Below are 111,474 nucleotides of genomic sequence, written 5' to 3'. Positions count from 1 at the left end.
AGTTCGGCGTGACCGCCCTCGGCCGAGGTGCGCAGCAGGGTGCCGAGGTCGTCGGGGTGGGCGAGGTCGGCGAAGGACCAGCGGCGCATCGAGGAGGCGGAGCGGTTCAGCAGCCGGCACAGCGCGTCGTTGGCCCGCAGGACGTGCCCGTGCTGCTCACCGCCGAGTTCCGCGATGGCCATACCGCTGGGGGCGTACTCGAAAGCCTGCCGGAAGGACTCCTCGCTGGCCCGCAGGGCCTGCTGCTCGCGCTCCAGCCGGACCAGGGCGCGCTGCATGTTGGCGCGCAGCCGCGCGTTGGAGATCGCGGTCGCGGCCTGGAAGGCGTACATCTGCAGCGCCTCGCAGCCCCAGGCGCCGGGGCGCCTGCCGTCCCGGGGGCGGTCCACGGAGAGCACCCCGATCAGTTCGCCGCCGGCCGCCCCGGCCTCGTACATCGGGGCGAGGAGCATGTCCTCGGGGTGCCACTCGCCCTCGAAACGGGGCTCGGGTCCCGGGGTGTGCCAGGTCGGTACCTCGTACTCGTCGAGCATGCGCGCCGTGGTGTGGGGGATGAAGCGCAGGGCGCCCCATTCCTCGCCCACCGCGAGCCGGCGCTCCCAGGCCTCGCGGGCGCCGATCCGGCCGGTCAGGAGGGAGTCGGCGGCCAGGTTGCCGGAGAAGGCGGCGACCACGAGGTCGCCGTCCTGGCGGACGAGGTTGACGGCGGCCAGTTCGTACCCGATGCCGTTGACGACCCCGTCGGCGACCGCCTGGAGCGTGTCGGCGAGACTACGGGCGGTGTTGAGGTCCGCCACCACCTGATGGAGCTGTCGCATGGTCGCAAGACGGACGTAGGGCTCCGACTCGGTCTCCATGCTCGCTCTCCCCGAGACCTCGACAGCAACTCCAGGATCCGCGCGTACTCGCCAGTGGGTCAGCCGCGCGCCGTGCGGGCCGCTGATCGTTCGATCACACCGGCTTGAATGGCCTCTGCCACTGAATCACAGTGAGCTGCGCCGCCGGTACTCAGGGTCAGCAAAATTTGTCTCCTGTGACTCAAGTCACAGCAGAAACCGGGGACTTCGCGACTCTCCGTACGCGACGTCCGCTCGGCAGGCGTACAGAAAGCGACGGTCGCCCCGCGGGAGGTGACGGGACTCGGACACCTCTCCCGCCTCGTCCGCCCCTGGGCCGCTCGGCTGTCCCCCGGGGGCGGGCAGGGGGGCGGAGGAGGTCCTAGGTCCGGTCTCGGCCGCAGGTCCGATGCGGGGGCCATCGATGCGGCGTTAGCGTTTCACTGTGCTCAAGTCTCAGCTGCCCTCCCCCGCCGCCCCGTCCGACACCCCCCATGCTGTGGGGGTGAGCGATGACGAGTTCAAGGCCGCGCTGGGCCGGCTGGCGGCCGGAGTGGTCCTGGTGACGGCGCACGAGCCGCAGACCGACCCGGACGGCCCCCTGGGCGAGGACGCGGGCATGACCGCGACCGCCTTCCTGTCCGTCTCCCTCGATCCGCCCCTGGTCATGGTGAGCCTGCGGGCCGGTTCACGGATGGACGACCTGCTGGCCGAGCAGCCCCTGTGGGCCGTCTCCGTCCTCGCGCAGAGTCAGCTCCAGATCGCGGGGCGCTTCGCCATGAAGGGCCGGGTCAGCGACCGGCTGCTGTTCGCGGACCTGCCCTTCACCCGCGGGGAGCACACCGGCGCCCCGCTCATGGGCGGCGCGCTCGCCACCCTGGAGTGCCGCACGGAACAGCAGGTCCCGGCCGGGGATCACGTGCTGGTCATAGGCCGCGTACTGAGCGCCCGACTGCCGGGCGGGGACGGCGAACCGCTGCTGTACTTCCGGGGCAAGTACCGCCGGCTGGGCTGAGCGGCGGGGCGGCGACCGCGACCGCCGTCGCGACGGTGGTCGCGGTCGCCGATACCACGGTGGTCGCGGTCCTTCAGGTCCAGTCGCGGCCCGAGCGGCCGCGTTTGCGATCCGACTTCTGCTTCTTCTCGCGCAGCCGCCGCTCGTTGATGCCGCGCGGGATCTTGCGGGCCTTGCGCGGGCGCGGTGGCGGGGCCGTGGCCTCGGCGAGCAGCGCGGCGAGACGGGTCGCGGCGGTCTCCCGGTTGCGCCACTGGGAGCGGTGCTCGGAGGCGCGCACGGTGAGTACGCCGTCCACGAGGCGTTTGCCGAGCCGCTCCAGGGCGCGTTCCTTCCACACTTCGGGCAGCGCCTCGGTACGACCCAGGTCGAAGCGCAGCTCGACCTGGGTGTCGGAGGTGTTGACGTGCTGGCCGCCGGGCCCCGAGGAGCGGGAGAACCGCCACAGCAGCTCGGACTCCGGGAGCACGACCGAACCGCGGATGACGTAGGGACCGGACATGTGCTCCATGGTCGCGCGTCCGGACGAGGACGTCACATCGTTTTCACGCCGGTACGGCCCCACGCGCGGGCGCGATCCCGGTGCCCGCGCGACGGGAGCGGCGGCCGGGACGGAACGGTAAAGAAAGCAAAGAAGGCAGGAACCTACGGGCCGGGTGTCCGCGTTCATAGAGGTGACGGCAGCTTCGCCCCCAGTGCGGAGCCCGGCATCTCGACGAAAGGGACTTCCCATGGCTGTAAGCCTGTCCAAGGGCGGCAACGTCTCCCTCACCAAGGAGGCCCCCGGCCTGACCGCTGTCACGGTGGGCCTCGGCTGGGACGTCCGCACGACCACCGGCACGGACTTCGACCTGGACGCCTCGGCGATCGCGGTCAACCCGGAGGGCAAGGTCTACTCGGACGCCCACTTCGTCTTCTTCAACAACAAGCAGACCCCGGACCAGACGATCGTCCACACCGGCGACAACCGCACGGGCGAGGGCGAGGGCGACGACGAGGCGATCAACGTCAACCTCGCGGGCCTCCCGGCCGACGTGGACAAGATCGTGTTCCCGGTCTCCATCTACGACGCCGAGAACCGCAGCCAGAACTTCGGCCAGGTCCGCAACGCGTACATCCGCATCGTGAACCAGGCCGGCGGCACCGAGATCGCCCGCTACGACCTGAGCGAGGACGCCGCGACGGAGACCGCGATGGTCTTCGGCGAGCTGTACCGCAACGGCGCGGAGTGGAAGTTCCGTGCCGTGGGCCAGGGCTACGCCTCGGGCCTGGTCGGTATCGCCCAGGACTTCGGCGTCAACGTCTGACCCGCCCGCGGCACCCGCGGCGGGCCTGTCGCCCGCCGCGGGGCCGAAGCGGCGTCACGCGCCCTTGTCCGGGCTCAGTCGGTGAGGAGTTCCGCACGGTAGGGGTGGGCGGGGTAGACGCCCAGTTCACGGACCTCGGCGGAGAAGAAGGACAGTTCCTCCAGCGCCAGGGCGACCGAGGGCTCCTCGGGGTGGCCCTCGATGTCGACGTAGAACTGGCTCGCGAAGAAGCTGCCGCCGAGCTGATAACTCTCGATCTTCGTGATGTTGACCCCGTTGCTCGCGAAGGCGCCGAGCGCCTTGTAGAGCGAGGCGGGGATGTTGCGGGTGCGGAACAGCAGGCTCGTGATGTAGTCCGTGCCCTCGGCGCGGTCCGGGCGCGGCGCGCCCTGGGACATCGCGAGGAAGCGGGTCGTGTTGTGGTGTTCGTCCTCGACCGCCTCGGCGAGGACGTCCAGGCCGTACAGACCGGCCGCCGCGGGCGGTGCGAAGGCGGCCTCGTGCGGATCGCCGAGTTCCGCGATCTCACGGGCGGCACCCGCCGTGTCCTCGGTGACCAGCGTCCGCCAGCCGTGCTCCTGGGTGATCTTCCGGCACTGCCCGAGCGCGTGCACGTGGCTGCGTACCGTCGTGATGTCCTCGATCGCCGTCCCGGGCGGGGCCACGAGGTCGAAGCGGATGGGCAGGAAGGACTCGGCGAACACCCGCAGCCCCGACGAGGCGAGCAACTGGTGCACGTCGGCGACCCGGCCCGCCGAGGAGTTCTCCACCGGGATCAGCGCGATGTCGGCCTTCCCCTCGGAGACCGCGAAGAGCACGTCGGCAAAGGTGGAACAGGGAAGCGTGCGGCTGGTGGGGAACATGGCGGCACTCACGGCTGCGGAGTTGCAGCCGGGCTCACCCTGATATGCGACGACGGTGCTCATGGCACCCAACGTATCGAAAGGGACGACACCGGCGCCGCGCTGTCCACGGAGCGGAGGCGACGGGCCGGGCCGGGCCGGGCGGCGGGGCGGTACGAGCGGCGAGCACGGCGACACGGGCGGCGAGCGAGGCGACACGGGCGGCGAGTCGCGACGCTGGCGCGGCACAGGCGGCGAACGGCGGCTGGCGCGGCACAGGCGGCCCTGCTTCAGGAGGCAGGGATTGCAGAGGCGGGCAGAGGCAGAGCCAAAGGCAGGGAGTCTCCGCCCGCCTGTGCCTGCCTGCCCTAGCTAGCCTCCCGTCATGACGAGACCGCCTTCCGCTCACGCCTTCTCCGCCGTCGACGCGCAATCCCGGCCGGGGCGACTCGTCGGCGTCCTCGACAGTCTGAACCGCGAGCCCTTCTACGCGGCGTACAAGCGGAGGCTGCGAGAACTGCTGAACGCGGCGCCCGGCCGGCTCCTCCTCGACGTGGGCGCGGGCGGCGGGGACGCGGCCCTCGCGCTGCGGGCGGAGAGCGGTGCCCGGGTCCTCACGTGCGACGTGTCGCACACCATGACGGCCACCGCGCGGGAGCGGGGCCTGGCCGACGCGGTGACCGCCGACGCACACCGGCTGCCTTTCCGCACGGCCCACTTCGACGGGGCCTGGGCGGACCGGGTGCTCCAGCACGTGCGCGCGCCGGAGACGGTGCTCGACGAACTGGTCCGGGTCGTACGGCCGGGCGGGCGCATCGCCCTCGCCGACCCCGACTACGGCACGCAGACCCTCGACCTCGGACCGCACGACTCCTCGGGCCTGGGCCGCCGGGTGCGGGAGTACCGGGCGACGCGGATGCTGCGGCACGGCCGGCTGGCCCACCGGCACGCCGGACTGCTGGCCGCGCGCGGGGTGACGACGCTCACCGCCGAGGCGCACACCCTGGTCGTCCGTGACCCGCTCGCCGCCGATCACGTCCTCGGCCTGCGTACCTGGGGGCACGCGATGGCCGAGGCCGGGGCGCTGCGGCCGGCGGAGGCGGACCGGTTCGTGGAGCTGTTCGACACGGCGGTGCGCGAGAAGTGGTTCACGTACACGGTGACGTTCTTCGTCACGGCGGGAACGGTGCCGGGGCGGGTGTCGTCGCCCGGCGCCCCCGCACCACGCCGCTAACCTCCCGGCATGATGGTCGAAACCCTCGTGCCCGTCGACAACGACATTCCCGGCCCGGTCCTCACCGAGCTGACCGCGCTGTACGCCTCGAACCGTGAGTTCCAGCAGCTGAGCGGGGAGTTCCCGGACCCGGAGGACATCCGGCCGGAGCAGGTCGCCGCCTCCCTCGCCGACGAACTGTCGCATCCGGACGCGGAGGTGCTGCTCGCCCGCTCCCGGGGGCGGCTGGTGGGGATCGCGGTGACCCGGCGCCACCATCCCTCGCGCTCGGACGACCCCGACCCGTGGATCGGGCTGCTGATGATCGACGAGAGCGCGCACCGCTCCGGTTTCGGCCGCCGGCTCGCGCACACGGTCGAGGACCGGTTCAGGGAGGAGGGGCGTACCGGGGTGCGGCTCGCCGTGCTGGAGGACAACACCATGGCGTTCGCCTTCTGGGCGGCCCTGGGCTACGTCGTCATCGACCACCGCCCCGACCTGGTGCTCGGCCGCCCGACCCTCGTCCTGCGCAAGGACCTCGGCCCGGGCCCGGAACTGGACCCGCCGGCCGGGGCTCTCTGACCCCCGGACCCCCTCATGACGGGGCTCGCCTCTCGTTACGGCCTGGACGGCTTCCCTTTCCCGTACAACCAGTCCTTCCACACGCCGCCGAGGTCCTTGCCGGTGGTGTGTTCGGCGTAGGCGGTGAAGTCTGCGGTGTCCGCGTTGCCGTGCCGGTGGTCGGTGGCCCAGTCCTTGAGCAGGGCGAAGAAGGCCTTGTCACCGGCCTGTTGGCGTACCTTGTGCAGGACCATGGCACCGCGCTGGTAGACCGGCGCCTTCGAGATGTCGCGCGCCGAGGGCGGTTCGGCGGGCGGGAACTCCCATACCGCGGCGCTCGCTCCCGGGTCGCCCTTGAAGTAGTCGCCCTCGTAGAGCGCGTCGAAGGTGTGCTGGGCGCTCGGCCCTCCGTGTCGCTCCTGCCAGAGCCATTCCGCGTACGTCGCGAAGCCCTCGTTGAGCCACATGTCCCGCCAGCTCCTGGGCGTCACGGAGTCGCCGTACCACTGGTGCGCGAGTTCGTGCACGAGGAGACCGACGCCCGGAACACCCGTGAGGACCGGCCGGGTCTGAGTCTCCAGCGCGTATCCGGCGTCCCCCTCGCGCTCCACGACGGCCCCGGTGGACGAGAAGGGGTACGGACCGAAGGTGTCCGCCTCCCAGGCCAGGACCTCGGGCAGCCGGTCGAGCGCCTTGCGGGCCGCCGCGTGGTCGAGTTCCGGGTCGAAGGCGGTGATCGAGCGCAGCTTCCGGCCCCCGGTCCGCGTGGGGACGTCGATCGTCGTGTCCCGCACCTCGTACTCGCCGATCGCGAGGGTCGCGAGGTAACTCGCCATGGGCTGCCCCATGTGCCAGCGGTACGTCGTCCGCCCCTCCTCGTCGCGCCGCTCCCCGCGTGGTTCGCCGTTGGACAGCGCGCGCAGCCCCTTGGGGACGGTGACGGTCAGGTCGTACGTGGCCTTGTCGCCGGGGTGGTGGTTGCCGGGGAACCACGCCATGGACCCGGTGGGCTGGCCGAGCGCGAGGGCTCCGTCGGCCGTGGGCAGCCAGCCCTCCTCGGAACCGTCCGGGTCGGTGATGGTCCTTGGGGTGCCCGAGTACCACACGACGGTGCGGAACTCGTGGCCCTTGCCGAGGTCGCGCCGGGGGCGGATCGTCACGTCGTCCGCGTCCCTGCTGACCCGGGCGGTCTCCCCGTCCACCGTGACCTTCTCGATGTCGAGCCCGTGCAGGTCCAGGCGAAAGGCGGTCAGGTCCTGGTCCGCGCGGGCCCGGAGAGTGGCCACCCCGCGCAGGTGCTGGCCCGAACTCCGCGAGCTTTTACGGGTATAGGAGATCCGCAGGTCGTAGTGGAGCACGTCGTATCCACCGTTGCCGAGACGCGGGAAGTAGGGATCGCGCAGACCGGAAGTGCCCGGGGTGCCGTGCGCCCCGCGCGCGTCCGCACACGAGACGAGCGGCCCGAGAGACAGCACGGCCAGGACGGCGGCGCCGGCGCGGGTGGCCCTACGGAGGCGGGAAGGGGGACGAGGTCGTCTCGGCACCGGCAGATAATACGATCGACGGATGGTGATTTACGGCATTTCATCAGGTTGCTTCCTTGGCTCGGTTCCTCTTCCCTCCCCTGGGCTCCGGTCAGCTCGCTTTCCGCACCTCCGCCCTGACGTCGCCGTTCCTGCTCGACAGGTCGAGGAGGTGCGGCTCGGTGGCACTCTTCGCGTGGGGCACGTCGAGGGTGCGGTGACCGTTGGTGGTCGCGCCGCCGGTCCGGTAGACGGTGCCGTCGTCGGGGAGGACGACGGACACCTGTCCGTTGACGGTACGGCCGACGACGCGGGCCGGGGGCTCGGCGAAGCCCAGCCGGACCTTGCCGTTGGTGGTGCGGGCGTTCGCGTCGCCGTGGAGGGACGTCGCGTCTATGCCGCTGTTGGAGCTCTGGAGGTCGCTGTCCCCGGTGACCTCCTCGATGTCCATCCTTCCGTTGGTCGCGCGGGCGTGGAGCGAGCCGTCGACGTGGTGCGCGGTGATGCCTCCGTTCTCGGCCGACAGGCGCACCGGCCCCGTCACCCGGTCGACGGAGACGGAGGCCGAGGTCGTCGTGACGTTCAGGGCGCCTCGTACGTCGGAGAGGGTCACGCCGCCGTTGCGGGAGGTGATGGTCACCGGGTGCCGCAGCCCGGCGGCCCGCACGCTCGCGTTCCGGCTGTCGACGTCGACCGCGAGCTTCCTCGGCACCCGGACCTCGGCCCGGCCCTCGCAGGAGAAGTTGATGCCGGGGCAGTCCAGTTCGACCTTGAGCCGGTCCTCGTCCAGCGACCACGTGGCCTTCGGGCTGCGCAGGCCCGAGCCCCTGAGCCACCGGTCGACCCTCACGGTGGCACCGTCGTAAGGAACTATCCGCAGCTTCACGTTGCTGGTCCGCAGCGTGAGCCGGGTGCCGTCGTAGGCGAAGTCCTTGCGTGCGTGCACCTCGTCACCCCCACCGCAGCCGCTGAGCAGCCCGGCCACGAGCACGGCGAAGGCGGAGGACAGGGCGATGCGGACAGCCCTGCGGGAGCCGTGTCGGCCCGGGGACACGGCGGCGGGCGCTCCGCCGGTGTCGGAGCGGATGGAGGGGTCGGAAAAGGGGGCAGAGGCGGCAGAACTCTCAGGGTGGTCGTGGGGACCCGAACGGCTGGTGGATACGCGCGGCGTGAGGACCATGCGCTCAGCTTGCCGGGCCACCGGACCGCTCCACCATGAGGCGTACCGCAGAGAGTTACTGAGGTTTACCCCACCGTGTCCACTGTGGCGGGCCGCCCGCCAGGCCACTCATCCGGCCGCCGCCTCGGCCGTCACCCGGCCGTCACCTCGGCCGCCGTCTCGGCCAACCCGAGCAGCCTCTCGACGCGGTCGAAACCGAGGCGCCGCGCGTGCTGCCGTGCGGTGACGCCGTCACCGTCGGGCAGATCCGGCGTGGCGCCCGCCGCGAGCAGCAGCCGCACGACCTCCTGGTGCGCGGCGCCCCCGTCGCCGAGGATCACCGCCTCCAGGAGGGCGGTCCAGCCGAGACGGTTGACGTGATCGACGTCCATCTCCGTCTCCCGCAGCGCCGCACGGACGTACGCGACGTGCCCTCGTTCGCACGCCGGGATGAGCGCGATCCCGCCGAACCGGTTGCGCAGCGTCAGATCGGGATCCGCCGGGAGCAGGGCGCGCATCATCGCGACACTCCCCGTGACCCCCGTGACCAGCCACGAGCTGTTGAGCCGCTCGTCCTGCGCGTCCGGATCGGCCCCGGCCGCGACCAGTGTCCCGGCCGCCGCCACGTGGTCGCCGAGCGCGGCGAGCAGCAACGGGGTCCGGCCGGCGGCGTCCCGCACCTCCGGATCGGCGCCCGCGTCCAGCGCCTCCCGCACCCCGGCCTCGTCCCCACGGGCGGCCGCCTCCAGCAGCCGGTTTCCGGCGGCCGCAGCTGCGCCCCGGTCGCGCGGGTTCCGGTCGCGGCTGTACCTGTGGCTGGTCATCGTTTCGTGCACTCCTGCTTCTGGTCGTACGCGTCACACGGGTCCACGCGGGACCGCGGGTCATTCGGGTCACGTGGGTTCCGTACCTCGTGGTCCGCGCGGGTCGGCGGCCGGGGACGGTCGCGCCTGCCCCGGGGAGTCGTCACGTGGTCGTCGAGCCGTCGGCACGTCAGCACAGGCCGACTCGCTCATCCTCTCCCGGCCTCACGTCCGCCGGGCGCTCAGTGTCCTCTGCCCGCGGCCACCGCGGCGCCTCCCCGGGCCTCCGCGTGCGGACCCGCGGGCCGTCGCCTCGCCCGGGACTGCCCGGCTCCGGCCCCCGTGACACCATCGACCCGTGCTCGACATCGGTTACGCCCTCTCCCGCCGCTTCCCCGACCCGCCGCAGACCGACTACCGGCGGGCGGACCGGCACGCGCTGCGGCACGACCTGTTCAGCGGGGACGTGTATCTCGCGGACACCGAGAGCGACCGCGAGCTGTCCACAGCCTGGGGATGGGTGCCGGTGCTGGACTTCGCGTGGGCGCTGTGCGACATCGCGGAGCTGCTGGACGAGGACCCGCTGGGCAGCCGGGCCGCCCGGCCGCAGTACGCCGAGCTGGACTTCACGGAGTCCGCGGACCGGCTGCTGTTCGAGCGGCGCTTCGGCTGGGTCGACATCGAGGCCGAGTGGCTGCCCGCCGACGTTCCCCCGCTCGCCTTCCCGCACGCCGAACTGCGTGGCGAGGCCCGCGACTTCCTGCACGACCTGCTCGCCGACCTGTTCGACATGCACGAGGCGCTCGCCGACAACCCGGTGATCTGGGACCTACAGGCCCGCTTCCCCCGCCTCCCGGCCGGACGCGGCGGCCGCTGAGACCGCCCGGGGAACGGGGAACAGGGGGCCGCGCCCCCTACTCCCCGTGCTCCAGCACCCGCACCCCCCGTTCCGCCGCGAAGGCCGGGGCCAGGTCGATGAGCTGCTGCGGGCTGATCACGGCGCCGGAGAGGCGGTCCACTCCCCGGGCGATGAGCAGTTCGCCCGCGCTGCGCAGGTCGACGTCCTTCAGGACGGACCCGCTGAAGTCCACGCCGCGCAGCGCGCAGTCCACGAACTCGACCCGCTGGAGGGTGGCACCCCCGAAGTCCGGCTCGACCAGGACGCAGGACTCGAAGACCACGTCCTTGAGTTTTGCGGCGCGCAGGTTCAGATAGTCGATCTTCCCACCGCGCACCACGACGCGTTCCAGTACCGCACCGTGCAGCTGGACTCCGCCGAGACGGGGCTCGACGATCTCCGCGTCCCGCAGCGTGGCCTCCGCGAGGTCCGTGCCCACTCCCCGTACGGACTCCAGCCGGGAGTCCACGAACCGGGCGCGGGTCAGCCGGGTCTCGGTCAGGTCGCAGTCCACGAGCGCGCAGTCGAGGAAGCCGGCCCCGCCGCCGTCCTCCCCGCCGAGGTCGAGTCCACGCAGCTCCAGCCCGTCGTAGTCACCGTCGGGGGACAGACCGCCGGGTGGCAGCGGACTGAGCGGTGGCAGGCGCAGCGCCGGGCGGCGGGCGGGCGGTACGGCGGGCCGCCGGCGGGCGTCGCCGCGCGCCGGGGAGCCCTGCCGGGGTGACGAGGAGCGAGGAAGAGCCATGCGCCCATGGTGACGCACCCCACTGACACCGCCTCCCTCGCCCGAGCCGTGTCCCCGTCGGCCGACCTTGACCTCGACCATGGTTGAGGGCTCAGGCTGGGCTTCGGTACTCGCCACCGACCGACCTCCCACGGAGCCACGGAGCCAGCCATGCACGCGATCCGCCAGCACACGTTCGGCTCTCCGGACGTCCTCGTGTACGAGAGGACCGACGACCCTGTTCCGGGACCGGGACAGGTGCTCGTCGCGGTCGCCGCCGCCGGGGTGCACCTGCTCGACACGGCGATCCGCTCGGGCGTCAGGACGGGGCCGATGCCCACGCCGCCCGAACTGCCCACCATCCCGGGGCGGGAGATCGCGGGCACCGTCGTGGGACTTGGTACGGGTACCGATCCGGGGCTGCTGGGCAAGCGGGTGGTCACACACCTCGGTCTCGCGCCCGGGGGCTACGCGGAGCTGGCCGTGGCCGATGCCGCGAAGCTGCACGAGATCCCCGGCACACTGGACGAGGCCGCGGCCGTCGCCATGATCGGGACCGGACGTACCGCGCTCGGCATCCTGAACTTCGCCGCCCTCGGACCGGGCGAGGTCGCCCTCGTCCTCGCGGCCGCCGGCGGGCTCGGCACGCTCCTGACGCAGTACGCGAAGAACGCGGGCGCCACCGTCGTCGGGCTGGCGGGCGGGGCGCGCAAGACGGCGCTGGTCACCGAGAACGGCGCCGACCTGTCCCTCGACTACAACGAGCCCGGCTGGCCCTCCGCCGTACGCGGGTTCCTGGGCGGTCAGCGGCCCGTGACGGTCGTGTTCGACGGGGTGGGAGGCGCGGCGGCCGAGGAGGCCGTACGCCTGCTCGCCCCCGGGGGCCGGCATCTCGTGTTCGGCTGGTCGAGCCGGGGCATCGCCGCCGACGGCAGCGGATTCGACCTCACGGAGAGCGGACTGGCCGAGCGCGGCATCACCTCCGAACCGGTGCTCGGCCCGGTGATGATGGCGCGGGAGGGCGGCGAGAACCCGATGCGGGCACTGGAGAGCAGGGCGCTCGCGGAAGCCGCGGCCGGCCGTCTGCGGCCGAGGACCGACCAGTTCCCGCTGGCCGCCGCGGCACAGGCCCACCGCGCCCTGGAGGGCAGGGCCACGGTCGGGAAGGTCGTGCTGGAGCCCTGACCCGCCTCCGCCCGCAGGTACCGCGCGCACGTCCCGTTCGGAGGTGGCGGCCGGACCGGTCCGGCACTTCCCCGCCCCCGAACGGCGGCGGGCGCTAGGGTGCGGGCATGGCCGGTTCCCACCAGGAAAGCCCGACATCCCGCGAGTTATCCCCCTCGCACACCGGGACGTCCGTCCCGGAACAGCACGCGTCCGCGCTGCCCTCCGCCGCACGGACGGGCACGCGCCGGGCCGTCACGGTCCCGCGTCCCGCGCGTTCCGATCGGCCGTCACGTACCGCGCCGGCGCCGCTCTCCACCCCGGAGCGGCTCGCGGCCCTGAACATCACCGAGACCGACTGTCGCCAGTGCGGCACCGTCATCGCCGGACTCAACGGCCGCTACGCCTGCCCTTTGTGCGGCTGGGCCAACGCCTGGTCCGACGGGGACGAGTGAGGACGGAAGGGAGCGAGGACAAAGGCGAGTGAGTCGCTACCCGGACGCACCGGCCCGGGGCCGGGGACCGGGGGCTGTCCCAGGTCCGCGGCGTCGGCCGGCCGAGGTCATGGCCTGCGCCGTCACGTCGCCGAGGGTGAGCCCGTGCCGGTGGCCCGGGGCCGCGTGACGGTTCCTCCCTCGTGTCCCCGCGCGATACGGGTCTCCGTCCGGCGCGGGTCGCCCGGGGCCGCTCCGTTCAGGGCCGCGTCCGCCGAGAGGTACTCGGTCGCGGTCAGCGCGGGCCCCGAAGCGTCGGAGGCCGCCGCCATGAGGCGCGCCGCGGCGGCCGGCTCCGTTTCGGGCGGTACGACGAGCAGGTCCCAGCGCCCAGCGTTGTAGGAGAGCAGCAGCAGCTTGTTCGGGTCCAGTTCCGCCGTGAACCAGCCGACCTTGACGATGTGCCCCGGTACGGAGATCCGGCGCGGGACGGTCGGCCAGGAACGGAAGTTCACCGCGATCCGCGTGATCCTCCCCCAGCGGGAGTCGAGCGCCTCGATCAGCTGCGGGATCTCACGGGTCAGGTCGCGGGAGCGGGGCCACCAGGCCCCGTCGAGGAGACCGGGGGGTGCGTCGGGCTCCTTCAAGGAGAGTCGCGGCGGCTCGGGCGTCCCGGCCGGAAGGTCGGGCACCGCCGAAAGCGTCGCGGGGGGCTGCGCGTTGGTCGCGGACATGGCGCGAACCTGTCTCCGGGCGAGTGCCCGGCATTGTCACCTACCGGGAGCGACGCCGGCGGAGCCGGAATACGAAGAACTCCCGATGGGCCGAGGCTACTCCCCGCCCGGGCCCGGGCGGGCAGCGTGCGCCGGTGACATTGGTGGGCCGGGATTCGGCTGGCCCGGCCGGTGGGGGGTAGATACCCGACGCCGGGGCGCACAGGGCGCCCCCGGAGGCCGTACGACAGGAGTGTTCCGTGACCGAGGTGTTCCTGCGCAGGCTGTCCCGCTGGCAGGCCGAGACCCAGCGGGAGGCCATGGCCGACCTGTACGTCGAGTCGTACCAGGGCGCGCCGGGCGAGGTGTTCCAAGACCGCCAGGGCTTCCTGGACCGGTATGCCGAGGACGTGCAGCGCACCGGCTTCGAAATGGTGATCGCCGGGGCGGCCGAACTCGGCGGCTGCGCCTACGGCTACACGGTCGATCGCGCCGGTACCTGGTGGCAGGGGTTCACCGGGGCACATCCCGAGGCCGAGGAACTGACCGCCGCGGGACAGGTCTTCCTCGTCGCGGAGCTGATGGTGCGCCCCGGTGAGCGCCGCGCCCACGTGGCGACCCGGCTCCTGGAGCACCTGCTGACGCGGACGGAGACGGCGTGGGTCGTGGCGGGCGTGCCGGTGCACGCCTTCCCGGCGCACCACGCCTTCAGCTCCTGGGGGTGGGCCACTCTCGGACGCCTGGACGCGGCTCCGGCCTCCGCGACCGGGGCGCTCGACGTGTGGGGCAGGCGCCGGCCGCAGTGACGGCCGAGCCCTTCACGGGCGTCGGCCCAGCGGACCGGCCCCGGCGCCCGGCTCGTCACCCTGACAGGATCCGACGCCGGCTTCGTCACCCCTGACAGGATCCGACGCCGGCGTCGTCACCCCTCCCGCTTCGCCCCCGGCGCCTCCCGTGTGGCGCCCACCCTCGCCAGTGCCTCGTCCGTGAGCCGGTAGACGGTCCACTCGTCCTGCGGGCGGGCACCGAGGGACTCGTAGAAGGCGATGCTCGGGGTGTTCCAGTTCAGGACCGACCACTCCAGGCGTTCGTAGCCCTCGCGCACGCAGATACGGGCCAGTTCGGTCAGGAGTGCCTTGCCGTGGCCGCCGCCTCTGCTGGTGGGACGGACGTACAGGTCCTCCAGGTAGATCCCGTGCGTACCGCGCCACGTGGAGAAGTTGCGGAACCACAGGGCGAAGCCGACGCGCTCGCCCGCCGCGTCCTCCGCGATGTGGGCGAACACGGCGGGGTGCGCGCCGAACAGCGCCTCGGTCAGCTGCTCCTCGGTGGTGCGGACCTCGTGCAGGGCCTTCTCGTAGGTGGCCAGTTCGCGCACCATGGCGTGGATCTCGGAGACGTCCTCGCGGGTCGCCGGCCTGACGCGGCCGCCCGGGCCGCGCGTGGCGGCCGGTGTGCCGGGTGTCGTCCGTGTCGTCGTGCTGTCGCTCATGGGCGCAGGTTAACCGGCCTGTTCGCGCAGCAGCGCCCCGATCTCCACCTGAGCTGCCGGCAGCGGGCGACCGTCCTCGATCTCCCACAGGCAGTTCTGGAGGACCCGGGCCAGGGTCCAGGCCGCGGCCCGTCGCCGGTCAAGGCCCAGGACGTCCGTCATCGCGTCGAAACGGCGCGCGGTCTGCCCGGCGTCGTAGCGGTTGTGCAGCGCGGGCAGCAGATCGAAACCGGGATCGCCCGCGAGCGGTTTCGGGTCGATCGCGAGCCAGGGTGCCCGGCCGGACGCCAGGACGTTCTGGAAGTGCAGGTCCCAGTGGAGCAGCCGGTCGCCGGGTTCCGGCAGGACGTCGCGGAGTGCGGCGCCGCAGTCCGCGAGCAGGTCCCGCACCCCGGGGTCGGCCACTCGGGGCAGGGCGCGGGGCAGCGCGTCGAGCATCTCGCTCGCCACCGAGGCCAGGGTGCGCAGGCCCGCCGGGGCCCGGACCGAGTGGAGCAGGCGCAGCAGTTCGGCGATCCGCACGCTCGCCCGCACCGGGTCCGGCACGGAGCCGAGGTCGTGGCTCGCGTCGAGACGTTCCAGCAGGAGCGTCGCCGTGCCGGGGTCCTCGGCGAGGAGCCGGACGGCGCCCCGGCCCTCCCAGGCGCGCAGGGCCGCACCCTCCCCCTCGCTCTCCTCGGTGCGCAACTGGAGTTTGAGGACGGCGGGCGTGCCGTCCGCCCTGCGCACCGGGAGGACCAGGGCGGCCGCTCCGTGCAGCGGGGTGCCGTCCGGCCGCAGGTCCCAGGCGTCCAGGAAGTGCGCCGCTCGGGAGGGCAGTTGTTCGACGAAGGCCCGCCCGGCCTCCTTCTCGTACCGGATCTGGCTCTCGACGAGGGCCGCGGGCACCTCGAACGGGGCATCGGACGGCACGGGGAGGCCGGCATCGGACGGGGCGGGAACCGGAGTGTCGCTCACGCGGGGATCGTAGGTCCGTGAGCGCGGGTGACGTGCGTCGCCCGTGAGCGCAGGCGGCACGTCACCGACCCTTCCGGCTGCGCCCTCCGGCGTGGTCCGCCGAGACGGCCCTGCCGGACCGGACCGCCGTACACGCTCTCCAGTTGTCAAGGTGCGCCCCGGCCACCACCCGCCACCTGCCGCCGCACCGCCGCTCTCCCCTGCCGTGCCCGGGGGCGGCCGGCAGGAGAGGGCGGTGGAGGAGTGCGGGGCGGCGGGAGGCACGGGTGGCGGCGGGTGCGGGAAGGGGGACTCAATAACTCCCCGCATCCGTAAAACTACCTTCAGTAGTCGCCCGGGAATCCCACGCGAACGGATGGTTTGAAGCGGCGGCGCAGCAGAAGAGCAACCGCCGGGAAGCGCGGGTCAGGACGCTTCACTCGCGGCACCGGTCATCTGGAGCCGGCCGCCGCGACTCTCCGCCACCCGTAGGGCGTCTCTCAGTGCGGAACTCAAATGGGTGACGTAGAAGAGCAGTTCCGTCTCGGAGGTCGCGCCCTCGCGCAGGGCGCTCTGCACGTGGTCGAGCAGCTCCTGCGCCATGGCGAGCTGTATGGCTTCGACACTGTCCGCCAGGCGGGAGACAACGCTGTCGGCCACGGCGTCACCGACGCTGATCAGGTAGCAGTCCTTACCGCCTTCACCGGTCCACGGGAGCAGTCGCATCGCCGCGCCCCCTCTCCCGCCGTCGGCTCCTCGGTTCGTCGTCCATGTCCGTCGCGCTCCTCTCTCCCGGCGACGTCCCGGACCCCACGGCCTGCTGCCGTGGCGGGCGTCGGCGGAAGCAAGGCTTCCGGTCCGGGCGCCCGGTTCCCATCCGAAGGCCCTATGGGACCGGCCTATATTCGCGACATGGGGCAGATTTCGGATTCCGTCTGGTCGCATCCGGAGCTCGACGCGGCCGTCGCGCGGGCTGACTGGGGCGCGGTGTTCCGCGCGTACCGGAAGTTCACCGGCCTGAGCCAGACCCGGCTCGGGGAACGCGTCGGCCTGGCGCAGTCGGACGTGTCGGACATCGAACGCGGGCGGCGCCGGGTGACGTCGGTGGAGGTGCGGTCGCGCATCGTCGCCGGACTCGGCGTGCCGGTCGTCGGCGTCCCCGAGCAGGCGGGGCCCGACCGGGCCGGCCCCGGCGGGGCACCGCCCCGCGCGGCGCGGCTTCCGGTCGCCGGGCTCGCGCTGCCGGGGACGGAGCCGGACGAGGACCTCGCCGACCGGCTCACCGGCACGATCGTCTCCGTCCCTGGTCAGCGGGGGGTGGACGCCGCGACCCTCGACTGGCTCGACCGGCTGCTCGCCGAGCACCGGCGCGCGGAGGACACCATCGGGTCGCGGCCTCTCGTCGGCATCATGCGCCGGCAGCTGCACACGGTCACCGGCCTGTACGAGCGCACGCGCGGGCCGCTCACGGGCCGCGTGGTGCGGCTGGCCGCCGAACACGCCCAGTTCCTCGCCTGGATGGCACAGGACCAGGGTGACACCACCACGGCCCTGTCCTGGTACGGCCGTTCGCACGAGTGGGCGCTGGAGGCGGGGGACGCCGACATGGCCGCCACGACGCTCAGCATGAAGGCGCACGGCGCGTGGTCGCGCGGCGAGGGCCCGAAGTGCGTACGGCTCGCGCAGGCGGCCCGCTGGTCGGCGCCGGGCGCCTCGCCCGGCGTACGGGGGATGGCCGCGCAGATGGAGGCGCGCGGCCACGCGATGGCCGGCGAGGCCGGGGCGGCGCACCGGCTGCTCGACGAGGCGCAGGAGCTGATCGTCCGGGCCGCCGGGCGGCCGGAGGAGGAACCGGCGTGGATGTACTTCTACGACGAGACCTGGTTCACGCTGCAGCGCGGCATGGCCTCGATGCAGCTGCGGCAGTGGCGGACCGCGGTCGACCAGCTCACGACCGGGCTCACGGCGCTGCCCGCCACCTATCGGAGGGACCGCGCCTGGTACCGCGCGTGCCTCGCGCACGCCCTGGCCGGTGCGGGTGAGGCCGCCCAGTCCCTCGCGACCGCCCTGGCCACCGTCCCGGACGCGGACGGCGTCGGCCGCCCGCACGCGTGGCAGGAGCTGCACACCACGGCCTCGCTCCTGCTGCGGCGAGGGGCGGCCGAGGGCAGGGAACTCGTCGCGGCTCTCGCCGAGAGGGGCTGACGGCAGCGGCGGGGACGGCGGTGCGGCTCGTCCGTCAGCCACCCGCGTCGTACGAAACGGGGACGGCACGCCCCGCGAAGGTGCCCCCGCACGCGAAAGCGCGCCCGCCTCCACCTGGGACGGGCGCGCTCCCCGCGTGTCGTCAGCGAGAGGGCCGGGCGGCCCGCTGGTGCGTCTCCCCCGTCATGTCCTCCAGCTCGACGTTCTTCGTCTCGGGGACCTTCGTGCGGACGAAGACGAAGCTGGCGAGGGCGAAGAAGGCGAACGCGCCGTAGAGCCAGGACAGGCCGACCTTCCGGGTCATCGGTTCGAAGGAGAAGGTGACCAGGAAGTTGAACAGCCAGTTCGAGGTCGTGCCGATCGCGAGCGCCATCGCGCGCATCCGGTTCGGGAACATCTCCGCGAGCATGATCCACATGATCGGGCCCCAGGACAGCGCGAAGAACACGACGAACATGTTGGCGCCGACCAGCGCCAGCGGGCCGTACGGGCTGGGCAGGCTCACGTCGTCGCCGGTGCCCTGCTGCTGGGAGAAGGCGACGGAGGTGAGCGCGAGGGCGAGGAACATGCCGACCGAACCGATCGACAGCAGGATGCGGCGCCCGACCCGGTCCACGAAGAGCATCGCGACGACGGTCATGACGACGTTGATCCCGGCCGTGATCACGGAGGTCGTGAAGGAGCTGGACTCGCTGAAACCGACCGACTTCCACAGCGTCGTCGAGTAGTAGAAGATCGCGTTGATGCCGACGAGCTGCTGGAACGCGGCCATCACGATGCCGACCCACACCAGCGGATGCAGTCCGAGGCGGCTGCCGCGGATGTCGGCGAAGCTCGACTTGTGCTCCTTGCGCAGCGTCTCCTTGATCTGCCGGGCCTTCGCCGCCCCGTCGCGTTCCCCGGAGACCCGTTCCAGTACCTTCGACGCCTCCTCCATGCGGCCGTTGAGCACCAGGTAGCGCGGCGACTCGGGGATGAGCAGCGCCAGGGTGCCGTACACGGCGGCCGGGATCACCCCGACCAGGAACATCCAGCGCCAGGCCGGAAGCCCGAACCACAGGTCCTGGGAGGAGCCGCCGGCCGCGCCCGCGAGCCCCTTGTTGGAGCTGAGGACGACGAGCTGCCCGATGGTGATGGCGAGCTGCTGAAGGGAGCCGAGGGCGCCCCGCCCGCTCGCGGGCGCGACCTCGGAGATGTAGGCCGGGGCGATCACGGAGGCGATGCCGATGCCGAGGCCGCCGATGACACGCCACACCAGCAGGTCCGGCACGGAGAAGGCGAGCCCGGAGCCGATCGAGCTGATGACGAACATGGCCGCGCCGAGCAGCATGACCCGGCGCCGGCCCCAGCTGTCCGCGAGCCGTCCCGCGTACCAGGCACCGACCGCGCAGGCCAGCAGTGCGATGGAGACGACGAAACCGGACAGGAAGTCGCCGAGGTGGAAGTGGTCGCCGAGCGCGTCCACCGCGCCGTTGATGACGGACGAGTCGAAGCCGAACAGGAACCCGCCGACGGCGGCGGCGATCGACACACCGACCGCTTTACCACCCGCCTTCGACTGCCCGTCCGCCGCCGCTCCGCCCGGTGTGCCCCTGCCCTGTGCCGCGCTCATCCGCATGCACCTTTCCGTTTCCGGCGCGTCGGCTCCTGGGAGACTCCTGAGAGGCCCGTCCCGGGGGCCGCCCCTGCGGGCGGCCGGTCCGGGCCGGTGTCGGCGCGCGCTCCGGTGTGTACATCCTTCGGCCGGAGTACACCCGGTGTGGTTTCGTTCCGCCTGTACGGGTGCGCCGAAAGGCCGTCTTTCACACCTTTGAATGACCTCCGCACCGGTAGTCGGCCCTGCCCGCGCCCGGTCCTGCGGCTTTTGTCGCCTTCGTCCCGCCGCCGTGCGCCGGGCCCCGTCCGCTTCAGCGGCGGCCCGCGGAAGACCCGGTCCCCCGGCGCGGAACCGTCGGGAGGGGCGGGGCAGACTTCGGGATCATGACGCTCACTCCGGCACGGCTGCGCCGTGTCTCCGACTCCGTGCACGTGTGGCTGCCGCCCCGCAGGGGCTGGGGTCTCGCCAACTGCGGGCTGGTGTCCGCGGGCGACGAGGCGCTGCTCGTGGACACGCCGTACGACCATTCCCTCGCCCGTACGCTGCTGAAGCAGGCGGCCGACGTGCTCCCGCCCGGCGTGGGCGTGTCACGGATCGCGGTGACGCACGCCAACGGGGACCACCTGTGGGGCGCGGGCGCGCTGCCCGAGGCGGAGATCCTCGCGACCCGCGAGGCGCTGCACCACATCGACTACGAGCCGAGCCCCGCCCAGTTGCACGCCCTGGTCACCGGGGGCGCCGGCCCGCTCGGCGACTACCTGCGGACACACTTCGGCGCGTTCGACTGGTCGACGGCTGACGCGGTGCGCCCGGACACGCTCATCGACGCGGAACACGTCCTGTCGGTCGGCGGGGTGACGGTACGGCTGATACCCCTGCCGCCCGCGCACACGACGGGCGACCTGATGGTGCACCTCCCGGACGAGGGCGTCGTGTTCACCGGCGACGTCGTGTTCGCCTCGACGGACGCCGAACCCGGCGACCATCCGGTGCACTGGGCGGGGCCCCTCGACGGAGTGATGGGCGCCTGCCGACAGGCACTCGACACGGGCGCGGACACCTTCGTCCCCGGCCACGGTCCGCTCCTCGACCGGTCCGGTCTCCTCGCGCACATCGACTACCTCGCGTACGTCCGCGACCGTGCCCACGCCCACCACGCGCGCGGCCTCACGGCCCTGGAGGCGGCCCGCAGCATCGTGGCCGAGGCCCGCCACCCGCGGCTCGCGCTGCCCGAACGCCTCGTCGTCACCGTCAGCTCCGAGTACCGCCACCTCGACGGCACCGAGCCGAGGCCGATACTCGAACTGTTCGTGGACGTCGTCGCGATCGCGGACGAGAGCCCGGGCGCGGCGTAGGGGACGCGGGAGGGGGCCGCACGTCGGCGGCCCCCTCCCGTTCCGCGACGCGGCGAGGTCGCGGCCCCGGCGCCTTGACGGCCGTATGGGGGCGGCGTCAGCGCGCCAGTACTTCCTGCGGCAGTCCCATGTCCTCCACCAAGGACCTGCGTACTTCCTCGGCCCCGGTGAGGACGCGTACCTCGGCGTGGCCGTCGAGGTGGGTCACCGTCAGTTCGGCGCGGGCCCCGCTCTCGTCCGCGAAGAGCGAGTAGTGCCGGTCGGAGGTCGTGTGCTGGATGCCCAGGCGCCTGTTGAACGGGGAGTGCGCGTGCGTCGCGACGTACCAGTTGGCGACCTCGCGGTCGGGCTGCGGGACCGGCTCGGTGGTGAACACGTACTGCGAGACCCAGCCGTCCGCCCCGTACGCCTGGAGCACCCAGGTGTCGAGCGAGGCGCCCTCGGGGCGGGTGCGGGCCAGGCGGTGGCGGCGGCCGTGCGCGTGGTGCTCGGCGTCGACGGTGAGCGCGACGGGCTCCGGGAGCGCCCCGATCGTGCCGAAGCCGACGTCGGCGAGGTACGGCAGCGGCTCGCCCTCGACGTCGACGAGCAGGGCCATGTGCGTGAGCGGCCGGCTGTCGAAGCGGTCGGTGCCGAGGACGACGCGGGCCGCGAGGCGCCGCACCGTGAAGCCCAGCGCCTCCAGGGCGGCGGCCAGCAAGGTGTTCTGCTCGAAGCAGTAACCGCCCCTGCGGCGGCGGATCAGCTTGTCCTGGATGTCCGCGAGGGCGAGCGAGGGTACGGTTCCGGCGACCGGATCGAGGTTCTCGAACGGCACCGCGAGAAGGTGCGCGCGGTGCACGGCGGTCAGGACCTCCAGGGCCGTCCCCCGCGGCGCGCGACCGCCCAGGCCGAGGCGGTCCAGGTAGGCGACGAGATCGAAATCCGCGCCGTCCCCGGCCCCCGCGGGGGCCGCCTTCGCGCCGGGTCCTGGAACACTGTGCGGGTTCGGAGTCATGCCCGCGAGCGTACGGGGATCCCTTTCGTCCCAGTCCGCTTCCGGCCGAGGCCGGTTTGTGTTCGGCCGGTTTGTGTTCTGGAGGGTTTCGGTCCCGGGCGGGTTCGGTCCCGGGCGGGTTCGGTCCCGGGCCGGTTCGGTCCGGTTGCCCTCATAGGCTCGGCGCGTGACACATTCTTCTCCCGCCGCTTCCGTACGCGCCTTTCACACCGCCTTCGGGCTGGACGCCCGCGACAGGCCCACCGAATTGCCACCCCGGGTCGCCTCGCACCGCCAGGACCTGTTGGCGGAGGAGTACGCGGAAGTCGCCGAGGTCGCGGTGGACGGTCCGCTCGACCACTTCGCGCACGAACTCGCCGACCTCGTGTACGTCGCCTACGGCACCGCCCTGGTGCACGGCATCGATCTCGACGCGGTCCTCGCCGAGGTGCACCGCGCCAACATGAGCAAACTCGGGCCGGACGGCGAACCCGAGCGGCGCGCGGACGGCAAGGTGCTGAAGGGCCCGCACTACCGCGCGCCGGACATCGCCGCCGAACTCCGCCGCCAGGGCTGGCGGCCGGCTGAGGCCGACGGGGCAACGACTGAGAGGGAAGGGGAGGAAGGAGGAGAGGGAGAGGGGAGCGAGGGCTGAGGCAGGGGCGGGCGGGGAGCGATCCGGAGTGGGAGGCGATCCGGCAAGCGGGAGAGTGCGTGGGGGCGCCGCCGTCTCCCCGTCGCCCCAGCCTCCTGTCCCTGCTCCCACGCCCCCTCCCCGTTCCCCTGTTCCTCTGCTCCCCTACCCCTCTACTCCCCTACTCCTCTACTCCACGAAGTACGTCGGGTTGGGCAGCTTGTAGCCCTTGTCGGCGTAGCCGCCGGTCAGGTCGGACTGCTGGTCGCCGAAGTTGCCGATGACGCGGTAGCCGGAGTCCTCCAGGTGCTTGCGCGTACCCGCCTTGTACTGGACGGTCGTGCAGTTCCACGCGGCGGCGCTCGCGCAGTCCTTGAGGTAGGCGGGCGGGTTCGCCTTGTCCTTGAGGAACAGGTGGGCCTTGTCGAGTTGCGTGTCGTAGCCGACCTTGGCGAGGTTCTTCGCGGCCCCCGGGCGCTGCGGCTCGCTCAGCCCGGTGAGGAAGAAGACCTCGACGCCGTGCTGCTTCGCGTAGCTCACGAGTTCCGGCATGCCGAAGACGGCGGGCCGGTTCGCCTGGTCGACGTACGCGTTCCAGGTGTCGTTGTCGTAGACGTAGTTGGTGCGCCGCTCGTAGTCGAAGCTGAGCAGCGCGGTGTCGTCGATGTCGAGCACGATCGCCGGCTTGGCCTTCGCCCCGCCGTGCTTCCCGTGCGCCTCGTGTCCGGTCCGCGCCGTGGCCTGCCTGATGTCGGCCTTCGCCCGGGACTCGACGCGGGCCAGGTCCTTCGCGTAGTCGCTGTGCTCGGAGGCGGTCCAGGTGCCGTCGGCCTGCTGCTGCGCGCCGTAGTAGTCATCGATCTGGCCGACGAGCAGGCCGATGTTCTGCGGCTCGTGACCTGCCTGCTGCGAACCGCCGTGCGCGCCTGCCGCTCCGGCCCCGTAGACCAGCGTTCCGGCCAGGGCACAGGCGGCGGTGACGCCCGCCACCTGAAGGGACTTCCGCATGGGGACTGCCTTTCGAAAGAACCGGTCACCGCGCGGGGCGCCGGGAGGAGATGCCGTGGGTGCGGGACTTGTCTACGCGCATCACACAGTCCTCGGAAAGGGGCTTGACCCCATCGATACCTGATCCATACACGCGTGTGCCGTCCCCGGTTTCCCGTCCGTTCGCACGAAGATTCCCGGTCCGCTGCCGCGAGGGCTTCGTGATCGGTGCTGGAGAGGCGGCGTCCGGGGTGTCGGCCGGGCGGGCGAGCCGACGAGGTGACGCTGCCTCATACCCCCCGTACCTGAGAGCTACAAGCGAGTTGGCTCCGTGGTGTGACGCGGCCGAGGGCTTGTCCTTCCTACCTTCAGTGCCTGAGGCGAGGCCACCCGGCCCGCCCCGTTCGGCCGTGCCCGGCCGGCGTTCCCGTCACGGAAAGGCACCTGCCATGACGCCTCGTTCGTCCGGCCGTACGCAACTGCGGGCGCCCGCCCGTTCCGACGAGGTGCGGCGGGCGCCGTCTGGTCCCGGCCGCACGCGCTGGGCGGCTCTTCTCGGCCCATTGCGCCGGGCACCGCGCCGTCCGGGCCTGAGGCGGCCGGCCCCGTCGCGCGATCCCGGCCGAGTGCGGCGGGCGTTGCCGGCCCTCCTCGTCACCGCGCTGGTGGCGGTCCTGCTGACGGGAGCGGCACGGCCCGCCGCCGTTCCCGCCCCCGTACCCAGTCCGCTCGGCCCGTTGCGGCCGGCCACGCCGGAGCGGCTCACCGTCCGGTACGCCACGACGCGCGCCGACATCACGGCGGCCGCGCGTACCGCCCGGGTGCACGGAGACGCACGACGCGCGGCGTCCCTGCACGCCATGGCCGCCCCGGGCCGGCGGTTCCTCTCCTTCGACGGACGTGACGGCGGTCGGTCCGTCGAGGTGTTCGGTGATCTGTCGCACGCGGAGCGGATCGCGGTGCTGGTACCCGGTTCGGACACCGGACTCGACCAGTACGGGCGGCTGCGGGACGGGGCACGTGCCCTGTCGCGTGGACTCGGCCCCCGGTCGGCGGTCGTGGCGTGGCTCGGCTACGCGACGCCGAGCACGGTCGGCCCGTCGGTCCTCACGCCGGGCCGCGCCGACGAGGGGGCTCCCGCGCTACGGGGCTTCGTGGGCGCGTTGCACGGGGCGCGGCCGGGGGCGCGGATCTCCCTGGTGTGCCATTCCTACGGTTCGGTGGTGTGCGGCAGGGCGGTGCACGGACTGCCGGTCAACGAGCTGGTGCTGTACGGCAGTCCAGGCGCCGGGCGCGCCACGGTGGCGGGGCTGGGACTTCGCCCCGGGGCGCGGGTGTGGGCAGGCCGGGGCTCGCGGGACTGGATCGCCTCCGTGCCGCACACCGCACTGCGCTTGCCGTTCACGGGGACGACGCTGGGCCTCGGGGCCGATCCGTTGTCCCCCGCCTTCGGCGCCCGGGTGTTCGACGCGGGGAACGCGGCCCACAGCGACTACCTGCGACCGGGCACGACCTCGCTGAAGAACATCGCAGGCCTCGTGGTGGGCCGGGTGCCCGTGGCCGCCCCCGACCGTGCGGGACGGGTGCACGAGGCGAGGCCCGCGCCGGAGTCCGCCCACCAGCCGCGAATCCAGCTCTCCTCTCAACACCCCTCCGCCTGGACCGCGCAGCCCGCTCAGTCCACCCAGCTCGTCCAGCCCGCCCAGCTCACTCACCTCAGCCAGTTCCTCCAATCCACCCAGTTCCTCCAATCCGCCCAGCTCGCTCACCCCCGAGAGGTGGTACGGCAGGTGGTACGCCATGGCTGAGAACCCGCGTCCGCGCCCCTCCGGCCGAGCGGCGCACGCCGACCGGCCGAGCACCGCCTCACTGCCGACCGCACATCCGGCACCGGGCCCTTCCGCCCGCCTGTCTTCTCGCTCATCCCCTGGCTCGTCCTTCCACTCGTCCCCTGGCTCGAACTCCCACTCGCCCTCCCCCTGTCCCTCTCTCCCGTCCTCAGCTCTCGGCCGGGTGCGGTTCTTCGCGGCGCGCGTCGAGAGGGCGACTCCGCCGGACCGGGACCGCGCGGTGGACGGGCTGCGGGCGCTCGCGGTGCTCGGTGTGGTCCTCGGTCACTGGCTCGTGACCGCGCTGGTCTCGGACAGCGGCGGCCTGCACGGCGCGAGCCCGCTCCAGCACCTGCCGTACCTGACGCCCGTCTCCTGGGTGTTCCAGACGCTCGCGGTGTTCTTCTTCGTGGGCGGCCGGGTCGGTTCCCTGAGCTGGGAGGCGGCGCGCGCCAAGGGGGTGCCCTACAGGCGGTGGCTGGGGGCGCGGCTCGCCCGGCTGTTCCGGCCGGTCGCCGCCCTGCTCGTCGTATGGGCGGTAGCGGCAGTCGTCGCGCTGTGCTGCGGGGCGGAGGCCGGCACGCTCCACGTGCTTCTGAAACTGGTCGTCTCTCCTCTGTGGTTCCTGCTGGTGTTCGCCGGGCTGACGGCCGCGACCCCGTTCGCCGCGCGACTGCATCCGCTGTGGCCGTTGGCCGTAGTCCTGCACATCGACCTGCTCCGGTTCGGCCTCGGCACGTTGAGTGGTGCGACGGGTGGTGGGGCGGGGCCCGGCTGGGCGGACGGGCTCGGCCGGGTCAACGTCCTGGCGGGCTGGCTCGTCCCGTACTGCCTGGGGGCGCGCTGGGCTCGCGGCGAACTCGACGGTCGCCGGGCGGGCCTGGTCCTGCTGCTGGGCGGCGCGGGTGCCTCCGCACTGCTGATCGCCCTGGGCGGCTACCCGGCCTCGATGGTCGGCGTCCCGGGCGGGGCCGTCTCCAATCTGGATCCGCCCACTCTGGCCGCGGTCGCCTTCGGGCTGGCGCAGTGCGGCGGGGCGTTGCTCCTGGTGGGGCCGTTGCGCAGACGGCTGCGGCGTCCGCTCGCGTGGGCCGCGGTGGCGCTGCTGAACCTCTCGACGATGACGGTGTTCCTGTGGCACCAGACGGCGATGATGACGGTCACGGTGAGCGCGCTGCGGCTCGGCGGCCCGCTGCCCGGACTGCACACCGTGCCGGACGGCCCGGGCTGGGTTCTGGCCCGCCTGCTGTGGCTCCCCGTGTTCGCCTTCGCCCTCCTGTTGTGCTGGGCCGCCTTCCGCACCTACGAGCAGGGGCGCCGGGGCCCGAACCGGGGCGCCGCATCAGTGAGAACCGCTCAAGTGACGCTTACTACGAGGGTGGTTCGGCGCGGGCGTCCGACGACCGGACCGGAAAGGGGCGGGCATGGCTAGGGTGAGGCGCCGGCACGGCGCGGGGGAGGTGGCCGGAGTGCGGGACCTGCCGGAGAAGGGCGAGACCGGAACAGGTGCAGGTGCAGGTACGGGTGCAGGTGCGAGTGCAGGTACGGGTACGTCTGTGGGTGCGACGGACGGGGTTCGGCGGCCGGCCGGCCCGGACAGCTCGCCCTCCTCGCGCGTGGCGCGCTCGGCACAGGCCCTACTCCGTAGGGCGCTACGCGTCGTGAGGGCGGACCTGTGGGCGGAACCCGCCGATCCGTGGCGCCCGGCGAGCGAGGCGCCATGGCGGCCGGTCCTGCTGATGCCCCTGGTGGTGTCCGTCCCGTTTCTGGCCGTGCTCGTCGTCAACGACCTGAACTCACCGGGCGGCGGGGTGGCGGGCCCCTCCCTGCTGTTCGGCCTGGCGCAGAGCGCGCTGCTCGTCGCGGGGGCGTTCCGCCCGGTGTCCGCGTGGTGGGGCGGACTGGCACTGTTCGTCGTCGTGGCGCGGTTACCGGTGTTCACCGACGCCGGGGCGCTCTACCCGTGGAGCGTGTCCGGTGCGCTACTCCAGGCGGGGGCGCTGCTGCTGCTGTCCCTGCGGGTGCGAGCGCGTCGGGCGGCGCTGGCCCTGGGGATCAGCGTGCTGGCCGGGCTATTGTGCCGGGCGGCGGCCACGCAGCCGTACAACGACAGCATGGGGCGCGTCGTCCCCTACCTGGTCGCCGCCACCGTCCTCGGCGCCGCACTGCGGGGGCTGCGCAAGGCGCGCGGCGCCCTCGTGGTGCAGGAGGAGCTGACGGCCGAGGAACGCGCGCGACGTACCGTACTGGAGGAACGCAGCCGCATCGCCCGGGAGTTGCACGACGTCGTGGCGCACCACATGTCGGTGATCTCCATACAGGCGCAGGTCGCACCGCATCTCGTGGAGCACCCCTCGCCGGAGCTGAAGGAGAACCTGGCCTCGATCCGGGGCAGCGCGCTGGAGGCACTGACCGAACTGCGCCGGGTACTGGGCGTTCTGCGGTCCGAGGCACACGAGGGAGATCCGGACGGGGTCGCGGGCACAGCCCGGGCCGATGATCCCGCCCCGCACGCCCCGCACGCCCCGCAGCCGACGCTGGAACGGCTGGACGAACTGCTCGACGGCGTTCGAGGCGCGGGCCTCGACGTGGCTTGTGCGGTGACGGGAGCTCGTCGGGCGCTGTCGCCGGGGGTCGAGCTGTCGGCGTACCGGATCGTGCAGGAGTCGCTGAGCAACGTCCTGCGGCACGCACCCGGGGCGACGGTGACGATCGAGCTGGGGTACCACCGGGCGGCCCTGTCGCTGCGGGTCACGAACAGCGCTCCCGAGCGGCCCGTGGCCCCGTCCCCCGGCCCGGGGCACGGCCTGCTCGGGATGCGGGAGCGGATCGCGATGCTGGGCGGCGAACTGGCCAACGGGCCAACCCCCGAAGGCGGTTACGAGGTGGCCGCGATCCTGCCGACCCCGGCACCACCCCCAGCCCGGGCTGCCACCCCCGCGCCCGCCGCCACCGTATCCGCAGCGCCCGCCTCCTTCCCCTCCCCCTCTGCCCTCTCCCCCGCCGATCCCGAGGAGCCCCCAGCGTGAACCTTTCCGAAGCCGACGTCCGGGTGTTGATCGCGGACGACCAGGTCATGGTCCGGCAGGGCTTCACGGTGCTGCTCAACGCGGAGCCCGGGATCGAGGTGGTCGGGCAGGCGGTGGACGGCCTGGACGCTCTCGACCAGGCCGCCCGACTGGTCCCGGACGTCGTACTGATGGACATCCGCATGCCGGGCCTGGACGGAATCGAGGCCACCCGAAGACTCACCGCCGCGCCACCGGCCCCGAGCATCCACACGCCCGCCCAGTCGGCCCCGAGCATCCCCGCCCCCGCCCAGTCGACCCCGAGCGTCCACGCCCTCGCCCCACCGAACCCGAACGTCCACGCGCCCATTCCGCCGGCCTCGAACGTCCACGCGCCCATTCCGTCGAACCCGGGCACCGCTCCCGTGGACGTCGACGGCTCGGACCGTCCGCTTCCCAAGGTCCTCGTGCTGACGACCTTCGACCTCGACGAGTACGTGTACGAAGCTCTGCGCGCGGGCGCGTCGGGTTTCCTCCTGAAGGACGCCTCCGCCGCCGAACTGGCCCAGGCGGTCCGCGTGGTGGCCGCCGGGGACGCCCTGCTCGCGCCCAACGTCACGAAGCGGCTGATCGCCGAGTTCACCCGCCTCAGGGGCGAGGCGCCACCGAGACGCCCGAACGTGCCACCACTCACCGAACGTGAGACGGAGGTCTTGTCACTCATCGCACGCGGTCTCTCGAACGCGGAGATAGCGGCCCGACTGATCCTGGCGGAGCAGACGGTGAAGACCCATGTGGGCCGCATCCTGGTCAAGCTCTCGCTGCGCGACCGGACCCAGGCCGCGATCTTCGCGTACGAGACGGGGGTGGTACGCCCGGCGGGCGGCGACGGAGAGTAGTCGCGGACGAAGATCGGGGAGCGTCGCACGGGCGCCCGCGCCACCCACTACCGTGGGCGCCGTGAACGACCAGGACGGGCACAACGGCCACAACAGGCGCACCGGACACAACGCCCAGGACGGGCATGCGGGACCGGGCGACTGGAGCAGACGCGAGGACCACGAGGCCCTCGGCGGAGACGTCGCGCCTGACGGGGCCATCGCGCCCGAAGCGACCCCGGGGGCCCGCCGGGGCTCGGGGGCCCGTCCGGACGCCAGGGCGCATCCGGACGCCGGGGCGCATCCGGACGCGGAAACCCGCCGGGGCGCGAAGGCACATCCGGACGCGGACACTCACCCGGACGCGGACACCCACTCAGGGGCGGGCACTCACCCGGAGACGGGTACCCGCCCGGAGGCGGAGACGCTCCCGGGCAGGCGGGCTACGCACCGGGACCCGCTCGCCCCCGAGGAGTGGCCGCTGCACCCGTGGATGGCCGGCTGCGACGTGTGCGTACGGATGCGGGTCGACATGGTCGAAGCGTGCGCCGATCCGGTGGCCGCCGACGCCGCCGCGTACAGCGACTGGCCGGCGCTGTCCCAGTCCGGGTTCGCCGAGCACGTCGTGCGGGCGCATCCCGGAGTGCTGCCGACGTGGTTCGAGGGCTGCGCCACCTGCGCGCACCACCGCGTCACGCAACAGCGCGCGGAGACATCCGGCCCCGGCTCCTCCGGCTTCGACTCCTCCGGCCCCGCCCTCTCCGCCTCCACCCTCGACGCCCACTCCACCCTCGACGCCCACTCCGCCCTCGACACCCCATCCCCGGACGCCCACGCTCCCGACCCCGCTTCCGACCCCTCAGGTCCCGCCCCCGACCCCTCAGGTCCCGGCGCCGAACACCGCGCCCGGCACCTCCTCGTCCCCGAGTCCATCGCCCACGAGGCCTGAGGGGCGACCGCTCCTCCCCGGCCGCCCCACCCGGCTCACCCCCGGCCTGCACCAGCACGTGCGGGGTCACCAGTCGTGCGGAGTCACCTGCCGCGCGGGGTCACCTGCCGCGCGGGGTCACCAGTCGTGCACCGTTCCGTCCTGGAGGCGGTTGACCGGGAGGTAGTCCGGGGCGTACGGGTGGGCGGCGGCGAGTTCCTCGTCGAGTTCGACGCCGATGCCGGGGGTTTCGCCGGGGTGGAGGTGGCCGTCGGTGAAGGTGTAGGCGTGGCGGAAGACCTCGTTGGTGAGCGGGGTGTGGCCGGAGTACTCCTGGATGCCGAAGTTGTGGACGGCGAGGTCGAGGTGGACGGCGGCGGCCATGCCGACCGGGGAGATGTCCTCGGGCCCGTGCACGGCGCTCTTGATCTGGTACTGGGCGGCGAAGTCGAACAGCCTTTTGAGCGGCGAGACCCCGCCGAAGTGGGTGACGGCGGAGCGCACGTAGTCGATCAGCTGCTCGGTGATCAGGGTCTGGTAGTCGTACACGGTGTTGAAGACCTCGCCGATCGCGAGCGGGGTCGTGGTGTGCCGGCGGACGAGGCGCAGCGCCTCCTGGTTCTCGGCGGGCGTGCAGTCCTCCAGCCAGAAGAGCCGGTAGGGCTCCAGGTCCTTGCCGAGGCGGGCGGCCTGGAGGGGGGTGAGGCGGTGGTGCGCGTCGTGCAGCAGGGGCAGTTCGGGCCCGAACTCGGCGCGTACGGCCTCGAAGACGCCGGGGAGGTGGCGCAGGTAGGCGGCGGTGTCCCAGTCCTCGACCACGGGGCGGGGGTGCGCGGAGGGGGCGGCGGCCTCTTGCGCGGCGGAGCCCCCCACGCCGTACACCGTCTTGAGTCCGGGCACGCCGGTCTGGACGCGGATGGCGGGGTAGCCGAGGGCCAGCTTCTCGCGGACGGAGTCGAGGAGTTCGGGGATGTCGCGGCCGCTCGCGTGGCCGTAGGTGGCGACGCGCTCGCGGCTCGCGCCGCCGAGCAGCTGGTAGAGCGGCAGTCCGGCGGCCTTGGCCTTGATGTCCCACAGGGCGACGTCGACGGCGGCGATCGCGGCCATCGTGACGGGGCCGCGCCGCCAGTACGCGCCCCGGTACAGGGACTGCCAGGTGTCCTCGATCCGGTGCGGGTCGAGCCCGATGAGCAGCGGGGCGACGTGGTCGCGCAGGTAGCTGACGACGGCGAGTTCGCGACCGTTGAGGGTGGCGTCACCGAGGCCGGTGAGCCCTTCGTCCGTGGTGATCTTCAGGGTGACGAAGTTGCGGCCGGGGCTGGTGACGACGACCTTCGCGTCGACGATCTTCATGGCATTCGCTTTCCGGGCCGCGCACGGCGGCCGTCTCAGGGACATCGGGGAGACAGGACGAGATCAGGGAGACGGATCAGGGAGACGGATCAGGGGGACGGGAACAGGGGGACGGGACGGGACGAGACGCAACGGGGTGATGGGACTGATGGGACCAAGGGGACAGGACGAGGAGGAAGGGGCCCCTTCAGCCCTTGGAGGCCCCGGAGGTGAGCCCGGCGACCAGGTATTTCTGGCCGAGTACGGCGGCGAGGACGACGGGCACGGTGATGAGGGTGGCGGCGGCCATGAGCCCGCCCCAGTCGGTGCTCGCGTAGGAGATGAAGTTGAACAGGGTCACGGGCACGGTCTGGGTGTGGTCGTCGGCGAAGACGAGGGCGAACATGAAGTTGTTCCAGCTGAAGACGAAGGCGAGCAGCGAGGCGGTCGCGGTGCCGGGCGCGGCGAGCGGCAGCGTGATGCGCCAGAACGCGCCGAAGGCGGAGAGTCCGTCGGTGCGCGCGGCCTCCTCCAGTTCGACGGGCAGCCCCGCGAAGAAGCTGATCATGATCCACATGATGAGCGGCACGGAGACGAACATGTGGCTCAGGACGAGCACGGTGTAGGAGCCGACGAGTCCGGCGCGCGCGAACAGGTAGTACCAGGGCACGAGCAGCGAGATGGCCGGGACGATGCGCGCGACGAGGATGAGCGAGCCGGTGCGGTGCATGCCGAAGCGGCCCACGGCCCACGCGGCCGGTACGGCGATGACGGCGGACAGGACGGTCGATATGACGCCCACGAGCAGCGAGTTGCCCATGGAGCGGACGATCTGCCCGGCTTCAAGGACGCTGCGGAAGTTGTCGAGGGTCGGCTTGAACCACAGTCCGACGGACGGGTCGGTGACCTGCACGTTGGTCTTGAACGCGGCGGCGAACATCCAGATGACGGGCAGCGCGAAGACGAGGGTGACGAGCCCGATCGCGATCCCGCGCAGCCGGGCGCCCCAGCGGCGGCGGGCGGGCGGCCGGTGGAGGACGGGGGCCGGGGGCGCGGGCGCGGCGGAAAGAGTGGGGTGCGTGGTGCTCATGCGGCGGCGGCCTTCCTTCCGGAGCGGCGGCGCAGCAGCACCACGACGCCGACGATGAACAGCGTGAACAGGACGAGGACGGCGGCGGCGAGCCCGTACTCCTGGTAGTCGAAGGTCAGGCCGTAGGCGTACACGTTGAGGGTCTCGGCCTCGAAGTCGGAGCCGCCGCCTGCGCCCTTGGTGGCGTAGAGGATGTCGAAGGTCTTGAGGGCGTCGACGGCGCGCAGGACGAGAGCGGTGGCGAGGGTCGGGCCGAGCATCGGCAGGACGACGTACCGGAAGCGCTGCCAGGCCCCGGCCCCGTCGACGAGCGCGGCCTCCTCGGGTTCCTCGGGCAGGGTGGTGAGTCCGGCGAGCAGCAGGAGCGTCATCATGGGCGTCCACTGCCACACGTCGATGAGCATGAGGGTCGGCAGCGACTGCTGGACGGAGCCGAGGAACTCCATGCGGGGCAAGCCGATTCCGGCGAGCAGGTGGTTGGCGATGCCGTTGGTCGGGTCGAGGATCAGCAGCCACAGGATGCCGATGGCTACGGGCGTCGTGAGCAGCGGGATGATCAGCACGGTGCGCACCCAGCGCATGCCCCGGAAGGGTTTGCGCATGAGCATCGCGAGCGCGAGCCCGAACACGGTCTCCAGGACGACGGCGCCGACGGTGAAGACGAGGGTGCGGCGGGCGGCGGGCCAGAAGCGGCGGGTGTCGCCGAGCGCGTCGGTGAAGTTGCGCAGCCCGATGTGGTGCTTGCCGGCGTTCACGGCGCCGAAGGCGTCGGTGAAGCTGAGGTCGAGCGTGAAGGCCAGCGGGAACACGATCATGGCGCCGACGAAGAGCAGCGCGGGGGCGAGCATCGCCCATTTCAGCCGCCGGTTGGCCTGTTCGAAGGTGCGGGTGCGTGGTGCGCGGGAGCGTGTCGAGGGGCCCGTGGCGTCGGCGCCGGTCCGGCCGGGGGCGAGGTCGGTCGTGGTCATCACGCCTCCTTGTGGCGGTTGTCGCGGACGAGGAAGTCGGCGAACTCCGCGTCGGCGTCCCGGACGACGGGCTCGACGCGTTCGCCGAGGATCCCGGCGACGAGCGGACGGCCGACGATGTCGCGGGCCCGCCCGACCTGGAGGACGCGGGGCCGGTCGTAGCCGAGGCCGCGTTCCGCGTTGAGGCGCATGGCCTCGGCGAGGTCGGGCGGGAACGAGGCGAGCGTCTTCTTGTCGGACCACGCCGACTCGCGCGCCCCCGGTATGCCCTCGGCCTGCAGCGCGGAGACCATCGCGGGGCTCGCGGCCCAGCGGATGAACTCCCAGGAGTCGTCGCGCAGCCGGGAGAAGGCGTTGATGCCGAGGCTCCACGAGGGGATGTTGTGCGGGCGGGCCCCGGCGGGACCGGCGGGGAAGGGCGCGAAGCCGACCGTGTCCCGTACCGTCGAGATCTTCGGGTCGAGGAAGTTGCTGTAGACGGCGTCGGCGTCGATGTAGAAGGCCGCCTTGCCCTGCGCGAAGATCGGCAGGGCCTGTTCGAGGCTCATGTTGGTGGCGCCGGGCGGCCCGGCCTCGGCCAGCAGTTTCCCGTAGTACCGGTAGGCGGCGAGCGCCTCGGGCGTGCCGATCGCGGACTTCCCGTCCACGACGAAGTCCCCGCCGTGCGAGTACAGGAAGCTGGACCACTGGGACACGGCGCCGTTGCGCTGTCCGCGCCCCACGTAGCCGAAGAAGTTCTTCTTGCGGTCGGCGAGTTCGAGGGAGGCGTCCATGAGCGCGTCGAGCGTCTTCGGCGGGCCGCCCAGGTCCTCGACGAGGTCCTTGCGGTAGTAGAGCGCGGGCCGTTCCGTGACGACGGGGACGCTCAGCACCTTCCCGGAGGTGACGGAGGCGGTGCGCGGCGCCTTCTGGAAGTCGCCCCAGCGGAAGGACTTCTCGCCCTCGACGCGGTCACTGAGGTCGGCGAGCCACCCGTTGTGCCCGAACACCAGCTGCTCCTGGAGGGCGCGGACCATCATGACGTCGACGTCCGTGCCGGAGGCGTTGAGCTTCACGTTGTAGCTGCTGGAGAGCTGGTCGGCGGTGAGCAGCGTCATGGAGACGCGGCGCCCGATCCGTTCCTCGAACTCCTTCATCCGCTTCTTGATCGCCTGCGACCACACGTGGTTGATCGCCATGATCCGCAGCGGCGTGTCCGCGGACGGTTTCCCGCCGGCCGGCGCGCACGCGCCGATCGCCCCGAGCCCGGCCCCGCCCGCGACCCCCAGGGCCAGCCGGCCGAAGGAACGACGGCTCAGGGCAGGGCTGCCGAAGGAACGACGGCTCAGGGCGGGGCTGCTGAGGGCACGGCGGCTGAGGGACTGACGCCTCGTGGACATCCTTGTCCTCGTCTCTCTCGGTCTCCGGTCAGGACCGGTCCAACTGGTAGGACCAGTTGGACCGGACGACGGGACGCTAACAGGAGAGAGGAGGCCGTGACCAGACCCTGGGACGGAGTTTTCCGAGGCCACCGGCCGTGAACCGCCACCGGGGCCTCGCGGAACCAGCCCCGGCTAGGCGGAGGCGGTGTCCGGCCCCCCGGCGGGCGCGCAGACCAGATCGCCGCCGTCGGTCGGACGCGGCGCGCTCCGCCCGGCGAGGCGCACCGCTTCGAGGTACGCGGTGACGGCGTCCCGGTTCTTGACGAGGCAGCGGATGCGGTCGGCCATGCGGTCGCGTTCGCGCTCCAGCGTGGCGAGCGTCTCCGGTGTCGCGTCGCTGAAGTGGATGTCGCGGGGCCGGTCGAGGCAGGGCAGGATCTGCCGGATGACGCGGGTCGGCAGGCCGATGTCGATCAGCGCCCTGACCTGGAGGACCTTGTCCACGCATGCCTCGTCGAACTCGCGGTAGCCGTTGGCGCGGCGGCGGGAGCCGATCAGCTCCTGCTCCTCGTAGTAGCGCAGCAGTCGCGGCGATGCGCCGGTCCGCTCCGACAGCTCACCGATACGCATATGACCTACCTCACTCGGGGCCGGCTTGACCCTCACACCGATGGCAGGGTTTGAGCATACGGCCATGACTACGCGGCAGCCACAGCCAGAGCAGCGGGCGCGGGAGCACGAGCGGGAGCGGGACGATCAGGAAGTACGGAGGCAGGCGGGACGGGAACCGGAACGGGAGCCGGGACGGGAACCGGAACGGGAACCGGGACAGGAACCGGAACGGGAACCGGGACAGGAACCGGAACGGCTGCCGTGGAGGGCGCTGATCGCCCTGGGCAGCGCGGCCTTCCTGGCGATTCTCACCGAGGCGCTGCCCGCCGGGATGCTGCCCGAGATGAGCGGTGACCTCTCGGTGGGGCAGTCCGCCATGGGGCAGTCGCTCACCGTCTACGCGCTCGCGACGGCGCTCCCCGCGATCCCGCTGGTCGCGGTCACGGCCACGTGGCCGCGCAAGCGACTCGTCCTCGGCGCGGTGGCGGTCGTCTCCGTGGGCAACCTGGTCACCGCCGTGTCCCCCGACTACGCGCTGACGCTGGTGTTCCGGGGGGTCTCGGGGGTGGCGACGGGCCTCGTGTGGGCGCTGCTCGTCGGCTACGCCCGCAGGCTCGCGCCGCCGCGTCTGCGGGGGCGGGCGATCGCCGTCACGATGACCGGCGTGCCGCTCGCCCTGTCCCTCGGTATCCCGCTGGGCACTCTGCTGAGCGGGGCACTCGGCTGGCGGCTGACGTTCGGTCTGGTGGCGGCGCTCGGCGCGGTCCTGTGCGGGTGGATCCTCGTATCGGTGCCGGACGCGCCGGGGACGCCCCGGGGGAACCGGGAGCCGGTCCTGCGGCCGCTCGCCCGGCCCGGGGTGGCGGCGGTCCTGTTCGTGGTCGCGGCCTACGTGCTGGCGCACAACATCCTGTACACGTACATCGCGGCGTTCCTCGACGCGTACGGCATGGCGGACTCCGTCGACCTGGTGCTCCTGGTCTTCGGGCTGGCCTCGCTGGTGAGCGTCGTCGTCACGGGCGCCCACGTCGACCGCAGGCTGCGCGGCCTGACCCTCGCCAGCACCGTCCTCTTCGCCGCGGGGGCCGCGATCCTGGCCGTACTGGCCGACCGCGAGGCCATGGTCTACGTCGCGATGGTCCTGTGGGGACTGGGCTGGGGTGCCGTGTCGACGCTGCTCCAGACCGCGGTCACGGACGCGGGCGGCGAGGGCGCGCAAACGCTGCTGGTGACGGTGTGGAACGGGTTCATGGGCGTCGGGGGCGCCGTCGGCGGCCTCCTCCTGAGCCTCTTCGGGCCGCTGTCCTTCCCGTGGAGCGTCCTGGCGCTCCTGACGCCGGTCCTGGCCGTCGTGATCCTCGCGCGCGGCCACGCGTTCCCGGCGAGGCGGCCGACAGCGGGAGGCTCCCTCTGACAGGCGGCGAACGGCGGGACGGGGAGGGGAGCGGAAGGGCGGGGACGGGGAGGTCGGGAAGGACGGGGGCGGAGGCGGCTCAGCGCGTGCCGCCGTCCCCTGCCCCGTCCCGCCGTTCGCCGGACTTCCCCGTCTCCCCGAGCAGCGCCTCGATGTGATGGCGGGCCATGACGTTGACCGGGACGTCCAGGTCGGCGCCGTAGGTGCGCAGTCCGAGCATGAGGTGGGCGCGCATCCGCTCGCTCGCGAGGTCCGGATCGCGTGCCTCGACGGCCGCGAAGATCTCGGGGTGGTGCGGGACTCCGGGCTCGGCGATCGACGGATCGGAGTTGGAGCGCAGCATCATCTCGAACATCATGCCGCTGATCGAGGACAGCATGATCCGCAGTACGGGGTTGCCGCCGGCCGCCGCGACGGCGTCGTGGAAGTCGAGGTCGGCGCGGGCTTTGACGACGACGTCGGTGGCGGTTTCGAGCCCGTCGACGGCGGCGCGCATGACCTCGATGTCGGCCTCGGTGGCCCGCAGCGTCGCGAGCCGCACGGTCTCGACCTCCAGCGGGAGCCGGGCCTCGATGAGCTGCCGCACGGTGGGCCGTCCGGCCCGGTACAGCGCGTCGTACCCGCGCGCCTGCCCGGAGGTCTGCTCCCGCACGAAGGACCCGCGCCCGGGCGCGACCTCGATGAGGTGCTGGGCCTCCAGCCGCCGCAGCACCTCACGGACGACGTTGCGGCTGGACCCGAACTGCACGGAGAGCTCGCGCTCCGAGGGCAGCTTGCTGCCGACTGGGATCTCCCCGGTCCGGATGTCGTGCTCCAGCTGCCGCGCGATCCGCTCGGTCAGCAGCCCACGCTGAGCGGGGCCGGGCTGGTGGGACGGGGCTTGCGGCGGCATGGTCGGGAGAATACAGGGGCGGCCGGACCAGCGGCGGAGACGGCGGAACCGGAGGCGGAAGCCGAGGCGGAAGCACCCGCCCGGGGCTCGCGAACCGGGGACGAGCGCTTCCGCGCGCGGCGTAGGTGGACCGTACGGCAGCCGACGCGGCGAACGTGGCCGTACGACGACGGGCCGCGCGGCTTGCGTGGCCGTACGACGGGCCGCGCGGCGTGCGTGGCCGTGGACGGCGCCGTCTCAGGAAGACGTGAACCGGGCCCACCGCGCGGCGGCGAACACGAGCACGGGCCCGCGCCCGCCGCCCTTCGAGTCCCGCGCCGCGACACGGCCGTCACGGAGGCGCGCGACTTCGACGCACTCCGCCTGGCCGTTGCTGCGGCTGCTCTTACGCCATACGGCATCCGTCAGGTCAGCACCGTTCATCCGCCCAGCTCCTCGACCGCGTACCGCTCGAAGGCCACCCACTCGCCGGGACCGACGGACAGCGCGGGACACCGGCCGTCGTGCTTGGTGTCCCGCATCGCCACCCGGCCGTTGCCGAGGAGGGCGACCTCAACGCAGTTCGCGTCACCGTTGCTACGACTGCTCTTGCGCCACACCACGCCTGTCAGGTCAGCGCTGTTCATCCGCTCAACCCCGTGACCGCGTGCCGCTCGAACGCGACCCACTCACCGGGACCGAAGACAAGCGCCGCGCCCCGCCCCTCGTGTTTGGTGTCCCGCATCGCCACACGCCCGTCACTGAGGAGGGCGACCTCAACGCAGTTGGCCTGCCCGTTGCTGCGGCTGCTCTTGCACCACACCACGCCTGTCAGATCAGCACTGTTCATCCGCTCAACCCCCTGGCCGCATAACGCTCGAATACCGCCCACTCACCAAGGCCAACGAGGAGCGCCGGGCCCCGGCCGTCGTGCTTGGTGTCCCGCATCGCCACCCGGCCGTTGCCGAGGAGGGCGACCTCGACACACTCGGCGTCGCCGTTGCTACGACTGCTCTTGCGCCAGACCGCACCTGTCAGGTCAGCACTGTTCACTTGCTCAGCTCCCTCGCTGCTTGCTGGAGAAGGCTCGTGCTACCAGCCTCATCAAGCGCCGAATCCCAGATAGAGGCGAACGCCCCGTCGTAACGCCCGATCTCGTTGATCTTGTCGAGATACAGCGCTCCTGTGAAGCCCTCCACATAGACGGTGGGCGGCTCCGTCTCCCGGCCGTCAGCAGTAGTCGGGAAGCGCATCCTGACGAACGGGCCGGACAGGATCCCCGCGTGCAGTCCGGCGCTGTACGGCACGACACGGATGGAGACGTTGTCCCGCGCGTTCAATTGAACCAGCCGCTCCAGCTGGGCAGCCATGACGGTGGCACCACCTACCGGACGCCTCAACACCGCCTCGTTGATCGCGACGTCCACCCGTGGGGCTGCCGTGACACGCGTAAGCAGCGCTTGCCGCATGACCCGGACATGGACACGCCGCTCAACCTCTGCCTCGTCCCGGCCGGGGTCGGATCGCTTGATGAGTACACGGGCATAATCAGGTGTCTGGAACAGCCCCGGCACCAGCTCAGAGGAATACCAGGACAACCGCTCCGCCGATTCCTCCAGCCCGATGTAAAGATCAAAGCCCTCCGGGATCACGTCACCATAAGCGTGCCACCAGCCGCGCCCCTTCGTTTCCTTGGCGAGGCCCATCAGGCCCTGCGTCAATTCCGGAGCCGCTCCGTACACCTTGCACATCGCCTCGACATCGAGGCTGCGCAAAGAAGTCTGGCCGGTCTCGATCCGCCAGATCTTCGGCTCCGACCACTCCAGCTCCTTGGCGGCGGCTCGGACGGTCAGCCGTGAGGCGTTGCGCAACTCCCTGAGATGTCGGCCCAGTTGACGACGCGGCACGGTCGAACCCGTAGCGACTCCGGACACACGGTCCCCCATTTTCCTGATTCCCCTCGATGCGAGCGAACCCTTCACCCGAAATGTAGGCCCCCAGATGTTCACTCCGCAATGTCGAACGATATTTCGATGTCACTCCAATTGATTATTCGCGAATGTAGTCTTGCAATTCCGAGTCCTGCGCTGCTTCACTCGTCACCCGGAATCAAGCCGCGACCACGCCAGGTAATGGCCCGCGCGGCGTAGGGAGAACGAAGCGATGAACCCGGTGATCTTCGGCTACATGCGCGTCCCCGACGACCTGAGCGACGAGGCGGCCCGGCGCACTCAGGAGGTGATGAAGGCGTACGCGGAGGCCCACGGCCTGCACCTGATGACCGTCTTCCACGAGTACGTCTCGGGCGGGCAGGCCGCGTTCACCGATCTGGTGGAAGCGGTCGGGCTCGCGGGTGTGCGGCAGGTGCTCGTGCCGTCCTACCGGGAGCTCGCCCTCAACCGCTCGCTCCAGGACGCCATGGCCCTGCACCTGTCGTCCGCGACGGGCGCGCGGATCCTCGCGGTGGAGGAGGACTGATGCGGGAGCGGCGGCCGCCCTATCTCATCCAGGACGCACGGGAGTTCGGGACACTCGCTCTACCGGCCGCGCATCCGGCCGCCGTCCACTCGCGCCGGTTCGTCCAGCTCTGTCTGTCCGGGTGGGGGACGGCCGGCGAGGCGCACGAACTCGCGCTGGTGACCTCGGAACTGGTGACCAACGCCGTTCTCGCGGAGACCGCCTCCGAGGCCCCGGCTCCCCTGGTCACCGTGGGTTTGGTCGCCCTGCCGGGTCGCCTCGTCGTGGAGGTCGGGGACACGTCCCGGCTACCGCCCGTGCTCCGGTGTCCGGCGGTGGACGCCGAGGGCGGCCGGGGCCTGCTCCTCGTCGGGAGCCTCGCACGACGGTGGGGTTTCTACCGCACCGGCTCCGGCAAGGTGACCTGGGCCGAACTCCCCACCGGGACAACCGAGTCGGGTCCCGCCGCCCCCCGGGACGCGGTCACTCCCGCGCCAGCCGGAACCGTTCCGCCAGGGCCTCGACCTGGGCGTGCAGGAGGGAGGCCGGGGCGTGGCCCATGCCGGTGAACTGGCCGGTGGCCTCCAGGCTCACCGTGCCGTGCAGCTGCGCCCACGCGAGGACGGCTCCCGCCAGGCCGGTGGCCACCGCCTCGGGGGAGGCGGCCGGGCCCGCGTACCGGGCGGCCCACTCGCGTACGGCGGGGTCGTCGTTCGCCCACGCGGACATCTCGGCGATCAGCGTGGCGTCGGCGCCTGACTCCGCCGCCGGGCGGGGGGATTCGGCGAGGACGCCGACGAAGGGGCCGAGCGCGCCCCTCGCCCGGTCCACCGTGTCGGGCGGGGCCTGGTAGCCGGCCACCGGGGACCCGGCGATCAGCAGGTAGCGGTGCGGCTGGGCGAGGGCCCACGCGCGGAAGGCGTCCGCGAGCGCCGCGAGCCGTACGGCGGCGGGGCGGCCCGCGCAGGACTGCCGTGCCGTCTCGATCGCCGAGGCCGCGTCGTCGTACGCGTCCCTGATCAGGGCGCTCAGGAGTTCGTCGCGACCGGCGAAGTACCGGTAGAGCGCGGGGCCGGACAGGCCCATGGTCTTCGCGATACGGGTCAGCGCGACCGCCTCGACGCCGCCCTCGGCGAGCTGGGCGAGCGCCGTCTGCTTGATCTCGGCGCGCGTCTGCTCGCGGTAACGGTCCCTCGGGCTGCTCGGCTTCTTCTCGGGCCTCAACGGCCTCTCCGGCGTCTCCGGCGTCTTCGGCGTCTTCGGCGTCTTCGGCGTCTTCGGCGTCTTCGGCGTCTTCGGCGTCATGGGAAGGGATCCGTTCCTCGTCTCACGCGGATGGTCGGGGCGGACCACCGCACACCCCGCACGTCCGCCGCTCCAGTTTCCCATCCTGGCTTTCGTTACGGCCCCTAACCCGAGGGCGGGAAACCCGAGGGCGGGAAAGAAGTGGCACGGGGTCTGCCCCATCACTACCGTGGCCCGTCATGACCACGCCCCCTTCCGTCACCCCGGCTGCCGAGGACTGGCTCGCCGTGAACCGCGTCAACTGGGACGGCCGGGTGCCCGTCCACGTCGACAGCGCCTTCTACGACCTCCCCGGCTTCGTCGCGGGGCGCAACTCGCTGCGGGACTTCGAGGTCGAGGAAGTCGGGGACGTGCGCGGGCGCCGTCTGCTGCACCTCCAGTGCCACATCGGGCTCGACACGCTCTCCTGGGCGCGGCTCGGCGCGCAGGTCACGGGGCTCGACTTCTCCGCGCCCGCCCTGGAGGTGGCCCGCGACCTCGCCGGGCGGACGGGGACGGCCGCCTCGTCCCGCTTCGTGACCTCCGACGTGTACGAGGCCGGGACCGCGCTCGACGGGCAGGGGCCGTTCGACATCGTGTACACGGGGCTCGGCGCCCTGTGCTGGCTGCCCGATCTGCCGCGCTGGGCGCGGACGGTGGCCGGGCTGCTGGCCCCCGGCGGTTTCCTGCACCTGACGGAGTTCCACCCCTTCAGCGACGTGCTCGGCGAGGACGGCCGCACCGTCGAGGAGGACTACTTCACGCGCGGGCCGCTCGTCTTCGACTACCCGCACACGTACACCGACGGCGAGCCGCTGCCCGCGACCCGCACCGTGCAGTGGCAGCACGGGCTCGGGGACGTCGTGACCGCGCTCGCCGGAGCCGGGCTGCGCCTGGAGTTCCTGCACGAGCGCGACGGCGGGCACTTCCGCTTCCCGCCGGGCACGGGCGCCCCGCAGGTCTACTCCCTCCAGGCGCGGAAACCGGAGTAGCCGGGCAGAAAGCGGCGGGGCGGCCCGGTTCTCACACCTGGGCGACCCGCACCACCAGCTTCCCCCGCACGTGTCCCGCGTCGCTCTCGGCCGCCGCGTCCGCCGCGCCCTCCAGGGGGTATTCGCGCGCCACCGGCAGGACGAGCCTGCCCTCGGCCGCGAGTCGCGCGTGCTCGGCGAGGCCGGGGCCCGGGTCGCCGGTGCGGCTCGCGGAGAAGGTCACGCCGTGCTTGGCGGCGTCCATGTCGGCGATCGTCACGATGCGTTCGGTGCTGCCGCCGAGCAGTTCGAACGAGTCGGCCACCGCGCCCCGGCCCGCCGCGTCGAAGACGGCGTCGACGCCCTGCGGGGCCACCGCCCGTACCCGCTCCGCCAGGCCCTCCCCGTACGCGACGGGGACCGCGCCCAGCTCGCGCAGGTAGGCGTGGTTGGCGGGGGAGGCCGTCCCGACGACCGTCGCACCGGCGGCGACGGCGAGCTGGACGGCCACCGTGCCGACCGCCCCGGCCGCCCCGTGCAGCAGCAGGGTCTCACCGGAGCCGAGGCCGAGCAGTCCGAGGACGCGGGAGGCGGTCTCCGTCGCGACCGGCAGCGCCGCCGCCTCCGCCCAGCCGAGCGCGGCGGGCTTGGGTGCCCAGCCCTCGGCCAGCGTGTACTGCGCCCAGGAACCGCCGAGCGCCCAGCCGAGGATCTCGTCACCCGGGGCGGTCCCGTGCACGCCTTCGCCGACCGTCTCGACGACCCCCGAGAACTCCTGGCCCGGGATGGCCGGGAGGGCCGTCGGGAAGACCTGCCGCATCCAGCCGGCCCGGATCTTGCCGTCGACCGGGTTCACTCCCGCGGCGACCACCCGGACCAGGACCTGCCCGGGGCCCGGGACGGGCCGCTCGGCCTCGCGGACCTCCAGCACCTCGGGCCCGCCGAACTCCTCGAACACACTCGCTCGCATGACCGTCTCCTACTCGCCGTACCCGAAGCAGCAACTGCCACTGTTCTCCTCGTACTTGCCGCACCCATGCCGGATGCGGCACCCACGAGACCGCCCCCGGACCGGCCGCCGACCGGCTTGGCCTGCACGGCACGGGTCTTACCGGTACCGGCACGGCGGCGCGGACCCTGGCCGCCGTCCACGACGTCCCGCACCGGCCGCTGGGCGCTGACCGCCGGCCGCTGGGCGAGACCCTGCCCTGTCTCTCGCGTGTTCCGCGTGACCTCGTCGCGCCCGGGGCGGCGGCCTGAGGGGTTCCGGCGGCCGCGTCTTCTTCCCGCTCCCACCCCCGTCATGCCTCACACCCGCACTTTTCCAGTACTACTTTCGCGGGTCGAGGGAGACAGAACATCGGCCTTCACCCGTTCGGGAAATCTGTCGTGGTGGGAGTAGACATGCGCGCTCCATGGGGTTAGCGTCTTCCTCGTAGCCAGAGATCCACGAAGGCGCGGCAGACACGAACTGCCCGCACGCGGGAGCAATAAGCAGTACGGCACGGTGGTGGAGTGGCGGGGCCGGAGTCATCTCGGGGTCCCCTCGCTGACGGCCGGGCCGGGCGGCTCGACAGGGGCCGCCGCAGCGGTACCGCAGGACAGTGGTCCCGCAGTACCGCAGGAAAGAAGGCAGTACCGCAGTACCGATCACGTTGACCAGCGCGAGGAAAGAAGGAGGCAGACGCCATCAGGATCGCCCGGGCGAGGACATAGCAGCCCGGGTACCGCAGGCCCCGGAACGGAAGGTGGTCCCACGGTCACGCAACCGCGATCCCCGCACACGTCCCCCTCCTTCGGGAGACGGCGCGGAATGAGAAGGCCGGCCCCGCAGTAGGCCGGCGGATGGTGTTCCAATCCCTCGGGGCTCCGGTGCCGCACGGCACCGGAGCCCCTCGACGCGTTCCCCAGAACCGCGACCCCCGACCGCCGACCCCCGAACCCCCGGACAGAGGTGCCGATGAGATGCCGGACGAGCAGCAGAAGCGCGCGGATGAGGTGCAGATGACAGCAGAGAACTCCTTCGACCGTCTCGACGACGAGGACTACCCCGCCTACACCATGGGCCGCGCCGCCGAAGTGCTCGGTACGACCCCGGCGTTCCTGCGGGCGATCGGTGAGGCCCGCCTGATCACCCCGCTGCGTTCGAAGGGCGGCCACCGGCGTTACTCCCGCTACCAGTTGCGTGTCGCCGCCCGCGCCCGCGAACTGGTCGACCAGGGGACGCCCGTGGAGGCCGCCTGCCGCATCGTCATCCTTGAGGACCAGCTGGAAGAGGCGCTGCGCATCAACGAGGAGCGCCGCGGCGCCCTCCCCGGGCCACGCCAGGAGGCGGACGCCTGACACCGGCCTGACACCCCCTGAACCCGCAGAGCGCCCCGCCCACTCGGACGGGCGAGGAACGCACGGCCGGGAGAAAATCACCGCGCCCCGCGCCCCGTCCTGCGGTAACGTCCCGCCCGCGGGTCCGCCCCTCCCCGGTGGAGGGCCGGTCTCGCGGGTGCGCCGTCCCCCACGGGGGTGTCCGCACCCACCCACCCCGCTCGACCGGCCCCGGCCCCCCGTGGCCGTCCTCGCAACGCCACGACGCCGCAACGCCCGTACGCCGTCACGTCACTTCACGGCGGCAGGGCCGAGCCGCGCGCGATCGGAAGGAAGAGAGCCATGCGCCGTCACTTCGGAGCAGTCACGACGCCCCGCGCTCTCTCTCCGATCTCCGAGGACCACCTTGACCACCACCCCCTCGCTCCCCCTGAACCTGGGCGTTCTCGCCCACGTCGACGCCGGTAAGACCAGCCTCACCGAGCGGCTGCTGTTCGAGCACGGAGCGCTCGGCGCGCTCGGCAGCGTCGACGCGGGGAACACCACCACCGACAGCGGCGAACTCGAACGCGAACGCGGGATCACCATCCGCTCGGCCGTCGCCCCGCTGACTCTCGGCGGTCGTCACGTCAACCTCGTGGACACCCCGGGTCACCCCGATTTCATCGCCGAGGTCGAACGTGCCCTCGGTGTGCTCGACGGCGCCGTCCTCGTCGTGTCCGCCGTCGAAGGGGTCCAGCCGCAGACCCGTGTCCTGATGAAGTCGCTGCGCCGGCTGCGGCTGCCCACGCTGATCTTCGTCAACAAGATCGACCGGCCGGGGGCGCGCGAGGAGGGGCTGCTCGACGACATCCGGCGCGGGCTCGCCCCGTACGTGGTCCCGCTCGCCACCACGTACGCGGCGGGCACCCCGGCCGCGCGCTCCCTGCCGCTGCCGCTCGCCGGACGCCACTCCCCCGCCGAACTGCTCGCCGAACACGACGACTTGCTGCTCTCGCGGTATGTGGACGGGCCCGCTCCGGCCGAGGACGAGGTGCGTGCGGCGCTCGCGCGGCACACCGCCTCCGGGCTGGTCCATCCGCTGTGCTTCGGTTCCGCCCTCACCGGCACCGGCACGCGTCACCTCGCCGAGGCCGTCGCCACCCTCCTGCCCTCCCCCGCCGCCGACCGGGACGCCCCCGCCTCCGGCACCGTCTTCGCCGTCGAACGCGGCGCGGGCGGTGAGAAGACCGCGTACGTCAGGCTGTTCGGTGGCCGGCTGCGCGCCCGTGAGCGGGTCGTGCTGCACCGCGACGAGCCGGGTGGCGGCGCGGCGCGCGTGAGCGGCCGTCTCACCCGCCTCGACGTCGTCGGCGACGACCACGACGACGACCGCGCCCTGTCCGCCGGGGGGATCGGGGCCTTCCGCGGGGTGCCGGGGGTCCGGGTCGGGGACCGGATCGGCGCGCCCGACCCCGGCCGCCCGGTGTTCCGCTTCGCCCCGCCGGGGCTTGAGGCCGTCGTGCGCCCTGCGGAGCCCGGCCGGGGCGCGGCCCTGCACGCGGCGCTGTCCGCGCTCGCCGACGAGGACCCGTTCGTGCGGACGCGGACCACGGCGGACGGCGAACTGTCGGTGCTCCTGCACGGCGCCGTGCAGCGCGAGGTGCTCGCGGAGCGGCTGCGCCGGGAGTTCGGCCTCGCGGTGGAGTTCGCGCCGGTCACGCCCGTGTACCGGGAACGGCCCGTCGCGTCCGGCGAGGCCGTACGGGAGCTGGGGCCGGGCCCGGACGGGTTCTGGGCGACGGTCGGGCTGCGCGTGGACCCGGCGGAGTACGGCAGCGGGGTGCGCTGGGCGCGGGAGACGGAGTGGGGCGCGCTGCCCCGGGCCTTCCACCGCGCGATCGAGGAGACGGCCCTCGGCGCGCTCGGGCAGGGGCTGTACGGCTGGGAGGTCACCGACTGCGTGGTGACCCTGACCCGGACCGGGTACGCGGCGCCGCTGAGCACGGCCGCCGACTTCCGTCACCTCACCCCGCTCGTCCTCCTGCGGGCCCTGGACCGCGCCGGGACGCGGGTGTACGAACCGTGCCGCGCGGTGGAGACCGAGGTGCCGGAGGACACCCTCGGCGCCGTGACCGGGCGGCTCGCGGCGCTCGGCGCGGACATCGGCGGGACCTGGGAGAGCGGCGACCGCTGGACGGTCGCGGCGGAGATCCCGGCCGGGAGCGTGCAGGAACTGACGGCGGCGCTGCCCGGGCTGAGCGGCGGGGAGGGCGCGCTGTGGTCCCGCCCCGGCCGCGACCGCCCGGTCCGCGGACTGCCCCCGCGCCGGGCCAGGACCGACGGCGATCCGCTCAACCCGGAGTCCTACCTCCGTTTCCTGGCCGGCCGGTGACCTCCGGCGCCGGGCTCAGCCCGTACGCAGCCACACCGCCGTGTCCGGCGGCAGCAGTCCGTCCGGCAGTCCGGCCGAGGCGAGCAGGAGCGCGCGGTGCTCCGGCAGCGGGACGGGCGCGGCGGACAGGTTGACGACGCAGGTGAAGTGCTCGTCGCGGCGGAAGCGGAGGACTCCCTCGGGCGCCGGTTCCCAGAACAGGGGGCCGTCGCCGAGGGCGGGTTCCGCCGCGCGCAGGGCGAGCGCGGCGCGGTAGAGGTTGAGGGTCGAGCCGGGGTCGCCGTCCTGGGCGGCGGCGCTGAGCCGGGCCCAGGAGTCGGGCTGCGGCAGCCACGGTTCGCCCTCGGCCCCGTCCGGGCTGAAGCCGTACGGGCGGTGCTCGCCGCTCCAGGGCAGCGGGACACGGCAGCCGTCGCGGCCCGGGTCGGCGCCGCCGGTGCGGTGGAAGATCGGGTCGTCGCGCCGCTCGGGCGGGATCGACTCGACCTCGGGCAGGCCCAGTTCCTCGCCCTGGTAGATGTAGACGGCGCCCGGCAGGGCGAGGCTGAGCAGGGCGGCGGCCCGGGAGCGGCGGCGGCCCAGGTCCTCGTCGACGACCGGGTTGTACTGGCGGATCCCGGCGGCGGTACTGGTGTCGGGCCGTCCGTAGCGGGTGACGCTGCGGGTCACGTCGTGGTTGGAGAGCACCCAGGTGCTGGGCGCCCCGACCCCGGCGTGCGCGGCGAGGGTCGCGTCGACGCAGCGGCGCAGCGCCCCGGCCTCCCAGGCGCAGCCGAGGAAGTCGAAGTTGAACGCGGTGTGCAGTTCGTCGGGGCGCAGGTACTGGGCGAAGCGTTCGGTGTCGTCGAGCCACACCTCGCCGATCAGGGCGCGGGGCTGGGCGTAGGAGTCGGCGACGGCGCGCCAGCCCCGGTAGATCGCGTGGTTGTCGTCGCGGTCGACGTAGGGGTGGGGCCGGGGCGGGTGCGCGGGGTCGAAGTCGGGCAGTGCCGGGTCCTTCGAGCACATGGCGGCGGAGTCGACGCGGATGCCGTCGACGCCCCGGTCGAACCAGAAGCGCAGGATGTCCTCGAACTCCTCGCGCACCTGGGGCTGTCGCCAGTTGAGGTCGGGCTGTTCGGGGGCGAAGAGGTGGAGGTACCAGGCGCCGTCCGCGACGCGGGTCCACGCGGGCCCGCCGAAGACGGACTGCCAGTCGTTGGGCGGGAGTTCGCCGTCCTCGCCGCGCCCTTCGCGGAACCAGAAGAGGTCACGTTCGGGGGCTTCGGGGCCGCCTTCGACGGCCTTCACGAACCATTCGTGTTCGTTCGAGACGTGGTTGGGGACGACGTCCACGATGACGCGCAGCCCGTGTTCGTGCGCCTCGGTGATCAGGCTCTCGGCCTCGGCGAGGGTGCCGAAGCGGGGGTCGATCTGCCGGAAGTCGGCGACGTCGTAGCCGGCGTCGGCGAGCGGCGACAGGTACCAGGGGCTGAACCAGATCGCCTCCACGCCGAGCGTGCTGAGGTGGCCGAGGCGGGCGCGGACTCCGGCGAGGTCGCCGGTCCCGTCGCCGTCGCCGTCCGCGAAGCTGCGGGGGTAGAGCTGGTAGATGGCCGCGTGACGCCACCAGTCGCTGGAGCGCTGGGTCATGGCACCTGCTTTCGCTGTCGGGTGTCGGGTGCTGGTGTCGGTTCCTGCGGGAGCGGGCCCGGCCGCGGGGTGCGCGGCCGGGCCCGCTGGGGTGGTGTCGGCGGGCCCCGGGGGTGGCCCGGGTGGTGAAGGGCGGTACTACCAGCCGCTGTTGCCGCTGCCGCGCTCGACGGTGAAGCCGCCGGACAGGGACAGGGCGTCGGAGCCGGTGCCGCTGACGTTCACCCCGGAGAAGGTGCCGGAGCCGGCGGCGTCGATCTCGATGCCGTGGGTGCCCGCCCCGTCGAAGGTGGTGTCCTTGACGCTGAGGTCGCCGACGGTCTTCTGGTAGCTGACGAGCAGCCCGCTGTACGTCGAGTCGCGCACGGTGTTGTCGCTCAGTACGACGGGGGTGGTGATGTCGGAGTTGGCGGCGTAGACCCACAGGGCGCCCAGCTCGGACTGCCAGTTGGGCTCGTAGCCGCCGGTGCGGTCCAGGGTGTTGCCGCTGACGGTGGTGGTGCCGGTGAAGGGGTCCCCGAAGCGGCTGGAGACGGCGATTCCGGCGGAGCCGGTCACGGTGTCGGAGATCGTGTTGTTCTCGACGCGGTTGCCGCTGCCCCCGTACACGGCGGCGCCGTTGGCGAGCAGCGGGAGCTGGACGGAGTTGTCGCGGAAGACGCTGTCGGTGACGGCGGCCCCTTCGGACCACATCGCGAGGCCGTCGTCGCCGGTGCCGCGCACGCTGCTGTCGGAGACGACGGTGTCGCGCACGTCGCCGTGCAGGTTGACGCCGTCCGCGTAGGTGTCGCGGATACGCAGGTGGGAGACGTTCAGCCCGGTGGTGGGGCCGTTGGCCCACAGGCCGACCTTGGTGTGCCGTATCCACACGTTGTCGATGACCGAGCCGTCCGCGAACTCGCCTTCGACGGCGGCCTGTCCGCCCGCGTCGTCGCGCACCGTGTTGTCCCCGTCGATCATGAGGTCGCGGATCTCGGTGGTGCCGCCGGTCGCGTACAGCCCGCCCTTGAGGCCGGTCCCGCGCAGCACCGTGTCCCACACCCCGGCGCCGCGCAGGGCGACCCCGGGCAGGTCGACGCGGTCGGACAGGACGTAGGTCCCGGCCGGCAGCCACAGGCCCTTGCCCTGCTCCTTCGCCTGCTGCACCGCGGAGTTGAGGGCCGAGGTGACGTCCTGCCCGTCGTCCGGGGTGACGCCGAGATCGGTGGCGGAGACGTAGCCCTCGGGCATCGAGCCCGGTGCAGCGACCTCCTCCGCCTCCACGAGGTCGAGGGTGTAGGAGGCGGCGCTGTCGTCCGCGTCCTTCTGGAAGCGCAGGACGGTCCCGGCCGGCAGGGTCTTGTCGAGCCGGGTGCGGCTCTCGTCGAAGAAGCGGTGCGCGGAGCCGTCCGAGGGCTGGTTGGTGTAGGGGTACTCGCCGTACACCCAGCTGTACTTCGAGGTGAGGTCGAGGTCGGTCAGCTCCTCGCCGTCCGCGTAGACGCTCAGGGTGGCGTCCTGGCCCTTGCCGTCGGCGGAGTCGGGCAGGGAGTAGCGCAGGTTGAGCGCGTTGGCGGGGGCGGTGAGCTTCACCTCCGCGTACTGTCCGGTCTCCCGCAGGACGACGGCGCGGCGGCCGCTGGCCTCGGAGGCGGGGGTGAGGTAGGTGCGGTCGGGTTCCAGGACGCTGCCGTCGGTGCTGCCGTCCTCCACCTCGTAGGTGGTGAACGGCAGGTCGGCGGCGCGGGGCTGGGGGGCGGCCCCGGCGGGGGCGGTCACGAGCAGGGAGCCCGCGGTGGCGAGCGCGACGCTCAGGGCGGCGCGGCGCGCCAGGTGGCGCGGGGTGGTGGTGCGGCTCATGGGGGTGGTGTCCTTCCTTCAGTGGGGTGAGGCTCGGACGGTCGTACGTGTGGGGGCGCGCGGGACCCGGCCGCGCGGTGGTGGGCTGCCCGGGTCAGCCCTTGACGCTTCCGGCGGTGAGGCCCGCGACGACGTGCCGCTGGAAGACCAGGAACAGGGCGAGCAGCGGGACGGAGGCGATGACCATGCCCGCGAGGAGCTGGTTGGCGGGCAGGAACTCGGTGAGCCGGTTGAGGGCCACGGTGATCGGCTGCTTCGCGGGGGAGGGCAGGACGATCATCGGCCAGAGGAAGTCCTTCCAGACGCCGACGACCGCGAAGATCGACACGACGGCGAGCACCGGCCGCGACAGCGGGAGCACGATCGCCCACAGGACCCGCAGCGGACCGGCCCCGTCGATGCGGGCCGACTCCAGCAGGGAGAGCGGGATCTGGTCGAAGAACCGTTTCAGGATGAAGATGTTGAAGGCGTTGGCGGTGGCGGGCAGCCAGATCGCCCACGGCGTGTCGATGAGGTTGACGTGCAGGAGCGGTACGTCGGTGACGGTCAGGTAGGTGGGCACGAGCAGCGCGGACACCGGCAGCATGAGCGTCGCGAGCATCATGCCGAGCACGACCTTGCCGAGCACGGGCCGCAGCCGGGACAGCGAGTAGGCGGCGGCCGTGTCGAGCACGAGCTGGAAGAGCCAGGCGCCCGCCGCGAGCAACAGGGTGTTGAGGAAGTAGTGGCCGAGCCCGACGTTGGTCCAGGCGTCCGCGTAGGTGCCCGGGTGCAGGGCGCGCGGCCACAGCGTGGGGCTGGGCTCGGCGAGTTCCGCGGAGGACTTCAGCGCGCCGGTAACCATCCAGTACAGCGGGAAGAGGAAGGCGAGCGTGAAGCCCGCGAGGGTGGCGACGAGGACGACCCGGTAGAGGAAACGGCCGGTGCGCCGGTTGCGTTCGGTGGGTGCGATGAGCGTGCGCACCTCGGGAGAGGACATGGCGGTTCCTTGGTGAGGGGCGTCCTGGACGGGCCGGGGAGGGGCGGGCTTCCCCGTCGTCTCAGTCGCCGCCGCGGGTCAGGCGCAGGTAGACGGCGGAGAACAGGCCGAGGACCACGAACAGCAGCGTGGACAGGGCGCTCGCGAGCCCGAAGTCGTTGTAGACGAAGGCGTACCGGTACAGCAGGAGCAGCACGGTGACGGTCGCGTCGTCGGGTCCGCCGCCGGTCAGGACGAAGGGCTCGATGAAGACCTGCATGGTGCCGAGGACCTGGAGCAGCAGCGTGATCATGAGGATGAACCGCATGTGCGGCAGCGTCACGTGCCACAGCCGCCGCCGGATCGAGGCACCGTCCAGTTCGGCGGCCTCGTACAGTTCGCCGGGCACCGAGCCGAGCGCCGCGAGGTAGACCAGGGTCGTGGTGCCCATGTTGGCCCAGGTGGAGACGAGGACCAGGGAGAGCATCGCGAGGTGCCCGGACTCCAGCCACTGCTGCGGGGGCAGGTGCACGAGGTCGAGCGCCTTGTTGAACAGCCCGGGTCCCGGGTCGTAGAACCAGCGCCACAGCAGCATCGTGACGATCGGCGGCAGCATGACCGGCAGGTAGACCGTCATCCGCAGGTATCCCGAGCCGTGCCGCAGCTCGTTGAGGACGACGGCGACGAGGAAGGGCGCGGCGAAGCCGAGGACCAGGGCGAGCAGCGTGAAGTACCCGGTGTTGGTCCAGGCCGTGACGAACAGCGGGTCGTCGAAGAGGCGGCGGAAGTTGTCGAGGCCGACCCACTGCGCGGGCTGCGCGAAGGTGACCTGCTGGAAGCCGAGCAGCCAGCCGCGCACGATCGGGTACCAGGAGAAGAAACCGAAGCACAGGATCGCGCCCGCGAGGAAGGCGTACGCGACGAGGTTGTCGCGCAGGTGCCGGCGGCGGGCGGAGGGGGTGCGGCCGGGACGCGGGCGCCGCTCCCGGCCCTTGGCGGGGGCCTCGCGGACGGGCGCGGGCTCTGTCGTGGTCACGGGCACGTCACTTGACCGTGGCCAGGAGGGTGTCGACCTTCTTGGCGGCCTCGGGCAGGAGCTTGCCGGGATCGGCGTCGCGCTTGGTCAGGACGGCCTGCATGACCCCGTCGAGGACCGTGTAGATCTCCTGGGCCTTGGGCGGCTCCAGCTTGTGGGTGAGCTTCTCGGTGCCGCTGACGAAGGCCGCGTAGTTCTCCTGCGGGACGTTCGCGTACTTGGCGTGGGCCGCGTCCATCGTCTTCTGCGCCTCGCCGGTCATCAGCCGGTCCAGCGGGAGCCCGATGGGCACGTCCTGCTGCGTGGCGCGCTTGCTCACGAAGGCCTCGCGCTCGGGGTTGAGGTACTTCCACTGGAGCCACCGCACCCCGGCCCTGATCTTCTCGGGGCTCGCCTTCGGGTTGACCATGAAGCCGTTGCCGCCGGACAGCGTGGCCCGGCCGCCCGGCATGGGCGCCACCCCGAAGTCCGCGTACGCGCGCTCGAACTGCTTGACGATGGTGGGGATGTTGTCCGGTCCGGCCATGTACATCCCGAGCTTCCCGGAGCCCATGAGCTTCTGCGCGTCCGGTATCTCCAGGAGCTGCCGGGTGCCCATGCTGTTGTCGCTGAAGCGCATCGCGTGCAGCGCCTGGAGCGCCTTGCGCCCGGCCGCGCTGTCGAAGGCCGCGCGCCAGCGCCCGTCCCGCCGGGCTGCGACCTCTCCGCCCATCGAGTAGATCCACGAGGTGAGGTGCCAGCCGCCCTGGTTGTTCTTGCTGTAGTCGGCGTACCCGACGGTCCCGCCCCCGAGCGCGCTGATCCGCTTGGCCGCGGCGCGCACCTCGTCCCAGGTGGCCGGCGGGCGGTCCGGGTCGAGCCCGGCCTTCTTGAACAGCGCCCGGTTGTACAGCAGCCCCTGCGAGTACTCGCCGTTGGGCAGCCCGTAGACCTTCCCGTCCTGGCCGGTGAAGACCTTCAGCAGGTCGGGACGGACCTCGTCCAGGTGCGGGACCTCCTTCAGGTACGGGCTGATGTCCGCGGCCTGCCTGCGCTCGATGATCTGCGCGGGGTCCGAGAAGTAGACGTAGAAGACGTCCTCAAGCTGCCCGCCCGCGAGCTTCGCCGAGAAGGTCTTCGGGTCCATGTAGCCCTCGCGGGCGTCGATCTTGATCTTCGGATGGGCCTTCTCGAACGCGCGGACGTCCTGGAGGAAGAACTTCCGGTCCACCGGCTGGGTCGACGGCGGCATGCCGTTGACCGAGACCTTCACGACTCCCCCCGCGTCCTTCGACGAGGAGGAGCCGCCGCACGCGCCGAGCGTGAGAGCGAGGGAACCCGCCGCACCCGCACCGAGGAGGGAGCGGCGGGAGAGGGGACCAGTCATGGGGATCAACGCCTTCCGGGAATCACCCCAAGGCGAAACCTTGGAGTAACAGGGATGACGCAGAAAGTAGACAGTCTCTTAGCAAGACGTCAATGACCTTGCGCAAAAAATCATGTACGCCGCTGGTCGGGGGAGAGTCCGGTGGAGCCGCGCACGATGAGTTCGGTCTGGAAGAGCAGGGTCCCCGTGGTGACCGGGGAACCGGCGAACTGCGAGGTCAGCGCCTCGATCGCGGCGTCCGCCATGGGCGCGACGGGCTGGCGCAGCGTGGTCAGCGGCGGGTCCGTGGCGACCAGGAACGGGGAGTCGTCGAAGCCCACCACGGACAGGTCCCCGGGCACCTTCAGCCCCTTGCGCCGCGCGGCCCGGATGGCGCCGAGCGCGACCGCGTCGCTCGCGCACACCAGCGCCGTCACCCCCCGTTCCAGCAACTGGGTCGCGGCCATCGCGCCGCCCTCCATCGAGAAGGAGGTGTGCGCGACCATCGGCCGCCACTGCCGGGCCGCGACCCCGCGCCCCTGCCAGAAGGCCGCGTACCCGGCCATCTTGCGCGCCGAGGGCACGTGCCCGACGGGGCCGACGACCAGGCCGATCCGCTCGTGCCCCAACTCCGCGAGGTGGTGCAGCGCCTGCTGCGCCGAGGCCTCGTCGTCCGCCGACACCTGGGCCACGCCGGGGTTCTCGTCGGCCGCGTTGACCAGCACCATGGGCACACCCCTGGCGCGCAGTTCCCGGCTGGACTCGGGTCCGGCGTCGGTGTAGCTGGAGCCGACGAAGACGATGCCGCCGATGTTCTGCGCGAGCAGCATCTCGATGTAGTTCGCCTCGGACACCCCGTCGGCGGTCCGCGTGCACAGCACGGGGATCAGGCCCCGCTTGTTGAGCCGCCCGGCGAGCGCCTCGGCGAAGGCCGGGAACACCGGGTTCTGCAGGTCGGGCACGACGAGCCCGACGAGCGGCCCGCGCTCGCGCCGCTCCCCGGCCGGCCGCTCGATCCCGAGCACGTCGAGCGCGCTGAGCACCACGTCCCGGGTGGCCGGGGCGACCCGCCCCTTCCCGCTCAGCACCCGGCTGACGGTCATCTCACTGACACCGGCGAAGTCGGCGATCCTGGAAAGCTGTTTCGGCATGACAGCACCGTACACGCGGGCTTCTAACATTCTCACGCAAGTCTCTAACATTGACGTGCGTACGAGAACAGCCCGCGTGCCCGGTCCCGGTCACGGCCCCGGTCGGGGTCTGCCGCGTGCGGGACAGCCGCGTGCGGGACAGCCGGGTGCGGGACAGCCGGGTGCGGGGCCTTCGGCCGGACCGGACCGGTCGACGTCGCTACGCGAAGGGCCCTCGTGGTCCGAAGGCCGCCGCCGCGAAGTTCTCCGCGATACGGCGGTGACCGGCCGCGTCGGGGTGGATGTCGTCGGGCAGCGGGAACTCGGCGTGGTCGGCCTCGCCGTACAGCGAACGGCCGTCCAGATAGTGCAGGTTGGGATCGCGGACGGCACGCAGCGCGACGACGCGGGCGAGTTCCTCGCGGACGACGTTCAGGGTGAGCCGTCCCGAGGCGACCTCGGCCGGGTCGCCGGTGGCGCGCAGCCGCAGCGTCCCGTCGCTGAAGTCCGGTGCGAGCGGTCCCGGGGTGTCCTCGTGGACGGGGCACAGGACGGCGGAGACGACGAGCAGCGGGGTGTCCGGGTGGCCCTCGCGGATCGTGTCGAGGAAACCGTGCACGGCGGGTCCGAAGGCGCGCAGCCGCATCAGGTCGGCGTTCACGACGTTGATGCCGATCTTGACGCTGATCAGGTCGGCCCGGGCGTCACGCATCGTCCGGGCGGTGAACGGGTCGAGCAGCGCGCCGCCGCCGAAGCCCAGGTTGACGAGGGCGACCCCGCCCCGGGCGGCGGCCAGCGCGGGCCACGTGGTGCTCGGTGTGGCGGCGTTGGAGCCGTGGCTGATCGAGCTGCCGTGGTGCAGCCACACCCGGCGCACGTCCGGCAGCGCCTGCTCGACCGGGGCGTCACTGCGCAGGGCGATCAGCTCGGTGGTCTCGTTGTGCGGCAGCCAGATCTCGATGTCCTTCTCACCCGGGGGCAGCCCCTCGAAGCGGGCCGTTCCGGGCGGGCCCTCCTGGATCTCGGCCTCCTGCGTGGCCATGTCGATCAGGCGCACGCGGCCCCCGGGCACGGTGGCCTGCGCCGCGAGCCGGCCGTCCACCAGCAGGTCGTACACCCCGTCGGCCGGGGCGGGCGCCCCTCGGTAGGCCCGCTTGGTGGGCAGCGCGTCCAGTTCCACGACGGTGGCGCGGCTGCGGAAGGCCAGGCGCACCCCGGAGGGCTGCGCCTCGGCCATCGCGAGCTGGGCGTCGGGGATCTGCCACCTGGCCGCCTCGGGCAGCCGGTGCGGGAGCAGTCCGTGCGCGGTGTACTCGAAGTCGAGGGCGCCGCGCAGCAGCCCGGGGACGGCGGGCGTGGTGATCCAGGTGGAATCGGCGTTGGCGTTCATGTTCCCAGCTCGTTCGGTGAAAGCGGTCGGTCGGTGAGGCGTCCGGCGGTGGGGCGGGAGCGCGCGTCTTGCGGCGGGGCGGGAGCGCGTGTCCGGCGGTGGGGCGGGAGCGCGCGTCTTGCGGCGGGGCGGGAGCGCGTGTCCGGCGGTGACCGGTGGGGCGCTCAGGAGGTGGCGCGGTCGCGCAGTTGGGCGTCGAGGAAGCCGAGGATCCACGTCCAGCTCTCCTCGGCCCCGGGCGCGCTGTGGCTGAAGCCGCCGGACAGTTCGAGGCTGACGAAGCCGTGGAACATCCCGCCCAGCATCCGTACCGCGTGCGTCTGCTCCGGTTCGCCCAGGTCGTAGCCGCGCAGGAGCGCCCGGGTCAGCTGCGCGTGCCGGACGCCCGCACTGCCCGCCGCCGTCTCCGCGTCGAGCGGCAGCCGTGCGGCGGCGTACCGGCCGGGGTGCTCCTTCGCGTAGTCGCGGTAGGCCCCGGCGAAGGCGAGCAGCGCGTCCTTGCCGGACCGTCCGGCCACCGCGTCGGCGACCCGGTCGGCCAGCTCCTCCAGGGAGAACAGCGCGATGTGGACCTTGAGGTCGTGGGAGCTCTTGATGTGCGCGTACAGGCTCGCGGTCGCGACGTCGAAACGCCGCGCGAGCGCCGGGACGGTCACCTTGTCGAACCCGACCTCGTCGGCCAGCTCCGCACCGGCCCGCGCCAGCCGCTGCGCGTTCAGCCCCGCTCGTGGCACGCTCGCCCCTCCTCTGCGACCCGGCGGCCCCGGTCCGGGGCCACCACAGAAACCTAAAGCGTTTAGGTAATCAACCGTAGCACCGAGGAAGCCGGGGCGCGCCCACGACCATGGGCGGGGCGCCGCGGGCGCGGCCAGGCGCTGTGGGGGCGTCGCCCACGCGGTCCTCGTGAAGCCCGACCGGGCCGGCACCGTGACCCGCGCCGAACGCGTCGCGGCCGGGGCGGTGCCGGGGCGGTGCCGGGGCGGTGCCGGGGCGGTGGCCGACGGGTACACGCCGGCGGTCTCCGCGCGCTCCGGCGGCGCCGAGGGGCCGCGCCACCCAGGCCGGAGGAAACACCCGAGGAAGGCGGCAGGCGGAGCCGACCGACCGGGCGGAGCCCCCGGGGGCCACGGAAGCACGGACTCCCTCAACTCCTGTCACGCGTAAGGACGTTGCGGTCTTCGTCAAGCCGCGGCCGGCACCGCCGCTTGACGAGGTCACGACCCCATGAGACCTTTCACTAGTTAATTAGGGAAAGGGGAGTGGCCGTGACCGAGCAGCAGCACGTCGAGTTCCGCGTCGACCGGCGCAGCGGTGTCCCCACCTATCTCCAGATCGTGGCGCAGACCCAGCAGGCGCTGCGGCTCGGGCTCCTCGAACCGGGCGACAAGCTGCCCACCGCCCGCGAGGTGGTCGAGGCCACTGCCATCAACCCGAACACCGTCCTCAAGGCCTACCGCGAACTGGAGCGGCAGGGCCTGGTCGAGGGCCGGCGGGGACTCGGCACGTTCGTCCTGCGCACGCTCGGCGCGGAGGGCGCGGACTCCCCGCTGCGTTCGGCGCTGGACGACTGGGCCCTGCGGGCCCGCGCCGCGGGCGTCGCCCGGGAGACCGCCGCCGCGCTCATGGCCTCCGCTCTGGACGCGCACTTCCCGAAGGAGGACCAGTGAGCACCACCAGCACCCCGCCCGCGATCGAGGCGAGGGGGCTCACCCACCGCCGCGGCCGGGGCCGGCGCGCCACCCACGCGCTGGACGACTGCACGTTCCGGATACCGGCGGGCAGCGTGTGCGCCCTGGTCGGCCCCAACGGCGCGGGCAAGTCGACGTTGCTCCAGGTCGCGGCCGGGCTGCTGCGGCCCACCGGCGGCGGCCTCGCCGTCCTGGGCGGGGCGCCGGGCGCGCACCGCGAGCGGGTCGGCTACCTGGATCAGGAACAGCCCCTGTACGAGCACTTCACCGTCGCGGACGCCCTCGCCCTGGGCGCCCGCCTCAACGCCGGGAACTGGGACGCGGCCCACGCGGCCCGGATCGTCGAGGACCTCGACCCCCGAAGCCGGATCCGCCGCCTCTCGGGCGGCCAGCGCACCCGGGTGTCACTCGCCCTCGCGCTCGGCAAACGCCCCGAACTGCTCCTGCTGGACGAGCCGATGGCCGATCTCGACCCGCTCGCCCGGCACGAGGTGATGGGCGTCCTGCTCGCGGACGTGGCCGACCGGGGCACCACGGTCCTGCTGTCCTCGCACGTCGTCGCCGAACTCGCCGAGTCCTGCGACCACCTGCTGCTCCTGTCCGGTGGCCGGGTCCGCCTCGGCGGTTCCGTGGACACCCTGCTCGACGCGCACCGGGTGGTCACGGGGAGGGACCTGGACCTGTCCGCGCACACCCTCGTGGAGTCCCGCCCGGCGGGCCGCGGCCTCATCTCCCTGATCCGCCCCCGGGGCCCCGTCCCCGACACCTGGCAGCCCGAACCGCCCACCCTGGAGGAACTGGTCCTCGCGCACCTGCGCACCCCCTCGGCCCCCGCGCTGCTCATGCCGGAGACGGACCCCGGCGCGGACGCGGGTACGGAGGCGGGCGCGGAAGCCGGGACGCGTCCGCGCGGCGACACCGGTACGGACAGCGGTACGGACACCGGTTCCGGCACGGCGGCGGCCTGACCCTCCGGCCACGACGAGCGCAACGCCCGTCGGCCCCTTCCCTCCCACCTCCCCCTCCCCCCCAACACCCACAGGACTGCACGATGACCACGACGCTGCTGACCAAGGACGGGCCGCCGGCCCCGTCCCGGCCCTCCACTCTCGACCTGCTCCGCTCGGAGACACGCCTGCACCGCTGGGCGCTGTGGATCTGGCTCGCCTTCGTGGCGCTCACCGCCGCCCTGCTGCTGTGGCTCCGGGGCCCCGGGGCCCACGCGACGCAGCGGCTGTTCGACACGTACGGCTACGACGGTGTCCAGGACGCCGCGTGGGCGAACGGGATGACCGGCGGGTTCCTCTCCACCACGTACAACGACCTGTTCCAGCTCCCGGCCACCCTGCTCGGCTTCGCCGCGCTCTGCGTCGCGGTGTACGCGGCCGGCCCGCTCACCGCCCGTGAGCTGGAGACGGGAACGGTCCGGCTCGCGTGGTCCCAGTCGGTGTCCCCGGGGCGCTGGCTCGCCGCCAAGCTCGGCGCGGTCGCCGCGTTCCTCGTCGTGGGCACGGGACTGCTCGTCGTGCTGTACCGGGTGCTGTGGTCCGCCCACAACAACCTGATGCTCTCGGGGATCGGCCCGCGCGCCCTGTACTTCTCCATCGGCCCCGCCACCGTCCTCGTCATGCTGCTGGCTCTGGCCGTCGGCGTGTTCTGCGGGCTGCTGCTGCGCCGCACCCTGCCCGCGATGGTGGTCGCCGGGGTGGCGCAGTTCCTGATCACCGGCGCGGTACGCGGTGGCCCCTGGCCCTTCACCCACACGCACCTGCCGCCCGAGGTCCCGGTGCGCGGCAGTGCGATCACCTCCGGCGGCGCCCACATCCGCGACCCGCACTGCGGGAAGAGCCTGCACTGCCTCGCCGAGCACGACGTGGTCGGCTTCACCCGGACGTACCTGCCCTCCCCGGACTTCTGGCCCCGCCAGCTCACCGAGAGCGGCCTTCTCCTCGCCGTGGCCGCGCTCGCCGTGGCCGGAGCGTTCTGGCTGCTGCGGCGCCGGGCGGTCTGACCGCCGGGGCGGGGCCGGTCCGCTCAGTCGCCGCGCAGCACCTCCGGGTCGAGGTGGCGCCGGACCATCGGCAGCGCGGCCAGCCCCGCCACGAGCAGGACGCCGAGGGAGCTGAGCAGCAGCAGGGGCAGTCCCTCGCCGTCCCAGAACACCGCCCCGCCCCCGGTGACGAGATAGCTCGACTCGGCCAGCCGCCCGGCGACCAGCGCCCCGCCGAGCCCGAGCGCGAGCGGCAGCAGCACCTGCGCGCACTGCGCGGCCCGCAGGGTGCTCGACCGGGCGCCGAGCAGAGTCAGGGTCGTGATCTGCCCTCGCCGGTCCATGGCCCGGTCCGCCGCCGACACGAGGAAGGCGGCCACGCCGATCACGAGCCCGAGGACCATCCCCGTCCCCAGCAGCCCCTTGATGACGCTGAGCTGACTCAGCGACTCGATGACGATGCCGACCGGGGTGATCTCGGCGGTGGGGGCGATTCCGGCCAGCCGGTCGAGCGTGCGCCGGACGGTCTCGGAGTCGGGGGCGCTGCTCAGCACGAGGTGCGCGCCCGCCGGGTGGGTTCCCGGGGGGAGGGCGCTCGGGGGGATGAGGACGGCGTTTTGCAGGGAAGACGGCTGCTCGACACCGATCACCACGCTCCGGCGCGGGATGGTGTAGTGGTATGTGCCGGCTGGACGGCCGTCCTCGGTGCGCAGATCCAGACTGTAGGCCCGGCCTGGATCGACTCCTGGGTCCGGAATCGACTGGGGATCGCTCAGCACGGAGGTCTGCCCGTCCACACAGCCACGCATGCTGCCAGGCTTCGCGAGGACTCGGACTTGGGCGCAGTCGCCGACGAGGACGCCGACGGAACGAGAGCCGTTGGTGTCGACGGTGAGCGCGTACGAGCGCACACCTTCGGCGCCTTTCATGGCCGCACGCTGAGCGGGCGTCAGCTTGTCATAGGCGACCTCGTACTCCTGGACCGGGGCGATACGCCGGCTGACCTGGTCGATCTCGACGAGGACGCCCTGGGTGAGGGACCCCGCGTAGACGAGGACGACGAGGCCGCTCACGACCCGCAGGACCGCCCCGGGCCGGGACTCGTTGTGCCGCATGGCGAGGGTCAGCGGCAGTCGCTGGGTGACGGAGGCGATCCGCCGGGCGAGCCAGCCCGTGGCCGGGGGGAGCGCGAACACCAGACCGGCCCCGGTGAGCAGCGCCCCGGCGGGCACCAGCACGGAGGTGAGGGAGGTGGACACCCCGATGCGGCCGAGGGCCCCGAGCACGCAGTACGTACTGACGATGCCGAGCCCCGGGAGCAGCAACAGCGCCCCGAGCCACCGTGCCCGGCGCTGTCGCTCCTGGCGTCGTACGGCGAGCGGACGCAGCGCGGCCTCGCGCGCGTGCCGGCGCCCCGCGAGGTAGGCGAGGGCCGGACAGCCGAGCAGACAGGCGGCGAGCGTGTTCGTGGAAGGCAGTCCGTCGGAGGGGTACCAGGCGATGCCGGGCAGCCCGGTCTCCGCCACCACCGCGTTCACCACGAGGTGCAGACCGAGGCCGAGCACGGCGCCGAGCAGGGCGGCGCACAGCGTCTCGACGGCGCTCACCCGCATCGTCTGCCGGGCGCTGAGACCCAGCAGCCGCAGGGCCGCGAGCCTGCGGCCCCGGGAGTCGGCGGAGAGCCGGACACACACCGAGAAGTAGACGGCGAGCGGCAGCAGCACGAGACAGCACAGCGTGAACCGCAACGGGTCCAGGGTGGAGGAGTCGACCGCGTTGGTGCTCGGCCAGCGGTCCCCGAAGCGGTGCACCACCTCGCCGTCCGGAAGCTGCGCGTGCGTCCGGCCGACGTAGGCGTACAGCTCGCGGGGGCCGGTGAGCCCCGCGGCCCCGATGGTGCCGGTCACCTTTCCCGGCAGGCTGGGCTTGAGCCCGGGGTGCTCGCGCAGCAGATCGCGCAGCTCGGGTGAGACGAGGACCTCGCCGGGGCCCGGCAGCCGGTCCATGCCGGGCGGCACCGGCCCGTTCCCCTGCTCCGGCCGGGCGACGAAGACGCGGGTGAAGAGGTGGGAACCGTAGGGATCGGTGCGCTTCAGGGCCAGGATCGCGGACGACCGGCCCGCCTTCCCCTCCTTCCCGGGCACGGTGCCCCGGGCCGCCTCCCGGCCGTCGTGCGCGGCGAGGAGGGCGGGGATGGTGAGCACGGCGGCCAGACAGGCGACCCCGAGGGCGCAGCCCGCCGTCATCAGCAGGAAGCGGACCCGGGTGGCGCGGTTGCCGCGCAGCACCAGCCGGAGCCCGAGGGCGAAGGTGTTCATGCGGAACTCCGGGCGGAGCGGTCGCCGTCCGTGGGAGCGGGGCCGGTCGCCGAATCGGGAGCGGGCGCGGCCGCGGGGACCGAGGCGCCCAGCCGCCCGTCCCGCATGACATAGCGCGTGTCGGCGTGGCGCGCGACGTTCTCGTCGTGGGTGACCAGGACGACGGCCGTACCGCGGTCCCGTGCGAGGGCCAGGAACTCGTCCAGTACGGCGGCGGCGTTGACGGAGTCGAGCGCGCCGGTCGGCTCGTCCGCGAAGACCACCGCGGGACTGTGGACGAGCGCCCGGGCGACCGCGACCCGCTGGGCCTGACCGCCGGAGAGCTGGGCGACGCGACGATCACGCAGGTCCGCGAGGCCCAGCCGGTCGAGGATCGGCTCGGCGGCCCGGTGGGCGGGCCCCTTGCGCTGACCCGCCAGCCGCAGCGGCAGCGCGGCGTTCTCCTCGACGGTCAGCTCGGGAAGCAGTTCCCCGTGCTGGAAGACGTACCCGAAGCGTTCGCGCCGCAGCCCGGACAACTCCTCGTCGCCCAGCGTCTCGTAGTCCCGGCCCTCGAAGAGGATCGTGCCGGCCGCGGCCGGCACGATCCCCGCCAGGCAGTGCAGCAGGGAAGTCTTCCCGGAGCCGCTGCTGCCCATCACGGCGACCACCTCACCCGGCGCGAGCGCGAGACACGCGCCGCGCACGGCGAGATGGGGGCCGTACCGGACGTCCACTCCTTCGGCGCGCAGCACAGACCGCGTCCCCATGGTCACACCCCTTCCTCACCGGTGAACACGGTGTCCACCGTCGTCATGGCTATTGCCTGCTGCGGCACTAGCGCTCGTAGTGCAGAGTCTTCGAGCAGTTGTCGGGCCGCAGCGATCCGCGATCCCTGCACGCACGGAATTCCGCCGTCCTGACGTAAAGAGCCGCCCCGTCGTACACGACCTTGTTGAGCTTCACGGTCCTGCGCTGCTTCCCGTTGAAGCGCCTCCAGCCGTAGCCCTCGACCTTCGCCAGGACGTAGACGTTGTGGCCGTCGGTCGGCGAATCGTCCTTGAGATGCCCCCGGAAACCGAAGCCCCCGTGCTGGGTGAACTTCGGATACAGCTGGTACTGGCCGCCGAGGAATTTGACCCCGCCACTGGTCAGGGGCGGCATTTTCCGCCACGAGTCAGCCATCGCGCTGCCCGCGCCGGTGAAGAAAAGACCGGCGGCCAGAGCCACCACCATCGACCTACGCACATCCACCTGCCAAGTAACTCGTTGATCCGATGCGACTACCCACAGTAGTCATTCAGGGCGCAGGTGGGTATTCCTGGGGCATAAACCACCCCTGAGGGGGAACGGCCGACTCCCCGGTGGACAAAGCCCAGCGCCCCTGCCCTCGTTCGAGGGCGGGGGCGCTGGGAGGTTCTTGGCGGCGGGGGCCCGGCGGCGCCCCCCGGTGTCCCGGTCAGCGGCGGCGCAGCAGCAGCACGACGGCGATGATGACGACGATGACGACGACGGTGCCCAGTCCTATGTACATGGCGACTCTCTTCTCTCGCGGGGACGACGGGCACGCCTCGGTGCCACGAGCAACGGGTGCCCCGGGTGGGGCCGTTCAACGGAACCCGGGGCACCTTGCCGCTCGCGACCCGGCGCGGTTCCTCACCGGCCGTCCCGCGCGGGGGCGAAACCCCGGGCCACGCCCAGTTCCACGGCGTCCTGGGGGCGCAGGCGCAGGGCGTCGGTGGTGGCGTCGAGGGCGGACGGGGGGCGTTTGAGGATGGCGGCGGCGAGTTCGGGGGCGATGACGGAGAAGTAGCTGTCGGGGGTGACCCACAGGTGGCCGGGCGCCGTCAGTGCCAGGGCACCGCCCGAGCCGCCCTCGCCGATGAGCAGCGAGGTGACCGGTACGGTCGCCTCCGCGACGGCGGCGAAGGCCTCGGCGATGGCGGGGCCCGCGCCCGCCGCCTCCGCCGCCGCGTCGTTCGCGGCTCCCGGGGTGTCGACGAGGGTGAGGACGGGAACGCCCAGGCGGTCGGCGGTGCGGATGAGGCGCGCCGCCGTGCGGAATCCCGCCGGGCTGTTGGCGGTTCCGCACTGCGCGGCGTAGGCGACGGTCCGGCCCGCGCGCCGTCCGAAGCCGCACAGCATCCCCGGGTCGACGCCTCCCGAACGATCGCCCCGCACCTCCTCCCGCCAGTCGAAGTACGTGTCCAAGTACCCTTGCGCGCGCGGCCGTTCGGGGGCGCGGGCGCGGCGCACCGCCTCGGGGCCGCCGGAGGGGGCCGGGCCCCGGGTGAGCGCGTGCGGCGGCTCGGGCCGGTACGGGGCGGCCGGCGGGGCGGAGAGCAGGGTGAGCCAGCGGGCGAGGACGCCCGGCAGTGCGGCGGCGCTCACGACGCGGTCCACGTGCCCGTTCCCGTACTGGCCCTCGGCCGTGTACGCGTACGGATCGGCGCCGGCCGGGCGTACCCGGGAACCGGCGAAGCCGATCTGCGCGCCGGTCAGGGCGAGGACGACGTCGGCGCCGGCCCCGAGGGTGGCCCAGCCGCCGCCCGTCGACGGGTCCCGCAGGACGGCGATCTGGGGGAGTCCGGCGCGCCGGGTCAGGACGGTCTCCCGTGCCACGCGCTGGAGTTGGGTGAGGGCGCGCATGCCCTCCTGCATCCTGCTGCCACCGGTCGCCACGAGGGAGACGACGGGCAGGCGGCGGGCCCGCGCCCAGGTGTGCGCGGCGACGACCCGGTCCCCGGTGGCCTCGCCGAGGGAGCCGCCCAGGAACCCGAACTCCGAGGCGAGCAGCACGGCTTCGGTGCCGCTGGAGCGGTCGGTACGGCCCGGCGTCCCGGCCCCGCCGGACGTGACGATGCCGGACAGTGCCCCGTTCCCGTCCCCGCCCACCCGTCCGACCGCGCACACCATCGACTCGCTCTCCCCGGTGCGTTCCGCGGCCCGCGCGCGGGAGTCGCCGTAGCCGGGCCAGCCGAGCGGCCCGTCTCCGGAGGCCGTGGCGGCGGGTGCGGGCAGTTCCTCGTACCCCGGGGCGAGCGTGGCGAGGAGGGCGCGGGCGCGGTCAGTCACGGAGGGCCCGCTTCATGATCTTGCCCATGTCGTTGCGTGGGAGGGCGTCCAGATAGCGGAAGACGCGGGGGCGTTTGTGCGGGGCGAGGCGCCGGGCCACGTGCGCGGCGACGGCCTCCTCGTCCAGGGCCGTGTCCTCGCGGACCAGCCAGGCGACGACGCGTTCACCGAGGTCGGGGTCGGGTTCCCCGGTGACGGCGGCCTCGCGGACGCCCGGGTACTCCAGCAGTACGTCCTCGATCTCCCCCGCGCCGATCTTGTAACCGCCCGACTTGATGAGGTCGGTGGCCCGGCGGCCCACGATGCGGACGTAGCCGTCCGGTTCGCGGACGGCCATGTCGCCGGTGCGGAACCAGTCCCCGTCGAAGGCGGCGGCGGTGGCGTCCGGGCGGTTGAGGTACTCGGTGAACAGGTTCGGGCCGCGCACCTGGATCTCCCCGATGCTCTCGCCGTCGCGGGCCGCGATCACCGTCCCGTCGTCCTCGACGAGCCGCAGTCCGACCCCGGCGAGCGGCAGGCCCACGGTGCCGGGCCGGGCCTCGCCGTCGGCGCGGACGCTCGTGTTCATCAGCGTCTCGCTCATCCCGTACCGCTCGACGACGCGCCGGCCGGTAGCCGCCGCGATCCGCTCCTGGTCGTGGACGGACAGCGCCGCCGAACCGGACACCAGCAGCCGCGCCTTGGCGAGCGCCGCCGCGAGCGCCGGATCGCCGTCGACCTCCTGGGCGAGGCGGTGGTACATCGTGGGGACGCCGAACATCAGCGTGGCGCCGTCCTCCGCCAGCGCCCGGCGCACCCCCTCGGTGGAGAAACGCCCCAGGTGCAGCAGCGTCCCGCCGCGCCGCAGCGGACCGAGGACCCCGAGGATCAGCCCGTGCACGTGGAACAGGGGCAGCGCGTGGACGAGCACGTCCTGGGCCGTCCACTGCCAGGCGTCCTCCAGGGCGTCGAGGGTGGCGACGAGCGCGCGGCGCGGCAGGACGACGCCCTTGGGCGGGCCCGTGGTGCCGGAGGTGTAGACGACGAGGGCCGGGGTCTCCTCGCCCGGTTCTGCGGGGAGCGCGGCACCGGCGGCCTGCTGGGGCACCGCGTCCGGGTCGGTGGTCACCTCCACGCGGGGCAGTTCGGCGAGCCGGCCGGGCAGGGTGTCGCCGGGGGCGGCCAGGACGAGGGCGGGGTCGCTGTCGTCCAGGATGTGCGCCAGTTCGCGGTCGCCCGCCTTCGGGTTGAGCGGTACGGCGGCGACCCCGGCGAGCAGGGCGGCGACCACGGCGACCCCCGTCTCCAGGCTCGGCGTCGCCCACACGGCGACCCGGCGCCCCGGCGGCAGCTCCCGCGCGAGCGCCCCCGCCACACGCGCCAACTGGACGTAGTCGAGGGCCCGGGCGCCGAAACGCAGGGCGGTCTTGGGTGCGGCGGCGTGCGGCACGGGAACGTCGTGCGCGGCGGCGTGCAGCGCGGGAAAGAGAGCGGCGGGCACGGGAACTCCTCGTCAGTCGGCGTCGGTCACTCAGGGGCGACAGCGGGACCTCCGGCAGCGTGACCGCCCCCGTACAGCATGAGCCGTGCCGCCGCGCGCTCGGCGACGGACGCGCACCCGGCGGCCTCCGCTCCGGGCCCCACCGGGCCCCCGCACGCGTACCGCCCCACCCCCTCCCGGACGCCGAATGAGCAATTACGCGCAATCGCGGCTCGTTATTGCTCCGCGCACGCACGGGCGAGCACAGTGAAAGGTGTCCGTCAGCGCACTCCCAAGGACTTCCATGCCCTCGCAGCACCTTTCGTCCCTCACCCCCGGAGACGCTCTGCGGGCCAGCCAGTCGCTGGTGGCCCGGCGCAGGGGCGTACCCATGCTCGTGTCCCTGCGCGCGGCACCGCCGTCCTCCCCCGCCGCCCCGGCCGCCCGCCGGGGCGGTGGCCCGGGGAGCGCCGGGGCCGAACTCGCCGACGCCTTCACGGAGTACCACGCGCGGCTCTCCCCGGACACCGAGGGCACGGAGGCGGCCGTCGTCGCCGCGCTCCAGGCCCTCGCGTACGCCCACCTGGGCCCGGACCGCCCGGCCGCGCCCCGGCCTGAGCCCGGGAACCCCGCCGGGGCCGTCCCCGGGCCGCCGCTGTCGGCGGACCCCGGTGTCAGTGCCGGGGCGACCGCCGCCGACCTGCGCGCCGGGAACTTCCTGCGGCTGGTCAACTACCACAACACCCCGGCCGGCTGGAAGGACGAGCTGGTCACCGAACTACGGGGCTACGCACGGGACTTCGGGACGGTGGGCGTCGAGGACCTGGAGCACTTCGCCCGGACCGGACAGTGGCGCTCCGCGCGGCCGGGGCTGCTGCCCGTCTTCTACGAGGGCTACCGGGACAACTACGAGGTGGCGGCGGCGGCCTGCGAGGAGGCCGGGGTCACCGGCTGGTTCTTCGTGTGCACGCAGTTCGTGGACACCCCGGCCGAGGAGCAGTACGACTACGCCCTCGCCCACCGGATCAAGCTGGTGCCGGAGAACCCGCGCGCGGAGCGCATCGCGATGAGCTGGGAGGAGATCGCCGATCTGCACCGGCGCGGTCACGTGGTCACCCCGCACACCGCCTCGCACGCCCTGGCCCGCAGCGTGCGCACGGCGGCGGACATCGACCGCGAGGTGTCGGGTCCGAAGCGGCTGATGGACCGCGCCACGGGCGGCTCCGCACGGTGCACCGCGTGGCTGGAGGGCACCAACTGGACCGGGGAGAGCCCCGCCGACCAGGCCCTGACGGGGTCCGGTTACCACTTCGTGTTCAGCAACACCATGGTGCAGCGACTGCCCGGATGACGGGAGGGAGGGCCGCCCGCCGCGCCAGGAGGTGCGGCGGGCGGCCCTCCACCGGAGCCTGGCTGCCTCAGCCGAGGTGCTGGATCATCGTGTTGCCGAACTGGTAGCGGTAGCCCGCCTCGCGCAGCGCCGCGTCCACGTCGGGGTGCGCGCCGTAGGGCGTGCCCCACAGGAAGGCGGTGGCGGGCGCGTCCTGCCCCGTCACGGCGTCCATGCGGCGCTTGGGCTCGACGATCTCGCGTTCGAGGTCGGCGTCCGTGCGCAGCGCGGCCGCCTCGGCGTGGTTGGCGGTGTGCGGAGTCACGACGTGGCGACGGCTGAGCGCGGCGACCTCGTCCCAGGTCATGGCGAGCCGGTCACCGCTGCGGTTCTCCTCCACCAGGTCGATGTGGTGCGCGTTGGCGTAGTCGAACTGCTGCTGGACGGGCACGTCGAGGAAGGCGGTGCAGACGAAGAACCACGCCGTGAGGCCCACCTCCTCGGCCAGCGGCGCGGCGACCTCCGCGTTGTTGCGGTACCCCTCGTAGAAGACCGGGATGATCCCGGGCCGGTCCTTGTGCCAGTGGCCGGTGGACCGGAAGAGGTCCAGGTCCTCCAGCGTCACCGGAGCGAAGTCCTCGGCGAGCGCGCGCAGTTCGCCGCGGATCTTCTCGGTGTCCGCGTGCGGGGTGTTGTGGTAGTTCACCACGCGCAGGAACTGGCCCGAGCGCAGGGCCTGTTCCTGGCCGGAGAAGGACGGAAGGCGGCTGGGGGCGGGCTGGTTCGTCACTGCGAGGCGTCCTTCCGGGGGCGGCCGGTGTGCGGTGTGAGGTGGGCGGCCCCCATGACCTGGAGCACGTCGATCAGGGCGGGTTCGGCGTCGTCGGCGGCCTCGGGGGCGAGGGCGCCCCGGTAGTGGCGCAGCAGTCCGGCCAGTTCCTCGCCCTCGGCGTCCGCCGGCGCGCCCGGTCCGGGCCCGGCCGTCGTGGCGGGGGTCTGGAGGGCGAGGAACATGGGGATGCCCTCGCGTTCCAGTACGCGCTCGCGGAGGGTGTCGAGCAGCGCGCGGGGGTCGGGGACGGGTTCGCGTCGGTGCGCGGGTGTGGTCACGGTCGGCTCCTGTGACGTAGGGGTGCGGGCGGCGGCCGGCGGGTGGGGTGCCCCGCCCGTCCGGCGGTGGGTGCGGTGTCCCGCCGGTCCGGGCGGCGGGTGTTCAGACGGCGGTCAGGGCGGGGCGCAGCAGGCGGATCAGCTCGGCCGCCGCCTCCGTCACCGCTTCGCGGCCCGCCCCGAGGTAGCGGCGCGGGTCGACCCCCGTCCCGGTGTCCAGGCTCGCGCGGACGGCGCGGGTGAAGGCGGCGCTGAGATGGGTGCCGAAGTTGATCTTCCGCATTCCGTGGGCGACCGCCTCGACCAGGGCCGTGTCGGGGACCCCGGACGATCCGTGCAGGACGAGCGGTACGCCCACGGCCTCGCGCAGCCGGGCGATGAGTTCCTGGTCCAGGTCCGCGGTGCGCCGGGTCATGGCGTGGGAGCTGCCGACGGCGACGGCGAGCGCGTCGACCCCGGTCGCGCGGACGTACGCGGCCGCCTCGGCGGGGTCGGTGCGGGCGGTGGCCGAGTGCACCCCGTCCTTGCCGCCGATCTCGCCGAGTTCGGCCTCGACCCAGACGCCGTCCTCGTGGAGGCGGGCGGTCACGGCGGCCGTCCGCGCGACGTTCTGCTCGTGCGGCAGCCGCGAGGCGTCGAACATGACCGAACCGCAGCCCAGTTCCCGGGCGCGCAGCACCAGGTTCTCGTCCTCGACGTGGTCGAGGTGGAGGGCCAGCGGGGCGCCGCAGCCGCGGGCCACCGCCGCGCAGGCGGCGAGCAGGGGGGCCGGATCGCCGTGGTGGTAGCGGACGGCGTTGTGGCTGACGGCCAGCACGGCGGGCGAGGAGGTGTGCTCGCAGGCGCTCGCCACGGCCTCGGCCTGTTCGAGGGTGACGACGTTGAAGGCGAGGACGGCGGACTCGGCGCGCACGGCCTCGTCCACGAGGCCGGCGGTGGGCACTAGGGGCATGGTGGTCACTTCCATCAGGGCTGGAGAGGGGAACGGCCCGCGCGGTTCAGGCGCTGACGATGTCGCTGCCCCGCCGGGCGAGCGCCGCGCACACGGGGTGGCCGAGTCCGGCGTCGGTCACCAGGGTGGACACCCGGTCCAGCGGGGCCAGGCGGACCGGTCCGCGCCGGCCGAGCTTGGACTCGTCGGCGAGGACGACGATCCGCCCGGCCGCGGCCAGCAGCGCCCGGTCGGTCTGCGCCTCGTCCACGTGGGCGCCGGTGAGTCCGGCGTCGGCGTCCAGGCCGAAGGCGCTGGTGAAGATCTGGTCGATCTGGAGTTCACTGAGCGCCCGTTCGGCGAGGTGCCCGAGGAGCGACTGCTCGCGGTGGCGCAGGACACCGCCGAGGACGATGACGTCCACGGTGGCCGTCGCCGACAGCACCTGGGCGATCGGCAGCGCGTTGGTCACGACGGTCAGGCCGCGTCGCTCCCCGAGGCGGGCCGCCAGGGTCTCGGTCGTCGTCCCCCCGCTGATGAGCACGGTGCTGTGGTCGCGGACGAGCGGGAGGGCGGCCTCGGCGATGCGGCCCTTCTCCTCCAACTGGGTCGCGGCCCGCTGCGGCTGGTCGGGCTCGAAGCCGCCGTCCAGGACGGTGGCCCCGCCGTGCACCCGGCGCAGCATCCCCTGGAGTTCGAGGTCGCGCAGGTCGCGCCGGACCGTGGACGGGCTGATCCGCAGCAGGTCGGACAGTTCCTGGACGTTGACGGTGCCCCGGTGCCGCAGCCTGCTCAGGACGGCGTGCCGCCGCTGGGGGGCGAGGAGGAACTCAGTAGCCATGGGACCGGTCGACCAGGTTCAGCAGTTCGCGTCCGGCGAGGAAGCGCTCGACGTTGGCGCTGACGAGTTCGAGCGTCTGCTCCTCGTAGTCCGGGGCGAACCCGGCCACGTGCGGGGTCAGCAGCACGCCCGGCTCGCCCCACCAGAAGTGGCCCTCGGGCAGGGGCTCCTCCTCGAAGACGTCGAGGACGGCCCCGGCGACGCGGCCGGACCGCAGTCCCGCGCGCAGGGCCTCCTCGTCCACGACGGAGCCGCGCGAGACGTTGACGACCATCGCGCCGTCCTTGAGCGCGCCGAACGCCTTGGCGTCGATCATTCCCCGCGTCTCGTCGGTCAGGGGGCAGGTGACCACGAGGTAGTCGCAGCGGGCGAGGAAGGCGTGCAGTTCGTCCGGGGTGTACAGCTCGGCGGTCTCCTCCTGCGCGGCGGGGGCGCCGAAGAACTCGCCGGCCCGGGTGCCGCGACCGCGTTTGAGCCCGAGGACGGTCATGCCGAACTGGCCGGCCAGCCGCCCGATCTCCCGGCCGATCCGCCCGTAGCCCACGATCCCGACGGTGGCGCCCCGCAGGCGGCGCGGCATGAGGGTGTTCCAGCGCTCCTCCAGCGAGGGCCACACACCGGCGCGCTGGACCTCGACGGCGCGGGGCAGCCGGTGCGCGAGGCCGAGCAGCGACATCATGACGTACTCGGCCATCGGCACCGGCGAGATGCCGCCGATGGAGGTGAGCGGGACCGGCAGGTCCCAGGCGCTGGTGCCCTTGAGGTGGTCCGCGCCCGAGGTGTCGAGCTGGATCCAGCGCAGGTGCGGTGCGTGCGCCGCCGCGCGCGGGAACACGGAGCCGGTGTGCAGGATCCCGGTGCGCCGCCACACCTCCTCGGGCACCTCCTCCGGGGAGGCGGCGCCTATCTGCGTGACCGTCAGCCCCGGGTGCCGTCCGCGCAGCTCGTCGAGCCACCAGTCGGGGAAGGAGAGGGTGCTGAGGTAGTGGACGGGGGCCGGAGAGGTCACTTGATTCCCGATCGTGCGAAGCCCTGGACGAAGTACTTCTGGAAACAGAGGAAGAGGACGACCATGGGCAGGATGGAGAACAGGGCGAGCGCCATGATGGCGCCGTAGTCCGCCGTGTACTGACCGTTGACGAACTGCATGCCGACGGACAGGGTGTACAGCCGTTCGTCCTTGAGGACGGTCAGGGGCCAGGCGAAGTCGTTCCACTGGTTGAGGAAGGTCAGCAGCGACAGCACCGCGATGAGCGGCTTGCACAGCGGCAGGACGACGGTGAGGAAGGTCCGCAGCTGTCCGGCGCCGTCCATCCGCGCCGCCTCGATGACCTCGTCGGGGATGCCGAGCATGAACTGCCGGGCGAGGAAGACCCCGAAGGCGGTCGAGGAGGCGGGCACGACGACGGCCCAGAAGCTGCCGAACAGGCCCATCGCGCTCACGAGCTTGAACTGCGGGACCATGAGCACCTGGACCGGGACGGTCATGGTGCTGAGCATGACGAGGAAGAGCAGGTTGCGGCCGCGGAAGCGCATCTTGGCGAAGGCGTATCCGGCCAGCAGGTTGGAGGAGACCGTGAGGATCACGACGAGTCCGGTGATGACCGTCGAGTTCATCGTCCAGGTCCACACCGGCAGTTTGAACACGCGGCGGAAGTTGTCCAGCGTGGGGGCGCTGGGCCACCACTTGAGGTGCGCGGTGTGGAGGTCGGAGAGCGGCGAGAAGGCGACGAGCACCATCCAGAACAGGGGCAGGGCCATCGCGAGCCCGATCACGGCCGCGGCCACCGCGCGCAGGATCTTCGCGCGGTCGCGTCCTCGTACGGGCTGTGTTCTGAGGGTCTGGGGCGAGGTGACGGACATCGGCGTCCTTAGTGACGGGCGACGGGGAGGTACGGCGCGGAGTGGGCCGGGCGGTCAGCCGACCGTGTCCCTGTTGCGGCTGAAGCGCCACTGGAGCGCGGTGAAGATCATGACGATGACGTACAGCACGATGCCGATGGCCGCGGCGTAGCCCTGCTGCCGGCCCTGGAAGCCGTTGCGGTAGGCGTAGGTGATCATCACGTCGGTCGAGTGGCCGGGCCCGCCGAGCGTCATCACGTAGACGGTGTCGAACACCTGGAACGAGTAGATGACGTTCATGATGAGCAGGAAGAAGGTCGAGGGGCCGAGCAGCGGCACGGTGATGTGGCGCAGCCGCTGCCAGAAGCCCGCGCCCTCCACGTCGGCGGCCTCGTACATCTCGGGCGAGATGCCCTGGAGCCCGGCCAGGTAGATGACCATGTTGAAGCCGACCCGCATCCACAGCGTGATCAGGACGACGGAGGCCATGGCCGCGCTGCCGTTCGTCTGCCACGGCGCGGTGGGCAGGCCGATGCTGGCGACCAGCTTGTTGAGCAGGCCGATGTTCTGGTCGAACATCAGGGTGCCGATGAGCGCGGTGGCCACCCCGGAGATGACCATGGGCAGGTAGACGAGCGTGCGCCACAGCGGCCGGGCCGGCATCACCTTGTTGAACAGCAGCGAGATGCCGAGTCCGAGCGCCATCTCCACGGGCACCGTCGCCACGCAGAAGACACCCGTGTTCAGCACGGTCCGCCAGAAGACGGGATCGTCGGCGAGCTGGCGGTAGTTGGCGAGCCCGGCCCAGGTGGGCGAGTCCAGGCCGGTGCTGTACTGGAAGCTCAGGACCAGCGCCATGCCGAGCGGCACCAGCAGGAAGACCGTGACCAGGATGAGGTTCGGTCCGAGGGTGCAGTAGGCGGCGAGGGACTCCCTGAAGCGTGCTCCCCGCTTCGACTTCGAGGAGGGGGGTTCGCTCACCGGGGCCGTCGCACGCGCGGGGCGCGGCGGCGAGACGGTGGTGGCCATGGCGGCTCCAGAGTGCGGGACGGGGGCCTTACGCGGAGGCCAGCGCCTTACGGGTGGATTCGGCGATGTGGTGGAGCGTCACGTCGGCGGGCTGCTTGTTGACGAAGGCGGCCTCCAGCTCGTCCTGGAGCGCCGTGTTGATGCGGCCGAACGAGGGGACTGCGACCTGCGCGGTCATCGCCGGGGTGAGCGCGGTGGCCTGCTCCGCGTAGACGGACATGAGGTCGGGCCGTACCGCGTAGTCGAGCCGGCGGCCCAGCAGCGAACTGCGGCTGGGCAGCATCACGCCCTGCTCGCAGAAGCGCGCCATGTTCTCCTCCTCCACCAGGAACTTGAGGAAGGTGGCGGCGAGTTCGGGGTTGTCGGTGTGCCGGGTGGCCACCACGGCGTTGCCGCCGAGGTCGGTGGCGCTCTGCCTGCCGCGTGGCTGGAAGGTGACGCCGTACAGGTCCTTCTTCAGCGCCGGGTCGATGGTCGGCAGCAGGAAGTCGCCCGCGAAGCTCATCGCGACGGTGCCCGCGGTGAAGAGGGCGTCGGGGTAGGCCGCGCTCTTCACGGAGCTGTTGGGCGGCACGAAGCCCTCGCGGAAGAAGTCCTGGGTGAAGCGCAGGGCGCGCAGTCCCGCCGCCGACTCGACGGCGGGCGCGGACAGGTCCTTGTCGAGGACCCGGCCCCCCGCCTCCCACAGCCAGGTCAGCCAGCGGAAGGCGCCGGTCTGCTGCCAGCCGTAGACGAAGGGGTAGACCCCGTGCAGCTTCTTGCGCAGTCGTGCGCACACCTCGGTGAACTCGTCCCAGGACCAGGCCTCGTCGAGCGAGCCGGGCACGGAGGTGATGCCCGCGGCGTGGAACATGTCCTTGCGGTACAGGACGGCGGTCGTGTCCGTGTGGTGCGGGACGGCGTACGGCCTGCCCTCGTAACACACCGCCTCCCACAGCGCGGGCAGGAACACCTCGCTGTCCCGGGGGCCGAAGTAGGGGCTCAGGTCGAGGAGCTGCCCGCTCGCGCTGTACATCCCGAGGTTCGCGTAGTCGCAACGGAACAGGTCGGGGGCGCGGCCACCAGCGAGCAGGGCGTCCATGTTCGTGTACATCTGCTCGTACGACTCAAGGCGGATCTGCACCCGCACGCCCCGGTGCCGGCGCTCGAAGGCGCGGGCCAGCGCCCGGAAGGCCGCCGCCTCCGCGTCGCTCCCCCACAGCGAGAAGGTCAGCACGTCCGCGCCTCCCGCCCCGGTGCTGGAGGGGGTGAAACCGGACCGCCGGGCGAAACCGACCGCGCCGGCACCGGCCACCGCGGCGCCCAGCACCGCTCGTCTGGCGACAGACATGGGCACGTCCTTCGGATCAGGGGGCTGGAGATCGAGGGGGGAATCCGGCCACGCACTACCTCGATGCCTGTTTTGTAGTCCTCGCGACCAAGCTCAGTCAATATCAATCAGACATTGATTTTTATTGCTCAGTTTTCCTTGACGCTCCTGTGCGGCCCGCTTAGCCTCAGCCGCACGCCCACGGTCGCCACCCCCTCGTCACCTGCGGGAACGCCGCCGCGAGGGCTCGGCCTGGCCGGGGTCGCCGCCTGTGGCCCGTCGCTCACCGCTCGCCGTTCGCAGAAGGAGTCCGCTCATGCCCGTGATCCAGGTGACCGCCCCCGGGACGGCCGACGGCGAGGCGGACGCCGCCCGGCTCCAGGCCCTGTGCGGGGCCGTCGCCTCCGCTCTCGGCCTCCCGCCCACCGGCGTCGTGGCCGTGCTGTGCGAGGCCGCGGTGACGACGACGGGGGCGGGGCCGGTCCCCGCGTGGCCGCTCGCCGTCCTGCACGGCTCCGACCGCGGGGCGGACGCCACCCGGCGCGCCCTGGAGGCGGCGGCGGGGTCGCTGGCCGAGGGCTGGGCCGTCCCGCGCGACGAGGTGTGGGCCGAGTGGGCCGCGACCGGCCCCGCCGTCCGCCCCTGACCGGAGCGGACGGGTACGGCTGAGCGGAGCGGACGGGTACGGCGTCTCAGCCGCGGTGCGCCGTCGTGTCCTTCACGTCCGGACGACGTCGACGCCGGCCTCGCGCAGGGCCCGTACGTCCTCCTCGGGCGCCGAGGCGTCGGTGATGACCCGGGAGAGCCGGGTGGCCGGGGCCACCCGCACCGGCCCGGACCGCCCGAACTTCGAACCGTCGACCAGCGCCGTGACGCACCGCACGCGCGACAGCAGCCACCGGTCGGTCTCCGCCTCGTCCACGTGCGCGCCGCTGATCCCGGTGCCGGTGATGCCGTAGGCGCCGACGAACGCCTCGTCGACGTGCAGTTCCTCCAGCGCCTGCCGGGTGAGGTGCCCGAGCAGGGACATCTCCCGGTGGCGCAGGTAGCCGCCGAGCACCACGGTGCTGATCTCCTCGTGCTGGGCCAGTTCCCCGGCCAGGTGCAGCGAGTTGGTGACCACGGTCAGCCGGTCGATGGCGCCGAGCAGCGGGACCATCGCCGCCGTGGTGGTGCCGCCCGTGACGAGGATGGTCGCCCCGGGGGCGATGTGCTCGACCGCCGCGCTCGCCAGCTTGCGCTTCTCCCAGGGGGCGAACCCGGTGCGCTGGGGCCGGTCGGGCTCGACGGGCCGGGCGGACTCCGCCATCGCGCCGCCGTGCGTGCGGTTGAGCAGCCCCTGGGACTCCAGGTCGGACAGGTCCCTGCGGATGGTCGAGGGGCTGACCTCCAGGCGTTCGGCGAGCGTGGCCACGTGTGCGACGCCTTCCGCCCGCACCACGTGGAGCAGCCTCTTCCTACGCTCGGCGCCCAGCATGACCTGGCCTCTTCCCCTCTCGGCCGATGGCGCGGCGAGAGGTCCCCTCCCACCGTTCGCGACGTGCCCGGCGGACGGTCGTCCGCCCGCCGCGAGCAGCCAGCTTACTTGCGGTGCGTGCCTCTGACCGAAACTGGTGCGCTCCCCCGGGGGCGAGGGGCGGGCGCTCAGCTCGGCCGCGCCGTCCACGGACGCACCTCGCCCAGCACGGCGTCCGTGCCGCGCGGGTCGTCCAGCAGGGCCAGGGCGGCGGCGGAGATCTCCTCGGGGGTGTGCCAGCGCACCGCGGGGCCCGTACCGCGCCAGCCCAGGACGAGCGGACGGCACGCGTCCCCGGGCCGGGCCCCGGCCGGCAGCAGGTGCGGCGCCCAAGCGGCGGACGCCGGGGCCCCGTTGCCCGGGGCGGCCCACTCGCTCGTCAGGATCAGCACGAGCGGCCCCGCGTCGAGGCTCGCCGCGACCTGCCCGGTCACCGCGCGGGGCGGCAGCGCCGGGGCGTAGACGAGCGCCCCGGTGAACCCCGCCGGGCCGCCCGCCCGCCGCAGCCGGGCGCCGAAGTCGTCCGCGGTGGCGTCCGCCGCGAGCGGCCGCACGTCGCCGGGGCTCTCGCGCGCGAGCGCGTCCAGCTCGCCCGCGGTGCGCGCGACCGCCGTCACGGACGCGCCGCGCGCCGCGAGCGTCCCGACCGCCGGGCGCAGCACGCGCGTCGCCCCGACGACGAGGACGTGACCGGCTGCCGGCCCGGGCGGACCGGTGGTGGGGGAAGCGGATTGGCGCCGCTCGTCCATGAAGTACTGCCTTTCCTGGGCACGATCGTGAGAGGTGAACAGCCGGTCCGCAGCGGGGCCGGGCCGCCGGTTCGTGGCGGCTGTCCCCCGATCCGTGGCGGCTGTTCCGCCTGCTGTCTCCACCGTGGGGAATCATCCACGATCCCGCCCGATCCGCTCACCTTTGCTCATTCATGCTCATTGACGCTTGTTACTGGAGTGCATAGGGTGCCGATGTGGGCGCTGCCGGTCGTCGGCCCTGGAACGCGCCCCCTTCTCCCACCGGCCGGCCTCCGAGGTGTCCCATGGCTGCTGCCCCTCTCCCCGACCTCCGCACCGCCGTCCCGCCCGCGAGCCGGGGCGGGATCGGGTTCGCTCAGGGCCGTTACGGCCTGCGCGGCAACCTGGAGCTGATGCTCTGCGACGAGCTGGACGGGCTCTGGGTCCTGTGGTTCAACAACGACCCCGACGACACCGCCGCCGAGCCCGGGGGTCCGCCGCCCGGCGAGTGGAGCGGCGCCCTGCGCTTCGCCACCGGGCGGCGCTACGACCAGGTGCACGTCGTGCAGAGCCGCAACGGCCCGCACCACCTGGAAGTGCTCGCCCGCTCCGGCGGGGCGCCGCACCGCCTGCGGTGGAGCCCGGAGGCCGCCTTCACGGACGAGGAACCGCCCCCGGGCACCCCGGCGCGTGCGGTGACGGTGGCGGAGACCTCCGACGGCACCCTGTGGGCCGGGGTGCTCGGCGAGGACGGCGGGGCGCGGCTGCTGCGTGCCGACACCACCGCCTATCCGCGCCTCGCGTGGTCCGGGGCCCCGCCCGCGAAACCGCCGCTGCCGGAGGGCCACTGGACCACGGCGGTGCTGCTCCCGGTGCGGGGCGCGACCCGGCCCGGGATCGGGCTGCTGGGCCCTGCCGGTGGCGTCTACACCGGCCCGGAGGGCGACGTCCACCCGCTTCCCGCGAGCGGGGCGGCGGCCGGGGCGGCCCCCGGCGGCGTCCCGCGCTTCTACCTGTGGCGGGGCGGCTCCCGGCTGGACGTCGTCCACCCCGGGCGCCCCGAGGCGGACCGCCGTCTCCCCCTGCCGGGCGCCGGGGACGTGACCGCCCTCGCGGCCGCGCCCCTCGCCGGGTCCGGCCGGACCGATCTCGTACTGCGCCGGGGCGGACGGCTCTGGCACCTGAGGGACCACGGCCACCAGGAGGACCTGCCCGCCGCCGAGATCGTCAGCCGGCTCACCCGGGCCGACGGCGACGCGGGGAAGCCCGTGCACCGGGGCGGTTGACCGGCAGGCGCGGGCACGCCTCGCACCGTCCCGCGCCCCCTTCCGAAGAGCTCCCGCCGCCGCAGACCTTCAACGTACTTCCCGCGAACTCCCCGCGTACCTCCCGCGTACCTCCCGAGAAAGAGACACAAGGACCGCCATGCGCATTCTCATCGTCGGCGCCGGGGGCGTGGGCACCGCCGCCGCCCGGATCGCCGCCCGCCGTTCCTTCTTCGACCACTGCGTGATCGCCGACTACGTACTCGACCGCGCCGTGCGGGCGGCCGAGGCCACCGACGACGCCCGTTTCGTCGCCGCGCGGATCGACGCCTCCGACGAGGCCGCCGTGGCCGCGCTCGTGCGCGAGCACGAGTGCGACGTCCTGCTGAACGCCACCGACCCGCGTTTCGTGATGCCGCTCTTCCGCGCCGCCCTCGCCGCACAGGCGCACTACCTGGACATGGCGATGTCCCTGTCCCGGCCGCACCCCGAGCAGCCGTACGCGAGGACCGGCGTCATGCTCGGCGACGAGCAGTTCGCCCTCGCCGACCGGTGGGAGAAGGCCGGGCGGCTGGCCCTCGTGGGGATGGGGGTGGAGCCCGGTCTCTCCGACGTCTTCGCCCGGTACGCGGCCGACCACCTCTTCGACACCATCGAGGAGATCGGGGTCCGCGACGGCGCCGACCTCACGGTCGAGGGACACGACTTCGCGCCCTCGTTCTCCATCTGGACGACGATCGAGGAGTGCCTGAACCCGCCCGTGGTCTACGAGAAGGAGCGGGGCTGGTTCACCACCGAACCGTTCTCCGAGCCGGAGGTGTTCGACTTCCCCGAGGGCATCGGCGAGGTCGAGTGCGTCAACGTCGAGCACGAGGAGGTGCTGCTCATCCCCCGCTGGGTCGACGCGCCCCGGGTCACCTTCAAGTACGGCCTCGGCCAGGAGTTCATCGACGTCCTGCGCACGCTGCACAAGCTGGGCCTGGACCGCACCGGGAAGGTGCGCGTGGGCGACGTCGAGGTGTCCCCGCGCGACGTGGTCGCCGCGTGCCTCCCGGACCCGGCGCAGCTCGGCGACCGGATGCGGGGGAAGACCTGCGCCGGGACCTGGGTGAAGGGCGTCCGCGACGGCGCCCCGCGCGAGGTGTACCTCTACCACGTGGTGGACAACGAGTGGTCGATGCGGGAGTACGGCTCCCAGGCGGTCGTGTGGCAGACCGCGCTCAACCCGGTGGTCGCGCTGGAACTGCTGGCCGGCGGTCAGTGGCAGGGCAGCGGCGTCCTCGGCCCCGAGGCCCTGCCGGCCCAGCCCTTCCTCGACCTGCTGGGCGCGTACGGCTCCCCGTGGGGGCTGCGCGAGCAGTAGCGGCCACGGCGGGAGAAGCAGGAGGCCAAGAGGAAGGGCCCCACCGCTCGGTGGGGCCCTTCCTCGCCTGCCGTGCTCCCGTGCCCTCACCTCACACGGTGACCGCGCCGTCCGAGGCCGAACCCACCGTGGCCACGTACTTGCTGAAGACGCCGCGCTCCACGTCCCGGTCCGGGCGGGTCCACGCGGAGCGGCGGCGGGCGAGTTCCTCCGGCGCCACGTCGAGGTCGAGCGCGTTGGCCGCGCTGTCGACGGTCACGGTGTCCCCGTCCCGTACGAGCGCGATGGGCCCCCCGTGCCACGCCTCGGGCGCGACGTGCCCGATCACCAGGCCGTGGGAGACACCGCTGAACCGTCCGTCGGTGACGAGGGTGACGGACTCGCCGAGCCCCTGTCCCACCAGGGCGCCGGTGATCGACAGCATCTCGCGCATTCCGGGGCCCCCGGCGGGACCCTCGTAGCGGACGATCACGACGTCGCCCTCCGCGATCACGCCGTCCTGGATGGCCGTGAAGCACTCCTCCTCCGAGTCGAAGACGCGCGCCGGGCCACGCCGTACGAAGTCGGGGCGGCCGCCCAGCTTGAGGACGCAGCCGTCCGGCGCGAGCGAACCGCGCAGGATCGCCAGCGCGCCCGCGCCCTTGACGGGGTGCGCCACGTCGGTGACCACCTCCTGTCCCGGCGTCTCGGTGGCGTCGGCGGCCACGTCCGCGAGGGAGCGCCCGTCGACCAGGGTCACCGTGTCCCGCAGCACCCCCGCCGCGAGCAGCCGGGCCACGACCAGCGAGGTGCCCCCGGCCCGCCACAGGTCGGCCGCCGTGTACGGGCCGGCCGGCTTGAGCGCCGTGACGATCGGCACCTCGCGGCACAGGGCGCCGATGTCGTCGATCGCGAGGTCGAGGCCCGCCTCCCGCGCGACGGCGAGCAGGTGCAGTACGGCGTTGGTGGAGCCGCCCATCGCCGCGACCGAGACGATCGCGTTGTGCAGCGCGTCCGCCGTCAGGATCGCCGAGGGCCGCAGGTCACGGGCGAGGACGTCGAGGGCGAGTTCGCCCACCCGCTCGGCGGCGGCCGTCTTCTCCTTCGCCGTCGCGGGGACGTCCCCCACGCCGAAGGGCGCGAGGCCCAGGAAGTCCGCGACCGTTCCCATGGTGTTGGCCGTGTACTGCGCCGCGCAGGTACCGGCGCCCGGACACGCGTGGCGGGCGAGGTCGTCCACGTCCTCCTGCCCGATCCGCCCCACCGCGCGCTCCCCGAGGGCCTCCCACATGTCCTGGATGGTCACCTCGCGACCGCGCCAGGTGCCGGGCATCATGCTGCCGCTGTAGAGGAGGACGGACGGGATGTCGAGCCGTGCCATGGCCATCATCGCGGCGGGCACCGTCTTGTCGCAGCCGACGATGCAGACCAGGGCGTCGAACTGGTGGGCCCGGCCCATGAGTTCGATGGAGTCGGCGATGACCTCACGGCTCACCAGGGAGGCCCGCATCCCCGGCGTCCCCATCGTCAGGTTGTCGGAGACGGCGACGGTGTTGAACTCCATGGGCGTGCCACCCGCGCGGCGGACCCCGGTGGCGACGTGGCGCGCGAGGTCGCGGTGCGTCAGGTTGCAGGGCATGGTCCCGGTCCACGTGGAGGCGATGCCCACGGTGGGGCGCCGCATGTCCTCGTCGGTCAGCCCCATGGCGTAGAGGTGGGAGCGGGCTGGTGCGCGGTCGGGATCGTCGGCGATGTTCATGGCGGCTCCTTCGACGGAGAACGGGGCCTCCCCGGAGCGGCTGGGGAGGCCGGAGGGACGGTGCGGGCGCACCTCGGGGATACGCGGGGACGGGGCGGGAGTGGGCGGGGGCGGCTCAGCCCGTCAGCTCGACGCGGTTGCTCAGCAGGCCGACGCCCGCCACCTCGACCTCCACGAGGTCCCCGTCGCGCAGCCAGAGCTTCGGCTCGCGGCCCATGCCCACGCCGTGCGGGGTGCCCGTGGCGATGACGTCGCCCGGGTACAGCGTCATGTACCGGGACAGGTAGGAGATGGTCTCGGCGACGCCGAAGATCATCTCCTTGGTCGAACTGTCCTGCACGGTCACGCCGTTGACCCGGGCGCTGATCGCGAGGTCCTGCGGGTCGGCTATCTCGTCGGCGGTGACGAGGAAGGGCCCGAGCGGGCAGAAGTCGTCGAAGTTCTTGCCCCGGAACCACTGCACGTCGGAGAACTGCGCGTCGCGGGCGGACACGTCGTTGGCCACCGTGTAGCCGAAGACGTGGGAGGCCGCCTCCTCGGCGGTGACGTCACGGGCCGTCCGGCCGATGACCACGGCGAGTTCGGCCTCCCAGTCGAGCTGCTCCGTCGTGCCGCGCGGTACGCGGACCGGGGCGGTGGGACCGGTCAGGCAGTGCGCGGTCTTGACGAAGGCCAGCGGTACCTTCGGCGTCTCCAGGCCCGTCTCGCGGATGTGGTCGGCGTAGTTGAGGCCGATGCACACGATCTTCTGCGGGGCGGCGAGCGGGCTCAGCAGCTCGACGTCCGCGAGGGGGACGCCGGGCACCTCGGCGCCCAGCGTCTCGCGGGCGGTGCCGTCGGCGATCAGGTCGCGTACGGCGTCGGCCATGAACCGGTCCTCCTCGGGGACGACGGGGTACACCCGGTCCCCGTCCACGCGGGCGGCCAGCACCCGCCCCTCGTGACGTACACGGGCGATCTTCACGGTCTCTCCAGTCGGTTGGGCGCTTGGCGGGAGCGGGGGCGGACGGTCAGCGGGAGCGAGGCGGACGCTCAGGAGAAGCGGGGCAGGAAGCGGGCCTGCGCTTCCATGAGTTCCTTCGTGAGCGCGGCCGCCGCGTCCCGGCCGGTCACCGCGCCGTCCGCGATCATCGCCTCCACGACGAGGTCGCGGTCGCCCGTCATGGCGGCCTCGACGGCCAGGTCGACCGGGGTCAGGCGCCGCGCGAGGATCGCGGTGAGCGGGGCCGAGAGGTCGGGGACCCGCACGGGGCGCAGCCCCCGCGCGGTGGCGACCGCCGGGATCTCCAGCGCCGCCTCGTCCGGCAGCCCGGGGACGCTGCCCCGGTTGGGGACGTTGACCGAGAACATCTCGCGGCGGTCGAAGGTGATCGAGCGGATGATCGCGAGCAGTTGCTCCTGTTCACCCGTGGAGCGGTCGAACGCGGACTCGTCGAGCGGGGTGTCCCCTTCGGCCTGGGCCCGCATCGACTGGTAGCGCTCCTCGCCCCACTGGAGGATCTCCGGTACGGAGAAGGCGTCGACGCCGAGCTTCTTGCCGTAGTAGTCGCCGCTCGCCCAGCGCTCGGGGAAGAACTCCACGACGTGCCGGTCGTTGGCGGCCGGGTAGGCGCCGTAGGTGCGGAAGAACTCCCACGAGAACGGGTTGTGCCAGGCCTTGCCGTTCTCCCAGATCGCGCCGATGTCCTCGGGCAGCGGCGGCTCGGCCAGCTCCCGTTCCATCCGGGCGCGGACCCCGGGCCAGGCGTCGCGGCCCTGGTGACGGAAGTCGTAGATGAAGGTCAGGTGGTTGATCCCGGCGTACAGCGTCGAGGTCTCCTCGAAGGGCAGCCCGGCGAAGGCGGCCAGTTCACGCTGCACGTGGTGCATGCCGTGGCACAGGCCGACCACCTCGGCGCCCGCGTAACGCGTCATGGCCTGCACGTTGGCGGTCATCGGGTTGCTGTAGTTGAAGAAGTACGCGTCGGGGGCGAGTTCGACGACGTCGCGCGCGATCTCGACCATGACCGGGGTGGTGCGCAGCAGGCGCGAGATCCCGCCCGGCATGACGGAGTCGCCGACCGGCTGGAAGACGCCGTGGCGCCGGCAGATGTCGTGGTCCGTCTGCCACGCGGGCCGGCCGCCCACTCCGACGCAGGTGACGACGTAGTCCGCGCCGGGCAGTTGGGCGCGCCGGTCGGTGGAGGAGCGCACCGTGATGCGGTCCTGCGCGCCCCGGGCCTCGACCATCCGCCCGGCGAGCCGGGTGGCCACGGAGAGCGCCTCGGGGTTGACGTCGACCAGCCGGATCTCCCAGCGGCCGAGGTCCTCGGCGGTGATGAGGTCGGCGAGCAGACCGCGCGTGAACACGGCACTGCCCGCGCCGATGAGGACGAGGGAACGCTGGTCGGAGAGGGTGTCGGACACGTGTTCTTCCTTTCAGGAGCGCCCGGGGGCCGGGCCGGGACCGTCCGGGGACGGCCGGGACGCAGGCCGGGCGTCGCGGGGGCGGCTACGGTCGGGCTTCGTCGCCGGCCGGGCCGGCGGGTGCGGGCAGCCTGTCCACGGCCTCGGCGGACAGCGGTGCGCCCGCGAGCCGGGCCGCGACCAGCGCGGCGCCGAGCACGGGGGTCGTACGGGGAGGGTGGAGCGCGTACGGCTCCGGGGAGGCGGTGAGGGCCGCGCCGAACGCCGCCCGCACGCGCGGCACGGTGAAGACGCCGCCCGACCAGGAGACCGGCAGGGGTTCCGCCGCCGCGGCGCCGAGCGCTTCCCGCGCGGCCCGGACGAGCGCGGCGAGTTCCCGGCCCGCCTCGTCCAGCACGTCCGCGCACGCCGGGTCGCCCTCGTCGGCGGCGCGGGAGACGCAGCGGCTCAGCGCGGCCACGGCGGTGCGGTCGAGGCCGGCCAGCAGCACGGCGTCCACCAGGTCGAGGTCGGCTTCGAGTGCGAACCGCTCGCGCAGTACGCCGAGCAGCGGCCCGGCGGGCAGCCTGCCGTCGCTCATGCGCGTGAAGAGGTTCAGCCCCCGGACCGCGATCCAGTGGGCGGAACCCTCGTCGCCGAAGAGTTCCCCCCAGCCGCCGGTCCGCGCCTGCCGCCCCCGCAGACGGCCGTAGGCCATCGAGCCGGTGCCGCTGATCACGTTGACGCCGTCCGCGAGCCCGAGCGAACCGGCCCAGCCGCACACCATGTCGTTGCCGACGGCGTAGCGGCCGTGGCCGAGGACCCGGGCGGGAAGGTCGTCGAGCGCGCGGGTGAGCGCGGCGGACTCACCGTGTCCCGGCAGTCCGAGGTAGGCGTACGTGAGGCGCCCGGCGTCCGTGCCGGCCCGGCGGCAGACCTCCGCGACGCCCTCGCGCAGCACCTTCGCCGCGGTCCTGGTCCCGCCGGGCCCGAGGGCGGGCGAGGTGGTGGGGCCGAGGACCTCCCCGCGCACGGTCCCGTCGGCGTCGAGGACGCAGAAGGCGGTCTTGGTGCCACCGCCGTCGACTCCCAGGTACACGGCGTCCTCCCTTCTCTCGGGGTCGGTTGGAGCTGTTGGACATCCGCTGGGGCGCTGCATGCGGGCGCCGGCTCAGCGCGCGGCCAGCGGGTGGATGGTGACGCCGCGCACGACCCGGTTCACCTCACCGTCCGGGAACGGGTTGTCGGGCGTCACTCCGCAGGCCAGGGAGGCGTTCAGCGCGACCAGTTGGGCGCACAGCACGGCGGGCAGGGCGAGGGCGGCGTCGTCGGCCCCGGCCATGCCGGGCACGAGCCAGGTGCTCTCGGCGGGCAGGCCCTCCGGACGGCCCGCGACCGCGACGACCTGCCCGGCGGGCAGGGCCTCGCTCAGCTCCCGGAAGATGTCGAGGTCGTAGAGGCGGGTGTGGGGATCGTTGGAGACGTAGACGACGACCCCGGTCCGGGGGGACAGGAACGCCTTGGGGCCGTGCCGGAAGCCGAGGGAGGAGTCGGCGAGGGAGCTGACGCCGCCCCCCGTCAGCTCCAGCAGCTTGAGGGCGGACTCCCCGGCGAGCGCCTTCAGCGGGCCACTGCCCAGGTAGACGAAGCGCTCCAGTTCCCGCCCGGTGAGCCCGGCCACGCGCTCCCCGAACTCCTCGGAGAGCAGGGCCCGGGCCGCGTCCTGGCAGGTGTCGAGCCCGCGGACGTGTTCCCCGCCCAGCGCGTCCAGCGCCGCGAGGAGCATGCACGTCAGGCTGGAGGTCATCGCGAACCCCTGGTCCTCCGACTCCGCCGGGGTCAGCAGGACGAAGGAGTCCGCGCGGGCGCCGTGTTCGGTGGCCAGGGCCCCGTTGGCGTTGCAGGTGATGACGAGGTGGGCGCAGTGGTCGAGCAGCTGATCGGCCAGTGCGGTCGCGGCGAGGCTCTCGGGGCTGTTGCCGGAGCGGGCGAAGGACACGAGCAGGGTGGGGCGGTCCCGCTCCTCGAAGCAGTTGCCGGGCTCGGCGACGATGTCGGTCGTGGCCACGGCCTCGACGGTGCGGCCGGTGGCGGCCACCAGCGCGGAGCGCGCGATCCCCCCGGCGTACGCGGAGGTGCCGGCGCCGGTCAGGACGACGCGCAGCCGGGGTTCGGCGAGCAGGGGGGCCAGGAACGCGTCGAGGGCGGGACGTTCCTCGCGCAGCCGCTCGCGCGTCTCGCCCCACACGCGGGGCTGCTGACGGATCTCGCGGTGCGTGTGGACGGCGCCGGCGGGCGCGGCCGGGAGGTCGCTGGTCTCGGGGGCGGTCGTCACGCGTACTCCTTGGGTCGGGGGGCGCAGGCGCCGTCGTGGTCGCGGAGCACGTCACGCACCCGGTCGCCGGGGATCTCGTACGACCGTGGGGCGGGGAGTGGTCCGGCCGCGGGGCGCGCGCACGGAACGGGTGGATGCGCGGAGTGCAGGAACAGGGAGAGCAGGGGGCGGCGACCGGAACGCGTCCGGCCGGCCGCCGGGACCTGGCGCACCGGGTGGCCGCACACGGAGGTGACTCCCCGCGCCGCACCGGTGCCCCGGCCTCGTACCGATCGATCCAACACGCCTGGCATTCGCCGTTCCTCAGGGCTGGGAGGGGCTGCTCTGCTTGGACCAGGAAGAATACTGGTATGAACCGGTCCGGTCAAAGGGTCGACCTGGTATCCTACTGGTATGCCTAGCTCCCCAGAATCAGGCGCCGCTGGTCTGCACGGCGAGTCCCTGCCCCTCTACTCCCTCGTCGCGCGGCGCCTGCGCGAGGACGTCACCACGGGCGGGATGCGCCCCGGCGACCGGCTGCCCTCGGAACGCGTGCTCGCCGAGCGCTACGAGGTCTCGCGCGTCACCATGCGCTCCGCCCTGAACCGGCTGGCCGAGGAGGGCCTGATCAGCTCCGCTCCGGCGCGTGGCTGGTTCCTCCAGGAGGACCGCTCGGCGGACCACCCGGCCCTCTCGACCCCCGGCGCGGGCCGCACCGTGCAGGGCTTCGCCGACTACGCCGTGCGGCACGGACTCGCGGTCCGCACGCGGGTCCTGCGGGCGGGGGTGCGCGCGGCGACCATCGCCGAGGCCGAGGAGTTGCGGATAGCGCCGGGCGCACCGCTGTTCAGCATGCGGCGGCTGCGGTTCCTGGACGAGCTGGTCGTGGTCGTGGAGTACAACCGGCTGCCGCTCGCCCTGTGCCCACGCCTGGCCGAGACGGACTTCACCGAGGCCAGCCTGTACGCGACCCTGCGGCAGGCCGACCCGCCGCAGGCCCCGCACGTCGCCGACTACTCGGTGGAGGCCCGCCAGCCGGACCCCGAGGAGCGGGACCTGCTGGAGATCACGGACACCACCCCCGTCCTGGTGGCGACCCAGCTCGCCTTCAACCAGGAGGCCCGCCCGCTGGAACTGACGGTCGCCATCTACCGCGGCGACCGCTACCGCTTCCGCGCCTCGATCACCGACTGAACCGCGGCGGCACGATTACGCGGGGAGCTGGCGAAGTGCCCGCCCGGAGCGCGGGAGGGAAGGTTCTCCACCATCCGTCCCGTCACGGGCGAGCTCTCCCTGGACCGGGCCACCCCGACCGCCGGCACCGCACCGCACCACAGCGCGCTGAAGGCCACAGCGCGCCACAGCAAAGGAGTTGTCCCATGGACTACGTCACCCTGAACAACGGCGTGGAGATGCCGGTCCTCGGTTTCGGCGTCTACCAGATCCCCGCCGAGGACACCGAGCGCGCCGTCTCCGAGGCACTCGCCGCCGGATACCGCCTCCTCGACACCGCTGCCGCCTACGCCAACGAAGAGGCCGTGGGACGCGCCATCAAGTCCAGCGGCGTCCCCCGCGAGGACCTGTTCGTCACCACCAAGCTGTGGGTGCAGGACGCCCCGGCGGAGCAGAACGCCCGGCGCGCGTTCGAGACGTCCCTGCACAAGCTGGGTCTGGACCACGTAGACCTGTACCTGATGCACCAGCCCTTCGGCGACGTCTACGGCCAGTGGCGCGCCATGGAGACCCTCCACCGCGAGGGTCTGGCCAAGGCGATCGGCGTCTCCAACTTCTACCCCGACCGCCTGGTCGACCTGATCGTCAACAACGAGGTCACCCCGGCCGTCAACCAGGTCGAGGCCCACCCGTTCTTCCAGCGCGCCGACTACCAGGAGCTGATGCGCGAGCACGGCGTGCGGATCCAGTCCTGGGGCGGCTTCGCGGAAGGCAGGAACGACCTGTTCGGCAACGCGCTGCTGGCCGGGATCGGCGAGGAGTACGGCAAGTCGGTCGCGCAGGTGGTGCTGCGCTGGCTCACCCAGCGCGGTGTCGTCGCCATCCCCAAGTCCGTCCGTGCCGAGCGCATGGCCGAGAACTTGGACGTCTTCGACTTCCGGCTCACCGAGGAGCAGATGGCCCGGATCGCCACTCTCGACACCGGCGCCTCACTGTTCTTCGACCACCGCGACCCCGAGACCGTCACCTGGCTCGCCCAGCGCCGCCTGGAGGCCTGACCCGGCGGGCTCCGGCGGGCTCCGGCGGGAGGCATCGGGCGGTGTGCGGGCGCATCAGCCCTGGCGCCCCTGTGAAAACCTGACCTCCATCAGGAGGTGCTCGCCTTCACTCGACACCTGCCGGAAGCCCGCCTTCTCCCAGGCGCGCACCGCCCGCACGTTCCCTCGCAGGGGATCGACGGTCACCCGCCGCCATCCGAGAGTCCCGCCCAGGTGCGCCAGGAGCGCGCGGGAGGCATCGGGGCCCAGGCCCCGGCCCCGCGCCTCGGGTCCCAGCACCAGGTCGATGCCGCCCTCGGCCGGGCCTGCGGACCAGTACTGCGCGTAGCCCACCGGCGTGCCCCCTGCCAGTACGAGGAAGGACTCCACCCGCGGCCGGCGCCGCCCGACGTACTTGTCGGCCACCTCGTCACGCGGTACCGGTACGCCGCCCCAGTGCTCGACGAAGCCGGGGGAGGCGAACCACTGGGCCAGCAGGTCCACATCGTCCTCGGTCGTCGGGACGAGACGGGTCAGCACTCCGTCGAGAACCACTCCACCGGCCATCAGCCACTCTCTCTTTCTGCTTCTGCCTGCGCGCGGGCATGTCAGGGAGGGCGGGCGACGGCGGACGGGCGCGGTCACCCGGCGAGGGCCGCCCGGCGGCGGAACAGGTCCTCGGCCGCGCTCTGTGCCTCCAGGCGTACCTTCTCCGGGTCCACGCTCCGCACCCTCCCGCCCTCCACGAGCAGCCTTCCCCCGACCCACACGTGGTTCACGTCGGCCGAGGAGGCGGAGAACACCAGGTGCGCGACCGCGTTGAAGTCCTCGCCGTGCAGCAGCGGAGTGGTGTGGAGCCGGCGCAGGTCGACGGTCACCACGTCCGCCTGCTTGCCGGCCTCCAGCGAACCGGTGACACCGTCCAGGCCCAGCGCCCGGGCACCGTCGATCGTGGCCATCGTGAGGATGTCCCAGGGGTCCCCCGTCGTGGGGTCGAGCGTGGTGACCTTCTGGAGGAGCGAGGCGAACTTCATCTCCTCCAGCAGGTCGAGGTTGTTGTTCTCCTTCTCGCCGTCGCTGCCGAGACCGACCGGGATGCCCCTGCGGCGCATCTCGGCGACGCGAGCGGGCCCGGAGGACAACTTCATGTTGGAACAGGGGCAGTGGGCGACGCTCGTGCCCGTGTCCGCCAGCAGGTCCAGTTCGTGGTCGTCGAGCCAGACGCAGTGGGCGACCACCGTGCGCGGTCCCAGGACGCCGCGGTGACGGAACTCCTCGATCGGCCTGCGCCCGAACCGCCGTACGGACTCCTCGACTTCCCACATCGTCTCGGAGGAGTGCGTGTGCAGCCCGGTGTCGAACTCCTCCGCCAGCGCCGCCGCCGCCCGGAACGCCTCCTCGCTGCAGTAGAAGAGGTGCTCCAGGCCCACCCACGAGCGCACCCGGCCACCGGCGTGGGTGCGGTAGTGCGTCAGCAGGCGGCGGTTGGTCTCCAGCGTCTCGAAGTAGTCGTAGCCGGGCAGGTCCGCGACGTACGGGACGAGCGTCGCGCGGATCCCGACCTGCTCGGCGGCGTGCGCGGAGCCCTCCATGTGGCGCCACATGTCCATCACGGAGGTGGTGCCCGCGCGCAGCGACTCCGTGTAGCAGAGGCGTGAGGCGGCCTCGGCGATCTCCGGGGTGAGGGCCCGGTGGGCGGGGTCCACGTAGTCGCGCAGCCAGTCCCACAGCGATTTCGACTCGGCCGTGCCGCGCAGGAGCCCCGAGTGCAGGTGGGTGTTGTGCAGCCCGGGGAGGACGGCGTGGCCGGTCGCGTCGACGACATGGGCGTCCGTGATGTGGGCGAGCGCCTCCGGGCGGTCCACGGCGAGGATGCGGCCGTCCTCGATGAGTACGGACCCGGGGTCCAGGGCGGTTCGGGTGCCGTCGCAGGGGACGACGATGCCGTTGTGTATCAGGGTGCGGCGGCTCGGCATGGCGAGCGGGCTCCTCACGGGTCGGGAGAAGAAGTCGGTGGGAGGGACGGTGGGGGCGCGTCCACGGAACCGGGACCACGCCCGGAGCGCGGCAGCACGGGGACGCGGGAGGGGTCATGTCCAGAAGCCGGCGTGGACCGCTGTCGCCTCCTCGCGCAGGAAGGGGCCCGCGACGTCCACCGGGCGCTGGCCCCGGGCCAGGACCTCGCGGCACGGCAGGGCCATCGTCGGGTTCTCGGGATTCGCACCGGTGAGGGCGAGGAGTTCGTCCTCACCGAGCGCGTACACGAGGCGGCCGACACCGCTCCAGTAGAGGGCGCCGGAGCACATCGCGCAGGGCTCCGTCGACGTGTAGAGCGTGGCGCGGGCCAGCGTCCCGCGGTCGAAGGCGCGCGTCGCGAGCCGTACGAGGTTCGTCTCCGCGTGTCCGGTCGCGTCCCGCTCGGTGACCACGGTGTTGCGGGCCTCCAGCACCGCCTCCCCGCCGAGGACGAGGAGAGCGCCGAAGGGGTGGTTGCCCGCCGCACGGGCCGCCGCGGCCAGCGCCACCGCCCGGCGCAGGAAGGCTTCGTCCTCGGTCGACGGGATCGGCGTGGTCATGATTCGCTCCTCAGCTTTTCGTGGGCAAGCTCTTCGTGGGCAAGCTCTTCGTGGACAAGCTGCTCATGGACGGGCTGTTCGTGGGCATCGGGATGATGGCCCGTCACGCCGCCGGAGGCGGAGCGACGGCGTGGGGCCAGGAGGGTGTACGCCCCGCCGGCGACCGCGAACCCGGCGAACAGGCCCAAGGGGCCGAGTCCCGGATGTGCGGCGGCCACGGGCCCCGTGAACAGAGACTGGTTCATGAACGGGATCTCGACGGCCAGCGCGAGCAGTACGCACGGCAGGCCCCACCCGAAGGGGCGCCCCGGGGCGTGCCCGTCCGTGGCCAGGGGCCGGCCCCGGCCCCAGTACGCCGCGATCATCACCGCCGCCCACGGCGCGAGCCAGTACCCCGTCATGAGCAGGAAGTCGTTGAGCTGCGAAGCGAAGTCCCCGTGCCCCGCGTACCAGGCGAGCGCCGTGCCGAGGCCGCCGACGACCAGGACCGACGTCCAGCGCGGCAGCCTGAACCCCGCGACGAGCGCCGCCATCGCGCCGGAGTACAGGTCGATGACCGTCGACGCGAGCGTGGACAACAGCAGGCACAGGAGCACGACCGTGCCGAGCGCGTGCGGCAGCAGACCGCTCACCATCCCGCTCGGGCCGGTCAGCGCGCCGCCGGTGCCCAGGGCCGCGCCGAGCGAGCCGATCCACACCCCGGCGACCGCGCTGCCGCCGCCCGCCGCGAGGAACACCCGGCGGGGCGGGCTCGTCGCGGGCAGGTAGCGGCTGTAGTCGGAGGCGTACGCGGACCAGCCGAGGACGCGGGCCGCCGTGACGGCGACGACCAGCAGGAACGCGGCGGCCGAACCGTCGGCCGCGTCCACCGCGGCCTGCGCCTTCGCCTGCCCGAAGCCGTAGACCGACAGCACCGCGAAGACGAGGACCAGGACCACGGCCAGCCCCCGTTCCACGGCGTGGATGAGGCGGTAGCCGACGAGGGCGATACCCGACTGCGCGCAGGCCATCAGGGCGAGCGCCGGGCCGAAGCCCATGCCGGTCAGATCGCGCAGGAGGAAGATGCCGAGGAGCGAGTCGACGACGCACCAGCCGACCCCGTTCACGACGGTGAACGCCGCCGACGGCAGATTGCCGAGTCGGCCGAAGGGGCCCCGAGCCTGGACGAGTTGGAGCATTCCGGTCAGCGGTCCGCGCGTGGAGAAGAGGCCGACCAGCCCGGAGCTGAGCAGCGTCCCGACCAGGATCGCCAGGACGGCGGGGGCGAAGTCCAGCCCGAACACCGAGGTCGACAGGGCACCCACGCTGAGGGTGGCGAACTGCACGTTCGCACCGAACCACAGCGTGAACAAGGACGAGGGACGGCCGTGGCGCAGTCCGGGCGGTACGGGCTCGGCACCCACCCGTTCGAAGGGGAGGGGGTGTGCGGGGTCGGCGCGCATGACGGGCTCCTCACGGAGGACGGCCGGGGAAGGGCCGGCGGAACGGGGCGGGCGGGCATGCGGCTCGACGCGCGGTCCGGGGGTCTCGCGTCGTCCGGTCCGCGTGGAACCCAGTGAACCCCCGGCCCCGCCCCACCGGGACTGCGTGATCCTCCAGAGGGCACAGCCCGTGCCAGGGGGCGGCCCGTAGCATGCTCCGAACCACGTGCACAGCGGCGTGCATGCCTGTAACACGTGCTGCTCCTCGCCGCGGCACGCGGACTGGAAGGAGGCCGCCGGTGCTGCTGACCGAACTGATGGACATGCCGCGGCTCGGGCTGACCCCGGTCGTCGCCCCCGGTGACCGGGCCCGGGAGGTCCGGGGCGTCTGCACCACCGACCTGCCCCATCCCGGCCGCTACCTGGACGGCGGTGAACTCGTCCTCACCAGCACCGTCTGGTACCGCGAGCCGCGCGACGCCGACGTGTTCGTCGCCGCCCTGACCGGGGCCGGCGCCGCCGCGCTCGTCGCGGGCACGGCCGACATCGGTGAACTGCCCGAGGCACTCGTCGAGGCCTGCGTCCGGCACACCCTGCCGCTGTTCACGGTCGGCGACGACGTGTCGTACGCGGCCCTCACCGAGACCGTGCACGCCGCGCTCGACGGAGGGCAGCGCCGCATGCCGTCGGCGGGACTCCACCGCGCTCTGGTGGCGAGTGTGGCGGCCGGTGCGGGTGCCGAAGGGCTCGTCGACGCGTTCGCACGGGCCACCGGGGTGTGGTGCGCCGTCCTGTCGGCCACCGGACGGCTCCGGGCCGGCGGCCTGGCGGAGGTGACGCGTGAACAGCTCGCGCGCGCCCATCACGAGGCGCTCGCCACCGGGGGCTTCCCCGCCGTACGCACACTGCCCGGCGGCGCCGGGATCACCTTCTTCCCGGTCCAGTCACCGGTCGGGCACCGGCCGCCCGCCGGATACCTCGCCGCGTCCGGCGACTTCCGCGACTGGGCGCCCGGCGTGGCCGACGCCGCGTGGGAGGTGGCCGCCCTGCTGGCCCTCGACGGTGCCGCCGGACAGGAGCGCCGCCGCATCGAGGCGCGTCTGCTGCGCGAGGCCCTCGACCTGCTCGCGGCCGGCCGGGAAGAGCCGGCCGAAGCGCGTCTGCGCAGCCTCGGCCTCGACCCCGGCACCCCTCTGAGCGCCCTGTGCGTGAGCACGACCGGCAGCCCGTACGGCGCCGAACTCGCCGCCACCGTGCTGGAGGACGTCGCCGAGCGGCTGCCCGGCTGCTCGGTGCCGGTGCCCGTCGAGGACGGGGCGTACCTGATGCTCGTACCGGCGCAGGAGAGCGAGGAGGAACTCGGGGCGGTCGCCGCGGCCGAGCGGCTGGCACCGCTGCTCTCGGGCGGCCGGGCCGCCCTGGCCACCGGCAGCGCGGCGACCGGCGGGGCCGGGCTGCGCCGCTCCGTCGAGGAGGCGCGGTACGCCCACCGCCTCGCCGGCCTCGGCACCGGCGCCGTACGCACCGCGTCCAGCGCGGACCTCTCCTCGTACCCGCTGCTGCTCGCCGCCGTCCCCGAGAACGTCCGCCGCCTCTACCGCGACCGCCTCATAGGCGTGGTCGAACGCTACGACGCCGAGCACCGCAGCGACCTCGTGGGCACACTGCGCGCGTTCCTCGACGCCTCCGGCTCGTGGCAGCGCTGCGCCGAGCAACTCCATGTCCACGTCAACACGTTGCGGTACCGGCTCCAGCGTGTCGAGCAGCTCACCGGACACAGCCTCGCGACCCTGCACGACCGCGTCGACTTCTGCCTGGCCCTCAGCATCACTTGAGCAGCCGAGGGCCTGCTCCGGCGTTGTCGTCCCGGTGCCCGGGGCCTGCCCGTCGACACGTGACAGGCGGAGACGGCCGCGCCGAACCGACGACCGATGAGGACGAGCTCAAAAACCCGAGCGGGTGCTGATTGCTCCTCCGTCCCAGGCCGCCGATGTCGCGGCGGTGGCGGGCGGGTGACGGACCTGCCTTGGCTGACGCTGATCCAGTGGCATCGCCTGGAGCGTGAAACCCGCACCACGCTCTCCACGACCGACATCCTTGGCGCCATCGAGGACGGGTGGGAGCGACGTTGATCGTCATTGACTGCTTCAGCCTCGTGCACTTCCTCCTTGACCAGGGCAAGACAGGAACCGCGATCCGCGAGCGGGTGAGCCGCACCGACACTCTGGCAGCGCCGGGCCTGCTGGACTACGAGATCACCTCAGCCGTCTTCGGGCTGGCCCGCGGCCGGCGAGGGGGCAAGCCGAAGATCACGGAGAAGGAAGCCCCGAAGGCGATCACCGACTACCAGAGCCTCGCTCTCGACCCGCACGAAGAAGCCCCAGCCGAACCAGGGTGTACAAAATGTGTACGGCCCCCGGGGACGATCTTCCCCGAGGGCCGCGCCATGTGGCCGTTGACCAGCCACTTTCCCGTTGAGCCCCCTGTCGGATTCGAACCGACGACCTACGCTTTACAAGACCGTGAGCGTTCGTGCTGTGTGGTGCCTGGTCGTGCCGCCGAGTGCTGTTTCGCCTGATCAGAGTGCCTGCGGCTGGTTGACGTGTGCCCCGTCGTGTTTCCCCGTCCAAAGGCGTCCGGCCACCGGCTGGCCACCAGGGCGGCCACCAACGACGCCAACAGGAGGCTCGAAGCACGTTGTAGGTCTTCCACAGTCCCACCGGGCAGCCGGTTCCACTCCCTGCGCGCGCCCCTTGAAAAGTACCTGCTTGTGGGCGGTACCAGCGTCGCCAGTACGGCTCGGTTCCAGAATATTTCTTTGGCGGAGCTGACGTTGTTCCGGCGAGACGCGGACGGGCAGGACGTAGAGCTGACCGGTTCGACGGTGGCGCTAGAGGCGAAGCTGCAGCGGCAGGTCGAGGCCGGGCTGGAGCAGATGCTCGGCATCCGGTTCCTGGCCTCGGAGGGCCCGACGGGCCCGTGGCGCCGGGGGCGGATCGACACGCTGGGGGTGGACGAGAACGGCGCCCCGGTGGTGGTGGAGTTCAAGAAGGGCTCCGACAACGAGCTGTTGACTGAACTACTGGCGGAGTTTTCGCAGGTCAGTGGCCTTGTGGCGGAGACGTCGCTGAGTCGGCCATGGAGGCATCTCGAGACCTGGCGAGCCTGTCCATCCCCCTGGTCGGGGAACTGGTGGCCATGGATGATCCGTGGGAGCCCTACCGGCTCATCGACCCGGACAGAGAACCGGTCGAGGGAGCTCGCTCCTTCCTACGGGACCTGCAGGGAGCCGGCCGTTCGGCAGCGACGGCCCGTTCCTACGGGATGGACATGCTGCGCTGGTTCCGCTTCCTTTGGGCTGTCGAGGTGCCGTGGGACCGAGCGAGCCGGATCGAGGCGAGGGACTTCTCCCGCTGGCTTCAGGTCGCCGGGCAGCCGAGACGTCCGCACTGGCGACGCCCGAGCGAAGCGGGCCGGTGGGCCGCAGGGGGCAAGCCGTACGCATCGTCGGTGCGAGCGCACAGCGAGACAGTGCTGCGGAGTTTCTACGACTTCCACCGCGACATTGGCACCGGGCGGGTCCTCAACCCGTTCCCGCTGGACCGAGCACGTCGCGGTCGGCGGGCTCACGCCCATCGCAACCCGATGGACCCGGCCCGTAACGAACGCGCCGGGCTCTACCGGCCGAGAGTGCCCAACAGGGTGCCCCGCAGCGTCCCTGACGAGGAGTTCAACGAGATCTTCGCCCGGCTTCCTTCGCACCGGGACCGGGCCCTGGTTGCCTTCTACGTCTCCACTGGCGCCCGTGCCAGTGAACTGCTCAGCACTTGGCAGGCCGGCGTTGATCCGGGGCGCCAGCTGATCTCGGTGGTTCGCAAGGGCACCGGCGAGGTCCAGGAACTTCCCGCCTCGACCGATGCGTTCGTCTGGCTGCGGCTCTACCAGCTGGAGATGGACGATGCGATCCCGCGCGGGCGGGGTCTCCCGCTGTGGTGGACCCTGCGCTCGCCGTCGAGGCCGTTGACCTACCATGCGGTTCACCGCATGTTCGAACGGGCGAGCTCCAAGGCGGGAACTTCCGCGACGCTGCACGCGCTGCGGCACACTGCCGGCTACCGGATGGCCGAGGACCCCAGCCTCCCTCTCACAGATGTCCAATTCGTCCTTGGTCACGCTCAGTTGACCACGCCGCAGCTTTACCTCACGCCTCGCAAGGAGGCGGTGATCCGGCGCCTACTGGCCCACCACGCCGAGCAGACGCGTCAGGCGGCCGGCCGCGTCGCCCCGCCTCCAGCAGCCGACTACCGGCCGGAAAGTCTCGATGTGCTGTTCGGAGCCGGTGCCCGGTGACCATCACTTCGTTGGCGCGTGCCGGCTCTCGCGCACCGGCCGCTGGATTGGACCCTCAACTCACCCGTTCCATGGCAGCCCAGCAGCGCTTCCCCGCCCGCGCCGTTCCGGACATCTGGCCGGGCACCGAGCGCTCCCGCACTGAGGTGGCCCGGCGGCTGTCCCGTCCGCCGTTCACGCTGGAGAACGTCGGCAGCGAGCTGCACCACAAGCACGGCATCGTCATGGTGCTGGACTGGCTGGAAGACCAGCCGGGACAGACCTGGCAGGAGCGGTGGCGGCCAGCGGCATCGAGCAAGCCGGCTCCGCCTGGCGGCCAGTGATCAAGCAGTGGCTGCACGAGCGCGGTCTCAAGGCAGCCTGGCTCATGCCGGTGGTGGGCCGGGCCCTGACGACAGTGATCAGTGCTGATCTTCTGCGGCCGTCGGTGGACTGGCTGGCCGCGGGGGCCAGTCGCCAAGGGGTTCTGGTTCGCTCCATGGCCCGCAGCCGCGACCCGCGCGGGTTCGAGCGCTTGCGGGAGCTGGGCGCGTCAGTCGAGGACGTACGGTCGGGTGCCGTCAGCGCAGCTCTCTGCCGCAGCGCCCTCATCCTCGCGGCCAAGGGCGGCATGCTGACCGGGATCACCGTCGGCGACGTCCTGGAGCTCTTCGAGGCCCAGGCCACGGTCCTCAAGCGGATGACGGCGGGGACGGAAGTGTTCTACCGGCTGCTGCACCAGCTCGGAGCCCTGGGAGAGCATGCCCCACAGAATCTGCGCGAGGTCCGCAACCGAGGACAGCGGACCCCTGAGGAACTGGTCGACCGCTACGAACTGCGCTGCCGTCCCGTCCGTGACCTGCTGGTGGACTATCTCCGTGAACGCCAGCCCGCTCTGGACTACAACAGCTTGAAGTCTCTCTCCTACCACCTCGGCAAGCGCTTCTGGCAGGACATCGAGCACCATCATCCCGACGCTGACAGTCTCCGTCTTGCCCCGAACGTCATCGGGCAGTGGAAGCAGAGGATGCGCACCAAGGACAAGACCGTTATCGGCCCCGACGGCCGACGCATGAGCACGAAGGTCGAGAGGCTCAACCACCGGGACACGCTCACCCAGGTGCGGGCCTTCTACCTCGATATCGCCCACTGGGCATTGGAAGATCCCGGTCGCTGGGGCTGAGGTTCCCCCGTTGCTCGGGAGGTGCTGATCAGCGGGTCAGGGCGGGTTGGAGGGGTTTCAGGTTCGCTCGTTCGGCCGTTGCCTGCTCGGCGTAGTGCTTCTCCTCGAACTCGATCGGGCTGAGGTAGCCGAGCCGCTTCTGGATGCGCCGGCTGTTGTAGAAACCATCGAAGTACTCGAAGAGCGCGAGGTTCGCCTCGGCCCTGGTGACGAAGACGCGACCGCGGACGCACTCGGTCTTCGTCAGCATCCACAGATTCTCCGCGAGGGCGTTGTCGTAACTGTCGCCGACCGAGTCCATCGAAGCCTCAATTCCCGCCCTCACCAGGCGAGTTGTAAGCTTGATGGACGTATATTGGCAGCCGTGGTCGGCGTGGTGAATGAGCTTGCCGGGCTCGACCTCGCGGGAGGCGAGCGCGTACTCCAGGCTGGACAGGACCAGGTCGGTGTCCGCGCGGGCGGAGGTTTTCCAGGCCACGACCCGGCGGGAGAACGCGTCGCGGATCGCGGACAGCCACAGCGGTCCCTCTGCGGTCGGGATCATCGTCAGATCGGTGACCCACAGACGGTTCGGCCCCTGAGCGGTGAAGTCCCGGTTGACGAGGTCCGGGGCGAGCGCGGCCTTGGGATCCCGGCGCGTGAAACCGCCCCGGCGCGGGCTGAGACCCGCCAGACCGGCCTCGCGCATCAACCGCTCGACGCGCTTGCGGCCCACGTGGACGCCCTCGCGTTTCAGCATGGCGTGCACCCGTGGCGACCGTAGATGCCACCGGACCCGGTATGGATCGCCTTGATCTGCTCGGTGAGCTCGACGTCGCGGCGCCGCCGCTCGCAGGGCTCCTTCTCAGCGCGGCGCCAGCGGTAGTAGGTGGAGGAGGCGATGGAAAGCTCCCGGAGTACGCACTCGACTCCCAGGTGTGGATGCTCGTCGAGGAGCGCGGTCACCTGGGCCGGGTCGGGTCGAGTTGCGCCGCGAAAAACGCCGAGGCCGTCCGCAGCACGTCGTTCGCCCGCTTGAGCTGGGCGTTCTCCTTCCGCAGTGCCACCAGCTCGGCGTGTTCGTCGGTAGTCAGCCGGTCATCACGCTCACCGGCATCCGCCTCGGCCTGCCGGATCCAGCCCCGCAGGGCCTCGGGGTGGACGCCAATGTCGACGGCCAGCTTCTTGATCTGCGGCTTCGGATCCGACGTGCGATACATCCGCACCGCACGCTCACGCAACTCCAGTGAGTATTTTCTGGGGGGCAGCCATGGTCGATGTTCCTCTCATGAAAACCATCTGCCCCTCTGTCATCGACTCCCGCATCCCGGGGGAACCTCAGGTAGATGATTGTCACCATCGCACTGGGTGTTCGAGCGAGCTGAATATCCCGCGCCTCCCTATTCTGTCGCAGCGGACCGGCGACCGGTGGGCCGCTGCCACTGTTGGGTTTGCCGTGTGACCGAGAACGCTACAGCGGGCGCGCTGTCGATCACATTGGTATAGAGGGCGCGGGATTCGGTGGATGCCGTGCGAGTCTTCCTATGTGGCGGGTGGCCAGGGCTGCTGAGCAAGGTGGCGTTGCAGTTCGATGTGCCGGAACTGGTAGACGGTTCCGATCTGCCTTAGCACGCCGCGGTGTTCGTGCGCATCCTGGAGAAACGGCATGAGACGCCAGGGCACTCGGCGGCGTATCGCAAGGTAGGTCCTTGATGCCACGAAGTCTGCCCAAGCTGTATGGAAAGCACCGACCGCCAGACCAATAATTACCCCGCAGCCGACCGTGATTGCCACTTCGGCCGGCGAGGGAACGGCGAATATGGTGAAAGGGGTGATGAGACCGGAGGCGAGACCCCCCATCGGCGCGAACGTAAGGCAGATGCGGCGGTCCAGGGCAAGTAGTGGGGCCGCTCCGACCTCGGTGGTTAGGTCGGAAGGATCTGATCTCATCCCTCGCGCGACTATGTGCAACAACGCAATTATAGGCCCGAGAAAATATCCAACACCACTAAAAATAATCAGGCCAGGCACCCAAAGCAATGCGATCAGCGTGGAGCTGAGCGACCAGCGGATTCGCGCCTTGGGTGCCCCTGTACGCGTCCGTCTGAAGACGGTCAGCAGCGTGATGACAGCCCCTCCGAGGATGAGGTATAGCGTGGACAATTCCTTCCACTGTGGCGTCTCGATGCCTAGCAAGGTTGTCGCGAGAAGGGTAAACGCTATCCAAAGGATGCTCAGAGTGAGGCTGTAGGCGAGCGCGCGGAGGGCCAGGTTCAGACGTGTGCCTGGGGTGCGCCGGATTGCGGGCAGTAGCAGGGACAGGGTGGTGGAGGCGAGTGCGAGGGAGAACCCGATTGCAAAGCCTACCCACGGGGCACCAGTGGACACTGAAATGAATGCAATCCCGATGCCGCCGAGTACACCGTAGATGATGCGTTTGGTGCGGGCGGAGACAGCGTAGTGGAGTTCCCACCAGGCGAGGTTGGGGGTGCCGTCGCGGTGGTTTTCCAGGTGGTGGGCAAGAAAGGTGAGGGTGCGAAGAGCCTGGAGTTTGGTCCAGGGGGACGGGTTGGGGTTGTGAGGGCTGTAGGCGGCGGGGATGTAGGCGTTGAGCAGGTGGGTGTCCAGGGCGGCACGGGTGGGGTAGGCGGCGGTGTCGCAGAGTTCGTCCGGGTGTGGGTAGGGTCCGGGCGTGGCTTGGGGGCGGGGGTTGTAGATGGTGCGGGCCAGGAACAGTCCGAATGGGGTGCTCAATGCTTGCCCGGCAGGGGTGTTGGTGCCCAGGTGGGTGATCACCTGGTTCCAGCGGTTGGCGGCGGAGGCGTGGGGACCGCCTGCGTCGCGGCGGAGGTAGTCGGCGGCGGACTGAGGTGTGAGGGGGAGCAGGTGGATGCCGGCTGCTCCGTTGAGCCGGACCGTTGCGTCGGGCCTGGCCAGGGCTGTGCGATAGGGGGCGGCGCGGCTGGACAGGACCAGGGGCTGTCGGGCGAGCATTGTCCGGTTGAGGGTGTCCAGCGCCACGGTGTGCAGGGCTGGGGGTAGCTCGTCGAAGCCGTCGAGCAGCGGGATAATGCTTCCGGTTGCCAGCAGAGCCTGAGCCAGATCGGCATGACGGGTGCCTAGTGCGGCGGTGATGGTCGGTGCTGGGGCACGCAGGCCGGGGTAACTGCGTCGTAGCTGTTCGGCCAGCCAGGCTTCGAGGGAATCGTGGGTGGGGTCCCAAGAGGCGAGGGAGAACAAGACCGGTACAGGTTCGCCATCCTCCCGGCGCTGGATCAGATCCTGGAGCAGGCGGATGAGCAGCACGGTCTTGCCGGAGCCGGGCTCGCCGAGCACGACCAGCCGACGGGTGGGCACGCGGTGGGCGAAGACCTCGTGGATCTGCACGTAGTGTCCCGCGAGATCGGCCTCGTTCGCAGGCCACCCGGCGGGATCACCGGGCGGGCCGCCGGGCCAGTCACTGGCCAGGCTGGTCAGCCGGGCCCAGGGCTCGGTCAGTGCCGCATCGGCCGTACGCCAGGCGACGGGCAGAGGATACGGGTCGTTCAAGCGCCGGGCCTCGACCTCGTCGTCCCACTGCCGCTTCACCGCGAACGCAAGCTCGTCGGCAAAGATACCCAGCCCCACATCGGCATTCCGGCCCAGCCGGGCATGAATTGTCAGCACCAGAGCCACCAGACCGCTCACCGCGCCGACCACACTAGCCTTCTGATCCGCTTTGTCCCACCCGCCAACGATGCCGCTGATGACCAGCCACACGGCTGCCGCCGCGCACACACCCCACGGCACCACACGCAACCAACGACCCCTGTAACCCATAACGGGCCACTCTGTCGTGACCCACACGTCCCACGGGCGGGAATGGTCGGATTGGCTGGATCGACAGCCTCTGCCTCCCCCAGCAACTGAGTAAGAGGATGTCTCACGTGGTGATTTTCGCCAGCTTCTTGTAGCAGGTCAGCGTGGCGGCGAGGCCGAGGAAGGCGAGGAAGTGGGTGCCCTTTCGCTCGTATCGGACGGTGAGGCAGCGGTAGCCGAAGAGCCAGGCGATGGATCGCTCGATCTTCCAGCGGTGTCGGCCGAGCCGTTCGCCTGATTCGATGCCGGGCCGGGCGATGCGTGGGATCAGTCCTCGTTCGCGCAGCCAGGCGAGGTGCTCGGCGGAGAAGTACGCCTTGTCGGCGCGGATTTCGGGCCCGCCTCGACAGAGTGCACCGACTGCCCGAGACCGCCAGCCTCGCCCCCGGCGTACACCCCGCTGGTGTCACGAGCGGCACGATCGGGAGCGGCGACGTCCCACTCCCCGACACCGCCGCCGAGGCCCGCGCCGTCCGGGGCAACGTCCTGGCCATCGCGCCCACAGCGCTCGTCCCCGCCGCCCCCTGGCCGCACGCGGGCCGGAGGTCCTGGCCCTCGACCACAGCAGGGTCACCCGCATCCCCGGCCCCATGCGCCGCACCCCCCGCCCCTGCCGCGCACCTGACCGGGGCGTCGCTCACCCACGCCCGTCGGCCCTTCGCCGCCGATCCCGAAGGATTCCTGCTTTGTCAATCCCCTGGTTTCGTAGAGACCTCTTCTATGCGGCCTGGCACCTCTGGTCGCTCTTCTTGCGTGCTTCGGTGATGGTCCGTTCGAACTCCTGCGGCGGAAGGCCGCCGGCCGCGCTGTGCCTGCGTCTCGGTTTGTAGAACCCGGTGATCCAGGTGGCGATCTTCAGGCGGGCCTCGGTGTGGGTGGCGAACCGGTGCCGGTGGATGTACTCGACCTTGATCAGCGAGTTGAACGACTCCGCGGCGGCGTTGTCCAGCGCTGACCCCACCCGCCCATGGACTGCACCACGCCCAGGCGGTCACACAGGGTGTTGTACGCCTCTGACGTGTACTCACTTCCTCTGGCGCTGTGAAAGATCGTCCGCGTCCCTCCGGCCGCCGCGTGTCGCGGCCGCCATCTTCAACGACGCGCCGACCAGGGCCGCGTCGTGATGCTCGCCCATGGCATAGCCGAGGCAGCGGCGCGAGAACGCATCCAGGACCGTGGCCAGATAGATCTTGCCCTCGCCGGTCTCGATCTCGGTCATGTCCCCGTACCAGAGCACGTCCGGGGCCACCGCGTCGAAACGGCGATTCACCAGATCAGGAGCGGCCTTCCGCCTGCCCTGCCGGGTCAACGACCGCCGCCTGGGCGGTTTGCGGCCCTGCAGACCGAGCTCGGCCATGAGCTCCGCGACGGTGTTCACCGACACCTTCCAGTTCTCCGCCCACAGGTCCAAAGTGATCCTCGGCGAGCCGTAGGTGCCGCCGGACGCGGTGAAGAAGTGGATGATCCGTTCCTCCAGCCTCGCCCTCCGCACCTCGCGTTTCGTCGGCTCGTCGGGGCGCCGGCGCCACTTGTAGAACACTGCCTCGCTCACCCCGACCACCCGGCAGGACACCCGGTGCGGGACGCCGTGCTCGACCCTCTGGTTACCGATGAAGGCGGCCACCGCCTCCGGAGCGTTCTCCGTCACTTCACCCAGAGGTCCATGCATCGCTTGAAGACATCACGCTCCATCACCAGCTCCCGGATCCACTTGTTCTTCTCGGCCATCTCCCGGCGCAGCCGCTCCAGCTCCGCCCGCTCGGCCTCCCGCACCCGACCACCGGCCCCCACTGCCACTGGCGGCTGTCGGTTGCACGGGCCGGTCCGCGGACGTCGTGCCGTTGCGCCGCCACCGCGACACCCAGCTGTGCAGCGTGCCCGGGTTAATGCCGAGCTCCTCGGCGACGTCCCCGGCCGACCTCCCGGTCTCGACCACGATCCGCACCGCGCCCTCACGGAACTCGGCATCGTACGGCGGCTTCTTCTTCGACCCCATGAATCCCAACTCCCCCTGCAACCACGGGCTCCACGCTACGAGGGGATGGTCACCGAAACGCTCTCCCGAGTCACGAACCATCTCCTCGGGCTGCCCCCTTGCCATCCGCACTAGCGTCAAGCGCTGAGTCGCGTGGGCGCGGGAGGTGAGGCGGCGTGCCGTCGAGTGGGAATGCGCTCGGTGACCGGTTGTCGTAACTCGACAATGGCAAGAGAAGCAGTCGCACGAACGCCGAGGCGCTCCGGGCCACCGGTGCCGCACGCCGCTTGCCCGTTTGGCCACCGCTCGGCCACCGGGGGTCCGGGAGGGGGCGCCGATGAGGGCACGAAAGCAGGGAAGAGGGGCGAAGCAAAAGCAAAGACCCAGGTCGGAGAGGCTCTGACCTGGGCCTGCGCAGAGCCCCCTGTCGGATTCGAACCGACGACCTACGCTTTACAAGAGCGTTGCTCTGGCCAGCTGAGCTAAGGAGGCGTGCTCCGGCAGTGTAACCGGAGCGCGGGGGCGGGTCAGGGGTGTGGGACGGGGATTCGTACGGGCGCGGGGCGTGCGTGTGCCAGCCACCGGAGACCCGGGGGGCGGTCGGTGCAGGGGCGTTCGCGCGGGCCCGCCGCCGCAGGACCAGGGGGGCTGGTCGGCGCAGGGTCCTGCGCGGCCCCCTCGGCCCGAGGTGCGGGCGGGGCGGTCGGGCGGGCGGGCGGCCTTGTTCGCCGGACCCGTTTCACTCGTCGTCGCGCACGGTCACCGCTCGTCCCACACCCGGCGCCGGCCGTCACCCGCAGTCCACCGCCGCGCACCACCGCGTCACCCCGCACCCGGCCGTCACCCCGCCTTGTCCTGTCCGGGCGAAAAGTCGGTGAACATCACATGAGCCGGAGTACTGACAAGTGGAGTTCCCGGGGGTAGCGTCAAGCTCCGGTTCACCCGTGTGGACTACAACCACTCATCTTCCTTTACTCGGATCGTCCGGCACGTTCCTGCCGGTGAAGGGGGCCTCATCATGGCCACTGTGACGTTCGACAAGGCAACTCGTGTGTACCCGGGTTCCGAGAAGCCCGCTGTCGACCAGCTGGAGATCGCGATCGAGGACGGCGAGTTCCTCGTGCTCGTCGGTCCGTCCGGCTGCGGTAAGTCCACCTCCCTGCGCATGCTCGCGGGGCTTGAGGACGTCAACGGCGGAGCGATCCGCATCGGCGAGCGCGATGTGACGCACCTGCCGCCCAAGGACCGGGACATCGCCATGGTGTTCCAGAACTACGCGCTGTACCCGCACATGACGGTCGCCGACAACATGGGCTTCGCCCTGAAGATCGCCGGCGTCAACAAGACGGAGATCCGCGCGAAGGTCGAGGAGGCGGCGAAGATCCTCGACCTCTCCGAGTACCTCGACCGCAAGCCGAAGGCGCTCTCCGGTGGTCAGCGTCAGCGTGTCGCGATGGGCCGTGCCATCGTCCGTGAGCCGCAGGTCTTCCTCATGGACGAGCCGCTGTCGAACCTCGACGCCAAGCTGCGCGTGTCGACGCGTACGCAGATCGCCTCGCTCCAGCGCCGGCTCGGCATCACCACCGTCTACGTCACCCACGACCAGGTCGAGGCCATGACGATGGGCGACCGGGTGGCCGTGCTCAAGGACGGTCTGCTCCAGCAGGTCGACTCCCCGCGCAACATGTACGACAAGCCCGCGAACCTGTTCGTGGCCGGCTTCATCGGCTCCCCCGCGATGAACCTCATCGAGGTGCCGATCACCGACGGTGGCGTGAAGTTCGGCAACTCGATCGTCCCGGTCAACCGCGACGCTCTCAAGGCCGCCGCCGACAAGGGCGACAAGACCGTGACCGTCGGTGTGCGCCCCGAGCACTTCGACATCGCCGAGCAGGCGAGCGCCGCCGACAAGGCCGCCCTGTCGAAGGACGCCCCGGCCGGTCTGCCGATCACCGTGAACGTCGTCGAGGAGACCGGCGCCGACGCCTTCATCTTCGGCACCGTCCAGGTCGGCGGCGAGACCAAGGACCTGGTCATCCGCGGCAACAGCCGTGCCGTCCCGGAGAAGGGCGCCGTGCTCCACGTCGTCCCGCGTCCCGGCGAGTCGCACGTGTTCGCCACCTCCACCGGCGAGCGCCTCAGCGACTGACGACCGTCCGCCGACGGCTGTCGGCGAACGCAGCACCCCGGCCCCGTCCTCCCCGCGTCAGCGGTGGGGGCGGGGCCTCGGCGTGCGCGGCCCCTTCTCCGACCCCGGCCCCAAGGCGTCCGCGGCCCACCGGGTCACGGGCTGCCGCCGCGCCCCCCGGTTTTCCTCCCCCACCCCCGGGGGAAGGCCCGCCGCCTCCCCGGAAAGCCCGCCACGCTAAGGGAATTGACGGTTCCGGTTCCGCCGCCCCACCCTTCGACGTCAACTTCCGTACAGCGAGGGCGCAGCGAAACGTCACTCGGGAGAGTGACTAAATGTCGCCATGCCATCACTGCCCGCTACGCTCTCACGCGTGAACCACACCGCTCGCCGTATCGGCCGTTCCCTCGCCCTCGTCCTGCCCGTCGTCCTGGTGCTCTCCGGGACCCTCGCCGTGACCCGGGTCAGCTGGACCACGACGCCCGTCGAGTCCTCCGCGCTGACCGCCTCCGCCACCGACATCTCGGCCCCCGCCCGCAGCCGCACCCCGCAGGACCGGCTGCGCGACCGGCTGCTGGCCGAGCTGAAGGAGAAGGACCCGGGCATCGCGCTGACCCACCTCCAGCAGGAGATCCACGAGCGTCCCTCGCTCGCCGGGCACTGCGTGTCCATCGCCCGTTCCCTCGGTGAGGCCGCCGTCCGCGCCTACGGCCCCTCGCGCGCCCAGTCCTTCTCCCGTCCCGTGTGCGACACCGCGTACGCGACGGGGGTGGCCGCCCATCAGAGCTGACCCGGTACGGACACCCCGCCGTTCACGCCCGGGCGCCCCGTGGTGCCGCGTAAAGTTCCGCCATGAACGGCGAATCGAACACCCGCCCAGAGCCGGCCGCCCCCACCGGCCGGACTCCGGGCCTTCCGCGCCAGGCGGTGATCCTGGCCGGCGGCCAGGGCTCGCGGCTGCGGCCCTACACGGACGACCGTCCCAAGCCGATGGTCGAGATCCCCGGGACCGGGGTGCCGATCATCGGCCACCAGCTCGACTGGCTCGCCCATGAGGGCGTCACGGACGCCGTCGTGTCCTGCGGGCATCTCGCGGACGTCCTCCAGGACTGGCTGGACCACACCGAACTCCCCCTGCGGGTACGGACGGTAGTCGAGAAGGAGCCCCTCGGCCGGGGCGGCGGGCTGAAGTACGCCGCGGCCCGGCTGCCGCATCCCGACGAACCCTGGTACGCCACCAACGGGGACATCTGGACCAGGTTCCCGCTGCGTTCCATGGCCGCCTTCCACGCGGAGCGCGCCGCGACCGCGACGCTCGCACTGGCCCGGCCCCGCATCCCCTGGGGCGCCGTCGAGACCGACGCCTTCGGCCACATCACCGACTTCATCGAGGCGCCCCCGTCGCCGTATCTGATCAACGCCGGGGTGTACGTCCTCGCCCCCGAGTTCGCCGGTCTGCTGCCCGGCCGGGGCGACCACGAGCGGACGACCTTCCCGCACCTCGCGCGCGAGCGCAGGCTCGCCGGCTACCCCCTCCCGCAGGGCGCCTACTGGCGGGCCATCGACACCGCCAAGGACCTCAAGGAAGCCGCCAGGGAGCTGGCCGGCGACCGGCGTTAGACCCCCGCCCGCCGGTACCGGGTCTCGCCGGTCACCGGGCCTCCCCCGGCAGATCCGTGCCCTCCGCGCCCTCCGCACCGCGTACGAGACCGCACGCGGGAGCGCGTACGAGACCGCATACGGAGCGGGGCCCCGCCATCCACCCGGCAGGGCCCCGCTCTCGTACCGCGTCCGGTGTCGCGAACGGTCCACGCGGCCCGTCGCGTCCGTCCAGGATCAGCCGAACAGGCCGCCCAGGGAGCCGCCTTCGGGCTCCGGTTCGGAACCGCCGCCGCCCGAGCCGCCGCCCGAGCCGCCCTCGGCGGGGGCGCCGCCGCCCGTCGTACCGCCCCCGGAGGACGTGGGGCCGCCCCCGCCGGAGGAGGACGGGGCCTGCTGCTGCGGGGCCTGCTGCTGGGGCGGGGGCGCCTGCTGCGCGCCACCGCTGCCCGGGGTCGAACTGCCCTGGGTCTCGCTCGGCTGCTGCTGGGCCGTGCCCGAGCCCGGGGAGGTGGCCGCCCCGGTCGCCGCCTCCGGCTGTGCCGGGGAGTCGCTGCTGCGCGAGGGCTGCGGGGCGGGGCTACCGCCCTGCTGGCCCTGCGTGGGCGTGCCCGACGTGCTGGGGCTCGTGCTGCTCTTGGGGGCCCGCTTCTTGCCGGGCTCCTTCGGCAGCGGGGCGCCGGGCAGTTCGTTGCGCGGGGTCTGCCCGGGGCCGGTGACCCGGTCGGAGTCGCGGACGGCGCTGCCGAGCAGTGAGCCGACGAGCAGGGTGCAGCCCACGATGACGGTCGCGGCGAGTGTGCCGCGCCGCAGGACACGGCGGCGCAGCGCGGCGAGCGTGACGCGCGGGCCGAGCCGGCGCCAGGCCTCGCTCGCGAGCCGGCCGTCCACCGAGTACACGGGGGCACCCGCGATAACGAGCGGGCTCCACGCGGCGAGGTAGATGAAGTCGGGTGCGTCGTAGGCGGGGACGGTCTTCCAGCTGACCGTCACGAGCAGCGCCGCCGACAGCAGCGCGCCGAGGCTCGCGGCGACCCGCTGCCACAGGCCGAACACCGTCAGGACGCCCGCGATGACCTGGAGGAAGGCGATGGTCAGCCCGGCGCCCACCGGGTGCTGGAGCGCGAAGTCGCGCATCGGCTCGGCGAGCGCCCACGGGTGCAGGGAGTTGAGCCACTTGACCATGGAGCCGCGCTCGCCGCCGTCGAAGTACACGGGGTCGCACAGCTTGCCCATCCCGGCGTACACCGAGATGAGGCCGAGGAAGACGCGCAGCGGGAGCAGGACCACGCCGAGGTTCATACGGCGGCCCGGGTAGTACGCGTGGCGCACCGCCGACTCGGACTTGCGGGTCGCGGCCCCGCCCCGGTTGGGGAGCGGCTCGACGCGGCGCAGTTCGCGGGTGCTGTCGTCGAGGGCGACGGCGTCCTCGTGGTCCACGTGCGGGCGGCCGGGCTCCTCGCCGGGCCCGCCGCCGTACCCGCTCTCCTCGTAGGCGCTGCCGTAGCTGCGCATGTGCGGGAGGAGGGAGGTGCGGGCGGGCGCCTCGACGGTGCCGGTGGCGGCGGAGCGGGACTCGGCGGGGCTCTGGGGCCCCAGGAGGTCCTTGGGGCGTCCGAAGGGCTGGGTGTCCTCGGTGTCGAGCACCGGGGCGGCCTGCGCCGGGACGCCGTCCTCGTAGCCGGAACCGGCCGTCTCCGGGTGGCGCACGCCCGTCGTGCGCACCGCCTGGAGCAGCCCGGTCGCGGCCGTGTCGCCGGGGGCGGAGCGGCCACTCCAGACCACCGGGGCGCGGCGGCGGGCGACCCCGCTGCCGGCCCCGCCGACGACGGGCGCGCGGCGGGCCTCGCCCGGCGCCGCGCCCGCGGGACGGCGGGCGGCGACGCGGGCGGAGCGGGGCTGCGCGGTGGAGGGGAGCTGCACGCGGAAACTCGCGTGCGAGACGATCACCTGCGCCGGGTCGCTGGCCACCTTGACCATGGCCAGCGGTGGGGGCTCGTCGAATCCCGTCGAGGTTCCCCCGGTGGGATTGCGGGGTGTTCTTGTGTCCACACTCATCTAACCGAGTGATGGGTGCTTTGGACACTGCCTTGACGCGGACGATCTGTCCGGGCCGCGTCAAGATCTTCCCAACCCGTACGGCGACAGCCCGGTAGCCTCCCAACCCGTACGGCCACGGCCCCCGTTGCCGCGCTTCCCGCGCTCCCGGGGGCCGTACGGATCAGGCGCGGCGGCGGGCCGCCTCGTACAGCACGATCCCGGCGGCGACCCCGGCGTTGAGGGACTCGGCGCCACCCGGCATCGGGATGGACACGCGGTAGTCGCAGGTCTCGCCGACGAGCCGGGACAGCCCCTTGCCCTCGCTGCCGACCACGATGACGACCGGGCCGTCGAGCGCGGCCAGTTCGCCGACGGTGGTGTCACCGTCGGCGGCGAGGCCGACGACCGCGATCCCGGCCTTCTTGTACGCCTCCAGGGCGCGGGTCAGGTTGGTGACGCGGGCCACGGGGGTGCGCGCGGCGGCGCCCGCCGAGGACTTCCAGGCCCCCGCGGTCATCCCGGCGGCGCGCCGCTCGGGGACGATCACGCCGTGGCCGCCGAACGCGGAGACGGAGCGGACGACGGCGCCGAGGTTGCGCGGGTCGGTCACGCCGTCGAGGGCGACGACGAGCGGGTCGCGGCCCTCGTCGTACGCGGCGGCGGCGAGGTCCTCGGGGTGCGCGTACTCGTAGGGCGGGACCTGGAGGACGAGGCCCTGGTGGTTGAGCCCGTTGGTCATGCGGTCCAGCTCGGGGCGCGGGGCCTCCATGAGGTGGATGCCGCCGCGGTCGGCGGCGAGCTTGAGGGCGTCGCGCACCCGCTCGTCGTTGTCGATGAACTGCTGGACGTAGAGCGCCGTCGCGGGCACCCCGTCGCGCAGCGCCTCGAAGACGGGGTTGCGGCCGACGACCAGTTCGGAGGTGGAGCGGTTGCCCCGGCCCTTCGTGGCGCGGGAGCGCGCCTGTGCCTGCTTGGCCTTGGCGTTGGCGAGGCGGTTCTTGACGTGTCCCTTGCGTGCTTCGGCGGGCGGCGTGGGGCCCTTGCCTTCGAGGCCGCGGCGCCGTTGGCCACCGCTGCCGACCTGCGCGCCCTTCTTGCCGGACATGCGTCGGTTGTTCGCGGCCATGATCTACCTGTTTCTGGAAAGTCCGGGTTACTGAGAAGTCTGGAGTGTGCGGGGAGGGAGCCGGTCGTACGGCCGGTCGTGCGTGCGGGCGGGCCCGGGAGACCGCGGGCGTCACTTACGAGCGTACGGAAGTGTGCGGGCGACCGCGCCGGTACGGGTGGCCGCGGGGCGGCCGGGCCCGTACCGGTGCGGTTCAGCGTGGTCCGAGGGTCCAGCGGGGGCCGGCCGGGGAGTCCTCGATGACGAGGCCGGACTGGCCGAGCTGGTCGCGGATGGCGTCCGCGGCGGGCCAGTCCTTGCGGGCGCGGGCGGCCTCGCGCTGGTCGAGGACGAGCCGGACGAGGGTGTCGACGACGCCGTGCAGGTCCTCGGCGCGTTCGCCGCCCTCGCCGGTCCACCGCGCGTCCAGCGGGTCGAGGCCGAGCACCCCGAGCATG

General features: G+C 72.4%; 107 protein-coding genes, 1 tRNA gene and 2 pseudogenes (2 of these 110 cut by a window edge). 38 read left to right on the top strand and 72 right to left on the bottom strand.

Going from position 1 to position 111,474, the window contains the following annotated elements; all coding sequences use genetic code 11:
* A protein-coding gene (gene cdgB, locus AB0J21_RS04495; protein WP_363144309.1) for a diguanylate cyclase CdgB crosses the window boundary here: on the bottom strand, positions 1-857 show its 5' portion. 901 nt of this gene lie to the left of the window's left edge; only the first 857 of its 1,758 coding nucleotides appear in the window; it begins with the start codon at positions 855-857; the stop codon falls past the left edge of the window.
* A gap of 424 nt (positions 858-1,281) precedes the next feature.
* On the opposite strand from cdgB, the gene AB0J21_RS04490 reads away from it, so the two are divergent.
* Complete coding sequence (locus tag AB0J21_RS04490; protein WP_363144308.1) at positions 1,282-1,851, top strand: flavin reductase family protein; 570 nt, start codon at positions 1,282-1,284, stop codon at positions 1,849-1,851.
* 73 nt (positions 1,852-1,924) lie between these two features.
* Here the strand turns inward: AB0J21_RS04490 and arfB are convergent, their stop codons facing one another.
* Positions 1,925-2,353: an alternative ribosome rescue aminoacyl-tRNA hydrolase ArfB gene (arfB, locus tag AB0J21_RS04485; RefSeq protein ID WP_363144307.1), complete on the bottom strand. Its 429-nt coding sequence runs from the start codon at positions 2,351-2,353 to the stop codon at positions 1,925-1,927.
* 229 nt (positions 2,354-2,582) lie between these two features.
* Between arfB and AB0J21_RS04480 the strand changes: the two genes are divergently transcribed.
* Positions 2,583-3,158, top strand: coding sequence for a TerD family protein (locus AB0J21_RS04480; RefSeq protein WP_363144306.1), 576 nt, complete (start codon positions 2,583-2,585; stop codon positions 3,156-3,158).
* A gap of 74 nt (positions 3,159-3,232) precedes the next feature.
* Here the strand turns inward: AB0J21_RS04480 and AB0J21_RS04475 are convergent, their stop codons facing one another.
* Entirely contained in the window at positions 3,233-4,084 is an 852-nt protein-coding gene (locus AB0J21_RS04475) for a prephenate dehydratase (protein ID WP_363144305.1), read from the bottom strand.
* A 301-nt stretch (positions 4,085-4,385) separates the two neighbouring features.
* On the opposite strand from AB0J21_RS04475, the gene AB0J21_RS04470 reads away from it, so the two are divergent.
* Both AB0J21_RS04470 and AB0J21_RS04465 read left to right on the top strand, forming a co-directional pair.
* The gene (locus AB0J21_RS04470) at positions 4,386-5,234 is read left to right on the top strand and encodes a methyltransferase domain-containing protein (protein ID WP_363144304.1); all 849 of its coding nucleotides are present in this window, start codon (positions 4,386-4,388) and stop codon (positions 5,232-5,234) included.
* Between the two features lie 9 nt (positions 5,235-5,243).
* On the top strand, positions 5,244-5,795 hold the full coding sequence (locus AB0J21_RS04465) for a GNAT family N-acetyltransferase (RefSeq protein WP_363144303.1): 552 nt from the start codon (positions 5,244-5,246) through the stop codon (positions 5,793-5,795).
* A gap of 35 nt (positions 5,796-5,830) precedes the next feature.
* Here the strand turns inward: AB0J21_RS04465 and AB0J21_RS04460 are convergent, their stop codons facing one another.
* The 3 genes from AB0J21_RS04460 to AB0J21_RS04450 all read right to left on the bottom strand — a co-directional run bounded on the left by AB0J21_RS04460 (position 5,831) and on the right by AB0J21_RS04450 (position 9,280).
* Positions 5,831-7,249, bottom strand: coding sequence for a M1 family metallopeptidase (locus AB0J21_RS04460; protein ID WP_363144302.1), 1,419 nt, complete (start codon positions 7,247-7,249; stop codon positions 5,831-5,833).
* Between the two features lie 160 nt (positions 7,250-7,409).
* Positions 7,410-8,351, bottom strand: a complete 942-nt coding sequence (locus tag AB0J21_RS04455; protein ID WP_363144300.1) for a DUF4097 family beta strand repeat-containing protein — start codon at positions 8,349-8,351, stop codon at positions 7,410-7,412.
* 257 nt (positions 8,352-8,608) lie between these two features.
* A complete protein-coding gene (locus AB0J21_RS04450) occupies positions 8,609-9,280 on the bottom strand; it encodes an ankyrin repeat domain-containing protein (RefSeq protein WP_363144299.1) in 672 nt (223 codons plus the stop codon).
* Between the two features lie 337 nt (positions 9,281-9,617).
* Here AB0J21_RS04450 and AB0J21_RS04445 point away from each other — a divergent pair, with 337 nt between their 5' ends.
* Entirely contained in the window at positions 9,618-10,136 is a 519-nt protein-coding gene (locus AB0J21_RS04445) for a hypothetical protein (RefSeq protein ID WP_363144298.1), read from the top strand.
* Positions 10,137-10,173: 37 nt separating this feature from the next.
* Here the strand turns inward: AB0J21_RS04445 and AB0J21_RS04440 are convergent, their stop codons facing one another.
* Positions 10,174-10,902, bottom strand: a complete 729-nt coding sequence (locus tag AB0J21_RS04440; protein ID WP_363144296.1) for a pentapeptide repeat-containing protein — start codon at positions 10,900-10,902, stop codon at positions 10,174-10,176.
* Positions 10,903-11,052: 150 nt separating this feature from the next.
* On the opposite strand from AB0J21_RS04440, the gene AB0J21_RS04435 reads away from it, so the two are divergent.
* Together AB0J21_RS04435 and AB0J21_RS04430 are read left to right on the top strand one after the other, a co-directional pair.
* Complete coding sequence (locus AB0J21_RS04435; protein ID WP_363144295.1) at positions 11,053-12,066, top strand: zinc-binding dehydrogenase; 1,014 nt, start codon at positions 11,053-11,055, stop codon at positions 12,064-12,066.
* 107 nt (positions 12,067-12,173) lie between these two features.
* Positions 12,174-12,500 (top strand): hypothetical protein, encoded by a 327-nt coding sequence (locus AB0J21_RS04430; RefSeq protein ID WP_363144294.1) that lies wholly within the window; start codon positions 12,174-12,176, stop codon positions 12,498-12,500.
* 122 nt (positions 12,501-12,622) lie between these two features.
* Here the strand turns inward: AB0J21_RS04430 and AB0J21_RS04425 are convergent, their stop codons facing one another.
* Positions 12,623-13,213, bottom strand: coding sequence for a DUF5994 family protein (locus AB0J21_RS04425; protein WP_363144293.1), 591 nt, complete (start codon positions 13,211-13,213; stop codon positions 12,623-12,625).
* Between the two features lie 239 nt (positions 13,214-13,452).
* Between AB0J21_RS04425 and AB0J21_RS04420 the strand changes: the two genes are divergently transcribed.
* Entirely contained in the window at positions 13,453-13,998 is a 546-nt protein-coding gene (locus AB0J21_RS04420) for a hypothetical protein (RefSeq protein WP_363144292.1), read from the top strand.
* A gap of 116 nt (positions 13,999-14,114) precedes the next feature.
* On the opposite strand, the gene AB0J21_RS04415 is transcribed toward AB0J21_RS04420, so the two are convergent.
* From AB0J21_RS04415 to AB0J21_RS04405, 3 genes are all read right to left on the bottom strand, one after another.
* Positions 14,115-14,684 carry a GNAT family N-acetyltransferase gene (locus AB0J21_RS04415; RefSeq protein WP_363144291.1) on the bottom strand — a complete coding sequence of 190 codons (570 nt, stop codon included), beginning with the start codon at positions 14,682-14,684 and terminating at the stop codon, positions 14,115-14,117.
* Positions 14,685-14,693: 9 nt separating this feature from the next.
* On the bottom strand, positions 14,694-15,596 hold the full coding sequence (locus AB0J21_RS04410) for an aminoglycoside phosphotransferase family protein (protein ID WP_363144690.1): 903 nt from the start codon (positions 15,594-15,596) through the stop codon (positions 14,694-14,696).
* 450 nt (positions 15,597-16,046) lie between these two features.
* Positions 16,047-16,346: a hypothetical protein gene (locus AB0J21_RS04405; RefSeq protein WP_363144290.1), complete on the bottom strand. Its 300-nt coding sequence runs from the start codon at positions 16,344-16,346 to the stop codon at positions 16,047-16,049.
* Positions 16,347-16,532: 186 nt separating this feature from the next.
* Between AB0J21_RS04405 and AB0J21_RS04400 the strand changes: the two genes are divergently transcribed.
* The gene (locus AB0J21_RS04400; RefSeq protein ID WP_363144288.1) at positions 16,533-17,825 is read left to right on the top strand and encodes a helix-turn-helix transcriptional regulator; all 1,293 of its coding nucleotides are present in this window, start codon (positions 16,533-16,535) and stop codon (positions 17,823-17,825) included.
* Positions 17,826-17,967: 142 nt separating this feature from the next.
* On the opposite strand, the gene AB0J21_RS04395 is transcribed toward AB0J21_RS04400, so the two are convergent.
* Positions 17,968-19,437 carry a sugar porter family MFS transporter gene (locus tag AB0J21_RS04395; RefSeq protein ID WP_363144287.1) on the bottom strand — a complete coding sequence of 490 codons (1,470 nt, stop codon included), beginning with the start codon at positions 19,435-19,437 and terminating at the stop codon, positions 17,968-17,970.
* Positions 19,438-19,805: 368 nt separating this feature from the next.
* Here AB0J21_RS04395 and AB0J21_RS04390 point away from each other — a divergent pair, with 368 nt between their 5' ends.
* A complete protein-coding gene (locus tag AB0J21_RS04390) occupies positions 19,806-20,777 on the top strand; it encodes an MBL fold metallo-hydrolase (protein ID WP_363144285.1) in 972 nt (323 codons plus the stop codon).
* A gap of 97 nt (positions 20,778-20,874) precedes the next feature.
* On the opposite strand, the gene AB0J21_RS04385 is transcribed toward AB0J21_RS04390, so the two are convergent.
* On the bottom strand, positions 20,875-21,774 hold the full coding sequence (locus AB0J21_RS04385; protein WP_363144284.1) for an arylamine N-acetyltransferase: 900 nt from the start codon (positions 21,772-21,774) through the stop codon (positions 20,875-20,877).
* Positions 21,775-21,940: 166 nt separating this feature from the next.
* Here AB0J21_RS04385 and AB0J21_RS04380 point away from each other — a divergent pair, with 166 nt between their 5' ends.
* Positions 21,941-22,408, top strand: coding sequence for a hypothetical protein (locus tag AB0J21_RS04380; protein ID WP_363144283.1), 468 nt, complete (start codon positions 21,941-21,943; stop codon positions 22,406-22,408).
* Between the two features lie 168 nt (positions 22,409-22,576).
* Here AB0J21_RS04380 and AB0J21_RS04375 read toward each other — a convergent pair whose 3' ends face one another.
* Complete coding sequence (locus AB0J21_RS04375) at positions 22,577-23,395, bottom strand: HAD family acid phosphatase (protein ID WP_363144282.1); 819 nt, start codon at positions 23,393-23,395, stop codon at positions 22,577-22,579.
* Between the two features lie 605 nt (positions 23,396-24,000).
* Between AB0J21_RS04375 and AB0J21_RS04370 the strand changes: the two are divergent.
* From AB0J21_RS04370 to AB0J21_RS04350, 5 genes and pseudogenes are all read left to right on the top strand, one after another.
* Positions 24,001-24,915, top strand: a pseudogene (locus AB0J21_RS04370) (alpha/beta hydrolase); the annotation flags it as partial.
* Between the two features lie 472 nt (positions 24,916-25,387).
* The gene (locus tag AB0J21_RS04365; protein WP_363144281.1) at positions 25,388-26,635 is read left to right on the top strand and encodes an acyltransferase; all 1,248 of its coding nucleotides are present in this window, start codon (positions 25,388-25,390) and stop codon (positions 26,633-26,635) included.
* A gap of 229 nt (positions 26,636-26,864) precedes the next feature.
* Positions 26,865-28,232, top strand: a complete 1,368-nt coding sequence (locus AB0J21_RS04360) for a histidine kinase (protein ID WP_363144280.1) — start codon at positions 26,865-26,867, stop codon at positions 28,230-28,232.
* On the top strand, positions 28,229-29,110 hold the full coding sequence (locus AB0J21_RS04355) for a response regulator (RefSeq protein WP_363144279.1): 882 nt from the start codon (positions 28,229-28,231) through the stop codon (positions 29,108-29,110). The genes AB0J21_RS04360 and AB0J21_RS04355 overlap by 4 nt, the downstream gene beginning before the upstream one ends.
* Positions 29,111-29,171: 61 nt before the next feature.
* Positions 29,172-30,038, top strand: coding sequence for a hypothetical protein (locus tag AB0J21_RS04350; RefSeq protein ID WP_363144278.1), 867 nt, complete (start codon positions 29,172-29,174; stop codon positions 30,036-30,038).
* A gap of 117 nt (positions 30,039-30,155) precedes the next feature.
* On the opposite strand, the gene manD is transcribed toward AB0J21_RS04350, so the two are convergent.
* The 5 genes from manD to AB0J21_RS04325 all read right to left on the bottom strand — a co-directional run bounded on the left by manD (position 30,156) and on the right by AB0J21_RS04325 (position 35,398).
* The gene (manD, locus tag AB0J21_RS04345; protein ID WP_363144277.1) at positions 30,156-31,370 is read right to left on the bottom strand and encodes a D-mannonate dehydratase ManD; all 1,215 of its coding nucleotides are present in this window, start codon (positions 31,368-31,370) and stop codon (positions 30,156-30,158) included.
* A gap of 187 nt (positions 31,371-31,557) precedes the next feature.
* Positions 31,558-32,439, bottom strand: coding sequence for a carbohydrate ABC transporter permease (locus AB0J21_RS04340; RefSeq protein ID WP_363144276.1), 882 nt, complete (start codon positions 32,437-32,439; stop codon positions 31,558-31,560).
* Positions 32,436-33,407: a sugar ABC transporter permease gene (locus AB0J21_RS04335; RefSeq protein ID WP_363144275.1), complete on the bottom strand. Its 972-nt coding sequence runs from the start codon at positions 33,405-33,407 to the stop codon at positions 32,436-32,438. Before AB0J21_RS04335 ends, AB0J21_RS04340 begins: the two co-directional genes overlap by 4 nt.
* On the bottom strand, positions 33,407-34,585 hold the full coding sequence (locus AB0J21_RS04330) for a sugar ABC transporter substrate-binding protein (protein ID WP_363144689.1): 1,179 nt from the start codon (positions 34,583-34,585) through the stop codon (positions 33,407-33,409). Before AB0J21_RS04330 ends, AB0J21_RS04335 begins: the two co-directional genes overlap by 1 nt.
* Before the next feature lie 375 nt (positions 34,586-34,960).
* A complete protein-coding gene (locus AB0J21_RS04325) occupies positions 34,961-35,398 on the bottom strand; it encodes a MerR family transcriptional regulator (protein ID WP_363144274.1) in 438 nt (145 codons plus the stop codon).
* A gap of 64 nt (positions 35,399-35,462) precedes the next feature.
* On the opposite strand from AB0J21_RS04325, the gene AB0J21_RS04320 reads away from it, so the two are divergent.
* The gene (locus AB0J21_RS04320; RefSeq protein ID WP_363144273.1) at positions 35,463-36,794 is read left to right on the top strand and encodes an MFS transporter; all 1,332 of its coding nucleotides are present in this window, start codon (positions 35,463-35,465) and stop codon (positions 36,792-36,794) included.
* Positions 36,795-36,873: 79 nt separating this feature from the next.
* Here the strand turns inward: AB0J21_RS04320 and AB0J21_RS04315 are convergent, their stop codons facing one another.
* The 6 genes from AB0J21_RS04315 to AB0J21_RS04290 form a co-directional block, all read right to left on the bottom strand.
* Entirely contained in the window at positions 36,874-37,686 is an 813-nt protein-coding gene (locus tag AB0J21_RS04315) for a FadR/GntR family transcriptional regulator (protein WP_363144272.1), read from the bottom strand.
* A 237-nt stretch (positions 37,687-37,923) separates the two neighbouring features.
* A complete protein-coding gene (locus AB0J21_RS04310) occupies positions 37,924-38,109 on the bottom strand; it encodes a DUF397 domain-containing protein (protein WP_363144271.1) in 186 nt (61 codons plus the stop codon).
* Entirely contained in the window at positions 38,106-38,312 is a 207-nt protein-coding gene (locus AB0J21_RS04305) for a DUF397 domain-containing protein (RefSeq protein WP_363144270.1), read from the bottom strand. Before AB0J21_RS04305 ends, AB0J21_RS04310 begins: the two co-directional genes overlap by 4 nt.
* Positions 38,309-38,515: a DUF397 domain-containing protein gene (locus tag AB0J21_RS04300; RefSeq protein ID WP_363144269.1), complete on the bottom strand. Its 207-nt coding sequence runs from the start codon at positions 38,513-38,515 to the stop codon at positions 38,309-38,311. The genes AB0J21_RS04305 and AB0J21_RS04300 overlap by 4 nt, the downstream gene beginning before the upstream one ends.
* Positions 38,512-38,718, bottom strand: a complete 207-nt coding sequence (locus AB0J21_RS04295; protein WP_363144268.1) for a DUF397 domain-containing protein — start codon at positions 38,716-38,718, stop codon at positions 38,512-38,514. The genes AB0J21_RS04300 and AB0J21_RS04295 overlap by 4 nt, the downstream gene beginning before the upstream one ends.
* Positions 38,715-39,599, bottom strand: coding sequence for a helix-turn-helix transcriptional regulator (locus AB0J21_RS04290; RefSeq protein WP_363144267.1), 885 nt, complete (start codon positions 39,597-39,599; stop codon positions 38,715-38,717). The genes AB0J21_RS04295 and AB0J21_RS04290 overlap by 4 nt, the downstream gene beginning before the upstream one ends.
* Before the next feature lie 229 nt (positions 39,600-39,828).
* On the opposite strand from AB0J21_RS04290, the gene AB0J21_RS04285 reads away from it, so the two are divergent.
* Positions 39,829-40,143 (top strand): recombinase family protein, encoded by a 315-nt coding sequence (locus AB0J21_RS04285; RefSeq protein ID WP_363144266.1) that lies wholly within the window; start codon positions 39,829-39,831, stop codon positions 40,141-40,143.
* Positions 40,144-40,605: 462 nt separating this feature from the next.
* Here AB0J21_RS04285 and AB0J21_RS04280 read toward each other — a convergent pair whose 3' ends face one another.
* Positions 40,606-41,427, bottom strand: coding sequence for a TetR/AcrR family transcriptional regulator (locus AB0J21_RS04280; protein WP_363144265.1), 822 nt, complete (start codon positions 41,425-41,427; stop codon positions 40,606-40,608).
* Between the two features lie 179 nt (positions 41,428-41,606).
* Here AB0J21_RS04280 and AB0J21_RS04275 point away from each other — a divergent pair, with 179 nt between their 5' ends.
* A complete protein-coding gene (locus tag AB0J21_RS04275) occupies positions 41,607-42,398 on the top strand; it encodes a methyltransferase (RefSeq protein WP_363144264.1) in 792 nt (263 codons plus the stop codon).
* A gap of 31 nt (positions 42,399-42,429) precedes the next feature.
* Here AB0J21_RS04275 and AB0J21_RS04270 read toward each other — a convergent pair whose 3' ends face one another.
* A complete protein-coding gene (locus tag AB0J21_RS04270) occupies positions 42,430-43,347 on the bottom strand; it encodes an NADP-dependent oxidoreductase (protein WP_363144263.1) in 918 nt (305 codons plus the stop codon).
* A gap of 1,034 nt (positions 43,348-44,381) precedes the next feature.
* On the opposite strand from AB0J21_RS04270, the gene AB0J21_RS04265 reads away from it, so the two are divergent.
* Together AB0J21_RS04265 and AB0J21_RS04260 are read left to right on the top strand one after the other, a co-directional pair.
* Complete coding sequence (locus AB0J21_RS04265; RefSeq protein WP_363144262.1) at positions 44,382-44,720, top strand: MerR family transcriptional regulator; 339 nt, start codon at positions 44,382-44,384, stop codon at positions 44,718-44,720.
* A 385-nt stretch (positions 44,721-45,105) separates the two neighbouring features.
* On the top strand, positions 45,106-47,073 hold the full coding sequence (locus AB0J21_RS04260) for a translation factor GTPase family protein (RefSeq protein ID WP_363144261.1): 1,968 nt from the start codon (positions 45,106-45,108) through the stop codon (positions 47,071-47,073).
* A gap of 15 nt (positions 47,074-47,088) precedes the next feature.
* On the opposite strand, the gene AB0J21_RS04255 is transcribed toward AB0J21_RS04260, so the two are convergent.
* The 8 genes from AB0J21_RS04255 to AB0J21_RS04220 all read right to left on the bottom strand — a co-directional run bounded on the left by AB0J21_RS04255 (position 47,089) and on the right by AB0J21_RS04220 (position 57,137).
* On the bottom strand, positions 47,089-48,705 hold the full coding sequence (locus AB0J21_RS04255) for an alpha-amylase family glycosyl hydrolase (RefSeq protein WP_363144260.1): 1,617 nt from the start codon (positions 48,703-48,705) through the stop codon (positions 47,089-47,091).
* 138 nt (positions 48,706-48,843) lie between these two features.
* Positions 48,844-50,544, bottom strand: coding sequence for a right-handed parallel beta-helix repeat-containing protein (locus AB0J21_RS04250; RefSeq protein WP_363144259.1), 1,701 nt, complete (start codon positions 50,542-50,544; stop codon positions 48,844-48,846).
* Positions 50,545-50,638: 94 nt separating this feature from the next.
* A complete protein-coding gene (locus AB0J21_RS04245; protein ID WP_363144258.1) occupies positions 50,639-51,523 on the bottom strand; it encodes a carbohydrate ABC transporter permease in 885 nt (294 codons plus the stop codon).
* A 61-nt stretch (positions 51,524-51,584) separates the two neighbouring features.
* Complete coding sequence (locus AB0J21_RS04240) at positions 51,585-52,439, bottom strand: sugar ABC transporter permease (RefSeq protein ID WP_363144688.1); 855 nt, start codon at positions 52,437-52,439, stop codon at positions 51,585-51,587.
* Positions 52,440-52,545: 106 nt separating this feature from the next.
* Entirely contained in the window at positions 52,546-53,904 is a 1,359-nt protein-coding gene (locus tag AB0J21_RS04235; RefSeq protein ID WP_363144257.1) for a sugar ABC transporter substrate-binding protein, read from the bottom strand.
* A gap of 110 nt (positions 53,905-54,014) precedes the next feature.
* Positions 54,015-55,034, bottom strand: a complete 1,020-nt coding sequence (locus AB0J21_RS04230; protein ID WP_363144256.1) for a LacI family DNA-binding transcriptional regulator — start codon at positions 55,032-55,034, stop codon at positions 54,015-54,017.
* A gap of 199 nt (positions 55,035-55,233) precedes the next feature.
* Positions 55,234-56,403, bottom strand: a complete 1,170-nt coding sequence (locus AB0J21_RS04225) for a GDSL-type esterase/lipase family protein (RefSeq protein WP_363144255.1) — start codon at positions 56,401-56,403, stop codon at positions 55,234-55,236.
* Positions 56,404-56,567: 164 nt separating this feature from the next.
* Entirely contained in the window at positions 56,568-57,137 is a 570-nt protein-coding gene (locus tag AB0J21_RS04220) for a TetR/AcrR family transcriptional regulator (protein WP_363144254.1), read from the bottom strand.
* Positions 57,138-57,668: 531 nt separating this feature from the next.
* Here AB0J21_RS04220 and AB0J21_RS04215 point away from each other — a divergent pair.
* From AB0J21_RS04215 to AB0J21_RS04205, 3 genes are all read left to right on the top strand, one after another.
* Positions 57,669-58,070, top strand: a complete 402-nt coding sequence (locus AB0J21_RS04215; protein ID WP_363144253.1) for a GntR family transcriptional regulator — start codon at positions 57,669-57,671, stop codon at positions 58,068-58,070.
* A complete protein-coding gene (locus AB0J21_RS04210) occupies positions 58,067-59,059 on the top strand; it encodes an ABC transporter ATP-binding protein (RefSeq protein WP_363144252.1) in 993 nt (330 codons plus the stop codon). Before AB0J21_RS04215 ends, AB0J21_RS04210 begins: the two co-directional genes overlap by 4 nt.
* Before the next feature lie 83 nt (positions 59,060-59,142).
* Positions 59,143-60,102 carry a hypothetical protein gene (locus AB0J21_RS04205; RefSeq protein WP_363144251.1) on the top strand — a complete coding sequence of 320 codons (960 nt, stop codon included), beginning with the start codon at positions 59,143-59,145 and terminating at the stop codon, positions 60,100-60,102.
* 23 nt (positions 60,103-60,125) lie between these two features.
* Here the strand turns inward: AB0J21_RS04205 and AB0J21_RS04200 are convergent, their stop codons facing one another.
* From AB0J21_RS04200 to AB0J21_RS04180, 5 genes are all read right to left on the bottom strand, one after another.
* Positions 60,126-62,399, bottom strand: coding sequence for an FtsX-like permease family protein (locus AB0J21_RS04200; RefSeq protein WP_363144250.1), 2,274 nt, complete (start codon positions 62,397-62,399; stop codon positions 60,126-60,128).
* A complete protein-coding gene (locus AB0J21_RS04195; protein WP_363144249.1) occupies positions 62,396-63,148 on the bottom strand; it encodes an ABC transporter ATP-binding protein in 753 nt (250 codons plus the stop codon). The genes AB0J21_RS04200 and AB0J21_RS04195 overlap by 4 nt, the downstream gene beginning before the upstream one ends.
* 67 nt (positions 63,149-63,215) lie before the next feature.
* The gene (locus tag AB0J21_RS04190; protein ID WP_363144248.1) at positions 63,216-63,632 is read right to left on the bottom strand and encodes a hypothetical protein; all 417 of its coding nucleotides are present in this window, start codon (positions 63,630-63,632) and stop codon (positions 63,216-63,218) included.
* A 402-nt stretch (positions 63,633-64,034) separates the two neighbouring features.
* Positions 64,035-65,453, bottom strand: coding sequence for a carboxyl transferase domain-containing protein (locus tag AB0J21_RS04185; protein ID WP_363144247.1), 1,419 nt, complete (start codon positions 65,451-65,453; stop codon positions 64,035-64,037).
* Positions 65,446-66,909, bottom strand: a complete 1,464-nt coding sequence (locus tag AB0J21_RS04180; protein WP_363144687.1) for an acyl-CoA synthetase — start codon at positions 66,907-66,909, stop codon at positions 65,446-65,448. The genes AB0J21_RS04185 and AB0J21_RS04180 overlap by 8 nt, the downstream gene beginning before the upstream one ends.
* Positions 66,910-67,216: 307 nt before the next feature.
* Between AB0J21_RS04180 and AB0J21_RS04175 the strand changes: the two genes are divergently transcribed.
* Complete coding sequence (locus AB0J21_RS04175; protein WP_363144246.1) at positions 67,217-68,263, top strand: polysaccharide deacetylase family protein; 1,047 nt, start codon at positions 67,217-67,219, stop codon at positions 68,261-68,263.
* A gap of 67 nt (positions 68,264-68,330) precedes the next feature.
* Here the strand turns inward: AB0J21_RS04175 and AB0J21_RS04170 are convergent, their stop codons facing one another.
* The 8 genes from AB0J21_RS04170 to AB0J21_RS04135 form a co-directional block, all read right to left on the bottom strand.
* A complete protein-coding gene (locus AB0J21_RS04170) occupies positions 68,331-69,032 on the bottom strand; it encodes a polysaccharide deacetylase family protein (RefSeq protein WP_363144245.1) in 702 nt (233 codons plus the stop codon).
* A complete protein-coding gene (locus tag AB0J21_RS04165; RefSeq protein ID WP_363144244.1) occupies positions 69,029-69,352 on the bottom strand; it encodes a hypothetical protein in 324 nt (107 codons plus the stop codon). Before AB0J21_RS04165 ends, AB0J21_RS04170 begins: the two co-directional genes overlap by 4 nt.
* 103 nt (positions 69,353-69,455) lie before the next feature.
* Positions 69,456-70,304 carry a class II fructose-bisphosphate aldolase gene (locus AB0J21_RS04160; RefSeq protein WP_363144243.1) on the bottom strand — a complete coding sequence of 283 codons (849 nt, stop codon included), beginning with the start codon at positions 70,302-70,304 and terminating at the stop codon, positions 69,456-69,458.
* A gap of 46 nt (positions 70,305-70,350) precedes the next feature.
* The gene (locus AB0J21_RS04155) at positions 70,351-71,124 is read right to left on the bottom strand and encodes a DeoR/GlpR family DNA-binding transcription regulator (RefSeq protein ID WP_363144242.1); all 774 of its coding nucleotides are present in this window, start codon (positions 71,122-71,124) and stop codon (positions 70,351-70,353) included.
* Positions 71,114-72,133, bottom strand: a complete 1,020-nt coding sequence (locus AB0J21_RS04150) for a D-2-hydroxyacid dehydrogenase (RefSeq protein WP_363144241.1) — start codon at positions 72,131-72,133, stop codon at positions 71,114-71,116. Before AB0J21_RS04150 ends, AB0J21_RS04155 begins: the two co-directional genes overlap by 11 nt.
* A complete protein-coding gene (locus AB0J21_RS04145) occupies positions 72,130-72,987 on the bottom strand; it encodes a carbohydrate ABC transporter permease (protein WP_363144240.1) in 858 nt (285 codons plus the stop codon). Before AB0J21_RS04145 ends, AB0J21_RS04150 begins: the two co-directional genes overlap by 4 nt.
* A gap of 54 nt (positions 72,988-73,041) precedes the next feature.
* Complete coding sequence (locus AB0J21_RS04140) at positions 73,042-73,995, bottom strand: sugar ABC transporter permease (RefSeq protein WP_363144239.1); 954 nt, start codon at positions 73,993-73,995, stop codon at positions 73,042-73,044.
* Positions 73,996-74,023: 28 nt separating this feature from the next.
* Positions 74,024-75,325 carry a sugar ABC transporter substrate-binding protein gene (locus tag AB0J21_RS04135; protein ID WP_363144238.1) on the bottom strand — a complete coding sequence of 434 codons (1,302 nt, stop codon included), beginning with the start codon at positions 75,323-75,325 and terminating at the stop codon, positions 74,024-74,026.
* Positions 75,326-75,620: 295 nt separating this feature from the next.
* Here AB0J21_RS04135 and AB0J21_RS04130 point away from each other — a divergent pair, with 295 nt between their 5' ends.
* Positions 75,621-75,950, top strand: coding sequence for a hypothetical protein (locus tag AB0J21_RS04130; RefSeq protein WP_363144237.1), 330 nt, complete (start codon positions 75,621-75,623; stop codon positions 75,948-75,950).
* A gap of 72 nt (positions 75,951-76,022) precedes the next feature.
* On the opposite strand, the gene AB0J21_RS04125 is transcribed toward AB0J21_RS04130, so the two are convergent.
* Together AB0J21_RS04125 and AB0J21_RS04120 are read right to left on the bottom strand one after the other, a co-directional pair.
* Positions 76,023-76,781: a DeoR/GlpR family DNA-binding transcription regulator gene (locus AB0J21_RS04125; protein WP_363144235.1), complete on the bottom strand. Its 759-nt coding sequence runs from the start codon at positions 76,779-76,781 to the stop codon at positions 76,023-76,025.
* A gap of 167 nt (positions 76,782-76,948) precedes the next feature.
* Positions 76,949-77,569 carry a hypothetical protein gene (locus AB0J21_RS04120; RefSeq protein ID WP_363144234.1) on the bottom strand — a complete coding sequence of 207 codons (621 nt, stop codon included), beginning with the start codon at positions 77,567-77,569 and terminating at the stop codon, positions 76,949-76,951.
* Positions 77,570-77,853: 284 nt separating this feature from the next.
* Here AB0J21_RS04120 and AB0J21_RS04115 point away from each other — a divergent pair, with 284 nt between their 5' ends.
* Both AB0J21_RS04115 and AB0J21_RS04110 read left to right on the top strand, forming a co-directional pair.
* Complete coding sequence (locus tag AB0J21_RS04115; protein WP_363144233.1) at positions 77,854-78,834, top strand: hypothetical protein; 981 nt, start codon at positions 77,854-77,856, stop codon at positions 78,832-78,834.
* Between the two features lie 139 nt (positions 78,835-78,973).
* Positions 78,974-80,176: a saccharopine dehydrogenase C-terminal domain-containing protein gene (locus tag AB0J21_RS04110; protein WP_363144232.1), complete on the top strand. Its 1,203-nt coding sequence runs from the start codon at positions 78,974-78,976 to the stop codon at positions 80,174-80,176.
* A gap of 91 nt (positions 80,177-80,267) precedes the next feature.
* On the opposite strand, the gene ilvD is transcribed toward AB0J21_RS04110, so the two are convergent.
* The 5 genes from ilvD to AB0J21_RS04085 all read right to left on the bottom strand — a co-directional run bounded on the left by ilvD (position 80,268) and on the right by AB0J21_RS04085 (position 86,634).
* Positions 80,268-81,914, bottom strand: a complete 1,647-nt coding sequence (ilvD, locus tag AB0J21_RS04105; protein WP_363144231.1) for a dihydroxy-acid dehydratase — start codon at positions 81,912-81,914, stop codon at positions 80,268-80,270.
* Positions 81,915-82,029: 115 nt separating this feature from the next.
* The gene (locus AB0J21_RS04100) at positions 82,030-82,878 is read right to left on the bottom strand and encodes a fumarylacetoacetate hydrolase family protein (RefSeq protein WP_363144230.1); all 849 of its coding nucleotides are present in this window, start codon (positions 82,876-82,878) and stop codon (positions 82,030-82,032) included.
* A 68-nt stretch (positions 82,879-82,946) separates the two neighbouring features.
* On the bottom strand, positions 82,947-84,320 hold the full coding sequence (locus AB0J21_RS04095) for a hypothetical protein (protein WP_363144229.1): 1,374 nt from the start codon (positions 84,318-84,320) through the stop codon (positions 82,947-82,949).
* 85 nt (positions 84,321-84,405) lie between these two features.
* Complete coding sequence (locus tag AB0J21_RS04090) at positions 84,406-85,398, bottom strand: BadF/BadG/BcrA/BcrD ATPase family protein (RefSeq protein WP_363144228.1); 993 nt, start codon at positions 85,396-85,398, stop codon at positions 84,406-84,408.
* 72 nt (positions 85,399-85,470) lie between these two features.
* Positions 85,471-86,634 carry an SIS domain-containing protein gene (locus AB0J21_RS04085; RefSeq protein WP_363144227.1) on the bottom strand — a complete coding sequence of 388 codons (1,164 nt, stop codon included), beginning with the start codon at positions 86,632-86,634 and terminating at the stop codon, positions 85,471-85,473.
* A 393-nt stretch (positions 86,635-87,027) separates the two neighbouring features.
* Between AB0J21_RS04085 and AB0J21_RS04080 the strand changes: the two genes are divergently transcribed.
* Together AB0J21_RS04080 and AB0J21_RS04075 are read left to right on the top strand one after the other, a co-directional pair.
* On the top strand, positions 87,028-87,807 hold the full coding sequence (locus AB0J21_RS04080; RefSeq protein ID WP_363144226.1) for a GntR family transcriptional regulator: 780 nt from the start codon (positions 87,028-87,030) through the stop codon (positions 87,805-87,807).
* Between the two features lie 185 nt (positions 87,808-87,992).
* On the top strand, positions 87,993-88,844 hold the full coding sequence (locus AB0J21_RS04075) for an aldo/keto reductase (RefSeq protein WP_363144225.1): 852 nt from the start codon (positions 87,993-87,995) through the stop codon (positions 88,842-88,844).
* A gap of 54 nt (positions 88,845-88,898) precedes the next feature.
* On the opposite strand, the gene AB0J21_RS04070 is transcribed toward AB0J21_RS04075, so the two are convergent.
* The 4 genes from AB0J21_RS04070 to AB0J21_RS04055 form a co-directional block, all read right to left on the bottom strand.
* Positions 88,899-89,390: a GNAT family N-acetyltransferase gene (locus AB0J21_RS04070; protein ID WP_363144224.1), complete on the bottom strand. Its 492-nt coding sequence runs from the start codon at positions 89,388-89,390 to the stop codon at positions 88,899-88,901.
* Between the two features lie 74 nt (positions 89,391-89,464).
* A complete protein-coding gene (locus tag AB0J21_RS04065; RefSeq protein ID WP_363144223.1) occupies positions 89,465-90,799 on the bottom strand; it encodes an amidohydrolase in 1,335 nt (444 codons plus the stop codon).
* A gap of 114 nt (positions 90,800-90,913) precedes the next feature.
* Positions 90,914-91,399 carry a nucleoside deaminase gene (locus AB0J21_RS04060; protein WP_363144222.1) on the bottom strand — a complete coding sequence of 162 codons (486 nt, stop codon included), beginning with the start codon at positions 91,397-91,399 and terminating at the stop codon, positions 90,914-90,916.
* Positions 91,396-92,841: a cytosine permease gene (locus AB0J21_RS04055; protein ID WP_363144221.1), complete on the bottom strand. Its 1,446-nt coding sequence runs from the start codon at positions 92,839-92,841 to the stop codon at positions 91,396-91,398. The genes AB0J21_RS04060 and AB0J21_RS04055 overlap by 4 nt, the downstream gene beginning before the upstream one ends.
* 278 nt (positions 92,842-93,119) lie before the next feature.
* On the opposite strand from AB0J21_RS04055, the gene AB0J21_RS04050 reads away from it, so the two are divergent.
* The 5 genes from AB0J21_RS04050 to AB0J21_RS04030 all read left to right on the top strand — a co-directional run bounded on the left by AB0J21_RS04050 (position 93,120) and on the right by AB0J21_RS04030 (position 98,332).
* Positions 93,120-94,655: a PucR family transcriptional regulator ligand-binding domain-containing protein gene (locus AB0J21_RS04050; RefSeq protein ID WP_363144220.1), complete on the top strand. Its 1,536-nt coding sequence runs from the start codon at positions 93,120-93,122 to the stop codon at positions 94,653-94,655.
* A 293-nt stretch (positions 94,656-94,948) separates the two neighbouring features.
* Positions 94,949-95,398, top strand: a complete 450-nt coding sequence (locus AB0J21_RS04045) for a hypothetical protein (protein WP_363144219.1) — start codon at positions 94,949-94,951, stop codon at positions 95,396-95,398.
* Positions 95,399-95,958: 560 nt separating this feature from the next.
* Positions 95,959-97,170: a site-specific integrase gene (locus tag AB0J21_RS04040; protein ID WP_363144218.1), complete on the top strand. Its 1,212-nt coding sequence runs from the start codon at positions 95,959-95,961 to the stop codon at positions 97,168-97,170.
* 71 nt (positions 97,171-97,241) lie between these two features.
* Positions 97,242-97,493: a hypothetical protein gene (locus tag AB0J21_RS04035; protein ID WP_363144217.1), complete on the top strand. Its 252-nt coding sequence runs from the start codon at positions 97,242-97,244 to the stop codon at positions 97,491-97,493.
* On the top strand, positions 97,445-98,332 hold the full coding sequence (locus tag AB0J21_RS04030) for a hypothetical protein (RefSeq protein WP_363144216.1): 888 nt from the start codon (positions 97,445-97,447) through the stop codon (positions 98,330-98,332). Before AB0J21_RS04035 ends, AB0J21_RS04030 begins: the two co-directional genes overlap by 49 nt.
* A 28-nt stretch (positions 98,333-98,360) precedes the next feature.
* Here the strand turns inward: AB0J21_RS04030 and AB0J21_RS04025 are convergent, their stop codons facing one another.
* The 10 genes and pseudogenes from AB0J21_RS04025 to AB0J21_RS03980 all read right to left on the bottom strand — a co-directional run bounded on the left by AB0J21_RS04025 (position 98,361) and on the right by AB0J21_RS03980 (position 104,636).
* The gene (locus AB0J21_RS04025) at positions 98,361-99,071 is read right to left on the bottom strand and encodes an IS3 family transposase (RefSeq protein ID WP_363144686.1); all 711 of its coding nucleotides are present in this window, start codon (positions 99,069-99,071) and stop codon (positions 98,361-98,363) included.
* Positions 99,065-99,277: a hypothetical protein gene (locus AB0J21_RS04020; RefSeq protein ID WP_363144215.1), complete on the bottom strand. Its 213-nt coding sequence runs from the start codon at positions 99,275-99,277 to the stop codon at positions 99,065-99,067. Before AB0J21_RS04020 ends, AB0J21_RS04025 begins: the two co-directional genes overlap by 7 nt.
* A complete protein-coding gene (locus AB0J21_RS04015; protein WP_363144685.1) occupies positions 99,274-99,558 on the bottom strand; it encodes a transposase in 285 nt (94 codons plus the stop codon). Before AB0J21_RS04015 ends, AB0J21_RS04020 begins: the two co-directional genes overlap by 4 nt.
* 295 nt (positions 99,559-99,853) lie before the next feature.
* Positions 99,854-102,100 carry an NACHT domain-containing protein gene (locus AB0J21_RS04010; protein ID WP_363144214.1) on the bottom strand — a complete coding sequence of 749 codons (2,247 nt, stop codon included), beginning with the start codon at positions 102,098-102,100 and terminating at the stop codon, positions 99,854-99,856.
* A 133-nt stretch (positions 102,101-102,233) separates the two neighbouring features.
* Complete coding sequence (locus AB0J21_RS04005; protein ID WP_363144684.1) at positions 102,234-102,500, bottom strand: transposase; 267 nt, start codon at positions 102,498-102,500, stop codon at positions 102,234-102,236.
* A gap of 387 nt (positions 102,501-102,887) precedes the next feature.
* Complete coding sequence (locus AB0J21_RS04000) at positions 102,888-103,130, bottom strand: integrase core domain-containing protein (protein ID WP_363144213.1); 243 nt, start codon at positions 103,128-103,130, stop codon at positions 102,888-102,890.
* A gap of 63 nt (positions 103,131-103,193) precedes the next feature.
* Positions 103,194-103,793 (bottom strand): IS3 family transposase, encoded by a 600-nt coding sequence (locus AB0J21_RS03995; protein WP_363144212.1) that lies wholly within the window; start codon positions 103,791-103,793, stop codon positions 103,194-103,196.
* Positions 103,794-103,813: 20 nt separating this feature from the next.
* Positions 103,814-103,960 carry a hypothetical protein gene (locus AB0J21_RS03990; RefSeq protein ID WP_363144724.1) on the bottom strand — a complete coding sequence of 49 codons (147 nt, stop codon included), beginning with the start codon at positions 103,958-103,960 and terminating at the stop codon, positions 103,814-103,816.
* 73 nt (positions 103,961-104,033) lie between these two features.
* Positions 104,034-104,165, bottom strand: a pseudogene (locus tag AB0J21_RS03985) (transposase); the annotation flags it as partial.
* 397 nt (positions 104,166-104,562) lie between these two features.
* A tRNA-Thr gene (locus AB0J21_RS03980) sits at positions 104,563-104,636 on the bottom strand.
* Positions 104,637-105,162: 526 nt separating this feature from the next.
* On the opposite strand from AB0J21_RS03980, the gene ugpC reads away from it, so the two are divergent.
* The 3 genes from ugpC to AB0J21_RS03965 all read left to right on the top strand — a co-directional run bounded on the left by ugpC (position 105,163) and on the right by AB0J21_RS03965 (position 107,892).
* Positions 105,163-106,293 (top strand): sn-glycerol-3-phosphate ABC transporter ATP-binding protein UgpC, encoded by a 1,131-nt coding sequence (ugpC, locus tag AB0J21_RS03975; RefSeq protein ID WP_363144211.1) that lies wholly within the window; start codon positions 105,163-105,165, stop codon positions 106,291-106,293.
* 352 nt (positions 106,294-106,645) lie between these two features.
* A complete protein-coding gene (locus tag AB0J21_RS03970; RefSeq protein ID WP_363144210.1) occupies positions 106,646-107,062 on the top strand; it encodes a hypothetical protein in 417 nt (138 codons plus the stop codon).
* A 62-nt stretch (positions 107,063-107,124) separates the two neighbouring features.
* On the top strand, positions 107,125-107,892 hold the full coding sequence (locus tag AB0J21_RS03965) for a nucleotidyltransferase family protein (protein ID WP_363144209.1): 768 nt from the start codon (positions 107,125-107,127) through the stop codon (positions 107,890-107,892).
* 216 nt (positions 107,893-108,108) lie between these two features.
* Here AB0J21_RS03965 and AB0J21_RS03960 read toward each other — a convergent pair whose 3' ends face one another.
* From AB0J21_RS03960 to cysS, 3 genes are all read right to left on the bottom strand, one after another.
* Positions 108,109-109,929 carry a DoxX family protein gene (locus AB0J21_RS03960; RefSeq protein ID WP_363144208.1) on the bottom strand — a complete coding sequence of 607 codons (1,821 nt, stop codon included), beginning with the start codon at positions 109,927-109,929 and terminating at the stop codon, positions 108,109-108,111.
* 163 nt (positions 109,930-110,092) lie between these two features.
* Positions 110,093-111,037 carry a 23S rRNA (guanosine(2251)-2'-O)-methyltransferase RlmB gene (gene rlmB / locus AB0J21_RS03955; RefSeq protein ID WP_363144207.1) on the bottom strand — a complete coding sequence of 315 codons (945 nt, stop codon included), beginning with the start codon at positions 111,035-111,037 and terminating at the stop codon, positions 110,093-110,095.
* 193 nt (positions 111,038-111,230) lie between these two features.
* Positions 111,231-111,474, bottom strand: the end of a protein-coding gene (cysS, locus tag AB0J21_RS03950; RefSeq protein WP_363144206.1) for a cysteine--tRNA ligase. Its footprint extends 1,160 nt past the window's final position; only the last 244 of its 1,404 coding nucleotides appear in the window; its start codon lies off the right edge, out of view; the stop codon is at positions 111,231-111,233.

It is taken from the genome of Streptomyces sp. NPDC049954 (assembly GCF_040656295.1).
Classification (GTDB): Bacteria; Actinomycetota; Actinomycetes; order Streptomycetales; family Streptomycetaceae; genus Streptomyces.
This window is presented reverse-complemented; position numbering and strand designations above follow the sequence as displayed.

Excerpts from the sequence above, each read along its gene's own strand:
- AB0J21_RS04135 (WP_363144238.1), bottom strand. The coding sequence starts at position 75,325 with ATGTCTGTCGCCAGACGAGCGGTGCTGGGCGCCGCGGTGGCCGGTGCC.
- AB0J21_RS04280 (WP_363144265.1), bottom strand. The coding sequence starts at position 41,427 with ATGACGCCGAAGACGCCGAAGACGCCGAAGACGCCGAAGACGCCGAAG.
- AB0J21_RS04285 (WP_363144266.1), top strand. The coding sequence starts at position 39,829 with ATGAACCCGGTGATCTTCGGCTACATGCGCGTCCCCGACGACCTGAGC.
- AB0J21_RS04025 (WP_363144686.1), bottom strand. The coding sequence starts at position 99,071 with ATGCTGAAACGCGAGGGCGTCCACGTGGGCCGCAAGCGCGTCGAGCGG.
- AB0J21_RS04325 (WP_363144274.1), bottom strand. The coding sequence starts at position 35,398 with ATGCGTATCGGTGAGCTGTCGGAGCGGACCGGCGCATCGCCGCGACTG.
- AB0J21_RS04270 (WP_363144263.1), bottom strand. The coding sequence starts at position 43,347 with ATGCGAGCGAGTGTGTTCGAGGAGTTCGGCGGGCCCGAGGTGCTGGAG.
- AB0J21_RS04450 (WP_363144299.1), bottom strand. The coding sequence starts at position 9,280 with ATGACCAGCCACAGGTACAGCCGCGACCGGAACCCGCGCGACCGGGGC.
- AB0J21_RS04400 (WP_363144288.1), top strand. The coding sequence starts at position 16,533 with ATGGGGCAGATTTCGGATTCCGTCTGGTCGCATCCGGAGCTCGACGCG.
- AB0J21_RS04225 (WP_363144255.1), bottom strand. The coding sequence starts at position 56,403 with ATGAACGCCAACGCCGATTCCACCTGGATCACCACGCCCGCCGTCCCC.
- AB0J21_RS04305 (WP_363144270.1), bottom strand. The coding sequence starts at position 38,312 with ATGAACAGCGCTGACCTGACAGGCGTGGTGTGGCGCAAGAGCAGTCGT.
- AB0J21_RS04390 (WP_363144285.1), top strand. The coding sequence starts at position 19,806 with ATGACGCTCACTCCGGCACGGCTGCGCCGTGTCTCCGACTCCGTGCAC.
- AB0J21_RS04300 (WP_363144269.1), bottom strand. The coding sequence starts at position 38,515 with ATGAACAGTGCTGATCTGACAGGCGTGGTGTGGTGCAAGAGCAGCCGC.
- AB0J21_RS04385 (WP_363144284.1), bottom strand. The coding sequence starts at position 21,774 with ATGACTCCGAACCCGCACAGTGTTCCAGGACCCGGCGCGAAGGCGGCC.
- AB0J21_RS04415 (WP_363144291.1), bottom strand. The coding sequence starts at position 14,684 with ATGAGCGACAGCACGACGACACGGACGACACCCGGCACACCGGCCGCC.
- AB0J21_RS04230 (WP_363144256.1), bottom strand. The coding sequence starts at position 55,034 with ATGCCGAAACAGCTTTCCAGGATCGCCGACTTCGCCGGTGTCAGTGAG.
- AB0J21_RS04315 (WP_363144272.1), bottom strand. The coding sequence starts at position 37,686 with ATGCCGCCGCAAGCCCCGTCCCACCAGCCCGGCCCCGCTCAGCGTGGG.
- AB0J21_RS04195 (WP_363144249.1), bottom strand. The coding sequence starts at position 63,148 with ATGGGGACGCGGTCTGTGCTGCGCGCCGAAGGAGTGGACGTCCGGTAC.
- AB0J21_RS04055 (WP_363144221.1), bottom strand. The coding sequence starts at position 92,841 with ATGCGCGCCGACCCCGCACACCCCCTCCCCTTCGAACGGGTGGGTGCC.
- AB0J21_RS04125 (WP_363144235.1), bottom strand. The coding sequence starts at position 76,781 with ATGCTGGGCGCCGAGCGTAGGAAGAGGCTGCTCCACGTGGTGCGGGCG.
- AB0J21_RS04120 (WP_363144234.1), bottom strand. The coding sequence starts at position 77,569 with ATGGACGAGCGGCGCCAATCCGCTTCCCCCACCACCGGTCCGCCCGGG.
- ilvD (WP_363144231.1), bottom strand. The coding sequence starts at position 81,914 with ATGAACATCGCCGACGATCCCGACCGCGCACCAGCCCGCTCCCACCTC.
- AB0J21_RS04480 (WP_363144306.1), top strand. The coding sequence starts at position 2,583 with ATGGCTGTAAGCCTGTCCAAGGGCGGCAACGTCTCCCTCACCAAGGAG.
- AB0J21_RS04255 (WP_363144260.1), bottom strand. The coding sequence starts at position 48,705 with ATGACCCAGCGCTCCAGCGACTGGTGGCGTCACGCGGCCATCTACCAG.
- manD (WP_363144277.1), bottom strand. The coding sequence starts at position 31,370 with ATGAAGATCGTCGACGCGAAGGTCGTCGTCACCAGCCCCGGCCGCAAC.
- AB0J21_RS04040 (WP_363144218.1), top strand. The coding sequence starts at position 95,959 with ATGGAGGCATCTCGAGACCTGGCGAGCCTGTCCATCCCCCTGGTCGGG.
- AB0J21_RS04075 (WP_363144225.1), top strand. The coding sequence starts at position 87,993 with ATGGACTACGTCACCCTGAACAACGGCGTGGAGATGCCGGTCCTCGGT.
- AB0J21_RS04475 (WP_363144305.1), bottom strand. The coding sequence starts at position 4,084 with ATGAGCACCGTCGTCGCATATCAGGGTGAGCCCGGCTGCAACTCCGCA.
- AB0J21_RS04065 (WP_363144223.1), bottom strand. The coding sequence starts at position 90,799 with ATGCCGAGCCGCCGCACCCTGATACACAACGGCATCGTCGTCCCCTGC.
- AB0J21_RS04335 (WP_363144275.1), bottom strand. The coding sequence starts at position 33,407 with ATGACCACGACCGACCTCGCCCCCGGCCGGACCGGCGCCGACGCCACG.
- AB0J21_RS04115 (WP_363144233.1), top strand. The coding sequence starts at position 77,854 with ATGGCTGCTGCCCCTCTCCCCGACCTCCGCACCGCCGTCCCGCCCGCG.
- AB0J21_RS03965 (WP_363144209.1), top strand. The coding sequence starts at position 107,125 with ATGAACGGCGAATCGAACACCCGCCCAGAGCCGGCCGCCCCCACCGGC.
- AB0J21_RS04425 (WP_363144293.1), bottom strand. The coding sequence starts at position 13,213 with ATGTCCGCGACCAACGCGCAGCCCCCCGCGACGCTTTCGGCGGTGCCC.
- arfB (WP_363144307.1), bottom strand. The coding sequence starts at position 2,353 with ATGTCCGGTCCCTACGTCATCCGCGGTTCGGTCGTGCTCCCGGAGTCC.
- AB0J21_RS04265 (WP_363144262.1), top strand. The coding sequence starts at position 44,382 with ATGACAGCAGAGAACTCCTTCGACCGTCTCGACGACGAGGACTACCCC.
- AB0J21_RS04470 (WP_363144304.1), top strand. The coding sequence starts at position 4,386 with ATGACGAGACCGCCTTCCGCTCACGCCTTCTCCGCCGTCGACGCGCAA.
- AB0J21_RS04430 (WP_363144294.1), top strand. The coding sequence starts at position 12,174 with ATGGCCGGTTCCCACCAGGAAAGCCCGACATCCCGCGAGTTATCCCCC.
- AB0J21_RS04375 (WP_363144282.1), bottom strand. The coding sequence starts at position 23,395 with ATGCGGAAGTCCCTTCAGGTGGCGGGCGTCACCGCCGCCTGTGCCCTG.
- AB0J21_RS04140 (WP_363144239.1), bottom strand. The coding sequence starts at position 73,995 with ATGGCCACCACCGTCTCGCCGCCGCGCCCCGCGCGTGCGACGGCCCCG.
- AB0J21_RS04245 (WP_363144258.1), bottom strand. The coding sequence starts at position 51,523 with ATGTCCTCTCCCGAGGTGCGCACGCTCATCGCACCCACCGAACGCAAC.
- AB0J21_RS04250 (WP_363144259.1), bottom strand. The coding sequence starts at position 50,544 with ATGAGCCGCACCACCACCCCGCGCCACCTGGCGCGCCGCGCCGCCCTG.
- AB0J21_RS04110 (WP_363144232.1), top strand. The coding sequence starts at position 78,974 with ATGCGCATTCTCATCGTCGGCGCCGGGGGCGTGGGCACCGCCGCCGCC.
- AB0J21_RS04035 (WP_363144217.1), top strand. The coding sequence starts at position 97,242 with ATGGCAGCCCAGCAGCGCTTCCCCGCCCGCGCCGTTCCGGACATCTGG.
- AB0J21_RS04235 (WP_363144257.1), bottom strand. The coding sequence starts at position 53,904 with ATGACTGGTCCCCTCTCCCGCCGCTCCCTCCTCGGTGCGGGTGCGGCG.
- AB0J21_RS04330 (WP_363144689.1), bottom strand. The coding sequence starts at position 34,585 with ATGGCGATCAACCACGTGTGGTCGCAGGCGATCAAGAAGCGGATGAAG.
- AB0J21_RS04160 (WP_363144243.1), bottom strand. The coding sequence starts at position 70,304 with ATGCCCCTAGTGCCCACCGCCGGCCTCGTGGACGAGGCCGTGCGCGCC.
- AB0J21_RS04205 (WP_363144251.1), top strand. The coding sequence starts at position 59,143 with ATGACCACGACGCTGCTGACCAAGGACGGGCCGCCGGCCCCGTCCCGG.
- AB0J21_RS04155 (WP_363144242.1), bottom strand. The coding sequence starts at position 71,124 with ATGGCTACTGAGTTCCTCCTCGCCCCCCAGCGGCGGCACGCCGTCCTG.
- AB0J21_RS04465 (WP_363144303.1), top strand. The coding sequence starts at position 5,244 with ATGATGGTCGAAACCCTCGTGCCCGTCGACAACGACATTCCCGGCCCG.
- AB0J21_RS04435 (WP_363144295.1), top strand. The coding sequence starts at position 11,053 with ATGCACGCGATCCGCCAGCACACGTTCGGCTCTCCGGACGTCCTCGTG.
- AB0J21_RS04060 (WP_363144222.1), bottom strand. The coding sequence starts at position 91,399 with ATGACCACGCCGATCCCGTCGACCGAGGACGAAGCCTTCCTGCGCCGG.
- AB0J21_RS04175 (WP_363144246.1), top strand. The coding sequence starts at position 67,217 with ATGCCCTCGCAGCACCTTTCGTCCCTCACCCCCGGAGACGCTCTGCGG.
- AB0J21_RS04275 (WP_363144264.1), top strand. The coding sequence starts at position 41,607 with ATGACCACGCCCCCTTCCGTCACCCCGGCTGCCGAGGACTGGCTCGCC.
- AB0J21_RS04320 (WP_363144273.1), top strand. The coding sequence starts at position 35,463 with ATGACTACGCGGCAGCCACAGCCAGAGCAGCGGGCGCGGGAGCACGAG.
- AB0J21_RS04440 (WP_363144296.1), bottom strand. The coding sequence starts at position 10,902 with ATGGCTCTTCCTCGCTCCTCGTCACCCCGGCAGGGCTCCCCGGCGCGC.
- AB0J21_RS03960 (WP_363144208.1), bottom strand. The coding sequence starts at position 109,929 with ATGAGTGTGGACACAAGAACACCCCGCAATCCCACCGGGGGAACCTCG.
- AB0J21_RS04070 (WP_363144224.1), bottom strand. The coding sequence starts at position 89,390 with ATGGCCGGTGGAGTGGTTCTCGACGGAGTGCTGACCCGTCTCGTCCCG.
- AB0J21_RS04200 (WP_363144250.1), bottom strand. The coding sequence starts at position 62,399 with ATGAACACCTTCGCCCTCGGGCTCCGGCTGGTGCTGCGCGGCAACCGC.
- AB0J21_RS04130 (WP_363144237.1), top strand. The coding sequence starts at position 75,621 with ATGCCCGTGATCCAGGTGACCGCCCCCGGGACGGCCGACGGCGAGGCG.
- AB0J21_RS04405 (WP_363144290.1), bottom strand. The coding sequence starts at position 16,346 with ATGCGACTGCTCCCGTGGACCGGTGAAGGCGGTAAGGACTGCTACCTG.
- rlmB (WP_363144207.1), bottom strand. The coding sequence starts at position 111,037 with ATGGCCGCGAACAACCGACGCATGTCCGGCAAGAAGGGCGCGCAGGTC.
- AB0J21_RS04395 (WP_363144287.1), bottom strand. The coding sequence starts at position 19,437 with ATGAGCGCGGCACAGGGCAGGGGCACACCGGGCGGAGCGGCGGCGGAC.
- AB0J21_RS04310 (WP_363144271.1), bottom strand. The coding sequence starts at position 38,109 with ATGAACGGTGCTGACCTGACGGATGCCGTATGGCGTAAGAGCAGCCGC.
- AB0J21_RS04080 (WP_363144226.1), top strand. The coding sequence starts at position 87,028 with ATGCCTAGCTCCCCAGAATCAGGCGCCGCTGGTCTGCACGGCGAGTCC.
- AB0J21_RS04340 (WP_363144276.1), bottom strand. The coding sequence starts at position 32,439 with ATGAGCACCACGCACCCCACTCTTTCCGCCGCGCCCGCGCCCCCGGCC.
- ugpC (WP_363144211.1), top strand. The coding sequence starts at position 105,163 with ATGGCCACTGTGACGTTCGACAAGGCAACTCGTGTGTACCCGGGTTCC.
- AB0J21_RS04145 (WP_363144240.1), bottom strand. The coding sequence starts at position 72,987 with ATGTCCGTCACCTCGCCCCAGACCCTCAGAACACAGCCCGTACGAGGA.